This window comes from Rahnella inusitata (assembly GCF_018288855.1).
In the GTDB taxonomy this organism is placed as follows: Bacteria; Pseudomonadota; Gammaproteobacteria; order Enterobacterales; family Enterobacteriaceae; genus Rahnella; species Rahnella inusitata.
In genome coordinates this window covers 403,253-518,139 of record NZ_CP065025.1, presented here as the reverse complement: position 1 = coordinate 518,139, position 114,887 = coordinate 403,253, and the positions used below count along the sequence as shown (strand labels likewise).

Sequence of the window (114,887 nt, the reverse complement as noted above, 5' to 3'; positions counted from 1 at the left end):
GGTGCTAAGTTCCAGCGCCTGCTTAAGCAAACGGGAATGCACCGGACCGTAAATCTTTTCGACCTGCGCCCGATCTTCCTCTTTGAAGACTGGCTGGTCGTTCTCGTCTAAAAGCACATCGATAAAGAGAATGACGTCGGCCTGCATGTTGCGGTGAACGGTCTGCGCCGGTGTCATTTTTACCGGCTCCTGGCCTTCCGGCGCTTCGGGGTTGATGACCTGTTGCCATTCAATCCATCCCTTAGAAGAGGGCTCGCGGATCGTCACGGCTGCATCGCCCCATTCAGGAACGGTCACAACTTTCTTACGAAAACCCGACAGCGGAGCCAGCGCCAGCGTGCGAAGTGATACGGCTGATTTAACTTTGCTCATTAATTTCCCCGGTAAGTTTCAGGTAATAAAAAAGCGGCCGAAGCCGCTTAGGTTGTTGCCGGACGGATACGCTCTGGCTTGCCCTTGATGCGCAGCGTGTAAGACGCGGTGACTACGCCGGACGTCGATGCGCTCCATGAGTTCTGGCGAACTTCGCAGAGATAGGCAAAGCCGTTGCCTGAAGGGAAAACGACTTTAATTGCGCGGATCTCGTCGTTGTCGTAGGCCGTTTGCAGGGCTTCCTGCGCGGCTTCGCTGCCAGCCCAGTTGCGGGAAAGCGTCATTTCAGCGGGTGCAGCCAGACCGTTTGTCTGTTCCTGTTCGGTTGAGCACAGCGTCGTGACGTCAATATCTGACTTCTGTCCGCCGGTGTAGCTGATTTCCTTCGTCGCACATTGGGCATCAATCCAGGTGGCGCCAACGGGATTTGGTGAGGTCGCCGGGGCACTGGAAATACTGACGAGTGTTCCCTGCGTTTTTTCGTACTTACTGACCATGTGATGATCTCCAGACATAAAAAAAACCGCCCGGAGGCGGCTGATTGGGGTGAGTGAAACTATTCCCAGATTTGAACTTCGATCGTCGCCCGGTATAAGCCGGTGTCAGATTCGTAACCTTTGGTACCCATAAGGGAGGTTGGCATTAAAGGCTTGAGCGCTTCTTTGGCCTGAGCCCGGATAGCCGTTGCCTCGTCGATCGTTGTGGCATAAACGTCAATCTGAACGGAGTTCGACGACGCCCCGGACTGCCCGCACATGACGTCATCCTCATTATCTGACGGCAGGCTGAACACCAGCCACGGCGCAACGGTGCCCTGTGGCGCGACATAGGGAAAAACTTTGCCGTTGCACAGCCCGCCGATCAGAGGGTAAATATCGGCTTCGGTCATTTTGACAATACCTCATCAATGGCCTTGTTCAGCTCATCAAACCCGGCCTGTGCCGCCAGTTCCTGATTGGTATCGTAGGCAGGGCGAACGAAAGGATTCGCGGGCATCTTTGACGTGCCCAGCTCGATGAAGCGCCAGTAAAAGGCGTTATTACGGCTGGCACCCTTCGTTGTGTTATCGCTGTTCGTGCCGTTGGGATTGGTACCGCGAATATGAACACCGGCCACCGCTTCGCCGGGTCCTGACTTACGGCTCACCACGACAATGTTGCGTGCCAGCTTCCCGGTGCGTTTCGGCGCGCCTTCTTCTACAGCGTCACGGATCACTTCAGCGCCAGCCCGCGCGGCCTGATTGAGTACCTTTTTGGTTTCGGCTTTGCTCAGAACGGCCAAATCCTCCGCCAAATTAAGAAGGTCGCTAAAATCCAGATTGGCTCCGATCATTGCTTTATCCCCTCCTCACATAGAATCTCAAGACGCGTGCCATTTTCGCCGCTGAGCACTGATTTCACATCGTAGATTTCATTGCTGCCGGTAGGAGGAAGATGAACAATTCGCCAGGCGGCCGTCGGCAACGCATCAGGATATTTCCTGATCCAAATGCGCGTGGTGGTACCAGCTACTTCAGCGCCTGAATCCAATAATTCCCGACCAGAGATATCAGAGATATCCGCACGCACGGATTTGACATCAACCCAGCCGGTACTGGGCTGCCCTGACGGCAAACGCCCTTCTCCGGGCTTTTGCAGCATAACGCGGTTCCGCATTCTCCCCGCTTTCATAGGCCGTATATCCGATAGGGTTGAAGAAGCGCTTCTACAGCAAAATCAAAGGTACTCGTGATATTGCCCACGTTTACTGCTTCGCGGTTCTCATACCAATGCGCAATGAGAAGGAGCATGGCTGTTTCAATATCCTCCCCATAAAGCAAGGCGTCAGGGTCCAGTAAATATGCTGGATCAGCTTCTTCGTAATACATTTTGCGGCGGGTATAGTTCTCGACATATCGGACAGCAGCCTTAATGCGAACATCGAACCAATCATCATCTTCAGTGAATTCCTGCTCAATATTGCAGTGATGCTTTGCCTTATCGATTGTCAGCATAATTCCGCCCTATTTTTTCTTTGTTTTTGGCTCTGGCTCTGGCTCTGGCTCTGGCTCTGGCTCTGGCTCTGGCTCTGGCTCTGGCTCTGGCTCTGGCTCTGGCTCTGGCTCTGGCTCTGGCAGGTTATTTGCTTCGCCGCCCGGCACCAAGCCAGATAACGAAAGATTTACCTGCACTTCAACTGCATACCCCTTAGCAACCAGTTCACGCCCATGCTGTTCATTGGTTTCAAAGGTTTCCTGCTCTACCACAACGTTGCTGTTGTGATAAATCGGCTTAATCGCGATTAATTTCATTGTGATCACCACAAATAAAAGCGGCCATGCGGCCGCTTATGAGATGAAAGCAGATTAGGTGGTTGGGCCACCTGAGAAGGAACCATAAATGAACGCTTCCGGGCGCTTAACGGCCAGCGCCAGACGCTCTTCGCAACGGATCGAAATCATGTTCTTTTCGAAATCGTCGGCGTTCTCGGTGCTGATCACCACGTTGGCGTCTTCACGGTCGAACAACTGAGCGGCGGCATTAAAGGCACCCGTCAGGAATTTACCCTGGAAGGCGGCAGTTTCTGTGGCCACGACCGGCAAGCCCCACAACGTAGGCCCCGTCAGAGCTGAAGGGTTCGCCAGAATGTAGCGGCCCAGCGTGTCTTTCGTCAGTTCGATCTTCGCCCAGTCGATGAAGTGCAGGACATGGCCTGATGCTGGGAAACGCGCCAGCTGTGCCTGCAACATGGCCAGACGCAGATCATCGATGCCGTTCTGCTGCTCTACCGAAAATGCCGGGTCGAACGCAGAGGCTTGAGGCACGATGCCGTGAAGGTGTACGCCGGTACCGTCGCCGAAGAGAATTTCCTGCTCTTCAACATATTTCAGGCCGTAGCGCATTTCTGCATCCACCGTTGATTGCAGCTGAGCAAAGTCATCGAGGATCTGTTTCGATGCTTTGAACATGTGAGCAATGGTGGTGACCGGGGTGATTTTGGTGGCGAATTCAATGCCGCTGTAAGGTTTGGTTGTCCCTTCCGCGACAACCTTCGCCGCGTTGGTGAAACCGGTCTGCTGTACCCAGAAAATCGCTGGTGCGCCGGTGCGACCAGGAGCAATCAAATCGCGGATGAACAAACGCTGTTTTGGTGCTGTATCAATGCCAGGCAGGCGCTGAGGTTCGACGACCCCGTTGGCAACGTCTGTGGAAAGAAGCGCTGCATTCACGGGAATGTTTACACGTTTTCCGCCTTCAACGCTCGCCGCGAAATTCTTGAGTGCTTCGGAACTGATCACCACTTTGCCCACGGTCTCCACAACCTTCGCGGCATTGTTCAAAGGCATGCTGGCAACATGCTGCTCCAGCTCACCCATCGCGGCTTTAATTGATTTGTTCGCTTCGGTCAGCGCATTAAACTCGCTTGCAATTTTATCAACCGCCTCTTTGGTCTGAGCAGAAAGATGACCTGAGTTTTTTGCTTCTTTCAAAGCATCCTCGGCCTTCTGACTGAAGGTGCCAGAGACTTCTTCGAGTTTAGCGGATACTTTTTTCAGTAATTCATTAACGTCTGACATGGTGATTCCTTATTTGCCGAACGCGGCCAGCGCGTCTTCAAGTTGTTTGATGTTTTCAGGGTTTGGATTGTCGGTAGCGCTCGGCGTACCTTGGTGATTGTCAGCAGCGCCCGGCGTACTGGCAGATAAAGATTTGAGAAGTTTTCTGCGCTCTGAGCGCGGTGTATTGGCCTTTGCCAGCAGCGCATCGAGTTTTCGCAGCGCTGCTGCAGGGCCTTCGTCCCCGTCGGAAATTTCATCCGCGGACAGAAGCCGGTCAGCAAAACCTTTCTCAACCGCATCGTTGCCGCCGATGTACGTTTCGTTGTCCATCATTGCTGACACGGTTTCGGCATCAAGCCCGCTGCGCGCGGAATAAATATCCTGCATTGCCCGGTCGAAGGGCTCCATGTCCTGCGCTGCGCGCGCGAGGTCAAGCCGGTTTCCTACCGCGACGACCCAGCAATTGTGGATCATGAGAAACGCGCCGCGCCCGATCTGCACCTCGTCACCGGCCATGGCGATAATCGACGCGGCAGAAGCGGCGATGCCCAGTACTTTTACGGTGACTTTGCCGCTGTATTCTCGCAGTTGGTTATAGATTGCCAGCCCTTCGAACATGTCACCGCCCGGCGAGTTGATGCTCACTGTGACGTCTTCCCCGTTCATTGAGCGAAGAGCACCAGCAATTCGGTTAGCTGTAACACCCTCCCCCCAGTAATCAGAACCAATGACATCGAAAATAGAGATCGTGTTGTCGTTGCTGTTGGCAGCCTTAATGCCACCGTCCCAGCGATCCAAAGCGGCCGGTGATAGCTCACTGGTGACTTTCGCGCACGGGCGCCCCTCCGGCGCTGCCGGAAGATTCTTTAATGACATGGGTTGGCTCCTAAGCCGCCTTTTTCAGCGGGGAATGTTCGAAAGAAATATCGGGGAACAGTTGGTTATGGAGCTCGAGCAGTGCGTTCGCTCTGGCTGCCTGGTTGTTTTGGCGTAAATCTTCAAGTGCGGTGAGGTTCAGCTGCACGGTGTAAATGTCGCCGCCTGGGATCGGAGGCAGATTTTCCAGCCGGCGGACGTCGTTGCGGCTCATCCAGCCATTCTGCAGGGCCGTGGTGTAATAAGCCGCGCGCCCGGCGCTGTCAGCGCGGAGTAAACCTTCAACAGAGAATTCGGCAAAATAATCTTCATCATTTCCGAGCAGGCAGCGCCCTATCTCTTGCTCGATATTGACCAATAGTGGGCGCAGCGTGTTAGTCAGGAATAAAAGGTTCATGCCTTCGACGCTGGACGCCCAACTGCTTTGCTTGGTCATATGCCCGACCATAAACGGCGGGATCCGGAACCAACGGCAGATTTCTTCAATACTGAAGGATCGGCTCTCCAGCATCTGCGCGGCTTCAGGGTTCATCGTAACCCCCTGATAAGTCATGTCGCCTTCCAACACCATGACCTTACCGGCATTCTTTGAACCCACAAACGTGCTCAGATTTTGCTTTAAGCGCGCTCTTTGTTCCGCGTTTATATCGGTCTTAGCGCTGATAAATCCTGAGTTCTGTATGCCGTTTTCAAAGATTTTCGCGGCAGATTCCTCAACTGCCATGGCCGAACCAATAACATCCCGCCCGGCCATCATCGGCATCATGCCGCAGACGCCGTCCAGGCCGAACCCGCGAATGTGCATCATGTTTTTCACGGGGATATCACGCTTACCGTTTTTATCGGTATAGGTGTACTGCAGCTGCCCGTTATCGAGGCGCTTAACGACCATGTTTTGAGGAAGAAGCGGGTTAAGACCAACAACCTTTTGCCCGATCATCAGCTTTTCGATGAAGGCATTACCGCGCATACAGATGCTTGCCACCAGCATCAGCATGAATCTGGACGGCGTCATTTCTCCATTGGGCTGTTTACAGAGCACTTTATAGGCCGGGTGATCGGTGGCCAGCGCGCGCGAACCGTCCTTTTCCCGCTTATAGACTTTTAGTGGCAACGTTGAGACTGATTCGCTCAGCAGCCGCGCGCAGGCCCAGACAGCGGACAGCATGATCGCCTTATCGACGGTCACCGTTTTACCGCTGCTGCTGGTACCCATCCACTCCTGCCAAAACGTGCCGGTGGTCAAACTGATAGGTACACCGAGCCAATTTAAAAGGGCGCTTTTTACACGCCCCGGTTGTTTTTTGGATTTCATCAGACACCTATCATTATCGGATCTTCAAAGAAGTCGGTTAAGTCCTGCTTATCATCACCACCGTTGACGAGTAACCGGCTTTTGGCGGTGAACAGCGCCACCGGCCCATCGATTTTATTTTCCGGCGTTGATTTATTCGGGAACACGTTGTCGTTTTTGTCAGGCTTAACGGTGACGTTTGACATCATCCACGTCATCACGGGGTTGCCGTCGTGGTGAATCTTGCTGCCGTAGACGTCGGCCTGAACTGACTTCATGGATTCAGACAGGTTTTTTACCGTCTGGGCAACTTCGACCAGCGGTAATCCCTCTTCGGCCAGCGCCAGGCTAAACTGGGTTGCGCTCCACGGGTCGAAGGCTATTTCTTTCAGGCTTTCACCTTTCACCCAGGCTTCAACCTCGGCTTTGATATAGCCGTGATCGATAACGTCACCATCGGTTAAATCCAGATATCCGGCATCCGCCCATTTCCGGTAGAGCTCAGAAATATGCTTCGGCGCGGTTTCCAGTCGCCCTTCGGGGATCCAGAATTTCGACTTGGTATGGGTGTGACCATTAGGTGCCAACCACGTTTTAACCGCGGCGCAGATGTCTATCTTGTTGGCTAAATCGATACCCACCCAAAGCGGCCAGTTGACCAGGTCTTCATCCGGAGCGATGTCGCCGCACTTATCCCAGCGGGCCATATCCATCCAGGCGCTTTCAGCGGTAACCCAGATATTGAGGTGCTTGGTGAAAAAGTTCGGACGCGCGGCGATCTGTTCTTTCGCTTTTTTCGCCAGACGGCGCATGTCGTCCCAGCGCTTAAAGATCCCAAGCCCCGGATTTGCCTTCGGCCAGTTCTTTTCATCGAACGGGTCGTCGTCCTCATCCAGCGTGTAAATCATCGCGAAGTATGTGTCGTCCTCCACCACGCCGCGCAGTACCTTGATGGCGTAATCGCGCTGTTCAAAACAGATGCCTTCTTTGTTGGAGCCTGCCGTGGTGATTGCGAAAAGCAGCGATTGCAGACGCGCGCCAGTCGCTGTTTCCAGTACGTCCCAAACGTCACGGGTTCGGTGAGCGTGGAGCTCATCGACAATGCCGCAGTGAATATTCAGGCCGTCGAGATTATTAGCGTCGCTGGAAAGCGGCTCAAACTTGGAGGCGGAGCGCTCCTGGTGAATGTTGAGTTTTACATGACCGAACAAACGGCCCAGCGAACGGGGCGCTTTTTTGATCATGTTTTTGGCATCGTCAAAAACGATACGCGCCTGGTCGCGCGTCGTGGCCGCCGAGTAAACCTCCGCGCCCCCCTCACCATCCGCACCGGTCATATACAGGCCGATGCCGGAGGACAACGTAGACTTGGCGTTTTTGCGCGCCACCTCGTCATATGCGGTTCTGAAACGGCGCACCAGTATGGTGTCTCCGTCCTCATCAAGCATTTGCTCGCCGGTCATCTCGTCGATAAGCGGGATCACGAAGCCAAACAGGTTAATCAGGATAAAGACGTGCCATGCCATAAGCTTTATCGGCTTACCGGCCAGCGCGCCTTTGACGTGGGGAACAAAATCATAAAAGTCGAGAACGTGTTGGGCGCGATCCTCGTTAAAGTAGATGCCGCGCTCCGGCCCATGCTCTAAATCGTTAAGGAATCGTCGGCACGCAAGGCGTACCAGTTCGCCAGCAACAATCTCGCCAGCCAGCACGCGCTCTGCGTACTGAATACCTTCCGAAACGGTTGCCATTCATCATTTGCGCTTTTTCAAAAATTCTTCGAGTGGGTCGGCTTCCCCTGCACCATCGCTGCTTACCTTGCTGCGTGAAGCCGGTGTCATGCCGAATTCTGCCATCATGCCGCGTAGGCGTTTCCAGGCATCTGCCATCATTCCAACCCGCGGATGAGCTTTAATCAGAGTGTCGCCTGTCATCGTCTTTGTTTTGTAGGTCTCCCCCTCCTCATCCAGAATGTCTCGGTGACTTCTCCATTCCACATAAGCACCGATCAACAATTCAAGTGCCATTCCATCGAGATGCGTGATCACGTTGGAACCATCCAGCTCTTCACCGATCCGCTTGAACCAATACTTCTCTTGCTTATTGAAATGCTTCGGAACTGGGGGTACCCCTGACGGAGGTTTTGGCTCTGTCTTGTTTATTGCGCGTTTTGAAGGGTTCCCCTTGATCAAACGCAGATTCGTTGGGGTTCTCGGTGGTCCAGACATGATAGAAAACTCCTATTAATCGCGATTGGGGATCCCCATGAAAAAGGTTTCCAACCTGCGGGCGCGTAACAAAAACTTAGGCGGCGGTCCTGAGGCGCAAGGGGCCTGAACTTTTGACCCGCCCTCCCCCCTCTCGCAAATGAGAATAGATATCATTTTCATTAAAATGATTCAAAATGCAACGATTTATCATGTTATTAATAATCATTATCATTTGGATCGTTCTCGCCCTGTTTTCTTTCGATGGCAGGGCCAGCAGAGGCTTTCGAGATTGCTTTGATCATCGGTACCCCCATTGGCTTTAGCGATAATGTGGTCGACAGTCGTTGCCGGAGTCAGCCTGTCCTGACGTTTGCACTCTTGGCACAGGTGTTTATCACGGGCGAGAATGAGTGGTCTGAGCTTGTCCCAACTGGTGCCATATCCACGCTCATGCCTTGACTGTCCACGCTGGTGCTGCTGCCAACCTTCGTTACGGTGCGTCTCACAGTAGCCCGACCTGTCAGTCGTAGTGCGGCCGCATCCATGCTTTCTGCATGCGCGAGGTATTGCTGCTGGCATGATTAATCCTTGTTATGGAGATACGGCAAGACGCCAGGCGCGGCGACGCTCGCTCCTTGGCTCGTTGTCCGGGTGCCGCTCAACGGTTGCACCATCAGCATGATCAACCAATGAGTAACACGGATAGATAACCTCACCACCCAGTGCGTCACCGACTGCATAGTCAGCAGCCTGATTGCGATTCCAATCCGAGAGCCCGAATTGCACGCAGGCGAATACTGGACACCATCGATAGTGACCTGCATATAAGCTCCAATAAAAAAAACCGCCCTTAGGCGGTGCTTTAATCTTATTTTGTACAATCTTAACAAACTACTTCGGCTCTCTAATATTAGCAGCCCAAATATTAATTCTTTTGTCTATTACAACGGTGAAACCGGATTTCAAATCAGCGTAAAGCTCATTAGCTCTTGTTGGTTTTGATACGGTATAACTAACAATGCTGTTTTTTTCTAACTTTTGGCAACTGAAATCCAAGGTTTCCAGCCCCATATTGACATATATTTTTGCGGATTTTTTATCTACATCACAAGGTTTTTTAACGATGTAGGATATGACTATGCTAGACCAGTTAGTGCCTGGACCGACAATACTCACTAAAACAGGCTGGTTATCCTCTGTCTGAGTGGTTGCATAAAGAACACCATCCGTTCTTCGCCAAACGTTGTATTCACCTTCAATGTATGCAGCATTTACACTCGATGCAAACAACAGCCCAATAACAACACTAAATACAATCTTCATCTGTTATCTTCCTTGCTAGAGATCTTTTGTCGTCCTTGCTTATAAAATAACATTCTCTCTTACACTTTTACATATATCACTTTAAACAAAGTGCATTTATCTTCCTGTCGACCTCATTTCCTATTTAACGTTGCAACTTTTCTTGGCTTCAGTGGCATAGCCCTGTAAGTATTGGATCACTTGGTCGTCTTTGATGGTGCTGGCTCGGAGATCGAGAACAGCCCGTCCACCAGCGCCAGAGAGTTCGACTTGTGCTGCATCGCCCATGCCGCCGGTTCCGGTAGTGCTGTTCCCGACAAGCTCGCAGGTGGCAAGGTTTGCTGCTGCGATCCGCACCCGGCGAGTGTCAGCAGCGACATCAGCGCGCAGCCTGTCATTCTTGGACTGTTCATCGGCTAATTCCTTCGTGTGTTTGGCATCCAGCGCCGCCAGCGCGGTTTGTGCCGCTTCGGTGCGCTTCTTCTGGTTGGTCAGGTCAAACACGGCCTGATCACTGAATTTCTTCAGCTCTGCGGTGTGGGTCGCTTTCAGCTTTGACACGTCGGCGTCCCAGCGCAGCCCCTCAATCCACCAGACCAGCGCGGCAGCCAGTAATATGGCAACAGCCGATTTCCAGTAAGCCTTAAGCACAGCAGCAAACAATGATGTTTCCACGTCGTGCCTCTCAGATGCCCAGCGCTTTCTGGGCAATTGCCAGACGAGCCTGCCGGTCGACCAGACCATTTACGCCACCGTTGATTCGTTTGGTCAGCCCCACAAAGTCGCCTGAGTCGGCAAAGCTGTTGCAGTTGTTTGCCTTCCAGAACCAGCCCGCCGACCGCGCCGCGTATTCATCTTTCAGAAGCAAGTCAGGATCGGTGATTAGGTCAATGCCCAGCGCACGGCCACAGGCCAGATAGTTATCGAGGAACGTGATTTGTTTCAGTCCACGACCACGGAATTTATAACCATCACCCGCTGCCTTGTTGCCGTACCGGCCACCATAAGCAAGATTGGCAATGGCGCGCTGGCGCTCAACAGGCAGTGGACCTTCACCATTCCGGCGCCCGAGCTGTTCACGCTGTGATGCTGTGAGGCGCGTAAACACTGAAAGCCCGGCGATCGAATAGTTGAAGGACTCGACCAGCGTTTTAAATCCACCGGACTCATGTCCCACCTGCGCAATGAATGCCGCCTTACGCGCCGGGGTGGAAATATCGAATTCAGCCATCGTGGACACCACATGCGGATACCAGCGCGCGGCTAAGTCGGCGCTCAGGGAAGCCGCATTGGTAAATTGGTCTTTTGTCATTGTGGATGTCTCAGCGCGCTGAATAGTTTGGCGACGTTGCCACCGGTTCGGTATACAGCAACGCAGATGATCGCGTTGATTGCGAAAGCCGCCCAATGGGTGCTGGTGTAGTGATCGAACATGAATCGGAGCGGAACCGTCGCGTATGCCAGGATAAGCAGGTATGCCAGCCATGAAGCCCACGTCCGATGGGTAGCGCCCTTCTTACGGAAGAAACTGAGGCGAATGACAACCAGGCTGCAAAGCACTACGTTGCCAATCACCAGCGGGTCATTTATTACCACTGTTCCCCCTCCACCGATCAATCAGTGATGTTGGGTTTTTCGCTCTGTTGCTCGCAAAGGTCAGCAGCTGAACTGCTATTGCTGCAAGGATTAACGCGCCCAGAGCATCCAATGGTTTATCGCTGTATCCGAGCCATGAAGATAATTTCGAACCCGTCACGCCAGCCCCGAAAAGCCCTACCATGAAGGACACACAGAAATAAGAGGCCCGGCGAAGAAGAGTAAGGTCAGTGGCTGAGGTGACATAGAACATAGCGCCAGCAAAGGAACCGAAAACTACGCCATAGTCCAGACCGCTAACCCATCCGAATATACTGACGCCAGCAAGTGCCACAGTGGCACCAGCAGCGCCAGACAATGGATCAGACATTGATAAACCCCTTATCGCTGTTGCTGTCCTCACAACCGAATTGAGGGCATAAAAAAAAGGCCGCCCATTAGGCGACCTCATATGTTTTGGAGTCTTTAGACCCACATTTTTCCTTTAATTTTGGCAAAAAAGATCTAATTTTGGAAAATATTACGTTTTGCAAAAAATATAAGAAAATCATAAGTCAGATATTGACAGGTTTGTCGCACCAGCAAGGGCGGGGGCTACAAGAGAGAGTCAAAAATATCTCCCCAAGTTATCCACAAATCTGGCGATTTTGTTCACTTGCAAATGACCCATACGCTCTCTATCTTGTAGATCGAAGCGGATGAATGTCTAGATGTTGTGTTTGTAAGTCTGTGAATATGACATCAGGAATTATTCTACTGCAGAGGAATTTTGGGGAGCCTCCCGCAAAAGAAGCCCCCCAGATATACGAAACGAGTTCTTTTGGAAGACCCCGCTAACGCATACGTCACAGTGAGCACATTAGCGTTTCCAAATATATTGTCAAGGAGCATGGGTCTGTGACTTGACTGAGGAAAGTGTAATGTCGACCACCAATCTTGCCCATCAAATTGGGTTTGCTTCAAGAAAATCAGTGTATGTAAATCGCTACCAACGCATCCGCTACGGGCGATTGGAGCATGTTATCGATCACTTCCGCTCGCCGCCAAACTGAGTGGATTATGTGATTAATTAACGCAAAGCTCGGCATGAAAATGCCGGGCTTTTTTTACATACAAAAACAAATGAACCCCGCGGAAGCGAGGTTCTGAAATTGTCTAAGCTTTGTGACTACGTGACCACTCTTAACAGGTTACAAGAGTTTTTGCGTAGCGCACTAGAACTATTTTATGCGACTTTCGCCACCCTGATTTTCTGAGTGTAAGCGTCCATCTCCAGCACCGCTCCGGTCATTGCGAGACACCCATCAACGAAGCCTTCCGCTACCTGCAACTGCTGGCGGATCAGGCCTTCACTCACTTTGTACATCTTCGCTATTTTCCGTTTGGATAGACCCATGCGGTAATGCAGCATAATGAGCGTTACCTCTTCCGGTTTACGGACGGCAGCGAGACGCCCTACCGCAGCATCTACAATCAGGCCATCATTATCACAACAGGATTCGACCTTGCTGGATTCAGTGGGCAGTAGACCTTTAAATCCTGCGGCAATAGGTGACCAGTCAACGCCTGAATTATCTTTCGCCCAAACGCCATAACGAGCCAGTACCAGTTGAATATCACGCATTATTCTCTCCACACTCTTATTTTGCTTTGCCTGTAGCGATAACACCCATCGCCAACGCGCGGTCTAATGTCGTCAGTAACAGATGTTCCTGTGTACCGTGTTCGTTTTCCCAATCCTGGGTATTCGCATGAAGTGAGTCGTGACACCGTCTGCACAGCGGGATCACGAACAGGTCATGCGCTTTTGTCGCCATTCCACCAAATCCGTTGCCGGTGATGTGGTGCGGATCATCAGACCCGTTACCACAGGCACAGCATGGCTGGCGCTTTACCCACTGGGTGTATTTCGTGTTCTCGTACCGGCGGCGCTTCGGGCGCAGCAAGAATGACTCCGGCGTCTCCGGATCGATTGCCAGCGCCAACACGGGTTTGATGTTGTTCGCCAGAGCCTCTCGTGGTTCTTTCTCATAAGGGTCGGTGTCGGATTCTTTCATCTGGGTGCCAGGTGCGCGGTATTTCACGCCCAGAGCCTCGCAAATGATTTCCTCCGGCAGTTGTGTGGCCAGCCCTTTACTCGTTGACCACCAGCAAAGCTCGCCCAGAGTCAAGCGGTGTCCGTCGGGAAGCCGAGAGCGAGCCCGGATAGCTTCAGTCACGAATTCAGTGACATTCGCCAGCGCAGCGGCGTCCAGTTTGGCGGATTCTTTGTCGCGGTATTCATTGTCGTGAGACCAGCACAGGGACACCATGCCGCGCGCCCGGCGCACCTGCACCAGCTCATGATGATGATATTGGCCGCCGAAGTCGGTGCACTGACAGCCGCGGTTACGCTTAACCCAAAGCTTCAGCGCATCCCAGCCACCAGCCAGACCAATCACGCGCTCTGACGAAAGAAAGGGTGCGAGACGCGGATCACGCGATAACGGCTGAGCCTCTACCGGTACCAGACCGTCGGGCACGCCGCGCAGGTCTGCTGGCTCGTCGGTGATCAGCAGACGTTTACCGCTAAAGTGCTGCAGCATGTCGCCCGGCGGCCGCAACAGCACGATCCCCAAATCCCTCTGTGGGTATGGCTTCAATAATGCTCTCACGCGGCGGCCTCCTGTTTCTTCCGAAGATATTCAGCCCACAATCCGGCAATCCACTGGATCCCCTTGGGCGTAAAACGTGCCTGACGGAACGCATGCTGATTGGCCGGGTTTGTGCCGGTCTTCATTTCGAACCGACCAGCATCGGTGTGCATGCTGTATGGCGTAAATTGCCCGTCTTGCCGGTATACGATTTTTTCATCAATCATGAACAACCTGAATTCTGGCTCTTTTGCCTTGAGCAGCTTGCACACAGATCGGAAGCCCATCGAACCTTTGGCAATGACATACTGATCAACGAAGTCCACTTTCGGCGCCGCCAGCGCCAGTTGAGATTCAAGAACCTGTTTTTCCTCTGCCAGATCTGCAGCGAGGCGAAGCGCTTCAGGTAGTGATTGAGGAACTTGGCTTTTCGATTCCAGCTCCTGCCAGCGATCCACCACAACGGCGGTAAACTCCGGCGACAACCGGGCGACCAGCACCAGAGAATCACGTTTATTGAACCAGTATTCCTGATATTCCTGACCGTTCTGCTCATGCAAATAGGGGGTGTGCGCCAACGGCGCGCTTAAAATTTCACCAACTGCAAGCCGTTCAGCCGAGCGCTTAACATCGCTGTGCTTGCTCTGCACCAGCTCAGCAATTTCACGGCTCGACATGGTTACCACTTTTCCTGACAGCAAACTGTTCGACATAAATACCCCACACGTTAAACCGGCTGCACACCGGCAGGTTTGAAATCAGTGATTGTTAATTCAGCTCTTCCCAACTTTGTTACAGGTCCCCACTCAGCAGATATCCGTTTAATTTGGCTATCGTCTACCCACACGCCCGCGTGTGTCAGGCTGTCGAACAGCGCTTTGAAGAAATTATCCAGGTCGCGCTTTGCACGGTTCGGCGGGTACAGGATGACCGTGATCTGCACATCCTGCTGTAATGGCTGAGGGCGGCGGCGCAGCTGCTCATACACCGCACCAATAGCGTTTGACCGGTAGATTCTCCCGCGTTGGCTGATCTTTGCGCCCTTACCGGGTGAGCGCCAATAACCGTTCATGCTCGGTGGGAATGGCAGGATCAGTTGCATGTCTGGTACTCCGGCATCAGGAGGTGTTCCACCACTTCGCCGGTATCGACAAAGTAATAATCGCAATCGGTCAGGTGGTTTATCAGCATCACCTCGATTTCCCGATCGGTCATTTTGCTGAATATCTTCACCAGCTTTTTCGGTGGCCCGATGTAAACCGGCTCGACTTCAGCCAATTTCGCCGCCGCAAAGTTGTGGTGTCCGTCCATCAGGACCGTGTACTGAACACCACGAAGCACGACTGGATATACTGAAACGCGGAACATTTTGAAGCGAAGCGCTTTATCAACGACTTTCTTCCGATCGAGATAGCGCTGTGAACTAATTAATTTTCCCAGGATCATGCAGTCACCTCTCCCGCCTTGATCAGACTATTCAGCACAGCATCAGCATGTTCACGCGCGCTGTCGTAATCCGATGGGCAATGCTCGCCAGTCGCAGATGCGGCCACGAGGTAGCAGCGATAGGCATCAAGCCAGATTTTCTGGAACTCATTCATCAGCCATTACCTTTACAGAGTGAGCGATGCGCGCGGCGGCGGTGGTCAGGTGATCGGGATCGAGTTCAATACCGATGAAGCTGAAACCGTCGAGGATGGCGGCTTTACCGGTTGAGCCTGAGCCCATAAACGGATCCAGCACCGTCCCGCCAGCAGGAGTTATTAATCGGCACAGATAGCGCATCAGGTCGCAGGGTTTTACCGTTGGATGGTTGTTTCGAGCGCCAGCAGTTCGCCCAGCGCCAGCGCGCGGGTCATTGAGTCCAGCACTTCCCTCCACGCGGCCCCCGGTCATTTCAGATGCAGAGAACGGCACAAACCTTTCCATTCCTTCATCACGCTCTGTCTTCGTGACCTTCGCGCAGTAGAAGAATCGTGCGGCTGATTTGCTATTTTCCACTCGAGCGGCATGTTCGCGCGGGGCATTCATATCGCCATAACAAACGCGCGCTGGCCGAGTTTTTCCCGTAGTTTTCAGGTCGCCTTGCTGACCTTTAGCGTCAGGGAATGCGGCGATCACATCTTCACTGCCGTCATGAAGGACGTTTGCAGGCCAGCGCCCGAGCTGCTCTGGCTTCCATTCGTCGCAGTCTGGATCTTTACCATCTCGAACATGCGACAGAAGTGCTCCAGCGCCACCAGTTAGGGCCTCTTCAGTCGGAACTCGGGATAAATCGATGTTCAGCGCGCCGGTACCAAACTGTTCGACATTCGTCTCAACATTCCCGACCAGCGGTTTGCGTGCCATTACTATCGGTTCATGCGCGGGCTTAAGTGCGGTGCCCATCCCGGCGTTATCGCCCCGAAGGTTTTTAGACTTAGGGAATCCGCTGCCGTAAATCCACATCAGTTGATCGCGGATCTCAAAACCGGCATCTTCAATGTTCACAACGAGACGGTGATAGGTACGTGAGCCGCCGAACGCCAGAAGGTGGCCGCCAGGCTTAAGCACGCGCAGACACTCGGCCCACTGTTTAACCGTCGGAACCTGATAATCCCACTTGTGACTCATGAAGTTCAGGCCGTACGGGGGATCGGTGACAATGGAATCGACGCTGTTATCCGCCACGCCACGCAGGACATCTTCGCAACGGCCAACATTCAGCTGATAGCTCATGCCTGTCCCCTTCCCTGACGTACTGCCCACAAATTACGCTCAAACTCAGCATTGATTTCAGCCGGGGTTTTCACTGCCTCGGATGCCGCGACGAGTCGATATTTACGCGGCGATTTTTCGGTCATGGTGATTGTGATTTCTGGGCGGCGGCGCAGCGCGTTGAGGGCGCCATGAACTGCCGTAGGGTGCGGAGTCGAACCGGTGTTAGCCACGATAACGGCCTCGATTTCAGCGGCGGTGCGCGCGGTGTTGTCGCTCTCCAGCACTTCAAGAACTAATTCTGGATATGATTTCATGCTGCTTTCACTCCCTGCTGGCGCTGGGCGCAGTCTTTCCAAATCTTGGCCCATGTGGTGATGGCGAAATCACTGCGCATGCTGCGGACGCTGGCCTTGCTGGCTTCGGTGCAGACCAGTTTTTCCAACTCGCTCGGGGCTTTGGTTGCCGCTACACCACTGATGAACCGGCGGTATGCCGCATCCCGCTCGGCTGCATCAACTGCAACGTCACCTTCCCGCTCCCACTTCCCGTTTTTGCGCGCTGGACGGCCTGCACGACTCCAGGCGTTAGCGCCTTCGAGGTAGCCAGGGAACTTTGAAGGCTGGAACAGCGTGGACGGTCGCAGGTACTCGGCCATTTCCAGATCGCCGCCCCATTTGGCATGCATGTAATCAACCGTCAGCTGATGTTCTTCAGTGGTGAAGCCTTCACGCAGTCTGGCGCGGATGTTATCCAATGAGGATTTGCTGACCTGATAGCGGGAGCCGGTGATCTGGTTCAAGTAGTTCAGAACCTGTTTAGCCTGATCAGTAATTTCGACTTCGGCGTCGGTCTGCGCAGCAGGCTGACAAGAGGTTTTATTATCTGATGGATCTTGTTTTGAATTTACTAACGGATCCCCTCCAGATACTGGACGGTCAAAACCGCTTTTATTCACGTTTTCTGGACGTTCAGAATCTTGATCTCCTCCCTGAAAACAGTGCCAGCCTAAACTAAAGTATCCGGTCTTTCTTTCATCTCACTGAGAGGCATATCAACCATGAAAAAGACCCGTTATACTGAAGAACAGATAGCATTCGCCCTTAAACAGGCCGAAACAGGCACTCGGGTGGAGGAAGTGTGCAGAAAGATGGGTATTTCTGAAGCCACTTTTTATAACTGGAAGAAAAAATTTGGCGGTATGGGCGTAACAGAACTGCGCCGTTTGCGGCAGCTTGAGGACGAAAACCAACGGCTTAAGCGTCTGGTGGCGGACCTCAGTCTGGATAAGGAAATGCTCCAGGATGTCATTCGAAAAAAGTTCTGAGGCCCATTCAGAAGCGTGAAGCGGTGACTTACCTGCTGGACGCCTTTCGTATCGGGCTGCGTCGTGGTTGCCGTTTAATGATGCAGAGTCGCACGGTATACCTCTATCGCAGTTGTCGTGATGACAGGGCCCTGACTCACCGGATAAGAGAAATTGCGGAGACACGGATCCGCTATGGTTGCCCGCGCATTCATATTCTTTTGCGCAGGGAAGGCTGGTTAGTCAACCACAAGAAAACCCACCGAATTTACTGTCAGGAAGGACTGAATCTGCGAGCAAAACGCCCACTCAGGCATGTTACAGCCAGGCACCGACACGCCCGTCCAGAAGTGACCGCATTAGATCAGTGCTGGAGCATGGATTTTGTTGCTGATAATCTGTTCAACGGGCGTCGGATACGTGCCCTAACTGTAGTGGATAATTTTAGTCGTGAATGCCTGGCGATCGAAGTTGGTCAGGGGCTGCGCGGAGAGGATGTGGTGGCTGTTATGGAGCGCCTGAAACAAATGCAGCACCGTATACCACACCGGTTGCAGACGGATAATGGCAGCGAATTTATCTCTAAAGCGCTTGACCGTTGGGCATACGAAAATAAGGTGACAATGGACTTCTCACGGCCCGGCAGACCGACAGATAATGCTCTGGTCGAGTCATTCAACGGGAGCCTGCGCGATGAGTGTTTGAATGTGCACTGGTTCCTGTCACTGGAAGATGCTCAGGAGAAGATCGAGCACTGGCGGCAGGAATATAACCAGTACCGGCCACATTCCTCATTAAATAACCAGACTCCGGAAGAATTTGTCCGAAGCCTGCAAACAGACCCGGATCTCTGATTTATCCTGGCATCAATATTGGGAAGGGATCAACAGACCCGGATCTCTGATTTATCCTGGCATCAATATTGGGAAGGGATCAATCTGAATATTCAGAATTGGAACGTTCAGGATCTGAATGTTCAGAAACTGGACTATCAGAATAGAAACCCGTAGCTGCTTCGCGGAGTTTCTTAACGTTCAGGTAATACAGGTTGGTTTTATTGCGGTTGCCCTTGCGGCGCTCTTCACGGGATAACCAGCCATCTTTCTGCAACTGAGTGATAGCCGTAATGACCGTACTGCGGCCAGCACCGATCTGGCGGGATATCGTCTCAATGCCCGGATAGCACGTGCCTTCATCGCTGGAGAAATCAGCCAGACGCAGCATTACCAGCAATTGGGTACCTTTCACGCCAGCCTGAGCCAGCCCGTCCCAGACGTATGCGGATAACTTAACGCTCATAAGACCCTCGTGAATTTTCGCCGGAATTGTTCAGTTGGCTGCGCGCATTCATGCGGATAACCGGCGCGCATGAAGATGACGCGATCCCCCGCTCGGTCGAAGCCCACGACGTGTACCACAACGCCCCGCCAATCCTTGTAATGCCGGTCCAGCTTTTGGATTTCTTCAGACATGCGCTCACCTTCCGGCTGTGCTCACAGACGTAACCTACCCACCAAGCCGCGAACTGGTAGTTGCACGGGATCCAGCGGTTGCCTATCATCACTTCGTACGAAAGAGAGCCAGCGGTACCGCCAGTCGCTATACAGCGGATTTGCGGAACTCCGGCTTTTATGAGTAAACTGTTCATGCGTTAATTACTCCACACACGTTTTTAATGCGCCCGACGCCTGGAGCTGCACACTCTGGGCGTCAACCTTTTCATGCAAAGCCACTACTGACTTCACATACTCATCGCGGGCAGCTAAATGCTTATGATGAAGCGACATAATTTCTGTCTTCTCGCTTTCATCAATTACCCCGTCGTCTGCTATCGAAATATTTATCTGCTGATCAACCTTCCCGCTCTTAGCCGCAACCTTTACCCCCTTGATGAACAGATCAACGTGGTCCAGTTCGTCACGATGTGGGATTTCAACGAAAAAGCCGCCGCGGCGCTGAGCGAAGTAGTCCGCCAGGTGATTGGCACCGCTGATGTCCTCCATCGCTTCAAGCTCTGCAACTTCGAAGAAGCGACAGCCATTCTTTTCGTACAGGTTGTTGTTGAATTGCGTTTCAGTCATGCCCAAAGCGCCAGCCATTGCAGAGCGCCCGCCGGGGTATGCTTTACACATCGCTTTTACTGTTGATTTCAGGTCTACCATTTCGCTTTTCCTTCGGTAGTTATGGCGCTGCGATTTCTGGTTTAACATCCCCATAAATGTCAGGTCGCAATTGACTCTTGGTAACAACACCGGCGGTTTCTTCTTCAAGGCGTTGAGCGAGAGAAAATCCCGCTTTTTTGTAACCGTTGAAGACCAATCTCAAATAACCACTGCTACTGCCGACTTTCTTAGCCAGAGCGTTTTGCTCTGGTTTTGTTAAAGCATCCCAATAGTTTTTAATCATATGTACCTCCGGGATACATTATGCACTATTTAAATGAACCCGCAAGATACTTGTACCCTATAGGTACACGCAGTTTAATGAGTGTATGAAGACAAACGATGAAATACGGCGTGATAACGCCAGAAAGCTCAGGGACAGCGCTGGGGGGAATTCTTCCTTTGCGGGGATAATTGAGCGAGAGCCAACACAGGTCAGCCGAGTGATCGGAAAGAATCCCACGAAGAAAATCGGGGATGATTTGGCACGTCACATTGAAAAGTGCTTTGATTTACCAGATGGTTGGTTAGATAAGGAACATCAGGCTACGAATATAATTTCAGCTCCAGATGTCACTGATACCAATCTTACCATTCAGATGGTTCCTGTGATTTCTTGGGTTCAGGCAGGTGCTTGGACTGAAATTGGTTATTCCGAGGTCGATTTGAGTTTATCCGAAACATATCCCTGCCCGGTGCCGTGCGGCCCCATGACATATATCCTTCGCGTCATTGGCGATTCCATGATCGATGAATATCGACCAGGCGATATGATTTTCATCGATCCGGAAGTAGCCCCAGTTCATGGGGATGATGTTATTGCCTTGCTTTTGGATTCTGGTGAGACAACCTTTAAAAGGCTGGTTGAGGATGGTAATCACAAATACCTAAAGGCCCTAAATAAGGGCTGGCCTGAACAATACATCAAAATTGATGGAAATTGTTCAATAATAGGAACTGTAGTTTTCTCTGGAAAACCAAGGCGTTATAGAGCCTAGAAATAATATATTCGCGAAACCTGCCTAGGCAGGTTTTTTTTCGCCTTGACAGTGTACCTTAGGGATACATAATGTACCCGTAAGGAACGCATTGTTACGAGCACTGCAGCTTATTGCGAGTCTGAGTAATTTTAACCTTGGCGGCTGGATTCAATATGGTGGAAGAGGTGGTCTGGCAGAGGCGGAACGAGGGCGATGTAGGGAGTGTCCCTGAATGTGACTACTGAGCTCACATCTACTGGGTGGTGGCAAATGGCACAGACGAGGGATGAAACCATCTCAGAGCTGGGATAATTGGAAGAGGCAATAAAACGTTCAGAAGTACATTTCTCACAAGAGAGTTTTATGTCAGGCATTTTTACAACTCGGGGGATAGGTGCGGGACTTAATTAAAATTATTAAGAATTTTCCTATTCAGGTTTTAGTGTAGCAGGTTTCTCGATTTTCGCCGGATTACCACAACGATAAGAGCACTGGTTGTTGAGCGTCTCACTAACAATCAACTTCTGAACCACAGAATCAGTGCTCTTAACGTTGTGGCAAGCATCAGGTGATGGCCGGGCCTATCCCGCCCGGTTGCGGTTTCGACTACCGCCGCCCGACCAGATCGACGTGGAACTCGATAATTGCTGTGTGTAGTTGTCTTTCGGCGGTGGCATGACTCTTCAACCTACCCAAGGGGGAGCGAAGATAATGTTCTGATCATGACCACCGCCAATTTTTTCACAACATTCATCATTTTTGTGCAGAAGAATGACCATCTCAAAACGTGTGGAGCAAACAATGAAATTAGCGACAATCAAAAATGCAATCGTCTATAAGGCTCACCTGCCAGACGCTGACCTGTTGGCCGGACACCTTAAAGAATTTCCGTTCTCTGAAATTGGTGATCTTCATATGGCGAGCGTTGGCTTTATCCCGAACCTGATCACCGCCGAGCTGGTAACGCCATTCCAGGGTGGCCTATCTCTTTCACTTCGCATCGATGAGAAAATCATTCCCGGCGCGGCAGTGAGAAAAGAGGTTCAGGATCGTGTGGCCACTATCGAGCTTGAAGTCGGCAAGAAATTAAAGCGCGCTGAAAAGCTGAATATCAAAGACATGGTGCTGGCGGACTTCTGCAAACAGGCATTCGTGAAAACCACCGTACTGAACGCGTTTTACAACACTGAGCACCACCTGCTGATCGTTGCCACCGGCAGCAAACATTATGCTGGCGTGCTGGTCAGTTACCTGGTCAAAGCTGTTGGATCTGTGAAAACTGAAACCATCCATATCAGCGACATCAAACACGGCCTGACAACCAAGCTTAAAACGTACCTGAATGGCGATGATCGTGCTTTCGACGGCTTCCAAGTTGGCGATTTCACCCAGCTTTCACGTAAGTTCGAGCAGAAAGAAGTAATCAAATATTCAGTGGATATCGACAATATCCGAGACGAACTTCGCGAAAACCTATTGAGTGGCTATATCGTCGACTCCATCAACCTGCGTTACGGCGATGTGAGTTTCCTGCTGACCGAAAACTTCCACTTCAAACGCGTGGATCTCCGCGAGCTGGCAGATAACGATGAAGACGACCTGCCGTACCGTTGGCGCCATGAGGCTTCAGTAGCGACGTTGCTGCTGACCAGCGTGATTAATACCCTGTGCGTTCTGTTGAGCTATAAGCCGCAGGAAAAAGAGATTAACCCTCAGTAATACTGTCGCCCTGATCACCGGGCCTTATTTAAACCTGAATCTGAAATTTAATTGCCATCACTGGCAAGGGATTCGCTCACGCCGAAATCAGCAGAGGGGTATTTCATGAAAACTGATATCGCCTTTTTTCTGGCTCTCGGCGTGGTTATGGCAATCACTTATTTAGGAATGCAGCCATGAAAAATAAATCAATTCATGCCCGTTTTATTCGCCGATGGGCAGTTCGCTTCAAGCCTTTCTGCGATTCGAAATTGTCACCAGTTTGGCGCAAGCACCACCTTAAAGGTTACATCCGCGAAACAGCGTTAGTCAGCGCCGAAAGCTGGTTGTACTCAATGGCTGAGGAAATTGCGATCGAAGAGTGGAAGGGTATGGTTAAAGAATATTGGACTTCTGAGTTTTATGATTGGTACGAGCCGCAGAGACACCACTTTTTATCCCGTGCTTTGGTCGCAGGCCGAGCGCTTTCTGTCGATGTGGTTGATGAATGCATCGATGAAGAAATCTCTTGTTGGAATGACTAACCATGAAAGTGTACATCGCCGGGCCGATGACCGGCCTACCGCAATTCAACCGCCCTGCTTTCCACCAGGCTGCGCTGAATCTGTCATTCGAACATCACGTCCCGCTGAATCCGGCGATCCTGCCGGACGGCCTGACCGAAGCTGATTACATGGCCGTCGGCATTACGATGCTGCAGCGTGCAGATGCAATCTTTCTGCTGACCAGCTGGCAGTTCAGCGCAGGCGCCAGAGCTGAGCATGCGCTGGCTTTGAAGTTGGGTCTGGAAATAATAGAACAGAGGGCTGTCAATCATGGCTGACCGTTTCTATATGGCATGCCTGCGCGACACCGTCGGCAGCAACATGTCATTCCATTGCCGCAACGGGCAGGGTTATGCCTCTGATATCAACAAAGCCCACGTTTACACACTGGAAGAAGCTCAAAACAGTTGGAATCGTGGCCGCGATATCGACCTGCCTGTTTCAGCTGATGCAATCGACGCCGCTGCTGTTTGGCATGTTGATCATCAGCATATTCCGGGGGAAAGCGTTCTCGAAGAAGGTTGCGAACGTTACGTGGCTTTCGTGAAAGGCAGGTGGAACGGGAATGATGTTTATTGGTTGTCTGATCTACTGCCTACCGATGATTTCAGCAAGGCCAGAATTTTTGCTGAATCGCCTGACACTACCCATAGCAATCTGGTCTGGTTACCGTTCACTACTGCTGACGCAGTGAAGCGCAGGACGTTCAACATCAACCTGCTCAACCGCCGAACCATGATTCAAGGTGCGGGCCTGCGCCAGCCTGACTGGTTTAAACGTCAGAAGCGCCGCAAATCATCAGGAAAGACCCGCTGGAACTGCCCATGCTGCGGAAAAATCAGCTGGCAGGAAAACCCTTACGACTTTGAAGGCTGCCGGGACTGGGCATGCGAGGGACACAGATAATGACTAATACAGATAAACCAAGCATCGCCAGCGGCGATAAATTGACGCCTGAAACTTTCGCTGATTTCGTCCAGCGCCTGAAATATCACTGTGCGGGTGAAGGGGTTAGCGACCATTGCACTGCTGATGCAATTTTCATTGTTGAGAGAAAGCGCCTTATCACCGGCATCGACCTGGATTATGCGCCAGAAAAAGTTATTTGCCTCGATGACCACCAGTGGTTCTCCCCGAAAGAGTACTGGGACGACTGCGACCGCGGGCAAAAGGCAGTACTTAATAAGGCTGCTCAGGATTGGTGTGAGAAGAAGTTCTTGCACGCAGACGAAGATGATCAGTGGTACGTCTTGGGCGAGCTGGAAGACCACACGCTTACCGGTTACAGCGAAGAATGGGAATACGTTAACAGCCATTTCACTCGCGAAGGTGCAGAGGCTTTCATTAAGCGCAAAAAGCACGACTATCCCAAAGGGCTGCGGATTTATGTGGACGCGAATATCTACTGCTGGGAGTTCAATGCCATCAAAGAAGCTCTGATGGATGGCCGCCTGGTACTGAAGGAGTCCCTATGACTGAGGCAACCAGCAAGCCAATCCTCGATATGTGCTGCGGATCCCGCATGTTCTGGCTCGATAAGCAGGATGCCAGCGTCACCTGCGATTACGAAGACGAGGATCCAGTACATGAACGCTATGCTCTGGGCGAAGAACGCCGTAAGGAATCCGTATGACTGACAAAACTGATATTGCAGCGCTACGTGAAGCGGCGCTTAAAGCAACTCCAGGCAATTGGAAGTTGGGGATCGGCAGCACCTATGCGTATGTGCAAGCCACGATTGACATGAAGCTTGGTGGAAGATCCTGGGTAAAACTATGTCACGTCGGCCGGGCAGGATGGCGTAATCAGCAAAGCACTATTGATGATGCACGGTTTATTGCGCTGGCAAACCCTGCAACCATTCTCGCCCTACTCGACCAGCTCGAAGCAGAACGCCAGACGAGAGAAGCTTTTGAGTCTGCTGCATTCGCCATGCGGGACGAAATGCGCCAGCAGCGGAAGCGCGCAGAGAAAGCAGAGCTTGAACTGATAAAGCCGTTACCTATCGGTGAGCTTATTCAGAGACTCGAGGGGCAAACATATGAAAAATGGTTCTCACAGTCTGATCTGAAAGGCGATCAGGTGCCGATGCCCATCGATGCTGACATCATCCGTGACGCTAACAGATATCGCTTTCTGCGCGATGAAGATTCCTGGGGTGAAGACAGCGACAGCTGGGACGTCGAAACAAGAACCGGCCTTATCAGTTCCGAAAATTTAATGGAATTGAGATTAGACCACTTTGATGCAGCCATTGATGCACGCATGGCAACGTCAGATATTCCATTCCTTAATCCAGTCACCACCCAGCAAAAGCCGGTCATCAGCAAAGAAAAACTCTGTGACTGGTTAGAAGATAATTTTGATATCGATGATAGCCAGTGCGACGCATTCGCTAATTGTTTTGCTCGTCACTGCAACTGCATCGTTAAGGAAGGTGAATAATGTCTGAATTTATAGCAACCAACGAACTTTTAGAGGTACTGAAGGAACGCGTATCCAACGCGGCTGTTGAAGCCGGTGATATGCGAATGTCGTTTATCGAAAAAGAAGTTTTTGGCTCACTTATCGATGAGGTCCTGGCGGCGCGGCGGGCGAAAGCGCCTGCTGTTACCCCTGACTCAGCGCCTTCATTTATTCTGGATTTAATGGCCCAGATCCGAGACGCAAAATCACCGGAGGAAGTCCGCGCCATTAGAGCAAAGGTATGTGCCGCTGATCTGGATGTGGCGGTGGACACGTTCGACAAGGCAATCGAAAAGCTTTCAAATCTTTAAGCCGGTGTGCAGCCGGCTATAACTAAACGTGTGGGGTGATTTATGGCGAGAACATTAACGTTAGATGCATGGGCTCAGGATGAATTCTCAGATCCAATACCAAGCAGGCCAACCCTGATGAAGTATGCAAAGAGCGGCATGATATCTCCACCACCCTTCAAAGCTGGGCGGTGCTGGCGTGTCGAAGCGTCAGCGCGCTTTATTGGCATGGCTGATAAGCCAGTGGTCAAGAAGGATGATAATCCGCGTTTAAAAAGGATTCTCGAAGATGGCTCGTCCACGTAAATATAACGTGAATATCCCCGGTCTTTCTTGCTATACCGACGCCAGAACCAAAAAGGTTTACTGGCGTTATAAACACCCTGTTACAGGTAAATTTCACGGTTTAGGCGATAGTGAGGAGGAAGCTCGTCAAATAGCGATCGAGGCAAATACTCGTCTTGCCGAACAGAAAATGAAGCACATGTTCACCATCAGGGAAAAAGTCAGTGCGAAATTTGGCATGTCTTTAACCGTCACCAGTTGGCTCGATCGTTATTTAAAGATACAGGTAGAGCGTGTTGCTGATGGCGAAATAAAAAAGCAAACACTGAAACACAAGTCGGGGCCGGTGGAAATTTTTAGACGTGAATGTGGCCACATGGAATTGAAGGCTGTAGGAGCAAAAGACATAGCGGCGATCATCGATCAGCACAAAGAAAAAGGTCATAGACGAATGGCGCAAGTCGTCCGCTCGGTTTTGATGGACGTCTATAAAGAAGCGCAGCACGCAGGGGAAGTAGATCCGGGATATAACCCGGCGGCGGCCACCAGGCAAACTAAGAATTCAGTACAACGAGAACGTCTAAATTTTGAAGAATGGAAAACCATTTACTCTGCCGCTCAACACGAACAAGTATATGTTCAAAACTCAATGTTACTTGCAATCGTGACCGGCCAAAGGCTTGGTGATCTGGCGAGGATGAAATTTACCGACGTTTGGGATGACCATCTGCATATAGAGCAAAGCAAAACCGGTATGAGGCTCGCCCTCCCTTTATCGCTTCAAAATGACCAGGTTGGAGTTACATTACGTGAGGTTATTAACCGCTGTCGCGACTTGGTAATTAGCCCTTATTTACTGCATATACACCATGCTAAAGGAAAAGCTAAAAGAGGTGGTGCGGTTTCAACAGCATCAATTACAAAGTCATTCGCAAAAGTTCGCGATAATAGCGGCCTGACCTGGTCAGAAGGATCACCACCATCGTTTCATGAGCAACGCTCATTATCAGAACGCCTATATCGCGCACAGGGCATCGATACACAAAAGTTACTGGGTCACAAAAACCAGAAAATGACTGATTTGTACAATGATGACAGAGGGAAGGAATGGGTTACCCTGGCTATTTAATCTGTCCGAATTTTGAACGGTATTGCAGAAGAGTTTTGCAGGGGTTTTGCAGGAGCTCGAAGTTCAGGTTTTAAAAAGCGGCAAAGACTCTTTACTTTGCCGCGTATATACAATCACTTACCATGCTTTATTTATCGAGCGTCACTCTTGCCAAATCTCTTTTCCATGTGCTGAACGAGCAGCGAGAGCAGGAAAGTCAGCACCCAGTACACCAGTGAAATCGTCAGGTAGGGTTCCCAGTAGGTGGCGTAAGCGCCCGAAACGGTACGCGCGGCGTAGGCCAGATCGGCCAGACCGATTGCCGAAGCCAGCGAGGAATCTTTCACGATCGCGATGGCGTTGTTGCCCAGCGGCGGCAAAATGCGGCGGAACGCCTGCGGCAAAATCACTTTGCGCATCGTCTTGCCCCAGCCCATGCCCAGCGCGCGCGAGGCTTCCATTTGCCCGCTGTCGATCGACTGAATACCTGCGCGGAAAATTTCCGACACGTAAGCGCCGGCGTTCAGGGTGATTGCCACCACGCAAGATAAAAATGCGCCGTAGTCAGAGCGCAGCATACGGGCGAAATCCGAAGACATCAGGCCGTTGGCGACGAGAATGCCGTCGCGCGGATTGATAAACAGCGGCACCAACGCGAAGTGGACCACCATAATCTGCACAAACAAGGGGGTGCCGCGAAAGGCGCTGACATAAACGCGCACCGGCCATTGCACGGCAAAACGCAGAATATGTTTCCACGGGCCATCGTCGGCGCGCGCCATACGACCCAGGCCGAGCAGCAGCCCCCACGACGTTCCTAAAATCACGCAAATGATGGTGCACTGAATGGTCATGATCGCGCCCTGCACAAACAGCGGCGCATATTCTGAGATTATCTCCCAGCGAAATCCGGTCATACCTGTCCTTGTTCAGGGGCTTTATAGCCCCTTGTCATGATGATTATTGCGCTGGAAGCGTGGGAACGTTGTTATCGAACCATGTTGCGTAGATTTTTGCATAGGTACCGTCAGCCACGATTTTCTTCAGACCGGCGTTGATTTTGCCCAGCAGTTCGGTGTTGTCTTTCGCGACCGCGATCCCGAAGTACTGACGCTCGAACTTGCTGTCCGGCACCAGTTTCAGGGCTTTCTCAGGATGGGATTTGATGTAGTACTTCACCACCCCAACGTCGCCGACTGCCGCGCCGATGCCGTCTTCCGCCAGCTCCTGCAACATCAGCGGTGTGTTATCAAAACGTTTGATGTCGGTGCTGTTTTTGCCCAGCGTGTCGGAGACGACGATGTCGCCGGTGCTGGAGTTCACCACGCCAACTTTCTGGCCTTTCAGCGCTGCCACGGAATCCACGGTAGACGCTTCAGGTACCACGATGGACTGCTCAGCCGGGAAATACGGCGCGGAGAAATCGACCATCGCTTTACGCTTGTCGGTAATGGTGATGCCGGAAATGATGATGTCGCGATCACCGGAATTCAGCGTCGCAAAGATGCCTTCCCACGGCGTATTGACCAGTTTGATGTCAAAATTTTCCGCTTTAGCAATGGCCTTGATAATGTCGATATCAAAACCTTCCAGCTGTTTCTGGCTGTTTTCGTATTCGAAAGGGCGGTAAGTGCCGCCGGAGCCGACCACATAAGTGGTTTGCGCCGCGAAGGCGGATGTGATTAAAGACGAAAGCAGACACCCGGTGAGGATTAAGGACTTAAGCATGGTCACTCCTGTGTGATTGTGTTTTTATGCATATAATTTGCATAAAAATACACAAATTGACGAAGCGCTTCAACTTAAAGTTGTGTGGCGTGTTACAGGCTGCAAAGAAGATTGTTCCGAGTTCCCCACCGCTGCATTCATCTCGCAGGCCAGATCGGGTATATTGGTACGCAGATCACAAAAATCCCTCAAAGGAAGATACCGAACTATGCGTTATCGTTTTACCCTTGCTGCCGTTGCAGCCGTTTTTGCACTGACAGGATGTGCAAAACCGAAAACCGCAGACCAGGCACCGGCTTTCGATTTCGGTTCGACGCGCGTGACCGTAACGCATATCCCGACGAAAACCGATGATGGCACCAAACTCTACGTGACCGTTGATGGCAAAGATGCCGGCGCGTTGGGAATCGGCGAAAGCCTCGAAGTGCGTGTGCCGGAAGGCTCGCATAAAGTGGGTGGCTATGCCCGTTCACTGATTGGCCGCGTGACGATTTCACCTGTTGACGTCACCACCTCGAACGATGCCATCAGCCACGTGACTTATTCGGTGGCGGATCTCAAACCGACGTTCCTGGTTCGCGCGCAAACCCCAATCCCGAAACCTAAGGCAGAAAGCATCCCGCTCGACCCGATCCCTACCCTGCCGAAGATTGAAATGGAAACCCCGGCAGCGGACGGGCAGACACAAGCTGAAACGCCTGTGGCAACTGACGCGACTCAGCCGACGCAGGCAGCAACACCTGCGACGCCGGTTACCACGCAGCAGGCACAAACCGCAGCACCCGTGACGACTCCGCCGACGCAGACTGAAACATCGGCGACACCAAAAGTCACTGAAGTGACGCCGACCACTCAGTCGCAGACCACGCAAACATCGCAAGAGTCTAAAACACCGGAAGTCACTGACCTGACGCAGGCTCCGCAGGCGTAGTTCTCGATATCCTCACCGCGGGTTCACAACGAACCCGCGGTAATATTCCTCAAAACTTCACCACCGCTCCAAGCTCAATCACCCTGTTCGGCGGAATATGAAATTGCTCGGGCGCACGTAGCGAGTTGCGTTGTAACACCTGGAACAGCTTGCCACGGGCTTTTAAATACCACGGACGCGGTTCGCCGAGTGTGAAGGTATCGCGCGACATAAAGAATGATGTCTCGTTCATCGTGCATTTCAGCCCTTCCAGCCCGCAGCGGTAAAGAATATCCTCAACGTTCGGTTTTTCGCGCCAGCCATAACTCGCTACCACGCGCCAGAAGGTGGGTGAGAGCTGCTCTATGGTCACTCGCCGGACGTTATGAACGTAGGGTACGTCCGTGGTGATCATGGTCAGCAGAATCACTCGTTCATGCAGAATCTTGTTGTGTTTTAGGTTGTGTAACAGCACCAGCGGGACTTCGTACAGACCCCGGGACATCACCACGGCGGTGCCGGGAACGCGTTTAGGCGGTGCTTTTTCAAGTGAGACAATAAGAGATTCCAGCGCTTCGGGATCCTGACGCAAACGGCGCAGCAGCCGCGAACGCTCAGTTTTCCACGTCAGCATAACCACCAGAATGGTCAGGCCGATCGCCACCGGCAGCCAGCCGCCGGAGAACAGTTTGGTCAGATTGGCGGCAAACAGCGGCACATCAATCAGCAACAACAGCGCCATCACCGCCCCTCCCAGCCAGGTTTTCCATCCCCAATTTTTCACCATGACAATGCCAATCAGCAAAGAGGTGATAACCATCGTACCGGTGACCACAATCCCATACGCCGACGCCAGATTGCTTGAGTGCTTAAAGCTGAGGATGGCGATCAGCACCGCGACGTACAGCAGCCAGTTGACCACTGGAATGTAGATCTGCCCGGATTCGACATCGGAGGTATAGATGATGCGCATCGGGGGTAAATAGCCTAAGCGCACGGCCTGACGGGTCAGGGAGAAAACGCCGGAAATGACCGCCTGAGAGGCAATCACGGTCGCCAGCGTTGCCAGTACCAGCAACGGGATCAGCGCCCAGCCGGGTGCGAGCAGGAAAAACGGGTTTTGAATGGCTTCGGGATGACTGAGCAGCAACGCGCCCTGACCGAAGTAGTTCATCACCAGCGCAGGGCCGACCAGCGCAAACCACGCGATGCGGATCGGTTTTTTACCAAAGTGCCCCATATCGGCGTACAGCGCCTCACCACCGGTGACCGACAGCACCACCATACCCAGCGCGAAGAATGACACGGTTTTGAATTCGACAAAGAAATGCACCGCCCAGTAAGGGTTCAGCGCCTGAAGCACATCCGGGTTACGCACAATACCGGCTATGCCCAGCACTCCCAGCGTGATAAACCACACCACCATGACCGGCGCGAAGATTTTTCCCACCGTGGCGGTGCCATTTTTCTGAATGAAAAACAGCAGCGTTAACACGGCGATGGAAGCGGGAATGATAAAGCGGTCGAAGGACGGTGCGATGAGCTCCAGACCTTCAATAGCGGAAAGCACCGAGATAGCGGGCGTGATGACGCCATCGCCGTAAAAGAAACTGCCACCGACCAGCCCGAGAAACATAATAACAGGCACCCAACGCGGACTCAGGTTACGCACGGCCAGCGACATCAGGGTGAGAATTCCCCCTTCACCGTCGTTATCTGCGCGCATGACGAAGATGATGTACTTGACTGAAACCACCAGCATCAGCAGCCAGAAAATGAGCGACAGAAATCCGAACAGAGAACTTTGGGTCAGGGTGATGCCCGCCTGTCCGGTCAGACATTCCCGCAGGGTATAGAGCGGGCTGGTCCCGATATCACCATAAACCACGCCGATGCAGGCACCTGTCGCACTGAGAAGTGACGACTTATTTTGTATTTGTTTCATGAGTCTTCGCCATGTTTTGGGACGACACTTGTCGTCCCACTCTGGCAGTATAGATGCTGTCGGGTATTTATCCCTTAAACAGCCCCATGAAGCTTTTCGCGATTATTTTACCGTGGCTCTCTCTATCAGGTCAGAGAGTATTATTGCACCACGCAGGCCACGCCTTCGTAGACGTCCCGGAAATTCGACGATACATGGCCATCACTGATGTACATATACTGGTAATGATTATCGCTAGACTCGTCAGCCGACCAGAAAACCACCCCGGAATGTTTCGCACCTTGTTTGGCAACATCCCCCCATTCCTGCCAGAGTGAATCTGTCGGTATGGTGCGACTCCCTTGAGTAGACAGTTGGTGGATTGAAGGCATGCTATACCCTTGACCTTCACACCATGTTTTCGCGTCATACCAATCCATGTTCCACGTTGCAAAAATAAAGAACAAGTCAGGATTAAAACGGATAGTGGTGCTGTATAGATTGTTGTCAGCGGTAAAGACGACATCGCCTTTTGATTTAAATGTCACCAGGCCCGTTGAAGAAACACTGGCAATATTTTCGTCACTGCTTTTCCACTCGACGTCAGCAGCAGGATTATCGGTTTCAAGCTGTACTTTCGCGCCATCCCAGCCGGTACGTAGCATGGTAGAGGCAGGAACGGTCCGGCTCTGATCTGTACCCGGTGCGACAATATAATCGGTAATTTTGAGCGTATGTGGATTCACCGGTGCATCGATAATATTATCACTGTCATCATAAGCACCGATCTTGCTGATATTGAGTAGTGTGTTTTCCCTTGGCGTCCCGGTGCTGGTTTTAGGCTGTAAACTCACCCCAATATTGCAGCCCATGTCCTCAGCTTTGATGGTGTAATTCTGGGTACCGGTAGCGATGACACGGCTGCCTTTTTCCGGATGATCACATGTCCATACTGTTGACGGCAAAGTGGCATCAATGTCCTCTTCACTGTCCACTAATAACCAGGCTAATTGCACCTCATCTCCCACATCGAGTTGATGAGCGGCGTCGTACTGACTCCTTTTACTGATATTTATTTTACCGGGTTCTTTATTGGCATTATTAATTACCGGGGCAGTACCATTAATTATTCCGGTTACCCCTGTCAGGGTATCCGCATAACAAACTGTACTTATCAGTACGGAAAGGAAGAAAAACGCTCCAGACTTTTTAATGAAACTGACCATGTTTAGGGCCCCTGGCTTTAAATCAGGACGGAAAACTGAGCGTGACTGCGCTCAGTTGTCTTCTTTACATCACCTGAAAGAGTATTCATATTTTAAATAGATTCACACCAATACTACAATGCCACCCGCGGGGAAGCAGGTGTTTGAATAATTGAATTCGATATAGAGACATTAATTATTTAGGCAATAAGAGACCGCAGATCATATATAGACCTTTACATAATTAAAAATTCAGATAGCAACAGGTAGAATAAATTCTATAAAGAGACTATACGCCTGTTTAAAAAATTTTAACATGTCCGAAATTGGACTCTTTTAAAATCCAGATAAGGGTCATTTTAGAAAATCATCACTATCAGCGTTGGCACAAAACCTGTCAGAACGACGTTAGCGAAAATCAGAGTGAATGCGCAAACCACGCAGAGCGTAAATTCTTATGATCCCTCATATTTGTGCTAGTTATCTCCTAATACCCTTGCTGAATTGCAGCCTTTTCATACAAATATAGCCTGTGCTAACTTTCTTAGCACCAACTATAACCAATTGAATATTATGGCTTTTTTTATTTAAAATTTTATGGCAAACTGCGCTCCTCATTTAATAAACCGCCTTTTGCCTTGCAAAGGGTCTGACTGGTCTGTTTTATGCAATTTTATACGGTCATTATTCTGGCGCTGGGTATGTCAATGGATGCCTTCGCGGCGGCTATCGGAAAGGGCGCAGCCCTGCACCGGCCACCGCTGAAAGAAGCATTACGCACCGGGATTATTTTTGGGGTGATTGAAGCCATAACGCCAGTGATCGGATGGGCGATCGGTCTTGCTGCGACGCAATTCATCATGGAGTGGGATCACTGGGTCGCGTTCATCCTTCTTTTAGTGCTGGGTTTACGCATGATTTGGGAAGGATTTAGAAAGGATACATCTGAAGAGGTGGACGTCCCGCTTCGCCACGGGTTTTGGTTACTGGTAGCCACGGCAATTGCCACCAGTCTCGATGCCATGGCCGTTGGCGTGGGTCTTGCCTTCCTTCAGGTGAATATTCTGGTGATGGCGCTGACCATTGGTGCGGCAACCACTATCATGGCCACTTCAGGCATGCTGCTCGGCCGCTTTCTTGGCGCGGCTATCGGCAAATGGGCCGAAGTGCTGGGCGGTGTAGTGCTTATCGGTATTGGCTCGTCGATCCTCGTCGAACATCTTGGTTTGCTGAACTGACATCCCGACACAGGCGCAGTTCGGTCAAGAGACAGCATCCACTGCGGTGGTGGTGTTATCGGAAGTGGCACGGTTGAAGCGGCATCATGACAGCGGTTTGCCCACAAACCGCTGCTTTCATTATTGAATCTTCACCTCACGCCGCGCCCATACACCAGCGACTGCGGGCCGATCTCTGAAATAGATTTCGCACCGGTCAGCGTCATCGCCACCCGCATTTCCTTTTCGATAAGCGTCAGCAAATTAATCACGCCCGCTTCTCCCGCCGCAGCCAGTGCGTAGACAAATGCGCGGCCCAGCAACACGCTGTCAGCACCCAGCGCGATCATGCGTACCACGTCCAGACCAGTACGAATGCCGGAATCGGCCAGGATCGTGATATCCCCTTTCACCGCGTCAGCGATAGCCGGTAAGGCGTGCGCGGTAGAAAGTACGCCGTCGAGCTGGCGACCACCGTGGTTGGAAACCACGATACCGTCTGCGCCGAACTTCACCGCGTCTTTGGCATCTTCCGGGTCAAGAATGCCTTTGATGATCATCGGGCCTTTCCAGAACTCGCGGATCCACTCGAGGTCTTTCCATGAGATAGAGGGGTCGAAGTTCGCGCCCAGCCAGCCGATATAATCTTCCAGAGTCGTGGGTTTACCGCGATACGCCGATACGTTGCCGAGATCATGTGGCTTGCCGTTCAGGCCGACGTCCCAGGCCCATTGCGGATGCGTCACTGCCTGCAACATGCGGCGGGCGGCGGCGTTCGGACCGCTCATACCGGAATGCGCGTCGCGATAACGCGCGCCGGGTACCGGCATATCGACGGTAAAGACCAGCGTTTTCACACCCGCAGCCTGTGCGCGTTCCAGCGCATTGCGCATAAATCCGCGATCTTTTAAGACATAAAGCTGAAACCACATTGGCCGGTCGATGGCGGGCGCCACTTCCTCGATCGGGCAAACCGAAACCGTAGATAACGTGAAGGGAATGCCTTTTTTCGCAGCGGCGCGGGCGGCCTGCACTTCGCCACGTCGGGCGTACATGCCGGTCAGGCCCACGGGCGCGAGGATAACCGGCATCGCCAGTTTTTCACCGAACAGCTCCGTCTCAAGGCTTAATTCCGACATGTTTTTCAGGATGCGCTGACGCAGGGCGATATCGGCCAGATCGGCGGTGTTGCGCCGCAGGGTATGCTCGTTGTAAGCCCCCCCGTCGATGTAGTGGAACAGAAACGGCGGAAGTTTGCTTTTTGCCGCCGCCCGGTAGTCCGTTGAAGCAGAAATAATCATCGTAGTTTCTCGTTATTGTTGTTTTGATAAACGTTGTAGTGGTACAGGTCGTGCCCAGCAAGTGTAGTTTATATAAATCAAGGTGATGGAAATTAAACCAACGAGATCGCCATAAACAGACTAAGCTCAGGAGAGACGCTCGCTATCAGGCGTCTTGTCCGAAATGCCTCCCTGCCCCTGACCCCTTTTCTTATTATGTGAACTCTTATCGCAGCTCAGGCAACTGCCTTCTCGGGTCCGCATAAGGAATGTTGACGTGAAAAATGCTGTCTTCAGTTGGTTCAAAAGTAAAGGAGCACCACCTGCATCACCGGCAACCCGACGTCACCGCGCCAGCGCGCTTGCACAGTCCTCGCCGATCCGCGCCGAACTTTTTTCGGCTGACCAGATGGAACGCTACGGCGGAAAACTGGCCCTTTCTCATAAATTATCCAAAAAGAAACTTCCCTACTATTTACTCAAACGCCTCGACGACAACGAGAAGGTGTTAACGCGCAGCTGCCTGATTTTAAGCAGCGGTGAAAAAGCCACTATCACGCCCGCCGGTGAGTGGCTGCTGGATAACTACTATCTGATCGAAGAACAAATCCGCGTCGTGCGCCAGTTGCTGCCAAAGAATTTTGGTAAGGGCCTGCCTTTACTCGGATCTCCGCATTTTTGCCCGCGCATTTACGATATCGCGACCGAAGTGGTCAGCCACAGTGATGGCCTGTGGGACATCAAAACGCTGACCCGTTTTCTTTCGACTTATCAGAGCGTCCGTCCACTGACGCTCGGCGAGCTGTGGGCGTTTCCGGGGATGTTGCGCCTGGCGCTGATTGAAAACCTGCGTCGCGTCAGTATTGAAGTGGCGAATGCCCAGAAAGAACGCAATCTGGCGGATTTTTGGGTCAATAAATTGCTGGATAGCGCTGAGAACGATCCGGCCAGTCAGATCATCGTGATTGCCGACATGGCGCGTACTAATCCGCCGCGCACCAGCGCATTTGTCGCCGAACTGGTTCGCCGTCTGCAAGGGCATGGCTCGATGCTGGCACTGCCGCTGACCTGGGTAGAACAACGTCTCAGTGAGGTCGGGCTGACGCAGCGCGAAGTCATCGATAAATTTAATCAGCAGCTGGCGGCCAATCAGCTGACGGTCAGTAACAGCATCATGGGATTACGCCAGCTGACTGAAATGGACTGGGCGGATTTCGCCGAGAATCTCAGCATTGTGGAGAAAATCCTGCGCACCGATCCGGCAGATATTTACGCCACGATGCACTTTGACACACGCGATAATTATCGCCATCAGATCGAACGTCTTTCGCGCAATTCCCCGCATGACGAAGCCGCCGTTGCCGCCCGTGCGGTGGCGCTGGCGCAACAGCCCGGTGATTCTTATCAGCAGCAGCACGTTGGCTTTTATCTGATCGGCCCAGGCCGCGCGGCACTCGAAAAAGATCTCGGGGTGCGCTATTCGTTGCAGATCCGCGCCCGCGCCAAACTCAGCCAGACACCGCTTCTCTCGTGGCTCGGCAGCCTGCTGTTGCTGACCACCGCCGTGACTGCCGATGCGCTGTTCCGTACCGGTCATCCGGCCAGTAACTGGCTGTGGTGGGCGATGCTGGTGCCGGTGGTGTTAGTCGCCAGCCAGTTCGCCCTCAATCTGCTCAGTGAAATCACTACCCGCAGCCGTATGCCGCAACCCTTGCCGCGGCTGGAATTTGCCGGCGGAATTCCCGAAAATGCCAGCACGCTGGTGGTCATCCCCTGCCTGCTCGGCAGCCGCAAGAATATCGACGAGCTGATAAACAGCCTCGAGGTGTGTTATCTCGGCAACGTCATGCCGCATCTGAATTTCGCGTTGCTCAGTGATTTCCATGACAGCAAAGAACAGCATGATCCGGGCAACGATGACCTGCTGGCCTACGCCGCGCAGCAGACGCAACTGCTCAACCGCCGCTATCCTGCCACCGAAGGAGCACGTTTCACCCTGTTGCATCGCGACAGTGAAATGAATGCACCGCAGGGCGTGTGGATGGGTTATGAACGCAAGCGCGGCAAGCTGAATGCGCTCAACCACTGGCTGCGTGAAAGGGGTGAACCTTTCTCGCTGATCGAAGGCAGCACACAGGCACATTTGCGGCAGGTGAAATACGTCATCACGCTCGACAGTGATACCGTACTGCCGCGCGCGACGGCGCATCAGCTGGTGGCCGCGATGGCGCACCCTCTCAATCATCCGGTATACGACGAACAGCGCCATCTGGTGGTTTCCGGTTACGCGATCCTCCAGCCACGTCTGGCAGAAGAAATTCCCGCTCATGGTCAGGGACGCTATGCCGCCCTGTGCAGCAGCGTACCGGGTAACGATCCGTATTCGTCGATGTCATCGGACATTTATCAGGATTTATTCGGCGAAGGCTCGTTTGTTGGCAAGGGTATTTACGACGTAGATATGTTTATCCGCGCCAACGAAAACACATGCCCGGAAAATCTGGTGCTCAGCCACGATCTGCTGGAAGGCTGTTATGCCCGTTCGGGAATGCTCAGCGATGTGGTGCTGTACGAACAATATCCCGATCATTATCTGGCGGATGTGGCCCGTAAAACCCGCTGGATACGCGGTGACTGGCAGTTACTGAATTGGCTGCGTTTTCGGGTGCGGCAGGAAGACGGCCAGCGCTGCCCAAATCCGCTGACCCCTCTCTCGCGCTGGAAATTGTTTGATAACCTGCGCCGTAGTCTGGTCGCGCCTGCGTTTTTAGTGATCATCTTCTGCACCGTGAGCCTGGTGCCCAATAAGCTTTACTGGCTTGGGTTTATCGCCGTAATGCTGCTCTTCCCGGTGCTGGTCGCGCTGGTGCTGGATTTGATGAATAAAGGCCCGCGCCGCAAACTTATCCTGCATCTGAAAAGCGTGGCCTCCGCCACCGTCAGCCGCCTTTCACGCATTTTTGTGACGTTAATGACGCTGCCGCACGAAGCGGTGTATTCCGTACAGGCAATTTTGCAGACGCTGTGGCGGCTGGGCATCAGCCACCGTCATCTGCACGAATGGTCTAGCGTGAAGGTCGGCAGTAAAAGCCGCGCGCGTTCGCCGGAGTATTTCTATCTGCGGATGTGGGCGAACCCGCTGGCGGGGATCGCTGTCGTGATGCTGCCTGCGCTGACGAATCCGCCGCTGGTCTGGGCGGTGTTTCCCCTTGGCGTTTTGTGGTTCCTCGCCCCGCGCATCCTGTGCTGGCTGAGCCAGCCCGCTCCGCCTCCGGCAGCCAATCTGGATGCAGAACAGCGGATATTCCTGCGTCAGGCTGCGCGTCAGACATGGTCATTCTTTGAGACGTTTGTGACAGCGCAGGAAAACTGGCTGCCGCCGGATAATTATCAGGAAATTCCAAACCCGGTGATTGCGCACCGCACGTCGCCGACCAATATCGGCCTTTCTCTGCTGGCAAACATTACCGCCTGGGATTTCGGTTATCTCACGCAGGGCGAGGTGTTACTGCGCACCGGGCAAACGCTCGATACGCTGGATAAACTCGAGCATTATCGTGGCCATCTTTATAACTGGTACGATACCCGCACGCTCGAACCGCTCAACCCGCGCTACATTTCCAGCGTCGACAGCGGCAATCTCGCCGGACATCTGCTGACCCTCAGCACCGGCCTGCACCTGTGGCGTCGTCAGCCTGCGATGAATATTCCGCAGTGGCTGACCGGCATTGAAGACACTCTGTACATGGCCGAAAATAAATACGGCGCGGCGCCGATGGCCAAACTCCGCGAGAGCTGGACACTGGCGGCTGACGCAAAAGGCGAGGCCATTTTCGATAGCCTGCGCTCGATGCGGGCACTGATCTCTTCATCCGCAGAAGGCTGGCTGCAACAGCTCGCGTTGCAGCTGGATGCAGGACTTGCCGAGTGGAATGAATTTTATAGCTGGCTGTCCCCGCAAGCCCATGACGAACCGCTTCCCACGCTGCTCTGGCTGGCGCAGCAGGACGCGCTGACGTCGCCGGGTTTATCGCGCGCTATCGGGCTGGCGCGTCAGCGTCTGGATATTATCAGCGAACTGGAACAGCGCCTGAACGAACACGCGCACATGGATTTCCGCTTCCTGTACGACAACACCACACATTTACTGACTGTCGGTTACAACTGCGACGCGCACAAGATGGACAGCGGAAAGTACGATCTGCTGCCATCTGAGATCCGCCTGACCAACTACGTGACCATTGCGACGAACCAGCTGCCGCAAAAAAGCTGGTTCGCGCTGGGACGCTTATTCACCGTGATCGACAAACAGCCGTCGCTGATGTCCTGGAGCGGGTCGATGTTTGAGTACCTGATGCCGCAACTGGTGATGCCAGCTTATCCGGACACGCTGCTGGTGCAAATGTGCCAGACCGCCGTTGACCGGCAGATAGCCTGGGGGAAAGAGAACAATGTCCCGTGGGGGATTTCGGAATCAGCGTATGCCGCATTCGATATCAACCAGAATTATCAGTATCACGCGTTTGGCGTGCCCGGCCTCGGGCTGAAACGCGGGCTCGGCGAAGACATGGTGGTTGCGCCCTACGCCACCATGATGGCGCTGATGATCCGTCCGCAAGAAGCCTGTCTGAATCTGGTCGAGCTGGAAAATCGCGGCGCGCGCGGCGAATACGGCTTCTACGATGCGCTGGATTACAGCCCGTCACGGCTGGTTCGCGGACAGATTTATATCGTCGTGCACTCTTACATGGCGCACCACCAGGGGATGGGATTCATCGCGCTGGCCAATGTGCTGCTGGACTCACCGATGCCCGCGCGGTTTGCGGCTAATGCGGCATTCCAGTCCGCGCGGCTGTTATTGCAGGAACGCGTGCCGGATGCGGTCGAACTATACAGCCCGCGACGTCACTTCGAGTCTCACGACAGCACACTGCAAAAAGTGAACGTCGAACTGCGTGAATTCGTCGACGTGGACAGCCCGACGCCTGAAGTTCAGCTGCTTTCCAATACGAATTATCATCTGATGGTGACGCAGGCGGGGGGCAGCGTCAGCCGCTGGAAAGACCTCACCCTCACCCGCTGGCGGGAAGATGCGACGCGCGATAATCGCGGCATCTTCTGTTATATCAGCGATCCGGCGACCGGCGAAGTGTCCAGCAACAGCTGGCAACCGGCAGGTAAGCAAAAAGGGTCTTATCACGCGGTGCTGACCGACTCCGGTGCGGAATTTACCCGCACACAGGGCTCGCTGACGATGAATACGCACATTGTGGTGTCACCGGAAGACGACGTCGAAATCCGCCGCATGACGGTCACTCACCACGGCCGCCGTCCGCGCACGCTGGAAATCACCACCTATGCCGAAGTGGTTCTGGCGCCAGCGGCTAACGATGCCAGCCATCCGGCGTTCAGTAATTTATTTGTGCAAACCGAACTGGTTCCGGCGCAGGAAGGCATACTCTGCCACCGCCGCCCGCGCGAACCGGATGAACAGTGCCCGTGGATGTTCCATATGATGGCGATCCACGGCCCGGTCGAACGGGAAACCTCTTTCGAAACCGATCGCGCCGCCTTTATAGGACGCGGCAATACCGCCGCCCATCCGCAGGCACTGCAACAACCCGGCAAACTCAGTAACAGCGCCGGTGCTGTTCTCGATCCGGTGCTCGCTATCCGCCAGCGCATTCGCCTCAAACCCGGCGTCCCGGTAGTGATCGACATGGTGTACGGCATCGGCGACACCCGTTTGCAAAGCCTGGCGCTGCTGGAAAAATACCGCGACCACCATATTGCTGATCGGGTATTCGAAATCGCCTGGTCCCATAGTCAGGTGGTGCTGCGCCAGCTCAACGCCACCGAAGATGACGCCGGGCTGTTTAACCGCCTGGCCGGTGCAGTGCTGTTTGCCAGTCAGGAAATGCGCGGCGAAGCACAAACCATTATCAATAACCGGCGCGGACAGTCCGGCCTGTGGGGGCTTTCGCTCTCCGGCGATCTGCCGATTGTGCTGCTGACCATCTCCAGCAGCGAGAATATTAATCTGGTGAAACTGCTGATCCGCGCCCACAACTACTGGCGGCTGAAAGGGCTGAAAGTCGATTTGGTGCTGCTCTCTAACGATCCGGGCGGTTACCAGCAGGCGCTGCAAAACCAGATCCTGGGATTAGTCGCATCGGGCGCAGGCTCCAGCCAGACCGATATTCCGGGAGGCATTTTTGTCCGCAACGGTGAACAAATCACGCAGGATGACCGCACGCTGCTGATGAGCGTGGCGCGTGTCGTGATAGACGATCGTCACGGCCCGCTCACAGATCAGCTCAATCAGCGGATGCAGTTGCCACATGTCGCGCTGCCAGCGCTGTTGCCGGTTCGCAGCGACGAGACACTGACGCCGGTTGCCGCCGAACCGCGCGATCTGACCTATTTCAACGGCACCGGCGGCTTTTCACCGGATGGCCGCGAATACCAGATCCTGCTTAATGACGGGGAAAATACCCCCGCGCCCTGGTCGAATGTGCTGGCGAATGCGGATTTCGGTACCGTGATTTCTGAAAGCGGTCAGGCATACACCTGGTATGAAAATGCGCATGAATACCGCTTAACGCCATGGGAAAACGATCCGGTCAGCGACAGCTCAGGCGAAGCGTTTTATCTGCGCGACGAAGAGACCGGCAGCGTATGGTCACCGGCTCCGTTGCCGGTACGTGGCGCGGGCGGCTACGTGACGCGCCATGGCTTCGGCTACAGCGTGTTCGAACACACCGAACGCGGGATCGCCAGCGAGATGACCGTGCTGGTCGCCGAACATGCGCCGGTTAAACTCATTATGTTGACTCTTACCAACCTTTCAGGCCGTCCGCGCAGGCTCTCGGTCACCGGTTATGTGGAATGGGTGATGGCCGATCTGCGCACCAAGTCCGCCATGCACATCGTTACTTCGCAGGCGCGTGTGTCACAGGGTTGCGGCGTGCTGGCGACCAATCACTACACCAGCAGCGGGGCGGATCGCACGGCCTTCTTCGCTGTGACGGGCGCGCATTGTTCGGTCAGCGGCGATCGCCGTGAATTCCTGGGTCGCGGCGGTTCACCGGCCTCGCCTGCTGCCCTGAAAAATCAGCGGCTGTCGGACAGAACCGGTGCGGCGATGGATCCCTGCGGCGCAGTACAGTCGGCGACCACCCTCATCGATGGCGATCAGCGCACTTTCACCTTCGTCCTGGGTCTGGGGCAAAACGTTAATGACGCCGAAACGCTGATCCGCCAGTTCTTACAGGAGGGCGAAGCGCAGGCCGAACTGGATCGGGTGCATCAGCACTGGCATCTGGTACTGGATAAAATTCAGGTGACCACGCCAGATCCTTCCATCAACCTGCTCGCCAACGGCTGGCTGATTTATCAAACCCTGGCCAGCCGGATCCTTGCGCGCAGCGGCTATTACCAGTCCGGCGGCGCGTTCGGATTCCGCGACCAGTTGCAGGATACGCTGGCGCTCACTCACGCCGCACCGCAGAGAATGCGCGAGCAAATCCTCTTGTGTGCTTCGCGTCAGTTTGTTGAGGGCGACGTCCAGCACTGGTGGCATCCGCCAACCGGTAATGGCGTGTGCACACGCTGCTCAGATGATTATCTGTGGCTGCCGCTGGCCATCAGCCATTACATCTCGGTGACCGGCGATCACGACATCGCTGAACAGCAGGTCCCGTATCTCGAAGCGCGCTTGCTGGCCGCAGGCGAAGAATCGGTCTACGAATTACCGGTGGTCAGCACGACGCAGGAAACACTCTGGCAGCACGGCGTTCGCGCTCTGAAATACGGCCTGAAGATGGGTGAACACGGACTGCCGCTGATGGGCGCTGGTGACTGGAACGATGGCATGAATCTGGTCGGCCTCGGCGGGCGCGGTGAAAGCGTCTGGCTGGGCTTCTTCCTGTACGACGTTTTGCAACGCTACGGCGCACTGGCCGAAGAGCGGCAGGATGCTGAAACCGCCACGTTGTGTCGTGAGCAGTCTGCGTTACTTAGGCAAAATCTCAACGATCACGCGTGGGACGGCGACTGGTATCTGCGCGGTTACTTTGACAGCGGTGAAACCCTCGGCTCGCATCTCAACGATGAATGTCAGATAGACGCCATCGCCCAGAGCTGGTCGGTCCTTTCTGGTGCAGGTACGCCGGAGCGCACCGCCAGCGCCATGCGTTCAGTCGATCAGCGGCTGGTGGATAACGATGCTGGCTTAATCAAGCTGCTGACGCCGCCGTTCGACGGCAACGGCCCGAACCCAGGCTATATTCGGGGCTATCTGCCGGGCGTGCGCGAAAACGGCGGGCAGTACACCCACGGCGCAATTTGGGCGGTGATGGCCTTCGCCAAACAGGGCAATATCGAACGTGCGTGGGAGCTGATGTCGATGATCAATCCGATCAATCACAGCCTCAGCGCCGAGGACGTCAACCGCTACAAAGCCGAGCCTTACGTTATTTCCGCCGATATTTACTCGGTGGATCCGCACAGCGGCCGCGGCGGCTGGAGCTGGTACACCGGCTCAGCGGGCTGGACGTACCGTCTTATTACTGAAGCCCTGCTCGGCATCACTCGCCACGGCGACGCGCTCTCCATCCACAGCCACCTCCCGGCGGCGTGGCCGGAAATCACGCTCAGCTACCAACAAGGCAGCAGTTATTACCAGATAATCGTCCGCCGTAGCGAAGGCGAATACCGCGTTCTGCTCGACGGCAATGTCCTGGAAAATGACCGTATCCCTCTGCTGGATGACGGGGTGGCACATCGGGTGGAGGTGGAGTTGGGAGGTTAAAGGCGGAAGTCAGTTTTCAGGATGCCCCGTTCTGCGGGGCTTTTCTTTTTTCCACACAAGCTAAGCCAATAAAGTCGGTCGCCCGTTCAGCCATCAGCTGTTAGGTTGATAAAAAAACCTGAAGGAAAACATGATGAGTACTCTCCCTGTCGCCGTGATAACCGGCGGAACCAGCGGTATCGGGCTGGCGATTGTTCACGATCTGGCGCGGGACCATCGGGTCTTCGCACTCGGGCGAAATAAAGACAGCCTGCTGGCATTGCGGCTGATTGAAAATGTCGAAGCAGTGGAAATCAATTTGCTGGATTTCATTGCCGTACAACGGTTCGTCGACGCGCTGCCAGAGATTGATGTGCTTGTTCACTCTGCCGCGATTTCCAAACCCCTGCGTCTTGACCAGGCGCGGCCTGAGGACTGGCAGCAACAGTTTTCCATCAACGTATTTGCCCCTGCTGAATTCACCCGTCTTGCGCTGCCTGCACTGCGCAAACAGGAAGGTCAGGTGATTTTTATCGGCTCCGGATCCGGCACCAAAGCTGACGGTGGTAACACGGTGTACTGCGCGTCTAAATTTGCACTCAGCGCCCTCGCCCATGCGCTGCGGCAGGAAGAAAGCGAGTACGGCGTGCGCGTCTCCACCATCGCACCCGGCCCGACCGATACCCCGATGAACCGTAAAACCCGCGAGAGTCAGGGCAACTTCGATGCTATCGATCCCCGCGAATACAGCGCGCCTGATTCCGTCGCCGCTGCCGTACGGCTGGTCATCAGTGCCAGCGACGACACGCAGATTACAGATATTGTGGTGAGGCCGAGAAGGGATAAAGCGAAGCGCTGAATACTGATTCCCTCACGCGGTTTTAACGGCCAAAGGTCACCCCGCCAGCTTTCAGGCAGTATGAATAACCCGATGGGTTTTTAATGAGTGGCATAGCACGCACTAAATGGAAAAACAGGCATTAATGTGTATTAAAGGTAACGGTATTTGAGAAATCGTCGATTACGGTGTAGTATTTCACTCATAATCACGAGGGCATGACATGGAAAATTTAACGTTACAATGTTTTCTCAATAACCACTGGGTTGATATTGCTGCCATCACATTTTCAGGTACAGGTGACAATGCATTGCGCATTACTGAGCTGAACTACCATTCAGACTATGCCATTGAAAACCTTGGGCGTGATGATAACCATGCGGCCTCTCTGAACCATCCTGTCGCTCTGTTCTTCGAGGATGACAGGCAGCGCGGTTGGATGAAGTTTCTGGATGACATTATTCCCAGTGGGTCAAGTCGACGTTATTGGAAAAACTATCTGGATCTGGAAGGGCTGACGGCGGACCAACAAAATTTCGTTTTGCTGAAGCACGGCACGATGTCCCCGGTTGGGAATCTGAGGATCAAAGAATCTCTGCCCGAGTACCATGCTCAGGCTGAAAAACTGTTTTTTTCACTCGAAGACGTAAAAAACAGAGCCAGTGATTTTCTGGATTACGCACAACAGCGCGGTGCCGCCGCCGGAGGTGCGACAGGTGCTGGCGGGGAAGCCCCCAAACTTCTGCTCCGTTGCAGCAATGAGCAGCAGATATGGATTGATACCTATCAAAATGATCTCACCAACCGCGATCTCCACTATTTAGTGAAATTTCCCCGTGGTTCAAGAAGTGAAATTGACTGCAACATATTAAGAGCCGAATTTCACTACTACCATGAACTGGAAGCAATGGGATTCGAAACCATATCCACACGGGATATGCGCCTTGAAGAGGGGCTCAGTTATCCCTCACTTTGGCTTCCCAGATTCGATATTTCTTTTGAAAGTGACACTGAAATCAAACGGTTTGGGTTGGAATCAGTCTATTCAATCCTGAGAAAAGCACCGGGTGTCACGCTTTATCATGAAGAGACGATTCGAACACTGGTCAGTAAGATTATTCAAAGTCACATGGTCACGGAGCAGGGATTTCACTTTGATATCCAGGCATTTGTGATCGAATGGGTGCGCCGCGATTTACTTAATATTATTTTTGGTAATAGCGATAATCACGGGCGTAATACCTCCTTCATTAAAGATGTAAACAGCATCCGTCTTGCACCCATCTATGATTTCGCACCAATGAAGGCTGACCCGGAAGGTATTGCCAGAACCATGAAATGGACACAACCTTTAGAAATTGGCGGTGAATATGATTTCGCCGGGATTTCAGACGTGCTCTCCGATCTCGTACCCGCTCATACATTGCTACACGCGCTGAAAGATACCGCACAGCAATTGCTCGGACTTAAACACAGGCTTGTGGAAAGAGGGGTACCGGCACAGATTACTGATATGTCAGGGATCGGCTTCAATTTTATCTCCGTTAAATTACAACGATGGGGTTTATTGTGAAAAAGGCACCTTACACTGGCGATACGGTGAAGGACACAATCGAGAAAATTCGTTCAGCGCAGAACACTGAGCAAAAAAATTCGAGTGAAAAACGCACGGTATCCAATGATGCATCCTCTTTTTCACTTTCCAAATCGCAGCCGCGCCAGCGGGTATCTCATTTATCGAAGCCAGCAGGCATCAGTGAAAGAAACGAAACAAGAATTGCGATTATGAAAGCTCTCTTGTTAGGAGAAATGACGCAAGGAGAAGCACTGAAAACGCTGAGAGTTGACGTGTTAGGCCTAAAGCAGGATATTTTCGCCAAACTGACCGGCGTTTCACGTAAGACATTATCTGAAGTAGAAAATGATAAGGGTAACTATACCTCTGACATTATCAATAAAGTCTTCAAGCCTTTTGGCTTGCAAGTCGGGCTGGTACCCACTTCTCGTCATATGCTGTCAGCGATGTTTAAAGAATAATTATCAAACAAAAAAGCCGCTCTACTGAGCGGCTTCCTGCATTTTTCCCCTGCCCTTATTCCTTCGTCGCAAACTTCAGCAGCACAACGCCGGCAAAAATAAGTAGCGCGGCGATGACGCGCAGCGGATTGAGGCTTTCGCCAAACATCGTCACGCCGAGAATAAATGCGCCGATCGCGCCGATACCCACCCAGACGGTGTAAGACGTGCCGAGCGGCAGCGTTTTCATCGCGATAGAGAGCAGAGCGAAGCTAAGTAACATGAAAACGATGGTGATGATGCTGGGAACCAGGCGGCTGAACCCGTGGGACTCTTTCATCGCCACCGACCAGACGACTTCGAAAATTCCTGCAAAAAACAGATATACCCAGGCCATGATGTTTCCTTTTAAGAATGCCAGGGTCGTCCCTGAATAATTAAGCCGAATCTCTGGTCGTCCAGTCAGCGAGTTAAGGCTGATTATAATGCAGTCTGCTACACCGGCACAGAAAACTGAAAACACGCGCCGCGTTTCGGTTCTTCGATAAGCCGGATATCGCTGCCGTGCAACTGCAAAATACGGCGGACGATCATCAGCCCGAGGCCGCCTGCGCGATGTTTATTGGCGCTGAGGATTGACGGGCGCACGAACAGACTGTCTTTCAGCTCCGGCGCGATACCCGGCCCGGAATCTTTCAGTTGCACCATCACCTGCCCTTCACTTTTCCACAGTTTGATTTCGATAGTACCGCCTTCCGGCGTGTGGCGGATGGCGTTGTCGAGCAGATTGGTCAGCACACGTTCGATCATGCCGAGATCAGCATTCACCAGCGGAATGCCGGGAGTGATATCCGCCAGCAGTTTTTGCCCGCGCGTTTCGGTCGCCAGTTCGAATTTCGCAAACACATCCTGTACCAGTTCGCACAGCGAGAACGGCTCTTTTTGCGGCTTCACGACGCCGTATTCCAGCCGCGCCAGTTCGAAAAGTTCCTGCGCCAGACGCCCGACTTTTTTACTCTGCGTCAGGGCGATGTTCAGGTAACGCTGGCGATCTTCGTTGCTCAGTTGGTCAGATTTCACCGACAGCGTTTCCAGATAGCCGTGCAACGAGGTCAGCGGCGTGCGCAAATCGTGGGAAATATTGGCGATAAACTCGCGGCGCTGCTGATCCTGTACCATCAGGCTTTGCCACTGCTGATCGATACGTTTTGCCAGCGCGATAAACGCCTGTTGCAGCTGTGACACTTCATCGCGCGGCGCACCGGCGGGCGGTTCACTTTTCGCCAGCGACTGAATGGCGTCCATCCCGCCGCTGTCGAGCTGCGCAATCTGAGCGGTCAGTTTACGCACCGGACGCGTTACCCAGCGGAATGCCAGCGCGGCGGCCAGCAGGCCAAACAGCGCCACCAGCCCCATAGACCGCAGCGCCAGATAAATCGCCGACTGATATTGCGCATCGCTGGCCAGCGCGGTGTATTCATCGCCGAGCAAAACGATATAGACGTAGCCTTTGGTCACACCGTCCGCTTGCAACGGTGCGACGCTGAAAACCTGACGTGTTTGCGGATCCCGCGGATTATCACCATAAACCGGCATTTTTGCGCCCTGCAACAGCGCGGTCACCGGTTTGAGATCGATTTTTTGCTGTTGCAACCGGCCTGCCGGTGCAGCATTGCCGACGATGTTGCCGTTGTTATCGAGCAGATAGACCTCGACGCTGGGATTCACCGCCATCAGCTGATTGAACAGCGCATGCACCGCTTTAGGATCCCATTCGCCCTGGCTCAGCAGCGGATTGTTTGCCGCGATCTGCGTCGCCAGATTCGCCGACAAACGCTGGATCACCGCCTGACTGTACTGATTGCTCGAACGCACCTGCATGTAGCCGGATAGTGCGCAGCAGGCGAGCAGCAGCAGCGTAAATACCAGTGTCAGTCTTTGTGCCAGCGTGAGATTTTTCATGATTTACCCTTGTGCCTCTTCAGCAGAAGACGCGAATTTATACCCTTTGCCCCACACGGTCAGAATACGTTCCGGCTCGGCCGGATTGGTTTCTATTTTGATGCGCAGCCGGTTAATGTGAGTGTTCACCGTGTGCTCATACCCTTCATGTTCATAGCCCCAGACCTGATTGAGCAAACTGAGACGTGAAAAGACTTTGCCGGGATTTTTGGCGAAGAAATACAGCAGATCAAACTCGCGCGGCGTCAGTTCCACCGGCTGATGGTTGAGCATCACTTCGCGCGCAATCGGATCGATCGCCAGCCCGGTGAAACTCAACGTCCCCGCATCCATCTTCATGTTGCGGCTCATCGCTTCCTGACGGCGAAACAGCGCTTTGACCCGCGCCACCAGTTCAAGCATGGAGAACGGTTTGGCCAGATAGTCGTCCGCACCCAGCTCCAGCCCGAGCACGCGGTGCACTTCGCTGGAACGGGCGCTGATAATAATGATCGGCGTGTAACGCGTCATGTTACGGGCGCGACGGCAGATCTCCAGCCCGTCGACGCCTGGCAGCATCAGATCGAGAATTAACGCATCCCAGCCGCCCTTTTCCAGCAACGCCACGCCCAGATTGCCGTCGGCGGCGTGGGTTATCTCATAGCCTTCATCGCGCAGATGAAGGCTCAGTAAATCGGCGATATCGCCGTCGTCTTCCACGATCAAAATCTTCCTGGTCTTATCCATTTTCTTCTCAACCCGATCTTCCAAACCCTTCCCTGAGTCTACACAAGCGCATGCCACAGAGTTATCACATTTAATTTAACTTTGCGTGAGGTCTTCGGGAACAAATCCGCCCAATACTCGTTACATCAACGGGAAAGATGGCGGGCTGACATCATGACGATACACACAGAATTACCTCCGGTCGCGACACGCAAACCGGTCACGGTTCACCCTTTATGGCTGCGCCTGACTCACTGGCTGAATGCACTGGCGGTGCTGATCATGGTAACCAGCGGCTGGCAGATTTATAACGCATCGCCGCTTTTTGATTTTGATTTCCCGTCCACAGTGACGCTCGGCGGCTGGCTGGGTGGCGCGATTCAGTGGCATTTCGCCGGGATGTGGCTGTTCGGGTTTAACGGCGTGTTTTACCTGCTGATGAACATTTTCACAGGCCGAATGAAACAGAAGTTTTGGCCGCTGACGCCGCGCGGCATTTTCAATGATCTGCGGGCGGCATTACGCGGCAAGCTGCAACATGACGATCTGCGTCACTACAACATGGTGCAACGCGCCGCTTACCTGTTCGTGATGTTCGACGGCATCGTGCTGGTGCTTTCCGGGCTGGTGGTGTGGAAATCGGTACAGTTTCCGTTGCTGCGTGAGCTGATGGGGGGTTACGACACGGCGCGCTATGTGCATTTTCTGGCGATGGCGTCGCTGGTGGGTTTTGTGGTGCTGCATCTGGTGATGGTGGCGCTGGTGCCGAAAACGCTGATCGCCATGATCCGCGGACGTTAAGGAAAACACATGAAAAACATCATCAAGAAAAGCATCAGCCAGATTTTTAGCCCGTCCGACAGCGAAGCGATTGTGCAGGAAGCGCAGAAACAAATTGTTCGTCAGCTGGATGCGCCCTCGCGCCGCCTGTTCTTACAACGCGGGCTGACACTCGGTGGCGTAGCGATGCTGACCGGCTGTGACATCAGTGATAACGCCAGCGTGGAAACCGCGCTGGGCAAAATCTCCGGTTTTAACGACCGCGTTCAGGGCTGGCTGTTTGGCTCCGTGCGCCTCGCGCCGGAGTACGCCGAATCGATGATCACCCGCCCGTTCCCGTTTAACGCTTTTTACGCCGAAGACGATGCGCCGGACATTGATGGTAACGCCTGGCGCCTGAAAGTCGCCGGTCTGGCGCTGGACAAACGCGAGTGGTCGCTGCCGACACTCTACAAAATGGCGCAGGTCAGCCAGGTGACGCGGCACATTTGCGTCGAAGGCTGGAGCGCCATCGGTAAATGGGGCGGCGTACCGTTCGGAGATTTTCTGCGCCTGATTGGCGCCGATCTCAGCGCGGAATACGTCAGTTTCAAATGTGCCGATGAGTATTACACCAGTATCGACATGGCGACCGCGCTGCACCCGCAAACTCTGCTGGCGCTGACTTATGACGGGCAGATTTTGCCGCGCAAATACGGTTTCCCGATGAAGTTGAGAATGCCTATCAAGCTTGGCTACAAGAATCCGAAACACATCGAAGTGATTGAAATTACGAATAAGTTTACCGGTGGCTACTGGGAAGATCAGGGCTACAACTGGTTCGGCGGAAGTTAAATCCTCCAAAACCCACACTCTTACCTTATCAAGACCCCAAAGAAGGAAATACCATGAAAAAGTTAACCGCAATAATGATGTCTGCCTGTCTGATGATGGGCGCAGTGAGCACCACCTACGCGGCTGATGCGATGATGAAAAAAGACAGCATGTCCAAAGACTGCATGAAAAAGGACGGCATGAGCAAAGATTCAATGGCGAAAAACAGTATGAGTAAGGACTGAATGTCGAAAGACAAAATGTCGAAAGATCACATGAAAAAAGACACGATGTCGAAAGACTCCATGTCAAAAGATGCCATGAAAAAAGACACGTCCAGCCAGTAAGTTTCGCGTAGTCTGCCTTTTTGTCACGCCTCCGTCCTTTCTCGCCGGAGGCGTTTTACTTTTCCTGGCCGCCAAGAGTTGAGGATGCCCACCTTTCGGCGTAGTATACGGTTCATATATAATTCGTATACTGCTGAGGTAACCCGATGGGTATCATCAAGATTTCAGAACTGATGCATGAAAATCTGCGCATCGCCAGTCTGGCCTATACACGCTCGATGAATGCGCAGGCGGAACATTGGATGAAAATTGGCATGCTGATGGAGACGCATCCTGATATGACGCACAGTGAAATTTCGCGCCTGCTGGTGCAGTGCAGCATGGAATCTGATGAAAATACCGGCAGTATCCGCACGCTGTTAAACGTGGGTGGCACACACAGGAAGGCAAGTAATGAATAATGGTTTAGACAGCAAGTACTTTGTGAACAATAACCGGATGATCAAAACGCCGGAAGGTATTGAGAAAGCCCGCATCGCCGGGCAGTTGGCCGCCCGCGTTCTGCATATGATCACACCGCACGTCGTGCCGGGCGTGACCACCAATGAGCTGGACCGCCTTTGCCATGATTATATCGTCAACGAATTGCAGGCAATTCCGGCGAACATTGGCTACCACGGCTACGAAAAAACCGTCTGTACGTCCGTTAACCATGTGATTTGTCACGGCATCCCTTCGGACAAAGCGCTGAAAAAAGGCGATATCGTCAATATTGACGTCGCACTGATCAAAGACGGCTGGTACGGCGACACCAGCCGGATGTATTACGCCGGTGAACCGAGCATTATGGCTCGCCGCCTGGTGGATACCACGCTCGAAGCGATGATGGCCGGGATTGAAGTCGTGCGTCCGGGCGCGACCTTGGGTGATGTGGGTTTTGCCATTGCCGCCGTCGCACACCGCGAAGGATTTTCCATCGTTGAAGAGTATTGCGGTCATGGCATCGGTATGGGCTATCACGAAGATCCGCAGGTACTGCATTACGGTGAGAAAAGTCGCGGTCTGGTCTTGCAGGAAGGCATGCTGTTCACCATCGAACCGATGCTTAATGCCGGTAAGAAACAGAATAAAGTGCTCGGCGATGGCTGGACGGTCGTGACTAAAGATCACTCGTTGTCTGCACAGTGGGAGCATATGGTGGCGGTGACTAAAGACGGATATGAAATCCTGACGCCCTGGCCTGAAGATAATTAATGCCCTGTAAAAGCAAAAAGCCTCCAGATTAACCGGAGGCTTTTTCTTTTTATCACCTGTTATGGCATCAGCTGCGCTCAATTTCTTTCGTCGCGCGATCCAATGCATCGGTAATTTTATACAGCGTATCCTGCTCGATCGGACCTTTGGCCAGCCGCAGGTTTAATGCCATGCGGATATTATTAATCGCACGCTGCATTTCAGGAATACTGCGGTTATTGGATAATATCGCCAGCGAATGCAGTTTCTCTGTCACTGAATCCAGCAATTCGCCCTGCTGCGCCAGCGATTCTGCGCCTTCGGCCGTGATCGCGTATTGTTTCTTTCCGCCCTCTTCCTGGCTTGACGTGATTAACGCCTGCTCTTCCAGAAACGTCAGATTCGGATAAATAATACTGGCACTCGGCGTGTATTCACCTTTGGCTAATTCTTCTATTGCTTTGATCAGTTCATAACCGTGTGCCGGACGCTGCTGTAAAAAATGCAGCATCAGTAACCGGATATCTCCGGTTTCAAACATCCTTTCGCGGCGGTGTTGTTTGTTCATCAGCATTATTTATCGTGCCAGTACGCCACGCAGCGGACATATGCCGGATCCAGCCCCTGCTCAACGGTGAAATAATCATTCAGCCCTTTCACCAGCTTGCCTTCGCCAGTCGCCCAGACATAGTAATTGCTGTCCGGCAGCGTCAGGCTTTTTACCTTTTGCACCAGCGCTTCGCCGCCGATAACCCATTCGATAGTAAAATCTGCTTCATCTTGCAGATAGTTTTGGCAACCGGCGTCTTTGGTTTTCACCAGCACGGTGATTTTCGCGTCACTTGCCGCCTGTTTCAGTTCGCCAAGGCGACGTTTCAGTGCCGGAAGACCGGTTTCATCGCAAAGATACAGTTGCCACTGATAGTCAGTCGGAATGATGAGTGAACCGCGCGGACCGCCGATGATAAGGGGGTCGCCAGGCTTCGCGCCAGCAGCCCATTCACTGGCAACGCCACCGTCGTGCAGATAAAAATCGAGCGTCAACTCGTTGGCTTGCGCATCAAAGTGCAGCGGCGTGTATTCCCGGTTCAGCGGACGCGGGCCTTCGCCCCAGACAATGCCCTCTTCGGTCGCGACCGGCGCGGTGATCACATCGCCCGGTGTGGCAGGGAAAAACAGTTTGATGTGATCGTCAAAGCCGCGCGAACTGAAGCCTTTGAGGTCTTCACCGCTGAGGACGATGCGTTTAAAACAACCCGCCACACTTTCGCTGCGTTTGACGGTGAGGGCGCGAAAAGCCAGTTCGTTTTTTACACGAACCGGCAGGTTTGCTGCAGAGGAATCTTGACGAGGTTGTTCCATATTGTTTTCTCTTTCAGGGAATCAGTTGCCTTGAAAGATATATCTTAGGAGTATTTTCCGCAAGTCTCTTAACGCACGCCACCGCGTAAAAACATATCGACGGCATTAAGAACCAGCTGGCGGATCTCGGCGATCTCCAGCGGCGCAGGGTTTTGCTGATAAAGCCGCATATTGGTTTCCGCAGTGACCAGCGCCAGAAATTGCTGCGCACGCAGAAGTGCGTCGGCCTGCGCCAGTTGCCCTTTTTCCATCGCTATCGCCATAAATCCGGCCAGCGCCTGAATAGCCTCACCCGGTCCGGAGTCGTGAAACAGCATGCCGATATCGGAATGCCCGGCTTCGGCGATTACCATGCGGTAAACCGCCAGCGCCTCGCCGTCGTTGGTCAGCACCAGCAGCATTCTTTCGCCAAAGCGCGTCAGTACGTCTTCTAAATCAAGACTCGGGAACGGCGCGGCGAGACCGTTGACCGCTTCCGAAAGATGCCCGGTGGTGCAGGCTTTCACCACGGCAACCAGCAGCGCTTCTTTGGAAGGAAAATAACTGTACAGCGTGGCTTTGGAACCGCCGAGGCGTCTGGCCAGCTCATTCATGGACGCGCGCTCATAGCCCGTTTCTTTAAACAACGTGGCGGCGGCTTCGACAATCGCCTCCCGGCGGGCTTCGGTACGAACTTTCATCCTCACTCCTGTTCACTTTCAGGCCCGGCAGCAGATGCCTGCCGGGCGCTAAACTGTACGGTACAGTTCTTATGACCACTCTAACGGCGGGTTTACAGGTTGTAAAGACACCTGCCTTAACGCAAATCCGCCGACAAAGTGCAAAGATTTCGTTAAGGGAGGCATTTATTCTTAACATTTGTTGATAACAATTATCAGTATCATTATCATTCGCAGTAAGCCGGTGTGGGTATCGCAGACCAATAAACCCATATTTTATAAGGACAAAGGCATTCTCAGGAAGAGATCCTAACTTGCGTCTTAGCATTTGCAGGGCAGTTTTGTTGAGCAGAACTTAAAAAAATTAGTGCAGGACTAAAAACACATGTTCAAATCCTTTTCACAGCAGGGTTTGGTGAAAAACGTCGTTTTCATGGGGACGATTCTCACCACCACTTTTAACGTTAACGCAGCGGAAGCCGTTAAAGAAAGTACCGATCTGGCACAAAACCAAACAAAGCCTTCTGACGTGATCAAGAAGAAGCCGGTGCGCACCGCTCAGGATCTGGCGCAGAGCCACGAAGAAGTGATGACCGTGACTGAGACGCTGCCGGATAAAAAACCGGGGTCAAAAACCACAATTTCCGCCGCTGATATGCAGAAAAAAGGCGGCAATGATTTCGGTTCGATCATGCGTTATGAACCGCTGATCAGCGCAACGGGCTCCAGCGGCGGTTCCGGTAACGGTAAAAGCGGCTTCGACCGCGCGGGCTATACCGGCTACAACATCCGTGGTCTGGAAAGTAACCGCGTCAGCATTGACGTCGACGGCATTCCACAGCCAAGCGCCACAGGCCGCGCCTATGCAAGCCGCGCAGGTCTGGGCACATTCGGCATTGGCCGTGATTACATCGACCCGTACATGTACGGTCAGGTAGATATCGAATCCGGTGCCACTTCCGCCGAGCGAGCCAACACCTCCATCGGCGGTGCCGTCTCCTTCCTGCCGAAATCTGCAGACGATTATCTGCGTCCGGGCAAAGAAACCTACTTCGGTTACCAGTCGGATTACAGTTCCTCAGACCGTTCATGGCATAACGGCATCACCGCCGCCGCGGGCGATCAGGAGCTGCGTGGGTTAGTGGCGATCAGTCGCCGCGACGGTCAGGAAACCAGCAACAATAGCGGCACGCATGATGCGTATCCGGCCAACTGGCACTCCACCGCCATCATGACTTCAGGGATCTGGCAGCCAAATGATGAACACAAGTTCACCGGCACGCTCGATTACTACGAGAAAGTGAATCACACCCATTACGATGCGTGGGACAGCGCTGGCAGCAGCGTGCTCGGCACGGCGCAGCAGCAAAGTAATACTCGTCGCTGGGGCGCAAGCCTGAAAGACGAATGGACGCCATTCAACGATTTTGCCGATGCGGTCGTTTCCAAAGTCTATTACCAGTACACGCAGGCGCACGACAACACCTACATGCCGAACTCCTCCCGGCAGATGATGAACGTGTATTCTAACTATGACACCGACACTTACGGCGCGGAAACCAGCTGGCTGAAAACGTTGGGACGTCACGAACTGAGCGCCGGGATCAACGGTCGCGTGTCTGACACCGAGCGTCCGTTCCGCGAAACGCCTGCGCAGAGCATTTACACCACCACGATGCAGCCGGAAGCTAACAGCCGTACCTACGTGTTAGGCGGCTTCCTGCAGGACACCATGAAGTTTGACCTCGACGGCCATAACTTCTCGGTGATCCCGGCGGTGCGCGTCGCGTATCAGAACACCAAATCGAAAAACCTGTCCGATCTGTCCAACAGCGTCGTCTCTGAAGACTCCGTCTCAACCCTGTACGGTAAAGCCAATTCTGATACGCAGGTTCTGCCGTCTCTGGCCTTCACCTATGATCTGACGCCGAAGCTGATGACGTACCTGCAATACAAACGCGGCGCACAGTTCCCGGATGCCAGCCAGCTTTACGGCTCATGGAACCTCGGCTCTTCTTACGCAGGTGCGGCGCAGTACGCGCTGATTGGTAACACCGATCTGAAAACTGAAACCAGCAATAACGTCGAGTGGGGTTTGAAAGGGGAAGCGACGCAAGGCGTGAGCTTCAAAACGTCGGTGTTCTACAACACCTACAAAAACTTCATCGCCAATACCCGTTACACCCGCGCGAAGAACGGCAACATGTTCACCAATGTGCCTTCCAACATTTATACGATTTATCAGGCTGAAAACCGCGATAAAGCGTATATCTACGGCGGCGAGCTGAGCACCAAAATCGATTACGGTACATGGTTCAGCGACGTGAACGGTTTGAGTACCACCTTCGCACTGGGTTACGCGCAGGGTCAATCCAAGTCCAGCTATGCGGGCGACAAATACGTCGATCTCGACAGCGTTCCGCCAATGAAACTGGTCGCGGGAGTGGCGTGGGATGATCCTTCTGGCGTCTACGGCACCGCAGTCACTGCCACCTTCGTGAAAGGCAAAAAAGCTGAAGCGACCAGTCGTCAGAGCTATACCAACAGCGGTACGCCAATCGCAGATTCCAATGTGGATTATATGAATGTGCCGGGCTACGGTATGGTCGATGCCACCGCTTACTGGCAGGTCGCGAAGAACGTGAAAATCAACGGCGGCGTTTATAACATCACCGACCGTAAATACTGGGATTACCTGAGCAGCCGTACCCTGACCGATACCACCAATCAGGATGCTTACAACAAAGCGCTGGCCGTGATGCCAGGCCGTAACTTCCAGCTGGGCGTGAACGTCGATTTCTAACGGATTTTTAATGCAATAAAACGCTTAAGGGCGCCGGTGAGAACACGGCGCCCTTCTTGTTTTCAACTCCGAACGTTGCTTTCAAGAGCAACCAACACTGACGATTGTCTTTGATGACCAGAATAATCGTCATTTGAAGTGGCTGTTATATACAATCCCCATACGGCATAACATTTTCAGAAATCATTTCCGTGAGTACAACATTCGCCGTGCGACGACCTTGCATGCGGTCGTACATTTTGTACATTCTCTGCAACGCACAATCAACGGCATGAATTGCCGTAGGCGTAAAGCTATCTTCGTTCCAGCGGATAATCAATCCGCCCGCGTTAGGATCAAAAATAAATATTTCATCTCCGTTACCGTAGAATGCTATTCCCATATGATTCATCGGATAAATATTTCTATTTAAAAAAGCACAATTATCCTTACGTTTGTAGGTATCCCCCACCGATAAAGCCAGCAAGACCACACCGCAACCTTGCACAAATGGCTTTTTAGGTAAAATACTTCGGGTATATTGGCTCTGAAGATGAAAAATTCTCTTACGAAATATCTCAAACCCTGGTGTGGTCGTATCTTCTAAAATATTTCCCGACACACGAACTGCTCCCATATACTCATGTACATGTTTAAAAGCCTGAGCCGGACTCATTGGACGTGACAAACTCTTATCACATTCAAGGAGATGTACCATTAGCGCGATACTGAGCCCGCAACAAAACCCACCCTGCGTTTGTAATTCTGTAGTGGCATAGTGAATTTGGCCACCTGAATAGAGGTGATATCATCACCTCATAGTCAAAACAGGTGACATTATGACCGGACGTAACAGACGCAATTTTAGCCCCGAGTTTCGCCTCGAAGCCGCCCAGCTTGTACTCGATCAGCATTACACCGTTGCCGCCGCTGCCACGGCAATGAATGTCGGTAAATCCACGATGGACAAGTGGGTCCGGCAGTTGAAAGAAGAGCGAGGGGGGAAATCACCCATAGCTTCACCAATGACACCTGAGCAGATTGAGATACGTGAGTTGAAGAAAAGACTCCAACGCGTTGAAATGGAAAGGGATATATTAAAAAAGGCTACCGCGCTCTTGATGTCAGACTCCCTGAACAGTTCTCATTAGTTGAGAAACTCAGGGCGCGGTTTCCTGTTGCCGTTGTGTGCAACGTGTTTGGGGTTCATCGCAGCAGCTATAAATACTGGCGGCAGCCAAAGAAGCCTGATGCCGCACGCGTGGCATTACTGGGCCTTGTTCGTGAAAGCTATCGCGAAAGTAATGGTTCCGCAGGTGCACGTAATATTGCCGCGATGGTCACCACCAAAGGCGTAAAACTGAGCCGCTGGCGGGCAACAAAGCTGATGAAAGAACTTAATCTCATCAGCTGTCAGCAGCCTGGCCATCGATATAAGAAGGCGTCTAAGGAACACGTAGAGATACCTAATTATCTGGAACGCCAGTTTGCAGTAACAGAGCCTAATCAGGTCTGGTGCGGTGATGTGACTTATATCTGGACAGGTAAGCGCTGGGCTTATTTAGCCATTGTGCTTGATCTGTTTTCCCGTAAACCGGTTGGCTGGGCGATGTCATTTTTCCCTGATTCCGCACTGACAGGTAAAGCCCTGTCGATGGCCTGGGAAGCACGGGGAAAACCGGCTAATTTACTGTATCACTCGGATCAAGGCAGTCACTATACCAGCAGGAATTTCAGACAGTTACTGTGGAGATATCAGATAAAGCAAAGCCTGAGTCGCCGGGGAAATTGCTGGGATAACAGTCCAATGGAACGGTTCTTCAGAAGCCTGAAAACAGAGTGGGTACCGGATAATGGCTACGCGAATTTTAGCGAAGCCAGCACGGCAATAACGAATTACATCACAGGATATTACAGCCAGCTCAGACCTCATCAATATAATGGTGGTTTGACGCCGAATGAATCAGAACGATTGTTCTGGAAAAACTCTAAAGCTGTGGCCAGTTTTTGTTGACCACTACATTCATACTGACGACTACGAAAACGATTGAGCTCCTGAATAGACATTTTTACATCCCTTTAGAATAAACTTTACCCCGCAGTGTATTTATTAGCGACATAAATAAGTCATAAGAATAAATAAACCATGGAATTCCTACTTTCTTAAAAACTTTTCGATTGAGAACATCAACACAGATGAATATAAACGTAAACGGTCAAAGCTTACTTTATATTTTCCTGTTCATTGATATTACTCATTCTTCAGATAACTATTATAAAAAAATAGGGGAATAACCTGTTCTTAGTTATGGGGTTCATGTTTAAAGAGGCGCTCACCTATACAGCACTAAATCATTCTTACGCTCTGACTTACAGCCCATTCTGGCACTACGTGCGTGCATCCCTGCACATTATACGGACCCTGTCCTTATACAATGAACGGCTTAGTCCATCAGTTCGATGCACAGGTATTTCATTTCCAGATAATCGTCCATACCGTGACGTGATCCCTCGCGACCCAGCCCGGACTGCTTAATACCACCGAACGGCGCGACTTCATTGGAAATCAGCCCGGTGTTAATGCCCACCATGCCGTACTCCAGCGCTTCCGGCACCCGCCACTGGCGCGCGGCGTCACGCGTGAAAATGTACGCAGCCAATCCGAACTCAGTGTCGTTGGCCATCGCCACGGCTTCAGCTTCGTCAGTGAACATGAAGACGGGCGCGACCGGCCCGAAGGTTTCTTCGCGGGCGAATTTCATTGATGAGGTAACGTTCCCCACCACAGTCGGCTGGAAGAACGTTCCGCCCAGCGCGTGCGGTTCCCCGCCGGTGAGCAGCGTTGCGCCTTGAGACAGCGCATCCGCAATGTGTTCACGCACTTTAGCAATCGCGGCGTCATCAATAAGTGGCCCCTGCGTCACGCCTGGTTTCGAACCCTCGCCAACACTGAGTTTTTCCACTTCTTCCACCAGTCTTTCTAGCAGCGCGGGATAGATGCCTTGCTGGACATAAATACGGTTGGCGCAGACGCAGGTTTGCCCGCTGTTGCGAAATTTTGACGCCATAATGCCCGCCACCGCGCGTTCCAGATTGGCATCATCAAAGACAATAAACGGTGCATTGCCGCCGAGTTCCAGCGAGAGTTTTTTTACCGTTGGCGCACTTTGCGCCATCAGGATACGTCCCACTTCGGTCGAACCGGTAAAGCTGAGTTTCCTAACCACCGGGCTTTCGCAAAGCACTTTACCAACTTCACGGGCGGAACCGGTGATCACCTGCAATACGCCCGCGGGAATACCGGCTTCGATGGCCAATTGCCCGAGGGCTAACGCGCTTAGCGGCGTCTGTTCGGCCGGTTTGACGATCATCGAGCAGCCCGCCGCCAGAGCAGGTGCGGCCTTGCGGGTAATCATCGCCGCCGGGAAATTCCACGGAGTGATCGCCGCGCACACGCCGATGGGTTGTTTTAGCACCAGCAAACGCTGTGTCGCCTGAACCGGCGCCAGCACGCTGCCTTCGACGCGTTTTGCTTCTTCCGCAAACCATTCTATAAAAGAGGCGGCATAGACGATTTCACCCCGCGCTTCCGCCAGCGGCTTGCCCTGTTCTGCGGTCAGCAATGCCGCCAGATCGTCTGCGTGTTCGATCATCAGCTGTGCCCATTTTTGCATCAGCGCGGCACGTTGTTTGGCGGTTTTCTCCCGCCAGCCCACCTGCGCCTGTTCTGCATAAACAATAGCCTGCGCCGCTTGCGCCGTGGTGATTTGCGGAACGCTGCCGAGAACCTTGCCGGTCGCCGGATTAATCACGTTTTCGCGTTCGCCATTTTCGCTGTCCAGCCATTCGCCATTGATCAGGCATTGCTGGCGCAGCAGTGTTTGATGTTTCAGTTGCATGAGATCCCTCAGTCAGCCAGTACGCGAGATAAAATCGCCAGTGCATCTTTAAACTGGGCGTCAGGGATAGTCAGCGGATACAGGAAACGGATCACGTTGCCGTGCACGCCGCAGCTCAGCATCAGCAAACCTGCATCCAGCGCCTTGCGCAGATACTGTTTGGTCAGCTCTGGCGAAGGCTTACCCGTCGCAGGATCGTTAAATTCTGCGGCTACCATCGAACCGCGCGCGCGAACATCCACCAGCGCAGCGCAGGTTCTTTTGGCGGTTTCCAGCACTTCCACCAGTTCTGCACCCAGACGGTTAGCGCGGTCACACAGCTTTTCTTCTTCGATAATATCCAGCACCGCCAATGCAGAGGCTACGGCCAGCGGGTTACCGGCGTAAGTGCCGCCGAGACCACCCGGCTCTGGCGCATCCATCAATTCAGCGCGGCCAGTCACACCTGAAATAGGCAGACCGCCGCCGAGGCTTTTCGCCATGGTGACGAGATCGGGTTTAGCATCGCCGTAGTACTCCATTGCGAACATTTTGCCGGTACGCGCAAAGCCGCTCTGCACTTCATCGGCGATCAGCACGATGCCGTGGCGGTCACAGATTTCACGCAGGGCCGTGACGAAATCATCCGGTGCGATGTTGAAACCGCCCTCCCCCTGAACGGGCTCGAAGACAATCGCGGCGACCTGCGACGGACTGATGTCACTGCGGAAAATACGTTCGATGCTGTCGAGCGCCATTTCCGTACTGACGCCATGCCGGGCATTCGGGAACTGCGCATGGTAAACGGATGCCGGGAAAGGCCCGAAGCCCACTTTGTACGGCACCACTTTGCCGGTCAGCGCCATGGTCAGTAACGTGCGCCCGTGAAATGCGCCGGTGAAGGTAATAATGCCCGGTCGGCCTGTGGCGGCGCGGGCAATTTTTACCGCGTTTTCCACTGCTTCAGCGCCGGTCGAGAAAAAGGTCGTTTTGGCTTTTCCCGCCACAGGGGAAATCGCGTTGATGCGCTCCGCCAGGGTCACAAAGCTGGCGTAAGGGACAATCTGAAAGGCGGTATGCGTGAACTGATCGAGTTGTTTGCGGACAGCATCGACAATTTTTGGGTGGCGATGGCCGGTATTGAGCACAGCAATTCCCGCTGTAAAATCGATGTACTCCTTGCCCTCTTCATCCCACAACGTGGCATTTTCGGCTTTCGCTGCGTAAAAATCGCACATGACGCCGACACCGCGCGGTGTCGCTTCTTTACGGCGTTTTTCCAGTTCGCTGTGACTCATGTTTTTCTCCTGCCCTGAGGCTGATGTTTTGTAGGTTCGGGGGTCAATAAAGTATGAAAGTTGTTATCTACCCTTGTTTTTTATCCTGTCAGCGGCCCTATAATCCAGAACCAGTTCTGTTTATTTCGAGGATCCACTTTTGCGTTCACTGCTTTCTGACCTCATTTTGCAGCGGCTGACCAGTATGGCCGGCACCACACAGAGCACCCTGAACAAGCGGGTTTATCTGGTATTACAACAGGCTATCTTCGACGGCAGCATCAGCCCCGGCAGCCGCCTGCCCGCTTCGCGCGATCTCGCCAAAGAACTGGATATTTCGCGTAATACCGTGCTTGCAGCTTATGAACAATTGCAGGCAGAGGGATATATTCAAACCCGGACGGGAAGCGGTACCTTCGTTACCGCCGATTTACCCAGTGACGGTGTTATTGCCGATAAGACACTGACGAAGTGCGCACCAGCGCGCAGTCACGTCACGCTATCCAAACGCGGCTCGCAGTTGCTAACCCGAACGGGGGTTGCTTCGCACCAGTGGGGCGCATTTATGCCTGGCGTGCCAGATGTCACTCAATTTCCTCATGATATCTGGCGCAAACTGCAAAACCGCCTGAGCCGACGCCTGCATCCTGAATTCCTCACTTACTCCCGCCACGGTGGTTGCCCGCAACTGCAACAGGCATTGGCGGATTATCTGCGCATAGCGCGCTCAGTAGATTGCACGCCAGACCAAATCCTCATCACCGCAGGTACTCATCAGGCACTGGATTTGCTGGCGAAAATGATCTGCGACCCAGGCGATGTAGCATGGATTGAAGAGCCGAGTTACTGGGGGATCCGGAACGTTCTTTCGGTGAACGGGGTAGATATTCATCCCATTGCCGTGGACGATAACGGTATGGACCCGCCAGAAAATCAGCCAGAGGCGCGTGCACCAAAGTTGATATGCGTGACACCGTCACATCATTACCCGTTGGGTTCCGTAATGGGTCTGGCGCGGCGACAAAAAATCCTCGCGCTGGCAGCGCAGCAAGGCAGCTGGGTGGTAGAAGATGATTACGACAGTGAGTTTCGCTATTCCGGCAGCCCGATCCCTGCGCTTCAGGGGTTGACCAGCGATGCACCGGTCATTTACATCGGGACGTTTAGCAAAACATTGTATCCCGCAATGCGTATCAGCTATGTCGTTCTGCCGCGTCAGCTGGCATCGCGGCTGAAAATCGCACATTCGGAGTTGTATCGAGGGGGGAACGGGTTGACCCAGCTAACGCTGGCGGAGTTTATCCGTGAAGGGCATTACGCCGCGCATATCCGCCGCATGCGCTTGATTTACGGCAAACGCCGCAGTGCACTGACGCGAATGATTGAGCAGGAACTCGGCCAGGAATATATGTGCGAGAACAGCAACGCCGGGCTACATCTGATTCTTTCCTTACCGGATTCAATTGACGATGTTGCTTTGAGCGCGGAGCTTGAACAAAAAAATGTGCTGACACGCCCTCTTTCCGCTTATTACCTGCGCCCTGCTTCCCGGCGAGGATTATTGATCGGCTACGGATGTGTGGCGGAGGAAGATATCGAAGCGGCTTTTAGACATATCGTGGATTCACTCAAGCCAAGGCTGATATCCTCAAAGTGCAATATCGCAGAATCGTGACGCAGTAAAAAATCTCTGGAGGTGTCATCACGATGCCTCTTATAATCTCAACATCTCAACATCTCAACATCTCAACATTATGTGATTCCGTAACTCTGTGATTCTGTGATTCTGTGATTCTGTGATTCTGTAACTTTATCTTAGTTGAATCCCATAATCCTGAAATCTTACAATCACCTAATCTCATATTCCCAGAAGTCACTGCAATCCCATAATCTCAGGATTTGCGTTACAGGCTAAGACTCACAGCATCCACATTTTTCCTGTAACTGGATGTCAGGATTAGTTAATCCTGACACGGGCATAATCTAAAGATATTAATCTCAAGATGCTAAAATCCTATGATTCTTAAAATTATATTCTGAGATTCTTGGATCATGGAATAAAATCCTGGGATTTCAGGATACTTTTAAAATACTTGAATCTTAGAATCCCAGAAGTTTATCACTTTCATAAGTAATTGATTATAATATAATGATTATAAAATCCTGTAATCACTTGCTCGCCAATAATCTCAGGATTATTGGATTTTAATATAATCACAGAATCTTGAGATTCTTCAAAGTTTGCTCCGTGACCGATACGGTAAAACCACGACAACCGATGTAGAATCACAGAATCCTGAAATCATAACCTTTAAAATGATCCTACCATCCTGGGATAACTTATAGCTTTGGCCTCAATCCTGTAATGCCAGAATCTTGGAATCTTAACCTTCTATCATCTTATAGTTTCTCACTAAACTCACAGAAGAATCCTATAATCATGATGTTCTGTCATCCCACTAGCTCAGGATTTGGTGATTTGGTGATTTGGTGATTTGGTGATTTGGTGATTTCAGGATTGTTGAATCTCAAAATCACGTAACCCTGCAATCTAATGATGATGAGATTATGAAATCAATATCGTATGAGGATTTTAAGATGGTGAGATGGTGAGATGGTGAGATGGTGAGATGGTGAGATGGTGAGATGGTGAGATGGTGAGATGGTGAGATGGTGAGATGGTGAGATTTTACAGTAGCATTCTTGCTTGTATACCCAATTGTTCATTTCTGCTTTTCTGGTTAGACATTAGCAACCCATTAAAATCTCAGCCCCCTGAGATTCAAAAATCATGAAATCATAGAATCCCATAATTCAGTGAATGTTAAAATTCCGACCGGTATGATTACAAGCTTCTTGTGAGATAGGAAATTACGCACTGTCGACCATTAAGGGCAATCTATTACGGATTCCATAATCTTAGTATCTTTAAATCCTGCAATCACAGAATATGCATTCACCCCCTTTACTTCAGACCATGCCCTTTAACTGTGACGCCGGGAAAGGAATCACAGAATCCCCTAATCATAGGATTTTGTAATTCAGTAATCCTTAAATATTGAAATCCTCCGATGCAAACCTTATAGTAGCAACTCAATCCTATGATTCATGGATTTTAAAATCTCAGAATCCTATGATTACAAACTTTTTGAATCCTAAAATCTCAGAATTTTGGGATGCAAGTAATTCACCGAACGCTTCATCAAGAGGGTGTTATGGCAGCGAAAATTATTTCCTTCCTCAACGGGAAGGGCGGGGTAGGGAAGACCACGACGTCCATTAACATTGCTACCTGTCTTGCAAGACAAGGTCACAAGGTCGTGATGGTCGATACCGACCCACAAGGAAGTATCAGTAACTGGTACGACGATAGCAAATGTCAGTTCGACCTGGCTGAAGCCGCCTCTGAAAAAGAAGTCTACACCGTACGTAAGCAACTGAAAGAATATGATTACGTGGTAATTGATGGAGCTGCTGCAATTTCAGCAATTTCTTCGGCCGCTGTTATGGTCAGTGATTTGGTACTGATACCAGTGACACCGTCACCTTTAGATTTTGCAGCCTGTGGCGCTATTCTTGCCGTCGTCGAGGCACGCGAAAACTTGCAGCCGGTGATTGCGCGTTTCCTGATCACTAAAAAGGTCGCATCCGCTAAGATGCTGGAAGTCCTCAAAGCCTCGATTGCTGATACAGGCGTTCCTGCATTGCGTACCGGCACGACTCAGCGCCAGGTTTACATACGTACAATGATGGACGGCGGCACTGTTTTCGATACAACGGATGGTAACGCGAAGGGCGAGATTGAAATCATGACAAAAGAAATTACGGAGTTGTTGAAATGAAAATGAAACTTGGCCAGCACAGACAACTGACTACAGCACTGGACGCTGTAGCTAAGCCACCAGCTTCAGTTAAAAAATTGCAGACCAACATTGACGAAGAGTTGCACCGCCGCTTCAAAACCAGCTGCTTCCTGCAGGATCGCGAGATGAAAGACGTATTGACGGAGTTGATCCAGGGCTGGCTTATCAATAACGAACGCTCGTGAGTCACTGATCTTGCGCCGGAACGGGTCAAAGCGGGCCCGTTTCTGGCAAATACCGCACTAACCCTCTGCCAGATAACAAATTTCTACTCTTTGATATTTTCCTGAACACCCTCCCAGCATTAAAGAAGATCCCAAGATCAAATAATGTTTTGTTTCTTTTTAAAGTTTAGATCTTTCTCTTTAAGGGCTGTTTTTTACTTTAAATATTAATAAGTTACACGTGCAATTGTGGAGAGGTTTCCTGTCTGGGGTGGAGATCATTCCTGTTGGATGTGGATCCTTTTCATGATCAATGTAGAGCTTTTTCCTGTGGATAAAGTCTTTATGGATCAGGAGATTATCGACGTGGAGAGATTTCCTGTGGATATCCTGCCTCATCCGATGCTCCTACGCCTATTCTAGCCAATTCTTCGCTAACTTACCGTCAGAAAACAGTTTTTCTACAAGGTGGAGGGATTTCCTGATCTCATATTTCATCTATATGTGGAAGAATTTCCTGTGACAGCGTCACGTGATGCCCTAACTGTCACTTTTGGATCGTGAACCCACTAGATCTGGCAAACCAGCTTCACTTTTTTCACAGTAAAAGAGCATATGTGGAGAGATTATCTGATCCCTGATTCCTCTTATGTGGAAGAATTATCTGATCAACTTACGTGACAAAGAGAAGTGAATAAGTCACTTAATCATGTTAAATCAAATAGTTACTAGTATAGGTGACGGTGTCACATATTGATATGTGGAAACATTACCTGATCTCGTAACGATAATGATGCTCGAAAGTTTGATCGGATAAATGATTTCTCACCCACAGGTGGAAAGATTTCCTGATCCCCTGGCAGACTATACGTGGAGACATTTTCTGTGATCCCCCTGAACACTTATGTGGAGAGATTTCCTGAGCTCGCGATCACCTTATGCTACATGTGGAAAGATTATCTGATCCCTCTGGGAGACATATGTGGAGATTTTTCCTGATGATCGTCCGGGGCAGGGTACTTTTGCCGGTTCTGAAGAAGTGAGAAGTTGATCACAAACCGATTACGTATGATTAATAGGCATTCTCGCGACTCATGTGGAGTGATTTTCTGTAGTCCGGAATGAATTCTGGCTTTTCATGTTCCTCAATAATCGCGAACTTCCAAAATGATCTTCCACGGCATATGTGGAGTGATTTCCTGTAAAAAGTGTGATGATCCAAGATGTTAAAAAAAGGATCCTTTGTGGTTCTGAAATCAATATGTGGAGGTTTTTCCTGATCTGTCTTTTTCGATCCTTACTTAAACAATTGAAGTATAAGGAATAAATAACACCTGTTTTTACTTTACGTTAGTATTTTTTATGTGGAATAATTTACCTACTTTCCACCTATGGATCCTGCTACATGGAACTGAATAAACTGACCGTAGTTCAGGGGAACGATCTTCTGGAAGGCGCTTACAGCGTCACTCTGGATGAAATGCGCCTGCTGAACCTGGCTCTGGCACAAATTGATAGCAGGAAACCGCAACCGGACACGTTGTACCGTCTTTTTCCTCAGGATTATCAGCGTATCTACGGGGTAAACCCGACCAGCAGCCACCGGCAGCTGCGCGAAGCGGCGGAAAGCCTGATGAAAAAACCGGTGACGATCTACAAACCGGACGTCAAAACCGGCAAGGTGCGTACCGTGCAATTGTCCTGGTTCTCGCGTCTGGAATACGTCAGCAGTGACGATCACAGCGCGGTGGTACTGAGGTTTGGGCAGGATGTTGCGCCGTATCTCTATGAACTCAAAGAATCTTTTACTAAGCTGAATTTTGCCAACATTGCAAAACTCGATACACCGTTCTCCGTTCGTCTGTATGGCTGGCTAATCAAAGCCAAGAACCTCTATGGGCGCCGCAGCGGTAAAGCCATTGAAGTGACCCTGGATCTGAACTGGATGCGCGAGAAGGCCGGTTTGGCGGGCAAATACGAGGACTATCGTGACTTCCGCCAAAAGCTGCTGGAGCCAACGATTAACCGGATCAATGCCAATACGGATATCTCCGTAGTCTGGGAGCCGGTGAAGCAGGGCAGAACGGTCATGTCCATCAAGTTCGCCTACGTGGATGAATCCACGCCAGAGGCCAGCAAACCACTGCGTCCGCGTTTACCACGTCGTCCGCGTGCTGTGGCAGGCTCTGCGCTGGAAGGTGAATGGGCGCGACGCTGTATCGGTATCTTTGAAGAGTATCGCGATAAATTAAGTGCTTACGATGTGGATGAGAAAGCGACATTGCCGGATCTGCGCAAGCTTGCGGGCTGGTACAAGATGATTGGCGAGAAGAACAAACAAAAAGAGATCCTCTCGGAAGTCAGCGCCCGTAGCAAGAAAACTGCCGCCTAACCGCCGCACTGTTGTATCAGTCATCACGGCGTATCTGTCACAAGATACGCCGTTTTTTATAGCCCGCGATCCCAAGGTCTTCGCTGGTCTTTCTTTTAGGATCAGCTTCTTCGCGGGGCTAAAGAGTTAGTAAGTACTTACTGGGTGTGATCAGGAAAAGTTTCCACATAACCGTTTTGGCGACTTTTACAGCAAGCTCTTTAAAAGCTATAAGCCATATTTTTTCGTTGTTAGACAAGGACAAACCCCAACCTTACTCTTCGTCATGTTTTGTAAACTGCATGCACACTTATTGAAGAGGGATGTCTTTTGGCTACAGTACCGAATTCTTTCAAAATCGCATTACTGGCCAGCGCCGTAATGTTTTCTTCTTTTGGATTTGCTGATGACGTGCTCAAAGAAGGCATCACGCCAGCTACCGATGCCAGTCAGGTACCTGCTTCGGCAAAACTGCGCACCGACACCGTGATCGCAGGGATCTCCGAACCGCAGGGGATTTTCAACCCGTACTTCTTCGTAAACGGGTGGGATGAGAACGTCACTAACGTAATCTTCGCACGCCTGGTCGACTGGGACAGTCAGGGCAAGCTGGTTCCCGGTCTGGCTGAAAGCTGGACGGTGAGCCCGGACGGTAAAACCTACACGATAAAGCTGCGCCCGAATCTGAAATTCAGTGACGGTTCACCGCTGACGGCAGAGGATGTCGCATTCACCCTGACCGTGTTGTATGACCCGAAATACGATGGCGACACAGACATCACGCTGGCACACATCGCAGGCGGTGATGACTATAAGCAAGGCAAAGCCGACAGCGTCAGCGGGCTGAAAGTGGTGGATCCGCTGACCCTCCAGGTGACGACTACCCAGCCGGGCGCGACCACGCTGCAAAAGATCGGCGGCCCGGTGCTGTCGAAAGCGTATTACGGTAAAGGCTATCAGCGTGGAAATCTCGATTATCTGCGCACGCTGCATGGCAAACCGCTCGGTAACGGCCCGTATGTCTATGACAAATACATTCCGGGGCAGGAGATCCGTTTCCACGCTAATACCAATTACTACCGTGGCGTCCCGCCAACCCCACGTTTCATCTACCGTGTCACCAATCCATCGACCAACTTCCAGTTATTCCAGACCGGTGACACCGATTACGATGCGTTCACTTCCCGTCCGGATGATATCGAACAGCTGAAGTTACTCGGCTTTGCCAACATCAACCTGTATGGATCCAGCGATTACAGCAAGATTGAATTCAACCTTAAACGTCCGGCGTTGCAGGATGCGAAAGTGCGTCAGGCACTGATCTACGGGTTGGATCGTCAAAAACTGATCGACGTGGTTTATCAGGGCTACGGTACTGTAGCCATCGAGCCAATCTCGCCGATCTCCTGGGCTTACAACACGGAAGGCGTGAATCCGTATAAATTCGATCCGGCGCAGGCGAAGAAATTGCTCGATGAAGCGGGCTGGAAAACCGGCAGCGACGGCATCCGCGTAAAAGACGGAAAACGTCTGGAACTGACGCTGTTAGTAAGCAAAAAAGTGCTGAACGATGCGCTGATCCCGATCGCTAAAGAGGATTATCAGAAAATTGGCGTGCTGCTGAAACCTCAGGTGGTGGACTTCAATGCGCTGATGTCGCAGCGCAAGGCCGGTAATTACGATCTTGCGTCCTTCAGCACCAGTACGCTGAACGATCCGCACGATGGCGTATGGGACTTCTACAGCACCGAGGCCGCCGTTCAGGGCTATCACAATGCCGAAGTGGATAAGCTCATCAACGAGGGTAATGCCACGCTGGATATCGAAAAACGTAAGCCAATTTATCATGAACTCTATAAGGTGCTGGCTAACGATCCCCCGGTCATCTTGCTCGGTAACCGTAAGATTCTGTCGGCCAGCAGCGCCCGCGTGACCGGCTTCAAACCGGACATCTATAACGGTCTGACCGGCAGCCTGCCGGATGTCAAAATCGTCAAATAATCAAAATCACGTTGCTGCCGGTCTTGACCGGCAGCTTCAATGAGAAAGTCATGAGAAATTTCATTCTGCGTCGTTTGCTTCAAACCATTCCGATGTTGTTCCTCGCTTCATTGCTCATCTTCATGCTGTTTGCCAAAACGCCGGGCGATTTCATCGACGGAAACATCACCCTTACGGCACAACGCGCTGCCGAGCTGAAAGCGTTATACGGCCTCGATCAGCCGTTAATCAGCCGCTATCTGCACTGGCTGGGGAATCTGTTACAGGGCGATCTCGGGTTCTCGCTGCAATATCAGATCCCCGTCAGCCAGCTTTTGAACCAGTACATCTGGAACTCCTTCCTGCTGGCCACTATCGCGATGGTGCTCTACTGGGGGATCGCGCTGGCAGTGGGCATTGTCTCGGCGATGAAACCCTATTCGCTGTTCGATCACGTGGTCAGCGTGGTGATTTTCGCCGCAATGTCCTTTCCGACATTTTTCCTCTGTCTGCTGCTGATCAAATGGTTTGCAGTGGATCTGCACTGGCTGCCGGTGGGCGGTATGACCAACACGGGTAGCGATGCCACAGGCTGGGCTTGGGTGATGCAGGTGGCGGCGCACCTGGTGCTCCCGGTGGTGGCGCTGGTGATGCTGCAGGCGGGCAGCCTGACACGCTATTTCCGCGCCAGTATGCTGGATGTCGTGCGTATGGACTTCATTCGCACCGCGCGCGCCAAAGGGCTGCGCGAACGCACGGTTATCTTCAAACATGCGCTGCGCAATGCGCTGCTGCCGATCATTACGCTGCTGGGATTCGAGCTGCCGGGGCTGTTTTCCGGTGCGCTTATCACTGAGAAAGTCTTTAACTGGCCGGGAGCGGGGCACATTCATATCGATTCGCTGGCGGCGCGTGATTACCCGGTGCTGATGGGGTTCACGCTGTTTCTGGCGGTGTTAACTATTCTGGGCAACCTGATTGCCGATGTGCTTTACGCGTGGGCTGACCCGCGCATTCGTGTGAGGTCGTGATGTTCGGATCGTTATTTTCAACTAACCGCCGGCTGCGCGACGCACAAATCCCGGTGATGGCACAAGTGACACCGTCACCCTGGCAGCAGGCGTGGAAGGCACTGCGCGAGAACCGGCTGGCGATGTTTTGCCTGATCTTACTTGTGGTGATGGCGGTCTGGTGCGTAGTAGGCCCTTACTTTTCGCCCTGGCGGGAGGATGCCACCGATGCCCTGATGATTAATAAAGCACCGAATGCGCAACACTGGCTCGGCACAGATTTTCTCGGGCGTGACGTTTACACCCGTCTGCTGCTGGCAGGGCGCATCTCGCTCATCATCGGACTGTTGACGATGCTGCTTTCGGTGACACTTGGCTATCTGCTGGGTGCGGTATCGGGTTATCTCGGCGGCGTGGCCGATAAAATCATCATGCGGTTTGCCGATCTGGTGATGACGATCCCCAGTTTGCCACTGCTGATTGTCATGGGTGCGATGCTGTCGGAACTGGATTTCTCGCCGGATTCACGCGTCTACATGGTGATTGTCATGCTCAGCCTGCTGGAGTGGCCCAAGCTGGCGCGTCTGGTTCGCGGCCAGATCCTGTCACTGCGCGAGCGTGATTTTATGCTCGCGACGCAGGTGCTCGGTCTGTCATCGCGCCGTCGTTTGTTCGGCCATTTATTGCCGAATACGGTCCCGATTTTGGTCGTCATGGCCACGATGGCCGTTGCCAATGCCATCCTCAGCGAATCCGCACTCAGCTATCTCGGTCTGGGTGTGGTGCCGCCAACGCCGTCGTGGGGAAATATGATGGATGCCGCCAACAGCCTGATCGACTTCCAGCGCCGTCCGTGGTTGTGGATGCCACCGGGTATCGCGATTTTCATCACCGTGATAGCCATAAACGTACTGGGCGATGGCCTGCGTGATGCGCTCGATCCCAAAATGAAACGGAGCAAAAAATGACTCAGCCATTGATCCGTTTTAATCAGCTTTCTCTCTCTTTTTCCAGCGATCAGGGGCGCGTGCGTGCGGTGCAGGACGTTACGTTTGACGTTCAGGCCGGGCAAACCGTCGGCATTGTTGGCGAATCCGGCTGCGGCAAAAGCGTCACCGCCATGTCGCTGATGGGGCTGTTACCGCCTCAGGCGGCGCGTATCGACGGCGGCGAAATCTTATTTCAGGGGCGTGATCTGCTTAAATTGCGTCCGTCGCAAATGGCCGATTTACGCGGCAATCAGCTGGCGATGATCTTTCAGGAACCGATGACGGCGCTAAATCCGGTGCTGACGATTGGCGAACAGCTGGTCGAGCCTCTGATCCGCCACCGGGGTGAGTCACCGCGAACGGCGTGGGCGCTGGCGACGCAAATGATTACCGACGTCGGGCTGGCGCGCGCCGAAAGCCTGATGAAGAGTTACCCGCATCAGCTTTCCGGCGGCATGTTGCAGCGCATCATGATAGCGATGGCACTGAGCTGTAAACCGCAGCTGCTCATCGCCGACGAACCGACGACCGCGCTGGACGTTACCGTGCAGGCGCAGATCCTGCGTTTACTGCGCGAACAGGCACAGCGGCATCATATGGCGCTGATGCTGATCACCCATGATTTAGGTGTGATTGCGCAAATGGCCGACCACGTGGTGGTGATGTACGCCGGTAAAATCGTTGAGCAGGGGGCGACTGCTGAGGTGCTGCGTAACCCGCTGCATCCGTACACACAGGGGCTGATTGCCTCCAGGCCGACGCCAGGGGAACGCCGCCGCCGGTTATATTCCATCCCCGGTCAGGTGCCAGATTTGGCCGCCTTGCCGCCTTACTGCGCGTTCACCGATCGCTGTGATCGCGCGACAGAGCGTTGCCGTCAGGGCATTCCGCCGCTGGAAGGGCAGTCGCGACAGGCCGCGTGTTTTTACAGCGGACTGAGTCCGGCGAATGAAATGAAAAGCGGGGAGTTGCCGTCATGAGCACGGAATATCTGATTGAAGTCGATGGGCTGAAAAAACACTTCCCGATCCGCGATGGCGTATTCGGGCAGGAAACCGGCCAGGTGCGCGCGGTGGATGGCGTCAGTTTTAATATCCGCAAAGGCACCATTTTTGGCCTGGTGGGAGAGTCCGGCAGCGGCAAAACGACCGTCGGGCGCACGTTGCTTGGGCTGTATGACAAAACGGCGGGCAGCGTGAAATTTCGCGGGGAAGATCTGCACCGGCTAAAACCCAAACAGCTGAAAGCGCTGCGGCCTAAAATTCAGCTGGTGTTTCAGGATCCCTACAGTTCGCTGAACCCGCGGATCCGCATCGGTGACGCCATTGGTGAAGCAATGCTGGAACACAAGTTGTGTACGCGCGCACAACTACACGCCAAAGTGCTGGAAGTCATGAAGATCTGCGGCCTCTCGCCGCTGCATTACAATCGCTTCCCGCACGAGTTTTCCGGCGGTCAGCGCCAGCGTATTGGCATCGCCCGCGCGCTAATCCTGCAACCGGAATTTATCATTGCCGATGAACCCATTTCTGCGCTGGATGTGTCGATTCAGGCGCAAATCATCAATCTGTTCTCGGATTTACGTGACGATCACGGTGTGACGTTTCTGTTTATCTCCCACGATCTGGGCGTGGTTGAGCATCTTTGTGACGATGTGGCGGTGATGTATCTTGGTCAGCTGGTGGAAACTGCCAGTCGTGACGCACTGTTTCGCCAGCCTTTGCATCCCTACACGCAGGCGCTGCTGGCCGCGGTGCCGACCCTCGACCCTGACAGCGAACCGGTGGCGATGGTCAGCGGTGAAATTCCGGATCCCTCCAGACCTCCTGCCGGATGCCGTTTTCACACCCGCTGCCCGCTGGCAACCGAACGCTGCCGCGCGGAAATCCCGCTCTTGCGTGACGTGGAAAACGGCCATCGCGTGGCCTGTCATCTGGTCTGATTCACCTTACTTTTTCGCCGGTGAGGAGGTTATTCCTCCAATACCCGGCGGCTTTCCATCAGCATTTTCTTTCCGACGGCCTTAGTCACTTCGATCACTTTCTGCGTGGCGGGTGACAAAAATGCCCCTTCCAGCCACGTGATCCCCACACGGCGCTCCATTACCAGCTGATCGTTATCGATGCGGATCAGACGCGAAATAAACTCTTCTTCCGCCAGAATATTTTCAGAAAGAAAACTCAGCAACCCGCTTTTGGCGATCAAACCGGGAACGGACGCCAGCGAGCTGATTTCTACTTTGACGTCCGGCGGCGGGCAATGGTTCTCGTAAAAGATCCCGTCCAGCCACTGGCGCATCGACACGGTTTTAGCCGGTAAGATCCAACCGAAGCGGCTGAGGTCGCGCAACGACGTGGGTTTGCCAGCCAGCGGATGGTCACTGGAGGCGCAGACCACCACGCGGTCGGCGGTGACCGGAAGTTGTACGACCGGGCTTTCGTAATTCACCAGCGGGCCAATAATAATGTCTATCGCGTGGCGTTCCAGCAGAGTGAACAGCACGTCGTTCATGCCGATCTGAATTTCCAGCTTCATGTTCGGCACCTGCGACTGCAACATTTTGCAGATTTCTGGCAACAGGAACTGGGTTGAGGAACCTGAAATCCCCACGCGCACAATACCGCCTGCACCGCTGCTCAATTCATTCATCACTTCCGTTATCTCATGATACGAACTTTGCAGCGCCAGACCACGCTGATAAAGAATGCGACCCGCCTCGGTGAGCTCCAGCCCGCGACCTGCCCGTTTGAACAGTTTTATGCTGAGTTCTTTCTCCAGACGGGTGATAGATTTGGAAAGTGCAGGCTGAGTTATATTTAAATTTTGTGACGCAAGTCTCAAATTCATTATCTGCGCTGCTGTCACAAAGTAGTCCAGGTCTCTGTTATTTATCATGTATTCCTGAAATTCATCGATTTGGTAATAAAATATAGTAGAAGGCATGAGAGGCAGGGTCAATAATCTCGCGATCTTCGGGGTCGCAGGCCTGGCGTGGCCGGTTATTGCGGCAGCGAATCCGCCTGTTTTAAGTAAAATAAGAATCTGAGTACATCTATGAAAATTGTTAATTTCGTCATCAATAAAGAACACACAAAAAGTTTTGGCATCCTTAACGCTGACGGCATCGTCGACGTGGGCCTCCACGCCGGGTGCCGGGATATTAACGAATTCATGGCGCATCACCCGCTCGACTCACTGCAACGTTACGTCGCACAGTCTGCTGATCTTCAGTTGAACGACATAAGTTTTCTGCCGGTCATTGACCGTCCGGGTAAAATCTTTGGCGTGGGCATGAACTACGCGGAAAAGCGTAAAGAATTTAACGAAACGAATCCGGCACCCACGTTGTTTATCCGCTTTGCGGATTCTCAGGTAGGGCATAACGGCACCGTGATTAAACCGGCATCAACGAATGAGTTTGATTACGAAGGCGAGCTGGCGATTGTTATCGGGCGCACAGGCCGCAACATTTCAGCGGAAGACGCGCCTGCCCATATCGCGGGCTACAGCTGCTATATGGATGGCTCGGTGCGTGACTGGCAGCATAAATGGTACACCGCCGGAAAAAACTGGCCGTCTACCGGGGCGTTTGGCCCGTGGCTGGTGACTGCGGATGAAGTGGGTGACCCGCAGAATCTGAAAATTAAAACCTGGCTGAATAACCGTCTGGTGCAGGACGACACTACCGCCAACATGATCCACACCATTCCGCAGATCATCGCTTATATCAGCACGTTTACACAGCTTTCACCGGGGGATGTGATCATGACCGGTTCTCCGGGCGGCGTCGGTAAAACCCGCGTTCCTCCGCTGTTCCTGCATCAGGATGACGTCATCGAAGTGGAAATCGAAAACATTGGCCGTCTGACCAACCGTATTCAGGATTCGGCGCTGTCCGGGATCGTTCAGTCCCAGACAGCGGCCTGAACACATCAACGTGTTTGATTTACCAGAGGCGCCGTCTGTTCGGCGCCTTTTCCTTTTACGACCATCAGATATGTCAGCGTAAATGACAGCCCCAGAGACAGCGTCACGCCCATCAGAACATAGATAAAGTACGGGCCGATGTAGGCGGGCAGGCTGAAAATACTCGACAGAATATAGCCGTACAATCTCACTCCAAAGAAAGCGATGAACGCAGATGCCACCGAGCTGCTGATTGTCGTCGCGATAAACGCTTTTTTGTAGCGCGTCAGTACGCCGAACAGCGCCGGTTCGGTGATCCCCAACAGCCCTGAAATCGCTGCCGACAGCACCACGGATTTCTGTTCGCGGGTTTTGACGTGGAAATAAATCGCAAAGGTTGATCCGGCAATCGCCATGTTGGCCATAAACATCATCGGCATCAGCATGTCCCAGCCCTGATCGGTGAAGTTTTGCAGCGCGATCGGCGTCATGGCGTGATGCATCCCGGTGAGGATCGCCACCGGACGGATCGCCCCAACGATAAAGCCTGCAAACACCGCCGAGACGTCAAATAATCCCTGGATCCCGAACGCCAGCAGTTTACCGAGGTAAATCCCCGCCGGGCCGATGACCGTAAGCGAAACCAGCGCGGCGATAAACAACGTCAGGGTGGGTGTGAAAACGGTTTTCAGCACGTCCGGCATGATTTTATCCACCCAGCGGTGGATGTAACTCAGCGCCAGTACCGAGAAAATCACCGGGATCACGCTGGCCGAATAGTTGAAGACCGAGACCGGCAGCACATCCATAAAATACAGCGCGGTCGGTGCGCCAGCTGTATGGCTGGCCAGGGCTTTCGCGGCGTCGATGAGCGTCGGATACATCAGGCATGCCGCCACGGCGGCTGCGAGGTATTCGTTGGTTTTGAAGATCCTGGCTGCGGAGACCGCCAGGAAAAAGGGCAGAAAGTAGAAAACGCCGCTGGCGATCAAATCAATGATCATTACCGTTTCGCTTTTTCCCGAGATAATTTTCAGCGCAATCAGTCCGGCAAGTAACCCTTTGATCATCCCCGCGCCTGCGATGGCCGGAACGATCGGCCCGAACACGCCGGAGACTGTGTCCATGAACAGCGAGACCAGGCTTTTGCGTCCTTTTGTGGAAACATTTCCTGTTGCCCCGGCGACCGGTTCCAGCTGTGACACAATAGCTTCGTACCACACATTAACCTTTGGCCCGATGATGATCTGAACCTGATCGCTCTGGCTTTGCGCACCTAAAACGCCCGGCAGATTTTTAATCTCTTCCCACGCGACTTTATTTTCATCCACTAAATCAAAACGCAGACGCGTCATGCAATGCCAGACTTTATTTATATTTTCTGCACCGCCAACCAGTTTAATTACTGACTGCATTGTTTCTGTATTCACCCTGGAACTCCGCGACGAAAGGTTTTGTCAGATGGGAATGAAGTGTAATGACGCACGTTTTTAAAAACAAACCAATAAAACCGGATCTTCATCACATAACTGCATTGCAAAGCCAGCTTATCAGCGGTAAAAGCAAAATTGGTACGGTTTTAAGGAGCTATTCGAGGTGCTTTCAGACCAAAATAAAATCATCAATTTAAGGTTTACAAGCGGGACGAAAATACGTTGAAATAACCTCAATACGAATATTCCTTTGCCATTTTATTCTGCTGGCAAGTCAGACTTTCATTATGAATAGTATTAAGGATTTCTCATGCAGCCTGTGCTGATTACGAATATTGAATGCCAGATTACCCGCCCGGATCGCCATAATTTAGTGGTAGTGAGAATTGAAACCGACGGCGGCGTTTTCGGGCTGGGCTGTGCGACGTTCCAGCAACGTCCGCTGGCGGTCAAACTGATGGTGGATGAATACCTGAAACCGTTGCTCGTTGGCCGCGATGCTAATCATATCGAAGATTTGTGGCAGATGATGATGGTCAACGCTTACTGGCGCAACGGGCCGGTGATTAACAATGCTATCGCAGGCGTTGATATGGCGCTGTGGGATATTAAAGGCAAACTGGCGAATATGCCGCTGTACCATCTGTTTGGGGGGAAATCGAAAGATGCGGTGACTGCGTACAGCCACGCCGCCGGGGAAACGCTGGAAGAACTCTACGTGAAAGTAGACAGTCTTCTGGCCGAAGGTTACCGCCATATCCGCTGCCAGCTGGGCTTTTACGGCGGTAATGCGCGTGATTTCCACAGCACGCGTGAACCGTCGGCAGGCGCGTATTACGATCAGGATCAGTACACAGATAACACGCTGGCGATGTTCAAAGCACTGCGTGAGAAATACGGCAATCAGTTCCATATTTTGCACGACGTTCACGAACGTTTGTTCCCGCAGCAGGCGGTGCAGTTCGCCAAAGCCGTCGAGCAATATCGCCCTTACTTTATCGAAGATATCCTGCCGCCGGATCAAAACGAATGGCTGGCGCAGATCCGCAACCAGACCGCTGTTCCGCTGGCGACCGGCGAGCTGTTTAACAATCCCGCCGAATGGAAAGATCTGATTATCAAACGCCGGATCGATTTCATTCGCTGCCACGTTTCACAAATCGGCGGCATCACCCCTGCGTTGAAACTGGCGCATTTCTGTCAGAGCTTCGGCGTACGGCTGGCATGGCATTGCCCGCCGGATATGACGCCCATCGGCGCTGCGGTGAATACGCATCTGAATATCCATCTGCATAACGCTGCGATCCAGGAGTTTGTGGCCTATCCGGCGAATACGCAGCGGGTTTTCCCCGGCGCTCAGGCACCCGAGAACGGCTACTTTTATCCGAGTGAAGAGGTGGGGATCGGTGTGGGATTTGACCAACAGGCGGCGGATGAGTTTCCGGTGGTGTATCGCCCGCATGAATGGACGCAAAGCCGCCTGCCGAACGGCGTGATCCATACGCCTTAGGTCTGGCGGAAGGCCAGATTGTCCTGATTAAACGGGATGACGTAGGTACAGGAATAATCGATATCCACGATATCGCTGAACGCATATACCCGGCCGCCCTGCAAAATGCCTCTGTTGGTAATGTGCATGGCGGCGATGCCTTTTTTGCAACCGAGCGTTTGCGCCTGCTCTTTACTGACTGTCACCGCCTGATAGCGGGTGAGGGAATGCGAAATCGCATAGCCTTTGCTCAGTACGTATTGCTGGATCGAATGCTCGATGGTTGTCTGATTCAGATCGGCAAAACCCTCTGCAGGCATGCGTGAGTATTCTATCTGCACATTGCGCTGATTAATGCGGCGCAGGCGGGTGAATGCCCAGATAAAATCGTCGCGGGTTAATCCGAAAACCTGCTGTTCTTCTTTGTCAGGCCGCCGCTTGTGCAGCTCGAGCATTTTGAAACTGATGTCGGTGAATTTCTTCTCAGTGATCGAGTTGTACACCAGCGGATTACTGCTGACGCCAGGATTAATGTAAATCCCCGAGCCCTGAACGATCCGCACTGCCCCGATACTCACCATTTTTTCCAACGCCTTACGCACTGTGAAACGCGAAACCCCGTACTCCTCTGCCAGCTGGCGCTCCGGCGGCAACCTTTCAGGGAGTGATCCGCTGTGCTGATAAATCTTGCTCAGCAGATCCTGAGCGATAAATTCACTTTTTTTCATCGGCGCTTCTGTGAGAACGGGTAAAAAGGGTATTTGAACATGGGGGAGCGGGGAGGGCAAATCGTGGTGTTATCCCTTTTAGGGATGAAGAGCATCATCAATCCTCTTATTCATTGCTTTACTACAGCTGTTCAGTGAGTCACGCTGAACATCTCCCTGCCGCCATCCTGATCCTATACCCGATCATGAATATCGTTCATGTTCAGTGAAATTAAATCACTTTTCCTCAATCAACGACTCAGGCATAAATTGTACATCGCTGTTAACCTAATAAAACATGAAGACTGCTAAAAAACCAAAAAAACGGGGAAGCCCTGAAAAGCAACCAATAAAATCAGGTTTTATATCAGAAGTCGGGAAGTCAAATTACAATGAATAAAGAATTTACTTTTACTCTTAAGAGCATTCGTTTCGACGAAAATTATAACCCCTCGGAAAGTACGCGTATTACAACCAACTTTGCCAATTTGGCAAGGGGTGAGAAACGCCAGGAAAACTTGCGCAACACTCTGGTGATGATTGATAACCGTTTCAATTCCCTGGCACATTGGGATAACCCGAAAGGTGACCGTTATTCAGTCGAACTTGAAATCATTACGGTTCAGTTGAATATTCACATTGAAGGAAAGGCTGATTCCTTCCCGGTGATTGAAATACTGAAAACCAATATCGTTGATAAACAAACCAGCGAACGCTTTGAAGGCATTGTGGGGAATAATTTTTCCTCTTATGTGCGAGATTTTGACTTTAGCGTATTACTGCCTGAGCACAATAAAAAGCAAACTGAATTTAGCCTTCCTGACAATTTTGGCGAATTCCACGGCAATATATTTAAATGCTTCCTTAACTCAGATGTTTATAAAGACAACTTTAATAAAACACCGGTCATTTGTCTGAGTGTTTCAAGTAAAAACACCTATTACCGTACGGGTAATGAACATCCGGTATTGGGCATCGAATATCAGCAGGATGAACTTTCTCTGACGGATGAATATTTCTCAAAAATGGGATTGCGTGCGCGTTATTTCATGCCTAAAAACAGTGTTGCGCCTTTGGCCTTCTATTTTTCTGGCGACTTACTCAGTGATTACACGAATCTTGAGCTGATCAGTACCATCAGCACGATGGAAACTTTCCAAAAGATTTACCGACCTGAGATTTACAATGCGAATTCAGCGGCAGGAAAAGAGTATCAGCCAAGCTTAAATTTCCAGGATTATTCTTTAACGCGAATTGTTTATGATCGAGAGGAACGTAGCCAGTTAGCTATTGAGCAGGGGAAGTTTACTGAGGAAAACTTCATCAAACCCTACCAACGTGTTCTTGAACAATGGACTGCTGCTTCCGTTCTTTGATTAACCAAAATTACAAGGTCATCTATTATGAAAAAGTTATTACCTACGTCAACTGCTGGCAGCTTACCTAAGCCTTCCTGGCTTGCGCAACCTGAAGTACTTTGGTCACCTTGGAAATTGCAAGATCAGGAATTAATTGACGGCAAAAAAGATGCCCTGCGTTTGTGCCTGGAAGATCAACAACAAGCTGGTATTGATATTGTCAGTGATGGCGAGCAAACGCGTCAGCATTTTGTCACAACGTTTATTGAGAATCTCAACGGCGTTGATTTTGAAAAGCGCGAGACGGTTAAAATTCGTAATCGTTATGAAGCCAGTGTACCGACAGTCATTGGCCCGGTAAGTCGCCAAAAATCCGTTTTTGTTGAAGATGCCAAATTTTTACGCCAGCAAACAGATCAACCTATTAAATGGGCTCTGCCAGGGCCGATGACGATGATTGATACGCTGTATGATAACCATTATAAAAGCCGCGAAAAGCTTGCGTGGGAATTCGCTAAAATTCTCAACGAAGAAGCCAAAGAATTAGAGGCCGTGGGTGTCGATATTATTCAGTTCGATGAGCCTGCATTTAATGTTTTCTTTGATGAGGTAAATGATTGGGGAATTGCCACGTTAGAGCGAGCTATCGAAGGGCTTAAATGTGAAACTGCGGTACACATTTGCTACGGCTATGGCATCAAAGCCAATACAGATTGGAAAAAAACGCTCGGGACAGAGTGGAGACAATACGAAGAGATTTTTCCAAAACTGCAAAAATCTAATATCGATATTATTTCACTGGAATGCCAAAACTCTCATGTTCCGATAGAGCTTCTGGAACTTATTCGCGGGAAAAAGGTGATGGTTGGCGCCATTGACGTGGCGACGAATACCATTGAGACCCCGGAAGAAGTCGCGGCGACGCTTCGAAAAGCCCTGCAGTTTGTAGACGCCGACAAGCTCTATCCTTGCACCAACTGCGGTATGATCCCATTACCTCGTTCAGTTGCAAGAGGTAAGCTCGATGCGTTAAGTGCAGGGGCAGCAATCGTGCGAAAAGAACTCCTGGCAAAATAACTTCGCCAAATAAAGAGTTCACTCAACGAGCGTTCTGTCCGGGTTGAGCGACCAGACCGGTCGCCAACTATCGCCGGTTGAGCGATGAAAGATTTATAGCGATTCCATAATTTTCGCCAGTACATCCGCCGGTCTTTCAAGCACCGCCAGATGAGTTCTGGCGTTCTTCAAACGTTCCACCTCAAAGAATTCATGCGTCATAGCGAAATGCTGTTGTAAAGCAAGGTATTCGTCGTTTCTGTCGAGGGAATAGATGTGGGTAGCCTTCGGTGGATTGTCGAGTTTATCGAGGCGTTGCAGCGGCGAGCCGTGTTTATGATACGCATCGGCGATCACCTGCCCTGCAAGTCGCCACAACTGATAGCTGGAATCTGCCATTTCAGTTTTTAGATGATGGATCATCACCGGTGAGTGACTTTCTGCTAACCAAAACTCGAACAACTGGTTCCGTGCAGACTGCCAGCTATCTTCATGCTGCATCTCTTTGATTGACGTGTAGAACTCCTTCGCAGGCTGATTCATGATCCAATCAAGGAATATCATCCCTGGCACACGTTCTTTTAAACGTTCTGCCAAATCCACCGCTATCCAACTGGCATGTGCGACAGAAACCGGAATTACCCGGTTCAGGCCGAGATGTTCAATGAGTGCCAACGCTTCTGTCAGTAATGCAGCCCCGTCAAAATCCTGACCATCGGTCGTTGATTTTCCATGACCACGCCAGTCGATAATGACAACACGGAAGAAAGCTGCCGCCAGCTCAGAAAAGTCATTGAAGACGGTTTTTGGCTGGCACCAGCCGGGCATAAGAAACAGGGTTGTGTCGCCCGTACCGATATCCTGATAATCGATATCACCATGGCTTGTATGCAAAACAGGCATGTTTTCGTCCTCTCGCGAAGTGAGGAACCAACCTACCCGATCTCGCACCAATTAAACAAGTTTATTCTTGCTAAATACCCTCCGTGTGTTGTGTCATCACGGTGCGTTCGCGATCTGCGACCTCCGGCTTACCTGCGTCGCTTCGCCACCCATTGCTTCAGCACGCTTTCGGCGCTGACCGTCAGGATGCCGAGCATAATGAGCAGGGCACCGATAATGAAATTCACCTTGAGCGGTTCGTGCAGGAAAATGACACCGGCGATAATGCCGAACACCGGTGTCATAAATGACAGGATCCCCAGCCGCGAGGCGTGGTAACGGCGCATCAGGCTGAACCAGGCGAGATAGCTGGCGAAGGTAACGACTACGCTCTGAAACACCATGCTGGTGACCGACACCGGCGTGAGATGGAATTGGGTCTGGCCGGTCAGCAGCGCCAGCCCGCCGAGCAGCACGAAAGCCCCGGCCAGCTGATAGAACAGCGTCATGGTGGCACTGCCGGAGGAAAGTTTACTGCGGCGTACCACAATGGTGGTCATACTCCAGAATGCCCCGGCCAGCAGGCCGAAGAAATCGCCAAGCAGCATATTGCTGGCCTGCGGTGAATTCGCGGCGTGACCGCCAAACAGAAATGCCACAATCACGCCGATGAACGTGACACCCACGCCCGACCATTGCAGACCGCTCAGCCGTTCTTCCAGTACCAGAAAATGCAGCCCCAGCGCGGCAAAGATGGGCGCGGTATAGAGAAATACCGCCATGTGCGCCGCCGTGGTGAATCGCAGCCCTTCGGCGACAAACATAAACTCGATGGAAAACAGCAGGCCGACCAGCAAACCGGGGCCGAAATTTTCCGCGCTGAACGGAATTTTACGCTGGCGCACCAGCAACAAAATCAGTACCGCCAGTCCGGCGATGCCGGAGCGCAGCGCGACCTGCAACAACGGCGAGATGTCAGCGGCAGCACTTTTGATCGCCACCTGCTGCACGCCCCAGATAACACACAACACCACCATCACACTGCTGGCGAATCTGTCCAACGGTTTACGCGCATCCATTTCCTGTCACCCCTTAAAAATCGAGCCGACAGCTTAGCGCGATTTAGCGATTCAGATAACGGTTCAGTGTGCGGTGTCCGATTTTTTCCACCTCAGACTGCTGAGCGTAACCGCCATAATGGATAACACGCCCAGCGCAGCAGCAGGCGCGAAGACGCTCCACCCGGCGCGTTCCATATACGGCATCCCTTCAGCCAGAACACGTCCCCACTCCGGCACCGGTGGTGGGGCGCCCAATCCCAGAAAGCCGAGAGATGCCAGCGCCAGCGCGATGCCCGGCAGACGTAACATGGCGTGGCGCAATAAGGAGCCGGAGAGGGCAGGCAGTACATAAAATACCGTGCGGCGTAAAGTCCCTGTGCCCACCACCGGCAGCATTTTCATATAAGGACGCGCCTGAATTTCTGCCACCAGCGCGGCGGTATGCGCGGCGAGCGGGGCCCAGCTGACGGCCGTAACGGCGATGATCGCGCCGGTCGCGGTCGGGCCATTGACCGCAGCGATCACTAATCCGGCGATCACCGGCGGCAGCGCGTTGGTCACTTCGATGGGGCCGGTCATCGCCCGTGGGAAAGCACCGACCGCCATGCCAATGACCAGACACATTAGCGACACGGCCAGCGCCTGTAAGCAGGTATTGAGCGTCCCGTGTGCGACGCGGGCGAGAAGGTCACGCCCCATCGCATCCGCCCCGAAAGGCAGCCCCAGCGACGGCGGCTGCAAACGCAGATAGCCGGACGTCAGCGGATCGCGTGGTAAACCGGCAATCACCATCGCCATCAGAAAGGCCAGACACAGCAGTGGGATCCACGCCCGTTGTTTGTGCGCTGGCGCGGCCTGCGCCGGAACCGGCATAGCGCCGAGCAACAGCGCACGCCCAAGCAACAGCCGTCGTGCGCCGCCTGCCAGTATGCCGATGACGGACGCCAGCAGTAGCAGGATCATCACGCCGGTCTGCAACGCCGGTAAGTCACCGGCCGCCGCTGCGCCGAGCGTAGCGCGACCAAGACCGGGGATGGCGAACACTTTTTCCACCGCGACAGCACCCCCAGTCAGCGCCACCAGCACCAGACCGGTTAACGGCATCACGCCCGGCAGTGCGCGCATGATGACCGCCAGCGCCGTGTGGCGACGTTTGATGCCGAGCACGCTCCACGTCGTCAGCCAGCTTTCGTTAAACGTGCCGGTCAGCGCATCGGAATAAAGACGGCCAAGGTAACCGCCCGCAGGCAAACCCAGCGCCAGCGAGGGCAGCACGGCGTAATGCCAGCCCATCCACCCGTAGGGCGGAAAAAGCGACAGCCAGACCGCACCGACGATCAGCAACAGCGAAGACAGTAAAAACTCTGGCAGCGCAGTCAGCAGCGCCGCCAGAAAACCCGCCGGACGCGGCGTACCGCCCTGCAATCCATGTTTAAGCGTTCCCGCACATAGCAGCAATGCAATGATCATCGCCACCAGTGCAGACGTAGCCATCAGCGTCAGCGAAACACCGGTTGCCCGCAGCATGCCTGGCAACACCGGCAGTCCCGACACCCACGATACCCCGGCATCACCGCGTAACAGACCGCCGAGCCAGTGCACCAGCGCGTGCCACGGCCCCTGATCCAGCCCGAGCGAAAGGCGGATCGCGTTCAGCGTCTCCGCCGTTGCTTCCTGATCGCCGGAGCGGGCACGAAGCAAAGACAGTGCCGGATCGGTGCCTGAAAGCCATGGCAGCAGGCCGATCAGCACCACAATCGCGGCCAGCGTCAGCAGGCGGGAGATCAGTGGCAACAGCGTCGTCGGCTGGCTCTGGCGAAAACGGCTGACGCCCGCGCAGGTACGGCAATACAGCGACTCGCTCATCAGTCGGTCTCTTCCACGCGCTGTGTTGCGGCGTTGATCAGCGTGCGTTCACGCGGGTCACGCACGGCATCGCGCACATTAGCGGCTTCGCCCTGAATGACGCGCTCGTGCAGCATCGGGATGGCGGCATCGGTGGCGAGGATCAGGTTTTCAGCCTGCATAATGGCCTTGCGGCGTTCAATGCCCGCCGGGATGACCGACGCACGTTGCAGCGCCTGATCGATTTCCGGGCGGCAAAGCTGGGCGATGTTAAACGAGCCTTTACAGGCAAAATCGCTGTACAGATACGCCACCGGATCGCCGGAATCGAGCACCGTGGCGCGGGAAAGAATAAAGGCATCGAATTTACCCGCCAGCGCATCGGTCTCAATTTGTGAGTATTCGCGCACTACCTGTTTGACGTTAAAACCGGCGGCGGTCAGCTGCTGCGCCAGATACACCGCCACTTCCGGCAGTTCGGCACGATCGCTGAAGGTCGCCAGCATGATGGTTTCACCCGCCGGTTTGCGCGCGGTAACTGGCGCGCTCACCGGCTGTCGCAGCGGTGCCGCCCAGGGTAACGCCGGGCCGAGCAGACCCTGCGCCACGTCGGCGCGTTTTTCGTAGACGTTATCCACCAGCTGCTGACGGTTTATCGCGTCACGCACGGCGGCACGCAACGGCGGTTCCTGCATCACGCCAGACTTTGTATTCAGATACAGGGTGTTGGTGCGGGGCATCGGCACTTCATGAATTAAGCGTTGATCGAGCAACGGCGCCTGCGAAACCGGAATAGCTTCGACGATATCTGCTGTGCCGGTGCGCAGGGCCGCGCCACGGGCGGTACCGTCCGGCACAAAACTGACGTCAATGCCGCTGGCTTTGGCTCTTTCACCCCAGTAGCCATCGAAACGTTCGAGGCGGGCGCTGCTGGTGCCGTTAACCTGCACCAGTTCGAACGGGCCGGAGCCGGTGTGACGCGGATCTACCACGCCGCTGGCGCTGTAGGCTTTTTGCGATAACACCGCCAGTTGCGGGCTGGATAAACGCTGCGGCAGCAGCGGATCCGGCTGCGCCGTGGTGACGACAACCGCCCGTTCGCCGTCGGCAGCGGCGGTCAGCTGCACGCCATCCAGAATGCGGGGTTTAGGTGCCGCGTGCGCTGCAACGGTCAGCGCGTTCACCACGGTGGCCGCATCCAGCGCGGTGCCGTCGTGGAATTTGACGTCAGGGCGCAGCTCGAAGCGCCAGCTGTTTTCACCGGTTTGCTGCCATTTTGTTGCCAGCGCTGGTTGGGCTTCACCGAGTTTATCGAGAACGACCAGCGTTTCTGCCGTACTCCAGCGCGACAGTTTGAACGCGTCATCGCTGAGCGGCGTCAGACCGGATCGCGGCGGTTGTAACATCGCCAGACGCACGCGCGCATCCCCGCTGTTTTCGGGGGTTTTATCGGCCTCGTTGAAGCAACCGGTCAGTAAAAGTGCAGCAGAAAGCAGCCCGGCCAGCGGGCTTATGCGTAACGGTGACATCAGAAATTCCTTGTCAGATTGCGGGAGGAGGCAGCTGGCGGCAGATTCGCCACATCGCCAGCGCGCTTAAAAAAGGAACGGCGGCCAGCGCCAGCCACGGGATCACCGCGCCGGGCGAAGGCGTCAGGGCGGTATCGAGCAGCCCGCCAAGCATGAAATTGCCCGCCAGCACCGCGATGCCGCCCATAGATGAGAGTGCACCATAATGTGCGCCCAGATTATGTTGCCCGGCAAAACGCGGAATGAGATCCATCCCCACCGGCACAATCAGCATCTGGCCGACGGTCAGCAGCGTGATCAGCAGTACCGACGGCAGCAGGCGCAGCCAGCCATCCGGCGGCACCGTCCACGCAAACAGAGCGACTGCGGCGAAGGCTGAAGAGAGCAGCATAAAACCGGCGGGCAGGATGATCCGCGCGCCAATCCGGCGGGAGAAACGCGCCAGTGGCATTTGCAGTACGATCACCAGAATCGACGCCAGCACAAACAGCGGTCCGAGATCCTGCTCACCGCCGCCGGAACGTCGCAGTTCCACCGGTAACGCCAGATACAGCTGGTTGTAGCTAAACAGATAAGCACTGTAGGCCACGATAAACGCCACGAAGCGCGGCTGACGGAAAGTCTGCCACCATGGGACAATTTTCAGTTCAGCAGCACGTTTCGGCGCTGCGGGCAGGGTGAAGAACAAGACTACCAGCGCCAGCAGGAACAGGCCCGAACCGGCCAGCGCCACCGGCTGAAAACCGTAACCGGACAGCAGCGATCCGAGCAGTGGCCCGAGCACTGCGCCCAGTTCCGCACACACGGCTGACAGTGCGAACCATTCGGCGCGGCTGCGTTTCCCTGCTTTCTCACTGTGCGTCCCTGCCTGCGCCAGCAGCGCTTCGATAGAGGGCGAGAACAGCGCACCGCCGATACCGGTCAGACAGGCACCGATAATCACCGGCGTCAGCGTATCGGAAAGTCCGAGCAGCAGATAACCGGCAATACGCACCACGCAGCCGCAAAGAATAACTACCCGTGCGCCGAAGCGGTCGGACAGCGCGCCGCCGAGTAAAAACATCCCCTGCTGTGAAAAAGTTCGCAGGCCAAGCACCAGCCCGATAGCCCAGCCGGAGAGCAGCATATCGTCGCGCAGGAAGATGGCGAGAAACGGCACGACGGCGTAAAAGCCAATGTTGAACACCAGATTACTGCCGAGCAGTAACGGCGGCCAGGGCGCGCCAGTGCGCGAAAGAGTGCGGGTAAACATCCGGTTATCCGTTAACGGTCAAAGGTAAATGGGGGATCGCCTGCAACAGCTGGCGGGTATGCGGGTGGTGCGGTAAACGCAGAATATCTTGTGTTGCGCGGTCTTCGATTATCAGGCCTGCGTGCATGACCAGCAGCCGCTCGCACAGCCCGGCGGCCATCGAAATATCGTGCGTCACCATCAGCAGCCCCATGCCGTTTTGTTGCGTCACCTGCTGCAAGAGCTGCCTGATCTGCGCGCGCAGCGGCAGATCAAGCCCGCTGACCGGCTCATCGGCAATCAGAAATTCAGGGGAAATCGCCAGCGCACGGGCGATCGCTACGCGTTGCGCCTGGCCGCCGGACAATGCGCCCGCTTTGCGTTGCAGCAGCGTTTCATTCAGCCCGACCTGCGCCAGCACTTCCCGCACGCGCGACCAGATTTCGCCGTTATAGCCAAGGTGTTTCAGCGGCCCGGCCACAATCTGCCCGACAGTATGCCCAGGCGGCAGCGAACTGGCCGGATCCTGCGGAATATATTGCACGCGGCGGCGGTACTCGCGCAGTGAACGCGCGGAGCCGGGGCGGAGTTGTACGCCGTCGCAGAACACCTCGCCGCTGTCAGGCGCATCCATCGCCAGCAAAATTTTGAGCAGTGACGATTTTCCACACCCGGAGGTACCCACCAGCCCGATGCGTTCATGGCGACCAATACTGAGCGACAAATGTGAGAACAACACATTACGCTCCACGGGTGCTCGCCAGAAAGCGCGCGGCAGTGACAGATGGCGGCTGACGTTGTGAAGGTGCAGAAAAGGTTCGGTCACCAGATGCAGGGAAGGGGACATCAGACAGCTACTCCGCAAAGAGATGCAATTTGCGAAGGCAGTGCGGCCTGTTTTGCCGCCTGAACCAGACGCTGAGTGTAAGGGTGCTGCGGTTGAGACAGTAACTGCGCCATGCTGGCGGATTCGACCAGCCGGCCATTTTCCATTACCAGCGCATGCTGGCAAAGCTGCGCAGCCACCGTGATGTCATGGGTGATAAACAGCAGAGCCCGTGCTTCACTGGCCTTGCGCATCACATCGACGACGCTTTGCTGGGTCAGTACATCAAGCGCGGTGGTCGGCTCATCGGCGACCAAAAGGGAAGAGGAAGACTGCATTGCCAGCGCGATACACAACCGCTGGCGCTGGCCGCCGGAAAGCTCCGCCGGATAGCGGGCCGCAAAGCGCGGAATATCGCCGAGCCCGACGGCCTCCAGCATGGCAGTGATTTCACCGTCGCAGGCAGCAGGCAGGGCGAGACGTAATTGTTTACCGAGCGTCATCAGCGGATTCAGTGCGGTGGAAGAGTCCTGAAACACCGTCGCCACGCGACCCGCCTGAGGCCGCACTACCGGGTGTTTTCCGCAGACTTCCACACCGTTGACACGGATGCTGCCGCTGATACGCACACCCGGTGGCGGTGTACCGGTGATGGTTTTGGCGGTCAGGGATTTGCCGCACCCGGACGCGCCGAGCAGACAAACGCGCTCGCCCGCGTGGATGCGAAAGCTGACGTCCGAGATGCGTTTTTCACCGGCGATCCATAACGTCAGCCCCTCTACCGTCAGAACCGGTTCGCACTTTTTCGCCTTTTCTGCTGTCATTCCCTTCAACCCGCTCATCGTCATCGACCACTTGATATGTGATAACATAACAAAATGTGTCAATTTGATGCAAAAGGTTTTGCGATTTTTTATTCTCGCCGGGAATTCACACAGCAATAACAGGGTCTTTATTTAATCCTTATTTCGGCAGGATTGTATAAGACAAAAAATGTTTGAAAACCGCTCTTAGTCAGAATCAGCGCTTATTCTGCTTTGTGATAATTGCCTTGATCGTCGGCACTTTCAAAAATCATTGAAACGGAATTGACGCAGTGACGCAGATTCTTCTCAGTCAGATATTCACCCTCAAAGACATGCCCCAGATGCGCTTTACAGCTGGCACAAACGATTTCCGTCCTGCGGCCATCGGCATCCGCTACACGTTCTACCGCACCCGGAATTTCATCGTCGAAAGCAGGCCATCCGCAATGGGACTCAAATTTGTGTTCTGACGAATAGAGCGGCGCAGAACATCTTTTGCAGACATAACGGCCTGGTGAAAAATGGTCGTTATACTCGCCGGTATTCGGTCGTTCTGTCCCTTTGTTTTCGATGACAAAACGTTCAAAATCATTCAGTTCTCTGTTCATTATAATTGCTCCTGGCAGGTGACATTGCAGCGACAGTGTATCTCTATATTGTGGCTATAGAGTATAGCTGCAAGTGCCTTCCTGCCTGGGACGTGTTACTTCACCCCACCCCCCAGCGACTGCCACAGCGTAATCCGGTTTTCGAAATCGGTCTGTTGCAGGGCGATCAAATCCTGCTGCGCCGACCACAATGAACGCTGGTTGGTAAGCACCGTCAGGTAATCACCGGCACCGGCTTCATAGCTGCGGCGTGAAATATCGTAGCTGCTTTGCGCGGCTGCGACGTATTGCTGCTGCGCATCCCTTTGTTCATCCAGCGTCGCGCGGCGGGCGAGGGCGTTGGAGACGTCTTTGAAGGCGCTTTGAATGGCTTTTTCATAGGCAGCGATCAGCCCCTTTTTCTCCGCTTCGGCATAGCGTAACTGCGCGGTGTTGCTACCGCCGGTGAAGAGCGGCAGGGAAAGGCTCGGGGCGAAGGACCACACGTTGGTGCCATGGCTGAACAGGTTCGAGAGCGAGCTGCTGCCGACGCCTGCGCTGGCGGTCAGCGACAGCGACGGGAAGAAGTTCGCCCGCGCCGCGCCGATATCCGCATTGGCGCTTTTCAGATTGTGCTCAGCTTCCTGCACGTCCGGGCGGCGCAATAACACGGAGGACGACACACCCGCAGGCACCAGCGCGATGGCCTGCGGTGACAGCGATTCGAGCGTACCGGGCAGCAGGTTTTGCGGCACGGTGTCGCCCACCAGCAGGTTCAGCGCATTGATGTCCTGCGCGACCAGCGTCTGATAGCTGGCGACGCTGGCACGCGCCTGCTGATAAATCGCCATCGAGGAGCTGACGTCCGGCCCGGAAGCCACTCCCTCTTTCTGTCGCAGCTGTGTGATGCGTAACGAATCAGCGGCGCTGGTCATGGTGTCCTGCGCGAGTTTCAGGTTGCTGTTGTCTGCCGCCAGCGTGATCCACGCGGTGCTGGTTTCGGCAATCAGCGTCAGGCGGGTATTGCGGGCGGTGGATTCGCTCGCCAGCCAGGTCTCTTTCGCTGCCTGACTCAGACTGCGATTACGGCCAAATAAATCGATTTCAAAGCTGCTCACCGCGCCATCTGCCGTGGCGCTGCTGCTGACGCCTGCATCCTGCGTCCGGCTGCGAGTTTGTGACAGTTCGGCATCTGCGGAGGGGAACAGGCTGGCGCGCTGCTCGCCGTACAGAGCGCGGGCGGACTCGATATCCGCAATGGCTTCCTGCAAATCCCGGTTGCTGGTCAGCGCCCGTTCGACCACGTTGTTCAGGCGCGCGTCAGTCATGATGTGCTGCCAGTCGGTCAGCACGTCACTGGCGGCGGGCTGGGTTCCCTGCGCCGCCCATACGGACGGCACCGGCGCGGCAGGGCGCTGATAATCCGGATCCAGTGAAATACAGCCTGCCAGCAACAGAGACAACGAAATAATACTCAGACGAAAAATCATGTCTTACTCCTGCGCGTCTTTGTGGCGGGTGAACACTTTTTTCACCAGCACGAAGAACAGCGGAACAAAGAAAATGGCCAGCAGGGTGGCGGTTAGCGTGCCCCCGATAATGCCGGTTCCGATCGCAATGCGGCTGTTGGCGCCTGCGCCGGTGGCAATCGCCAGCGGCATCACCCCGGCGATAAACGCAAGCGAGGTCATCAGAATCGGTCGTAAACGTGTGCGGGCGGCGGAGACAGCGGCGGCGGTCAGCGTGCTGCCCTGTTTAAGCGCGGCTTCGGCAAATTCGACGATCAGAATGGCGTTTTTCGACGAAAGTCCGATGGTCGTCAGCAGCGCCACCTGGAAGTACACGTCGTTATTCAGGCCGCGGAACGACGCTGCCAGTGAAGCACCGAGCAGGCCGAGCGGAATAACCAGAATGACTGAAAACGGCACCGACCAGCTTTCGTATAGCGCGGCTAAGCACAGGAACACCACCAGAATCGAGATGGCATAAAGGCTCAGCGCCTGGCCGCTGGCGAGCTTTTCCTGCAACGATAATCCGCTCCACGCCCACGTCGAACCTGCGGGCAGCTGATCCGCCAGTGCTTCCATTTTTGCCATGGCGGCACCTGAACTGAAGCCGTCGGTGTTTTCGCCCTGAATCTCAAACGAGGTGGAACCGTTGTAGCGCGAAAGGCTTTCGGGGCCGTAGCTCCAGCGGGTGGTCGCGAAAGCGGAGAACGGCGTCATGCTGGTGCCATCACTGCTGCGCACAAACCATTTATTCAGGTCTGTCGGTTTAGAACGGAACTCATTGTCGCCCTGAATGTAGACTTCTTTGACGCGTCCGCGATCGATGAAATCGTTGACGTAGGTCCCGCCCCACGCGCTGCTCAGGGTGGCGGTGACGTCACTGAGCGACAACCCGAGCGCAACGGCCTTGTTGTTGTCGATATCCACCTGTAGCTGGGGCATTTGCGGTAAGTCGTTGGCGCGCACTGACTGGAGTTCGGGGCTTTTGCCCGCCAGCGCCAGCAGTTCGGTGCGCAGTTTCATCAGCTCATCACGGCTGGTGCCGCCGGCAGACATCAGTTCGAAGGTGAAACCATTGCTCTGGCCGAGGCCGTCAACCGCCGGTGGCGTCATAGCGATGACTTTTGCATCACGGATAACCGATAAATCCCGCATCGCGCGTCCGGCGATGGACTGCGCGGTATTGGCGCTCCCCGGACGGTCGTCCCAGTTTTTCAGCGAGACGAACGCCATCCCGGCGTTCTGACCGCTGCCGCTGAAGTTAAAACCGGTGATGGTGAAGATAACGTTGGTGTTGTCTTTCTCTTTATCGAGAAACCACTGCGTCACGCGGTCGTTCACCGCTTCAGTCCGGTTGGCGGTTGCGCCTGCGGGCAGGGTGTATTGCACCATGATTTCGCCCTGATCTTCGGTTGGCAGAAAACTGCCTGGCAGGCTGTACATTACGAACGCCATCACCGCTGACATGGCGCCGTACAGCAGTACCATCGCCACCGGGCGGCGCAGGCCATGCATCACGCCATTCTCATAGCGGTTTTCAGTGCGGGAATAGAGACGGTTGAAACCGCCGAAAAAGCCGTTTTTGGCCTGCGGTTTATGACGCAGAAACGCGCCGCAGAGTGCCGGAGTTAACGTCAGCGCTACCACAACTGAGAGGATCATCGCGGAGATAATGGTGACAGAGAACTGGCGGTAGATAACGCCGGTCGAGCCGCCGAAGAAAGCCATCGGCAGGAATACGGCGGAGAGCACCAGCGCAATCGCTACCAGCGCACCGGAGATTTCACCCATCGATTTTTCAGTGGCTTCGCGGGCGGAAAGCCCTTCCTCATGCATTATTCGCTCGACGTTTTCCACCACCACAATGGCGTCATCCACCAGCAGCCCGATGGCAAGTACCATGGCGAACAGCGTCAGGGTGTTGATCGAATAGCCAAACAGCGCGAGCACCCCAAAGGTGCCGAGCAGAACGACGGGTACCGCCAGTGCCGGGATCAGCGTGGCGCGAATATTCTGCATAAACAGATACATCACCACGATCACCAGCACGATGGCTTCGACCAGCGTTTTGATCACGTCCTGAACGGAGATTTTGATGAAGTCAGTGCTGTCTTTCGGATACGCCACGTCATAGCCTTTCGGCATGCTGCGCTGGTATTCGGCAATGGTATTTTTGACAAGTGTGGCCGTATCGAGGGCGTTGGCACCAGGTGCCAGCATCACGGCGACGCCTGCCGCCGGATGGCCGTTCAGCTGTGATGACGCGGTGTAATCTTCGCTGCCCATTTCGACGCGGGCGATATCGCTGATGCGCACAACCGCGCCGCCGGTGTTGCCCTTGACGATGATATTGCGAAACTGTTCCGGAGTTTGCAGCCGTGACTGCGCACGCACGGTCGCGGTCAGTTGCTGAGTGTTTGAAGAAGGCAAACCGCCGATTTTACCGGCTGAAATCTGCACGTTCTGCGCTTCAATCGCGCTTTGCACGTCGGACGGCATCAGATCATAGGCCGCCAGTTTGGTCGGATCCATCCAGATGCGCATGGCGTATTCCGCGCCGAACACTTGCAGACTGCCGACGCCGCTGACGCGCGCCAGTGGATCCTGCATGTTACTCACCAGCCAGTCGGCGATGTCAGAACTGGTGGCTTTGTCGTTTTTGTCGTACACCGCCATGATCAGCAGGAAGCTGGATTGCGATTTGGTGACGGTCACGCCCGCTTCCTGCACTTCCGTCGGCAGGCGCGATTCGGCCTGCTGCACCTTGTTCTGCACCTGAACCTGTGCGGTATCGGAGTTAGTGCCTTGCTGGAAAGTGACGGTGATATCCACCGAGCCGTCCGAGCTGCTGCTGGAGCTGAAATACAACAGGTTATCAAGGCCGGTTAGCTGCTGCTCGATGACCTGCGTGACGCTGTTCTCGAGGGTTTCGGCAGAAGCACCGGTATAGGTGGCTTTGATTTTAACCGACGGCGGCGCGACGTCCGGATACTGCGCCACCGGCAGCGTGCGGATCGCCATTATCCCGGCCATCATGATCAGAATAGAAATCACCCACGCGAACACCGGGCGGCGTACAAAGAAGCGTGAAAACATCAGGCGGCTCCTTCAAAGCTTTGGGTGGTGTTGTCATGGACGACGGCGGGCTGCACTTCTACCGGTTTGACGGTGTCACCGGCGGCCACTTTATCGTTGCCTTCTACCAGTACGCGATCTCCGGCCTGCAGGCCTTTTGTAATCACCCAAAAAGTGCCGGTCGCTTCACCAGTTTCCACATGGCGTTGTTCAACTTTGTTTTCCGCCGTGACGACCAGCGCGGTGGCTTCACCTTTGGCGTCGCGGGTAATGCCCTGCTGCGGCGCCAGAATCGCATTTTCGACCACGCCTTCATCGACCGCGGCACGAATAAACATGCCCGGTAATAACAGGTGTTTCGGATTCGGGAACACGGCACGCAGGGTGACAGAACCTGTGGCTTCATCAACGGCCACTTCGGTCAGCTCCAGACGCCCTTTTTCGGCGTATATCGTGCCGTCTTCCAGCGTCAGCGTGACGCCGAGCGTATCGCTGTTGGTCGCCAGTGCGCGTTTGCGCAGGCTCAGTAAATCGGCGCTGGAGCGGGTAAGATCGACATACATCGAATCGAGATTGCGCACGGTGGCGAGTGCGGTGTCCTGCGACGCGGAAACCAGCGCACCCGGCGTGACAGAAGAGATGCCAATGCGTCCGTCAATGGGGGAGGTGACGCGCGTCCAGTCGAGATTGATTCTGGCGGTTTCCAGCGAGGCGGCTTTTTCATCGACGCTGGCGCGGTCTTCCGCACACGCGGATTGCGCATCATCGGCGTCCTGCTGCGACACACCTTGCTGTTTCACCAGCGTGGCGTAGCGCTTCGCTTTCTGACAGTCGGAAATCACCAATGCTTTGGCGCTTTTCAGCGCGGCGGCGGCCTGATCGTAAGTGGCTTTATAAGATGAGGGATCAATCTGATACAACGCCTGACCGGCCCTGACGATATCGCCTTCGGTAAACAGACGTTTCTGAATAATCCCGCCCACCTGTGGCCGCACATCGGCGGTCAGCGTGGCGGTAGTGCGCCCGGTTAATTCGCTGACCAGATTAAACGGCTGCGCTTTAAGCGTGACAATGCCCACTTCGGTGGGGGCAGGGGCTTGCTGAGCCGTCGGCGAAGTATCGCAACCGCTCAGCCCGAGAATAACGAACAGGCAGGTGAGTTTTATGGGTCTTATTGGCATGATGGTTTTCCGTCAGTCTGAAACAGGCATAAAAATCCCGGTGACCGCATTATAAATATAATGCGGAAATATAAAGGGCAGATTGCGTAAGGCTTGTATTAATAAGAGTAAAGAGTGGGGTCGTATTATAATTTATTTATTTTATCGGTAGCTTCATTAATAATGTTTATGATTTTCGCCAGTTTTTCGTCAGACGGGTTTTCATTATATTTCTTTGTCCGCAGCGTTATTTTTAAATTCTCGATGGCATAAATAACATCAGATCGCGGCGGAGGATTATTTTCCATCACGCGGGTTTTAATTTTCTCCTCCACGACGCGAATTTCTTTTCTTCTGGCGGCCAGATACTCAGATCCGGCAGGCGTCATAGAAAACTGTTTCTTGCCGCCGTCGATTTCCGCCACGCTGGCGTAGCCTTCTTCGACAATCAGCGACAAGATTGGGTAGATCACGCCGGGGCTGGGGATGTAGGCACCCATTGAATAACCTTCGATGGTTTTAATGATTTCATAGCCGTGCGCCGGATTTATCTGGATCAGATGCAACACAAACAACGTCAGTTCCTGACGTGTGAACAGTTTGCTTTTTCGGCGTGCTGCCGGTTCTGACATCTTCATCATGTTCCCTTTTCCCTTCATCAGCGACGGCCTCAAGATATATCTTGTGAACGTTGAGGGTCAAGTCTGCGACGGGTCGTAATCGTTGCGTAAGGATAGTGTTAATTGATTGTTTTTAAACAACTAAGTTTCCATTATTGCAGAGCGAGTTATTAAAGCCTGACAAAACTTAACATTCTTCTTCCTTTACTATCTGACTGAATCTAAATAAAAAATAAGTTGATCACGCAGGTGACGATTTCATTATGTAAGCGTTGCGAAAAAGCGCAGTTTGTCAGCCGCACTGACGTGTTTTGATGCTGTTTGCAATGTCTGTGGCCACGTCGCGCATCAGCGCCTGCTGAGTGGCGACCAGCCCGGAATACCCTCCCTGCGACGTTTTTTGATGCTGCGTCCGGCAGGTGAGTAACTGTTCTTCTGCCGAACCCGCATCGAAACTCAGCCGCCAGGTGACGGCAATGCTGGCGCGATTGCCCGGCCAGGCATCGAACTGTTGAACCGCCATGCTGATGCCCACCACCGGTTTGTCCTGCGGCGGCGTGAGTCCGCTGACCTCGACGGTGTTGAGTGAGCGTTCAAGCTGGCCGGTGAGCGCGCTGCGCATTTCCTCCGGAAGCGGCGAGGCCCACAGGGCGTTATCCGAGATAAAAAGTTCGCCGTCGCCTTTGCGCATGACCAGCTCAGGTTGATTCAGTTGTTCCGGCAACGTCACCGGATGCATGCGTATCGCAAACGGCGCAGCGACGACGGCGGGCGGCACACGGTCGCCATCCACCAGCGTGTAATAGTGCGGCGGCGTGGAAGATGCACAACCGCTTAACATCAGCAGGGCACAGGCAATGTTGAGGGCAGCGGTCAGCTTCATGGTTTTTCCTTCGGGTCATTCAGTCTGCCGGTCAGCAGCGCCTGCGGCTGATGCGTCAGTAAACCGGTAAGCGTGCGCAGGGAATAGAGCGTGCGCTGAAATTCGGCCAGCGTTTGTAAGAGCGGCGAGTCGGCCACCAGCAGCCTCTGCGCGCCGTTCATCGTCTGATCCAACTGGCGCAGGGTTTGGATGGTTTGCGGCAAAACCTGCCCGTTGACCTGAATTAGCGTCTGATTGAGATTCCCCAGCGTGGCGTTGAGATTATTGCCGATTGACTCAATGGGCATTTTCGACACTTTGCCAATCAGCGTCGCGACCTGCTCCTGTAAGTGATCGAATCCGCCGTTCAGCGTTGGAATGCGCAGAGGCCGCGCGCTGAGATCAAAAGCTACCGGTGCGGCGTTGGGGACAAAATCGAGCGAAATGTAGAGCTGGCCGGTCAGCAGGTTGCCGGTGCGCGCCTGTGCCCGCAGTCCGTGCTGCACCAGATCGCGCAGGAAGACGGCGGCCTGTTTTTCTCCATCTTTTTCCGGCTTGGGCAATTTCTCCAGCACGCGGCCTAAGCGGTTCGGGTAGACCTCGAGAGTGACCACTGAGATAAACCGTGAGCCGGAGGGTTCAAAATCCAGATCGATAGCCGTGACTTTGCCGAGCTTCACGCTGGAGAATTCCACCGGCGCGCCGGTTTGCATTCCGCGCAACGACTGCTGAAAACGCAGCTGAAGAATTTGCGGCGTACCGTCCTGCGGTGCCATCGCCGATGGTTGGTCGTCGGCCAGCCGGAAAACGCTGTGATCGGCAGAAGAGGGTGCGTTCACTGAATCGGGAGGATTGGCGAACGCAATGCCCCCGGCAATAACCGAGGCTATGGTCTGCGTTTTTAGCTGCAAACCGTCTGAATTGAGCGACAAATCGACGCCGCTCGCATTCCAGAAACGGGTGGATGGCGTGACAAACCTGTCGTAAGGCGCATCGATGAAAATATTCACACTTACACCTTTGCCGTCCGGGCGCAGCGCGTAAGACGACACGCGGCCTACCGGGATCCGCCGGTAATACACCGCCGAGCCGATATCCAGTGAGCCGAGATCGTCGGCCACCACTTCAAACTGTTTGCCTGGCATGCCGTTGATCAGCGTCGGCGGCGATTCCAGCCCGGTAAAAGTGGTGCCGGATTGCTTCGACGTGCCGGTGTCGAGGCTGATGTACGCGCCCGACAGCAGAGTGTCGATCCCTGAAATTCCGCCGATTCCGACGCGCGGACGCACCACCCAGAATCGGGTGTCGGCTTTGGCCAGATTTTCAGCATTTTTCATCAGCGAGACGGTGACCAGCACGCGCTGGCTGTCCGGGCTCAGGACGATAGACTTCACCAGTCCGACGGTGACATCTTTGTATTTCACTTCAGTTTTCCCGGCCTGTAAGCCGCTTGCCGTCTGAAAGGTAATTGAAACCTCCGGCCCGGAGGAAGCCCATAGCTGAAACAATAGAAACAGGCCGGTTAATGCGGCAGCCGCGGGCACCAGCCAGATCAGCGAAGGGCGCAGCCGCCGCGGGATAACCTCCGGCGGCGGTGAATCATAGTCACTCATGCTTATTATTTTCCCAAAGCAAACGCGGGTCGAACTTCATTGCTGCCAGCAGGGTGAACATCACCACGGCTCCAAAAAAGACAATGCCGATGCGCGGCTCGGCGGTACTAAATCCCGGAAACTGCACCAGCGCGGCGATCAGCGCCACCACCATGACATCGAGCATCGACCAGTAACCGATATGTTCGGTCAGGCGAAACAGGCGCGACCGCCGGACGCGCCCTGAGACATCACGCCGTTTTGTGGCGATCAGCAACCCGCCGAGAATGCCAAATTTGGCGCACGGCACCAGGACGCTGGCGGTGAAAATCACTATCGCGATGCCGTAAGAGCCAGACGCCCAGAATCCAGCGATGCCGCCAAGAATAGTGCTTTCGCTGCCGCGTCCGGCGAAGCTGTTGTACATCACCGGTAATAAATTGGCGGGCAGATACAGCAACACGCCGGTCAGCAGCAGCGCCCAGGTTTGCGTCAGGCTGTCGGGCAGACGCGTGTGCAGCGGCGCATGACATCGCAGGCAGGGCAACGCATGTACGCCACCGACGTGTTCACAGGCCAGCCCGCACACGTGGCAGCGCACCAGCCCCAGAGATAACGCCTGTCCGGCGGGCGTCATCCGTGCTTCCCCTTTACGGTTTTCAGCATCCACAACGGATGAAAATCCTGATGATTGATCACCGGCAATAACAGGCATAAACCGAGCAACGCCCAGGTGCCGGGACCGGTGGTGATACTCACCAGTCGGGAGAGTTTGATGGCGGCGATGAGAATGCTGAGCAATGCCACTTCCGCCATGCTCCAGGGCGCGAGCCCCGCCAGCAGCCGCATCGCGGGCGCAAACCCCGGTGCGGCTTTTCTCCGGCAGGCGTGAAACAGCACCCAACTCAGCAGCAGGATTTGCAGGCACGGGCAGACGATAATCAGCAACGCCACCGGAATGGCCAGCGGTGAGGCGTAGCTGTGCGCCAGCGCCATCGCGGTTTCGGCTAATGTCGTCGCCTGCGACTGGCCGTGGAACTGGATCTCCAGCACAGGAAACAGGTTGGCGATGATAAAAAACAGCGCCGCTGTCACCGTTAAGGCGAACCATTGTTCCAGACTCAGCCAGCTTCCCCGATACAGCTCGGCCCGACAGCGCTGACACTGCGCCGCCTCGCCGGGCCGCACCGGTTTTCGGGTATAGAGGCTGTCGCAGTGTTTGCAAATGACCTGCTGCGGATAGATTTTCATCGAATAATCCTGCTTATTTCAACTGGTCTTGCAGCTGTTCAGCGCCTTTGTCGAGGCCGGTTTCTGCTGCACTCAGCGCACCCCAGCTCGCGCCGATATTGAGCGAATTTGGATATTGCTTCGAGATATACGCCTTGAGCAGCTGGTTGGATGGCGCATCGTAAATTTCCACCGCATAACTCACCGAGCCGGTAAACGAGCCCTGTTTACCACGCACGGATTGCACGATGTTGTAAGGGCCGCCCATCAGATCAAAGCGGGAGAATGTCCCGAGCACCGGCGTGGTGGTTTCGGCACCGGTGAGGGTCAGACGAATGCGCAGAGTGCCGGGCGTGATTGCGTTGGTCAGCGGAAAGTGCTCGCCAACGCTTTTGCCGAACGCCTGCTGCATGTAGGCCGCCAGCGCCTGTTTCTGCTCAGGCGAGACGTCGTCGAACTGCGCATCCGCGCCCTGATAAATCACCACCGGATCGAGGATCGCGCGGGAATATTTATTCCAATCCGTCGGGGCGCTGAAGCTGTAAGCGATATGGCCGGACTCATCCTGAGTATCAGGTTTCATCTGGGAAGAAGAAGTGACCCCGGTGTAGGGCACAGGCTGGGTACTCGCGCACCCTGTGAGAAAAGCTAAAGAAATCAAAGCCGCCAGAGAATAGCCGTTTGTTAACGCAGACATTCGTCATACACCTTCTGTGAATAATCGTAGCGGGACGTCGGTTTGCTTTCACATCAAAACCGTACGGTACGGTATATTTATGAGTGATGACCTGAGTGATGTCAAGAAAATGTACATGCCGGTACAGTTATCAAAAGATTCAGGGCGGAACGTGTTAAATATCTTGAAAGAAAATGTGTAATTGTGTAAATAAAAGCGTCAAACATAATTGATAATCATTTTCATTTAACTTGTACTACTTATCCTGGGAAACTGACTTTCATGGCTGCACATACCTTTACTCTGCGCTCGCTCGCCTGCGCCTTGTCTTTTGCCACGCTGGCGCTCAGTGCGTCTGCTGTGGCAGAAATCCAAACCATCACCGATGTGATTGGCCGTCAGGTAAAAGTCGATCTGCCTGCCAAACGCGTAGTGGTGGGCTTTTACTTTGAAGATTACATGTCGGTTGGTGGCGAAAAAGCCTACGACTCGGTAGTGGGTATTTCACGCGAAGCATGGGAAGGCTGGGTTCCGGCAAACTGGGAAATGCATGTTGCGCATCGCCCTTCGCTGAAAAACATTTCTGACGTGGGAGAAGTTGAAGCACAAAGTTTCTCGGTCGAGAAAGTGCTGAGCCTGAATCCGGATTTGCTGGTGCTGGCTGACTGGCAGTTTAAGGCGCTGGGGCTGGATGTGGAACGCATTGAGAAGCAGGGCATTCCGGTGGTGGTTATCGATTACAACGCGCAAACCGTGGAACGCCATGTGGCTTCGACCCGCGTGCTGGGTACACTGACCGGGCAAGAAGCGCGCGCGAACGAAATGGCCGATCTGTATGCGTCCTCGTTGAAAAACGTCGCTGACCGCATAGCGGCTTCCGGCAAGCCGAAGCCAAAAGTGTACGTAGAATTTGGCAACAAAGGCCCGGAAGAATATTCCTTCACCTATGGCAAAAATATGTGGGGCGCTATGGCGACCGCGGCGGGCGGCGACAACATTGCTGCGCCTTTCGTTGAGTGGTGGGGGCCGATTAACCCTGAGCAGGTGCTGGCCTCTAAGCCTGACGTGATTTTCATTTCTGGCCGTGAGAACAACAAGAATCCGTCGGCGCTGCCGATGGGCGTGGGCATCAGTAAAGCCGATGCGCGTGAGAAGCTGAAAGGTTTTGAGAATCGTCGCGGTTGGGCGGAGCTACCGGCGGTTAAAAACGGTCAGTTATACGGCGTTTATCAGGGCGCATCCCGCACGATTTCCGATTTCGCGATGGTGCAGTACATGGCGAAACAGCTTTATCCGGCGCAGTTTAAAGATATGGATCCGCTGGCGAACTACCTCAACTTCTACAAAAAATATCTCCCTGTGACGCCGCAAGGCACGTTTGTGGTTGGTCTGAAAGACTGATTCTGATGTTGCGTTGTACCGAAGCGCTGCCTCTGAGCAGCGCTTCTTTCGTTTTTTGAAAGGGGATTTTGATGACTATTTCTGCCGATCGTAGTGAGGCGATTATTGCTCACCGCGCGCGTGAACGTAAGCGCTGGCGCTACGTGCTGTTATTTCTGCTGATTACTGCCGTCAGTCTGGTATTCGATATCGCTACCGGCCCGTCGATGTTGTCGCCTTCTGAAGTCATTCGCTCATTGACCGGCATCGGCGAACGCGCGGCAATGACCGACGCGATTGTGCGTGAATTCCGCTTACCGATGGCGCTGATGGCGCTGGTGGTGGGTGCCGCACTCGGCGCGGGTGGCGCTCAGATGCAGACATTGCTCAACAACCCGATGGCCAGCCCGTATACGCTCGGCATGGCAGCGGCAGCTGGTTTCGGTGCGGCGCTGAGCCTGGCGTTTGGCGGATTCGGTCTGCACCCGATGATTTCCGTGCCGATTGGCGCGTTTATCTTTTCAATGATTGCCGCGCTGTTTCTCTTCATGCTGGCCTCAATGCGCACGGTCAGAACCGAGACCATCATTCTTGGCGGCATTGCGCTGCTGTTCCTTTTCCAGTCGCTGCTGTCGCTGATACAGTTTTTGTCATCGCCAGAACTCTCGCAGCAGATCCTTTTCTGGCTGTTCGGCAGCCTGACCAAAGCGACGTGGCCGACGCTGGCGCTGACCGCAGTCGTCACGCTGGTGTGCTGCCTGATGCTGATGGCGGATTCGTGGAAACTGGCGGCGCTGCGCATGGGGGAAATGCGGGCACTGAGCCTTGGCGTTAACGTCCGGCAACTGCGGATGAAAATCCTGATTATCGTGGCGGTGATGACGGCGACGGCGACCAGCTTCGTCGGTGTCATCGGCTTTATCGGGCTGGTCGCGCCGCACATTGCCCGCATGGTGGTGGGTGAAGATCAGCGTTTCTCCTTGCCGATGTCGGTGCTGGCTGGCGCGCTGATGCTTTCGGCAGCGTCGGTGTTGTCGAAGTCGATCGTTCCCGGCGCGTTATTCCCGGTGGGTATTGTGACGGCGATTGTCGGCGTGCCGTTCCTGCTTTGGCTGATCTTTGCGCCGCGCAGGAGAACCCTATGATTGAGCTTGAAAACGTCGGTATTCACCGGCAGGGGCGCAGCATTCTCGGCGGAGTGAGTACGCAGCTGGATGCCGGTAAAATTCACGTCATTATCGGCCCAAACGGTACGGGAAAAACCACGCTGTTGAACGCGATGTTTGGTGAACTGACGCTGGCAGAAGGGCAGATACAGTGTGGCGATCAACGCTTATTGCCGGGGAAAGTGCGCGGTAAATCGCTGCATGGCTGGCGCGACACAATTGCCTATCTGCCCCAGGACACCACTGCCGATATCGATCTGACGGTGCTGGAAGTGGTGGTGCTCGGTCGTCTCGGTAAGCTTTCATTGCACATTGACGATGACACGCTGGATGCCGCGATGCAGCGGCTGGAGCAGGCGGGTATCGCGCATCTGGCTGGCCGTGAAATTGCTTCGCTGAGCGGCGGGCAGCGGCAGATGGTGCTATTTGCACAGGTGATGATGCGCGAGCCGAAAGTGATGTTGCTGGACGAACCGGTCAGCGCGCTGGATCTAAAGCATCAGATTTCATTGCTGAATCTGGTACGACGTGAAACCCGCGCGCGTGGTTGGGTCACCGTGATCGTGCTGCACGACCTCAATCTGGCCTGTCAGTATGCCGATAACTTACTGGTGATCGCACAGGGCAAAATTCAGGCAGCAGGCACGCCGCGGGAGGTCATCACAGCAGAACTTATCGCCCAAACCTATGGCGTCGAAGTGGAGGTGTTGCAGGACCGTCTGGGTAATCCGGTGATTCAGCCGGTGAGCGGAGGGTAAGAGAGGGCTTCACGGCGGCGGCAGAGAGCGCATCCTTGCGCTGCCAATCCCTTAACTGCCCGACTGTTGCGGGGCAGGGTCATCCTGTAGATTCTTTTTAAAATGCTTTTCGATCTGTTCCAGCGTTTTGCCCTGTGTTTCCGGGGCGAAAATGATGGCGAATATCCCGCCGCCGACGCCGATGGCGGCGAAGGTGAAGAAGGACATCGTCAGCCCGAAGGTTTCCAGCAGTATCGGGAACATGAAGGCAATCGAGAAGTTGGTCATCTGCATGGCGAATACAGAGATGCCGTTCGCCATACCGCGGATGCGCATCGGGAACATCTCCGACAGCAACAACCAGGTGACCGGCGACAGCGCGCCCTGCTGGAAGCTCAGGAAGATCAGCATTCCGCCCAACACCAGATAACTGCGCACCACATCAGGATGGCCGTTTACCGTTTCCGGCATCAGCCAGGTGACCAGACCGATAGCGAGCAGCGTACAGGTACACCCGATTTGCCCGGTCAGCAACAGCGGACGGCGACCAAAACGGCTAAGCAACATAATGCCGACAAATGTCATGATCACCGAAATCACGCCGTTGGCGATGGTCGCGAGCAGGGCGGCGTTGGTGCTCAGACCTGTTGCCTGCAACATCGTTGGCGCATAGAACATGATGGTGTTCACGCCAGACAGCTGCTGAAGCATGGCGATACCAATGCCCAGCGCAACCAGACGTTTCATCCATACCGAAATCGTTTTCTGGCGGCGGCTGTGCTTCTCACTTTTCGAATCCATCGACTTGCGGATTTCGCCCAACTCTTTCTCCACGCGGCCCGATGTACGCGTACGCTCCAGCACATCGCGTGCTTCACGATAGCGGCCATGCATGGCGTACCAGCGCGGCGTATCCGGCAGGAACAGCATGCCGACCCACAGGATCACCGCCGGAACACAGGCAACGCCGAGCATCCAGCGCCATGTGGTTTCACCGCCCCAGACTTCGTTTATCGCCGCGTTACTGGTGTATGCGATCAACTGCCCAGAGACGATCATCAACTCCTGTAACGTGACAAATTGCCACCGGCGGTTAGACGGCACGATTTCGGCGATATAGATTGGCACAATCGCCGCCGCGCCGCCCACCGCCAGCCCCAGAATGAAGCGGAACATGATCATCAGCTCAACGTTCGGCGCCATGGCGCAGCCCAGCGAGCCCGCCATGAATATCAGCGCCATCGCGAGGATGATTTTTTTACGCCCGAAGCGGTCAGCGAAACGCCCGGCAAAGATGGCGCCTACTGCTGAACCGAGGATCAGGAAACTGGTGACCATCCCGGTGGTTAACGATGTCAGATGCAGGTCGTGCTTCATGAACAGCAAAGCACCGGCAATCACGCCGGTATCGTAGCCAAACAGCAAACCCCCTAAAGTGGCAATAAAGGCAATCACTTTTACCAGCGGTTCAGTGGGCTGCGAGGCTTTTGCCCCATCATTCCGACCGCCGCTGTTTATTTTCTCAGTCACAGATGCTCCCTAAACATTACTCTCATTATGGTTATTGTGTGATGCAGATCACACCATAATAATTTAACGCATAATCAGGATTTTGACAGGAAACAGGTGAAATGAAGGGAAACGGACAAAGGTTGACCGTTTTTTACGGGGAAGGGCTTAACTTTTTTGGGGCTTTATATTCATGAGATTTATTAATCAGATTAAATAAATATTAGCCTGAAATATTACCTGTGCAGAAAAGATGACATGACAATTATATTTACCCAAAAGTGAGTAATAAAGAGCATTGACTTGATATCCCACAAAGAAGAATTTGGGTTAAGCGTGGGATGATTTATTTTTTTCCGAGTCAATGTTATGAAAAATATAGATAAAAGTGACATCATTTCACACGTCACGCGGCGTGATTTTGTCAAAGTGAGTAGTATGGTGGCTGCGCTTCCACTGGTTGGATTTAAATTCGCGCATGCGGCAGAGAAATCCGCTCTTACTCCTTCAGGTGTATCTCCGCTTCCAGTAAATGTCATCCCGACTTGCAGTACTTTCGACTGCGGCGGGAAATGCGATATCCGTGCGCATGTGCAGGATGGCGCAGTCATTCAGATTACGACGCGGCCCGATGCCGAGCTTGACCCGCAAATGCCGGTGATGCGTGCCTGTGTCCGTGGCCGCAGTTACCGCAAATTTGTCTACCATCCGGATCGTTTGAAGTATCCGATGAAACGCGTGGGTAAACGCGGTGAAGGTAAATTCGTGCGGATCAGCTGGGATGAAGCCACGACGCTTATCGCCGAAAATCTCCAGCGCATTACTCAAAAATATGGCCCGTCATCGCGTTATGTGCATGTGGGAACGGCCGTCAGCGGCGGCACGTTTTCCGGCGATACCATGGCCCGCCGCTTGCTGAATCTGACCGGTGGTCATCTCGGCTATTATCATTCCGTGAGTATGGGCAACACGGCCGCCGCGACGCCTTACACTTACGGCACGGCTGCCAGCGGTAACTCGCTGGATACGCTGGTCGACACGCCACTTGTGATCCTGTGGGGCCATAATCCGACAGAAACGATTTTTGGTCACACCAATCACTATTTCCAGCAGATGAAGCAAAACGGTACCCGCTTCATTGTGGTGGATCCGCGCTATTCCGACACTGCGTCGTCTCTGGCTGATGAATGGATCCCGTTGCGTCCATCAACCGATAACGCGCTGATGGATGCGATGATGTACGTCATCATCACCGAAAATCTGCATGATAAAACCTTTATCGAACGTTATACGCTTGGGTTTGACGAAACTTCCATGCCCGAAGGGGTGCCGGCGAACGAATCGCTGGTAGCGTATCTGACAGGCGCCAAAGACGGCGTCAAAAAAACACCAGAGTGGGCGGAAGTCATAACTCATGTTCCTGCGCAAACCATTCGCCAGCTGGCTCGTGACTACGCAACGACCAAACCGGCGGCACTGATCCAGGGCTGGGGACCGCAACGACATAACTGTGGCGAACGCACCGCACGCGGTTCAACGCTGCTGGCGACCATTACCGGCAATGTGGGCATTAAAGGCGGCTGGGCGGGCGGCTACGGCGGTATCGGTAACCGTAAATTCACCACGGGACCGGAGATGCCGGATAATCCGGTGAAACAAAAAATCTCAGTAATGAACTGGGTGCAGGCCGCGGATGATGCGAGCCAGGTGACGCCGCAGGTCGGACTGACCGGCGGGGAGAAACTCGACAGCAATATCCGTATCCTTTTCTCGCTGGCGGGGAATTATCTGGCGAATCAGAACCCGGATATTCATCAGGCCACCAAAGTGCTGGAAGATGAATCCAAAATTGAATTCATTGTTGCCAGTGATCTTTACCTCACCCCAAGCGCGAAATATGTCGATCTGCTGCTGCCTGAAACCAGTTTTATGGAACGCTGGAATATCGGCGAAACCTGGGGCACCGGCAATTACCTGATGTTATCCGAAAAACTGATCGAGCCGCCCTTTGAAAGCCGGTCGGATTACGACTGGTTGCGCGAAGTAGCAGCCAAGCTGGGTGTCGAAAAGGAATTCAGCCAGGGACGTACAGAGAAAGAATGGATTGCCCACATTTGGGAAAATACCCGCCAGGCAATGCCAGATGAAAAACTGCCGACCTTTGAGCAACTGCAGGTGACGCGCCGTCATCTGTTTAAAAGCGAACCCTATATCGCGTTTGAAGCCAATATCCGCGATCACAAAAATCATCCTTTCCTGACGCCTTCGGGGAAAATCGAGATTTTCTCCCGCCGTCTTTATGACATGCACAACCCGGAAATTCCGGCGCTCTCGCATTACGTGCCTGCTCATGAAGGGCCGGAAGATGCACTCGCTAAAAAATTCCCGTTGCAGCTGATTACCTGGAAAGGCAAAAACCGCGCGAACTCTACGCAATATGCCAACCCGTGGTTGCAGGAAGTTCAGGTACAAAAATTATGGATCAACCCGGCTGATGCACAGCAGCGCGGCATTGCGCAGGGCGACAGCGTGCGTATTCACAATGATCGCGGAGTAACGCAAATTCCGGCGGAAGTCACGCAGCGAATTATGCCCGGCGTGGTGGCTATGCAGGCCGGTGCCTGGTGGCAGCCAGATGCTAACGGTGTCGATCACGGCGGTTGCGCCAACGTACTCAGTTCCGCGCGTATCACCGCGCTGGCAAAAGGGAATTCCCATCAAACCATGCTTGTGGAGGTTGTTAAAGCATGAGCCAGTTTATTGATTACCCACCGGTCAGCGACCGTCAGCTCGGCTTCTTTATCGACTCTTCACGTTGCTCCGGCTGCAAAGCCTGTCAGGTTGCCTGTAAGGATAAAAATAACCTCGAAGTCGGGCGTCGTTTCCGACGGATTTATGAAATCAAAGGCGGCGGTTTTATCCCGACAGGGCAGGGTGGCATGACCAACAACGTGTATGCGTATACGTTATCGCTTTCCTGCAACCACTGTAAGGATCCGATTTGCACTAAAAACTGCCCGACCACTGCGATGCATAAACGTCCCGGTGACGGCATTGTGCGGGTCAATACCGATAAATGTGTGGGTTGTGGATACTGTGCCTGGTCGTGCCCTTACGGTGCCCCGCAGCTTAATGCGCAAACCGGCCAGATGTCGAAATGCGATTTCTGTGTTGATTTGCAGGCAGCCGGTGAGCAACCCGTGTGCGTCGCGACCTGTCCGTTGGGGGCGATCAAATTTGGTCCGATCGATGAATTACGGGCGAAATACGGCAGTCTTTGTGATCTTCAGGGGCTGCCAGATTCTGCACTGACTCACCCTAATCTTGTCATTAAACCGCACCAGGGTGCAGAAAAAGGGAGTCAATAATCATGCAGGAATGGCCACTGATCATCTTCACGTTGCTTATCCAGCTTTCCGTGGGCAGCACAATTTTCACTACGTTTACGCTGATTTATGGCGCTGATAACCTGAACGTGCAGGAAAAATGGCGGGTGGCGATACCGGCCATGATGCTGGCTTTTATTGCCGGGGCGCTGGGGCTGATGACCTCGACAGCGCATCTGGGGTATCCGCTAAATGCATTTCATGCGCTGAGCCATATCAGCAGTTCCTGGCTTAGCCGGGAAATTGTCTTCGCCAGTCTCTATCTGGGAATGCTGGGGCTGACTACGCTGATTGCGTTGGTGTCGAAACGTATTGTCACCGCGTTTATGGTGATCGCCTCACTACTGGGTGTAATTGATCTGTTTTGTATGAGCGCAATTTACGTGCATTCGTCCGTCGCAACCTGGATGCACTTCAATACTTACGTGATGTTTTATACAACGGTTCTCAGCCTTGGGGCGATTGTCGCCGTATGGCGGATTTCGCGATGCCCATGGCTGCCGTGGCAACTGGCCCGGCGTTTAGCCGTGGTCTGCGGTGGCATCCTGATTGCTGCCACGCTGGTGCGCCTGCTGGAACAGCCGTTGTATCTGGCTTATCTGCACAACGTAAGCACAGATGCGGTGACTTTCCCTCATCAGCCACTGGTGGCCTTTGCGCAGTCAGGCACATTCCGCTTAATCGCGTGGGTGATTCTGACGATCGGCACTGCTGTGACGGCCTGTAGCCTGCAAACTCACCGTATCGGGCGGGGTTTGCTGGCAACAGGTGGCATTCTGGTGCTGCTGGCCGAAATTATGCTGCGTTTTAGCTTCTTTACCATTAACTGATGAAGGTATTTTCGACTGAAACCCGCCCGCGCTATACCGGCGCCGGGCGGGCTTGCGTGCGCAACACGGTAAAACACAGCCAGTGCAGTGCCTGCGAAGAGGTCTGCCCGACCGGCGCTTTCACGTTAACCGCAGAAGGGAAGATGGAGATAAACCCGCACGCCTGTATCGGCTGTGGATATTGTCTTTTTAACTGCCCGGTCGATGCCGTTGAGGGCATTGCGCCTGCGCAAAGGCATTATCGCGATAACCGGCTGGTGCCGCCGTTCAGTCCGGTTGCGCCATGCACGGAAGAATTACTGATGTGGCACAGTGAATACGGTATTCGTCTGGTTGAAATGGAACCCGATACCGCTTCTGTTTGGTTTCAGGCGGTCGCGACGCTGAATGTCCGGTTGAGACAGATGGGTGAACCCCTGTGGAATATTGTTCCGCCTTCGCCACAAACGCTAAACGGTTCGCGCCGTCACTGGCTGCATCTTAAAAATGCAGGGGACTTTACCGGATGCGTGACACCGGGACGTCGCTTCAGACGATCCAGGCTTACACAGGTTAGTGAATACAGTCCTGAACTCGACCAAAGCCGCTGCACGCTCTGCGGTGCCTGTGCAAGGATTTGCCCCGAAGAGGCCATCCGCTTCGATGATCTCTCCATGACGTTGGACCCGGTCAAATGCACCGGTTGTGGTAACTGCGAGGCGGTGTGCTTTGACCGCGCTTTATCCGTGCGTGAAAACAGAGAAAGTACAATCCGCATTTTACGGATTGAGCAAGCCCGTTGCGGGGTATGTCGCCGGGACTATATCGCCTGGACTGAGGAGGAAAACGCGTGTCCGGTTTGTCGCCGTCATACTTTTGGAATGCGCGAAGCCTGAGATGAAAATCCCGCCGAAACTGAGTTACACTTCTGGCTCACTTTTTAGTCTTTCTGCCCAAAAGTAGTCTGTTTTCGCTGCAGAGAAGCCTTTTTACAGGGCGACAGAGCGTCAGGTTTTGCCTGAAACGGCGCAAACCTATATTCTATCGGCCAATTTACTGAGACAGTTGCAATGAGGTCTATATGATTATCAAACCACGCATCCGTGGCTTTATCTGTGTTACTGCCCATCCTGAAGGTTGTAAGGCAAACGTTAAAGAGCAGATCGATTACGTGACCCGTCAGGGCAAAATTGACGGCGGTCCGAAGAAAGTCCTGGTGATCGGCTCCTCTACCGGCTACGGCCTTGCTGCACGTATCTCCGCTGCTTTCGGCTCCGACGCTGCCACGCTGGGCATTTTCTTCGAGCGTGCAGGCGACGAATCCAAAACCGCGACGGCTGGCTGGTACAACTCTGCCGCTTTCGAAGAATTCGCTGAAGAGAAAGGCCTGTATGCAAAAAGCATCAACGGCGACGCGTTCTCTGATGAAGTGAAGCAAAAAACCATCGAGCTGATTAAACAGGATCTGGGTCAGGTTGATCTGGTGGTTTACAGCCTGGCTGCGCCGCGCCGTACTCATCCGAAAACCGGCGAAGTGTTCAACTCCACGCTGAAACCAATCGGCAAACAGGTCACCATTCGCGGCCTGAACACCGATAAAGAAACCATCAACGAAACCACGCTGGAACCGGCTTCTCCTGAAGAAATCGCGGGTACCGTCGCGGTCATGGGTGGCGAAGACTGGCAGATGTGGATCGAAGACCTGAAAGCCGCCGGTGTGCTGGCTGATGGCGCAAAAACCACTGCGTTCACCTATCTGGGCGAAGAAATCACCCAGGACATCTACTGGAACGGTTCTATCGGCGAAGCGAAAAAGGATCTGGACAAACGCGTTCTGGATATCCGCAGCTCACTGGCCGAGAAGGGCGGCGACGCGCGCGTTTCCGTGTTGAAAGCCGTTGTGACTCAGGCGAGCTCCGCTATCCCTGTGATGCCGCTGTACCTTTCCCTGCTGTTCAAAGTGATGAAAGAGAACGGCACCCACGAAGGTTGTATCGAACAGGTTTACGGTCTGTACAAAGACAGCCTGTACGGTACTTCTCCGTTGCTGGATAAAGAAGGCCGCCTGCGCGCTGACCTGAAAGAAATCACGCCAGAAGTGCAGGGCGAAGTCGGTAAACTGTGGGATACCGTCACCAATGAAACGCTGGCCGAACTGACAGATTTCGTCGGTTACAAAAGCGAATTCATGCGTCTGTTCGGTTTTGGTCTGGACGGCGTCGATTATACCGCTGATACCAATCCTGACGTGAAAATCAAAAATCTGGTTCAGATGTAATCTGAATTTCAGGTAGCTGATTGATGAAAACCCACTCCCGCCGAAAGGTGGGGGTGGGTTTTTTTATGCCTGATTCGACTTAAACTCTGTTCGCCGCACGCGGATGCCGTTGCATCAGTTCGAAAGTCTTCGGATCGTAATACCGGCTCGGCCAGATGATGCTGGGGTGGATGCCTAGCGCCTGAGCAATGATGATTTCACCTTTTGGCCAGGGTCTTGCGAGCGCATTTGACAGCGTCGAGGAGCCCAGACCGGCAGCGCGGGAAACGGCGGCGAGCGTTGTGCCTTTCTTGCGTAATGCGGCAATGATATCGGCCTGATGCCAGTCGTGATTATTCATAATCACGTACTCCTGTTTTTAAATACGCAGGAACAGAAATGCAGAAGGGCAGAAAAGTTGGGCTATGTGATAGTTTCATCGTTTTACTCTCTGGTTTGTTAATTTAACTACCACAGGAGCTGCGAAACTCAATATTGGTGGTAGCTCAGACAAGGTTCGCAGTACCGGTACAAACCAGAAACCCGGCCAACCCGAAGGTTGCCCTGCCTGAGCCACCATTGAAAATGTAAACACGAGATCTGTGTTTAACAGGTACAAGGAAGCTCAACACATAATTATCACATATGTGTTTCTGGTTTAGTATTCAGGCTGCGAAACCCGGCTGCGGATTTTGCCGCTGCGGGCGCACTATAGCGTAATATAGAGAGGTAAACCAACAGGCTACATGCGGAATTGAGGTTTGCTTTCCAGAGAAAGTTTATGCGTTGCATGAGATTACA

The 114,887-nt window shown here is 53.4% G+C and carries 111 protein-coding genes and 3 pseudogenes (1 of these 114 cut by a window edge); 47 read left to right on the top strand and 67 right to left on the bottom strand.

Annotated features, from left to right (window positions below; all coding sequences use genetic code 11):
• The 18 genes from I2123_RS24200 to I2123_RS24115 form a co-directional block, all read right to left on the bottom strand.
• Positions 1–372, bottom strand: the 5' portion of a protein-coding gene (locus I2123_RS24200; RefSeq protein ID WP_213052711.1) for a phage tail assembly chaperone. Its footprint begins 51 nt before the window's first position; only the first 372 of its 423 coding nucleotides appear in the window; the start codon lies at positions 370–372; its stop codon lies off the left edge, out of view.
• Positions 373–419: 47 nt separating this feature from the next.
• Complete coding sequence (locus I2123_RS24195) at positions 420–869, bottom strand: phage tail tube protein (RefSeq protein WP_213052945.1); 450 nt, start codon at positions 867–869, stop codon at positions 420–422.
• A gap of 59 nt (positions 870–928) precedes the next feature.
• A complete protein-coding gene (gp17, locus tag I2123_RS24190; protein WP_213052710.1) occupies positions 929–1,261 on the bottom strand; it encodes a tail completion protein gp17 in 333 nt (110 codons plus the stop codon).
• A complete protein-coding gene (locus I2123_RS24185) occupies positions 1,258–1,704 on the bottom strand; it encodes an HK97-gp10 family putative phage morphogenesis protein (RefSeq protein ID WP_056769658.1) in 447 nt (148 codons plus the stop codon). Before I2123_RS24185 ends, gp17 begins: the two co-directional genes overlap by 4 nt.
• Entirely contained in the window at positions 1,701–2,012 is a 312-nt protein-coding gene (locus I2123_RS24180) for a phage head closure protein (RefSeq protein WP_244879941.1), read from the bottom strand. Before I2123_RS24180 ends, I2123_RS24185 begins: the two co-directional genes overlap by 4 nt.
• A 26-nt stretch (positions 2,013–2,038) precedes the next feature.
• Positions 2,039–2,365: a head-tail connector protein gene (locus I2123_RS24175; RefSeq protein ID WP_136376754.1), complete on the bottom strand. Its 327-nt coding sequence runs from the start codon at positions 2,363–2,365 to the stop codon at positions 2,039–2,041.
• A gap of 9 nt (positions 2,366–2,374) precedes the next feature.
• Entirely contained in the window at positions 2,375–2,662 is a 288-nt protein-coding gene (locus I2123_RS24170; RefSeq protein ID WP_213052708.1) for a DUF7210 family protein, read from the bottom strand.
• A gap of 54 nt (positions 2,663–2,716) precedes the next feature.
• Complete coding sequence (locus I2123_RS24165; RefSeq protein ID WP_213052707.1) at positions 2,717–3,928, bottom strand: phage major capsid protein; 1,212 nt, start codon at positions 3,926–3,928, stop codon at positions 2,717–2,719.
• 9 nt (positions 3,929–3,937) lie between these two features.
• Positions 3,938–4,786, bottom strand: coding sequence for a head maturation protease, ClpP-related (locus tag I2123_RS24160; protein WP_213052706.1), 849 nt, complete (start codon positions 4,784–4,786; stop codon positions 3,938–3,940).
• A gap of 10 nt (positions 4,787–4,796) precedes the next feature.
• Positions 4,797–6,101, bottom strand: a complete 1,305-nt coding sequence (locus I2123_RS24155; protein WP_213052705.1) for a phage portal protein — start codon at positions 6,099–6,101, stop codon at positions 4,797–4,799.
• Positions 6,101–7,831, bottom strand: coding sequence for a terminase large subunit (locus I2123_RS24150; RefSeq protein WP_213052704.1), 1,731 nt, complete (start codon positions 7,829–7,831; stop codon positions 6,101–6,103). The genes I2123_RS24155 and I2123_RS24150 overlap by 1 nt, the downstream gene beginning before the upstream one ends.
• Positions 7,832–7,834: 3 nt before the next feature.
• The gene (locus I2123_RS24145; RefSeq protein WP_195816745.1) at positions 7,835–8,308 is read right to left on the bottom strand and encodes a phage terminase small subunit P27 family; all 474 of its coding nucleotides are present in this window, start codon (positions 8,306–8,308) and stop codon (positions 7,835–7,837) included.
• A gap of 210 nt (positions 8,309–8,518) precedes the next feature.
• Positions 8,519–8,869, bottom strand: coding sequence for an HNH endonuclease (locus I2123_RS24140; RefSeq protein WP_213052703.1), 351 nt, complete (start codon positions 8,867–8,869; stop codon positions 8,519–8,521).
• Between the two features lie 312 nt (positions 8,870–9,181).
• Entirely contained in the window at positions 9,182–9,613 is a 432-nt protein-coding gene (locus I2123_RS24135; RefSeq protein ID WP_213052702.1) for a hypothetical protein, read from the bottom strand.
• Between the two features lie 120 nt (positions 9,614–9,733).
• Positions 9,734–10,267: a lysis system i-spanin subunit Rz gene (locus tag I2123_RS24130; RefSeq protein ID WP_244879940.1), complete on the bottom strand. Its 534-nt coding sequence runs from the start codon at positions 10,265–10,267 to the stop codon at positions 9,734–9,736.
• 10 nt (positions 10,268–10,277) lie between these two features.
• Complete coding sequence (locus I2123_RS24125; RefSeq protein ID WP_213052700.1) at positions 10,278–10,904, bottom strand: glycoside hydrolase family 19 protein; 627 nt, start codon at positions 10,902–10,904, stop codon at positions 10,278–10,280.
• A complete protein-coding gene (locus I2123_RS24120) occupies positions 10,901–11,188 on the bottom strand; it encodes a phage holin family protein (protein ID WP_056769639.1) in 288 nt (95 codons plus the stop codon). The genes I2123_RS24125 and I2123_RS24120 overlap by 4 nt, the downstream gene beginning before the upstream one ends.
• A complete protein-coding gene (locus I2123_RS24115; RefSeq protein WP_213052699.1) occupies positions 11,175–11,558 on the bottom strand; it encodes a phage holin family protein in 384 nt (127 codons plus the stop codon). Before I2123_RS24115 ends, I2123_RS24120 begins: the two co-directional genes overlap by 14 nt.
• Positions 11,559–12,108: 550 nt before the next feature.
• On the opposite strand from I2123_RS24115, the gene I2123_RS25690 reads away from it, so the two are divergent.
• Complete coding sequence (locus I2123_RS25690) at positions 12,109–12,240, top strand: hypothetical protein (protein WP_274611829.1); 132 nt, start codon at positions 12,109–12,111, stop codon at positions 12,238–12,240.
• Positions 12,241–12,413: 173 nt separating this feature from the next.
• Here the strand turns inward: I2123_RS25690 and I2123_RS24110 are convergent, their stop codons facing one another.
• From I2123_RS24110 to I2123_RS24070, 9 genes are read right to left on the bottom strand one after another with little or no spacing between them, the layout of a single operon-like run.
• Positions 12,414–12,812 (bottom strand): antiterminator Q family protein, encoded by a 399-nt coding sequence (locus tag I2123_RS24110; protein WP_213052698.1) that lies wholly within the window; start codon positions 12,810–12,812, stop codon positions 12,414–12,416.
• A gap of 16 nt (positions 12,813–12,828) precedes the next feature.
• Positions 12,829–13,842, bottom strand: a complete 1,014-nt coding sequence (locus I2123_RS24105) for a DUF968 domain-containing protein (protein WP_213052697.1) — start codon at positions 13,840–13,842, stop codon at positions 12,829–12,831.
• Positions 13,839–14,534 carry a phage antirepressor KilAC domain-containing protein gene (locus I2123_RS24100; protein ID WP_213052696.1) on the bottom strand — a complete coding sequence of 232 codons (696 nt, stop codon included), beginning with the start codon at positions 14,532–14,534 and terminating at the stop codon, positions 13,839–13,841. The genes I2123_RS24105 and I2123_RS24100 overlap by 4 nt, the downstream gene beginning before the upstream one ends.
• 14 nt (positions 14,535–14,548) lie before the next feature.
• Complete coding sequence (locus I2123_RS24095; protein ID WP_213052695.1) at positions 14,549–14,923, bottom strand: RusA family crossover junction endodeoxyribonuclease; 375 nt, start codon at positions 14,921–14,923, stop codon at positions 14,549–14,551.
• On the bottom strand, positions 14,914–15,267 hold the full coding sequence (locus tag I2123_RS24090; RefSeq protein WP_213052694.1) for a chromosome partitioning protein ParB: 354 nt from the start codon (positions 15,265–15,267) through the stop codon (positions 14,914–14,916). Before I2123_RS24090 ends, I2123_RS24095 begins: the two co-directional genes overlap by 10 nt.
• A complete protein-coding gene (locus tag I2123_RS24085; RefSeq protein WP_213052693.1) occupies positions 15,264–15,422 on the bottom strand; it encodes a hypothetical protein in 159 nt (52 codons plus the stop codon). The genes I2123_RS24090 and I2123_RS24085 overlap by 4 nt, the downstream gene beginning before the upstream one ends.
• Positions 15,415–16,539, bottom strand: coding sequence for a DNA-methyltransferase (locus I2123_RS24080; protein ID WP_213052692.1), 1,125 nt, complete (start codon positions 16,537–16,539; stop codon positions 15,415–15,417). Before I2123_RS24080 ends, I2123_RS24085 begins: the two co-directional genes overlap by 8 nt.
• Positions 16,536–16,835 (bottom strand): hypothetical protein, encoded by a 300-nt coding sequence (locus tag I2123_RS24075; RefSeq protein WP_213052691.1) that lies wholly within the window; start codon positions 16,833–16,835, stop codon positions 16,536–16,538. Before I2123_RS24075 ends, I2123_RS24080 begins: the two co-directional genes overlap by 4 nt.
• A complete protein-coding gene (locus I2123_RS24070) occupies positions 16,832–17,320 on the bottom strand; it encodes a conserved phage C-terminal domain-containing protein (RefSeq protein WP_420834357.1) in 489 nt (162 codons plus the stop codon). The genes I2123_RS24075 and I2123_RS24070 overlap by 4 nt, the downstream gene beginning before the upstream one ends.
• 258 nt (positions 17,321–17,578) lie before the next feature.
• Between I2123_RS24070 and I2123_RS24065 the strand changes: the two genes are divergently transcribed.
• A protein-coding gene (locus tag I2123_RS24065; protein WP_213051187.1) for an IS3 family transposase occupies positions 17,579–18,678 on the top strand; the annotation gives its coding sequence in 2 pieces (ribosomal slippage) (positions 17,579–17,840 and positions 17,840–18,678; 1,101 coding nt in all).
• Between the two features lie 82 nt (positions 18,679–18,760).
• On the opposite strand, the pseudogene I2123_RS24060 reads toward I2123_RS24065, so the two are convergent.
• The 4 genes and pseudogenes from I2123_RS24060 to I2123_RS24045 form a co-directional block, all read right to left on the bottom strand.
• Positions 18,761–19,123, bottom strand: a pseudogene (locus tag I2123_RS24060) (helix-turn-helix domain-containing protein); the annotation flags it as partial.
• Positions 19,120–19,296 carry a DUF4222 domain-containing protein gene (locus I2123_RS24055; RefSeq protein ID WP_136376636.1) on the bottom strand — a complete coding sequence of 59 codons (177 nt, stop codon included), beginning with the start codon at positions 19,294–19,296 and terminating at the stop codon, positions 19,120–19,122. The gene I2123_RS24055 and the pseudogene I2123_RS24060, both read right to left, overlap by 4 nt.
• 183 nt (positions 19,297–19,479) lie before the next feature.
• Positions 19,480–19,986: a YmfL family putative regulatory protein gene (locus tag I2123_RS24050; RefSeq protein ID WP_213052689.1), complete on the bottom strand. Its 507-nt coding sequence runs from the start codon at positions 19,984–19,986 to the stop codon at positions 19,480–19,482.
• Positions 19,987–20,005: 19 nt separating this feature from the next.
• On the bottom strand, positions 20,006–20,227 hold the full coding sequence (locus I2123_RS24045; RefSeq protein WP_056771847.1) for a helix-turn-helix domain-containing protein: 222 nt from the start codon (positions 20,225–20,227) through the stop codon (positions 20,006–20,008).
• A gap of 88 nt (positions 20,228–20,315) precedes the next feature.
• Here I2123_RS24045 and I2123_RS24040 point away from each other — a divergent pair, with 88 nt between their 5' ends.
• The 11 genes from I2123_RS24040 to I2123_RS23990 all read left to right on the top strand — a co-directional run bounded on the left by I2123_RS24040 (position 20,316) and on the right by I2123_RS23990 (position 27,400).
• Positions 20,316–20,984: a LexA family protein gene (locus I2123_RS24040; RefSeq protein ID WP_056769616.1), complete on the top strand. Its 669-nt coding sequence runs from the start codon at positions 20,316–20,318 to the stop codon at positions 20,982–20,984.
• 783 nt (positions 20,985–21,767) lie between these two features.
• Positions 21,768–22,685, top strand: a complete 918-nt coding sequence (gene rdgC / locus I2123_RS24035) for a recombination-associated protein RdgC (protein ID WP_213052688.1) — start codon at positions 21,768–21,770, stop codon at positions 22,683–22,685.
• Between the two features lie 176 nt (positions 22,686–22,861).
• Positions 22,862–23,209 carry a hypothetical protein gene (locus tag I2123_RS24030; protein WP_213052687.1) on the top strand — a complete coding sequence of 116 codons (348 nt, stop codon included), beginning with the start codon at positions 22,862–22,864 and terminating at the stop codon, positions 23,207–23,209.
• Positions 23,210–23,211: 2 nt separating this feature from the next.
• A complete protein-coding gene (locus I2123_RS24025) occupies positions 23,212–23,508 on the top strand; it encodes a DUF4406 domain-containing protein (RefSeq protein ID WP_213052686.1) in 297 nt (98 codons plus the stop codon).
• Complete coding sequence (locus I2123_RS24020) at positions 23,501–24,136, top strand: hypothetical protein (RefSeq protein WP_213052685.1); 636 nt, start codon at positions 23,501–23,503, stop codon at positions 24,134–24,136. Before I2123_RS24025 ends, I2123_RS24020 begins: the two co-directional genes overlap by 8 nt.
• Positions 24,136–24,705, top strand: a complete 570-nt coding sequence (locus I2123_RS24015; protein WP_213052684.1) for a hypothetical protein — start codon at positions 24,136–24,138, stop codon at positions 24,703–24,705. Before I2123_RS24020 ends, I2123_RS24015 begins: the two co-directional genes overlap by 1 nt.
• Entirely contained in the window at positions 24,702–24,863 is a 162-nt protein-coding gene (locus tag I2123_RS25625; protein WP_244879939.1) for a hypothetical protein, read from the top strand. Before I2123_RS24015 ends, I2123_RS25625 begins: the two co-directional genes overlap by 4 nt.
• Positions 24,860–25,675: an ead/Ea22-like family protein gene (locus I2123_RS24005; RefSeq protein WP_213052683.1), complete on the top strand. Its 816-nt coding sequence runs from the start codon at positions 24,860–24,862 to the stop codon at positions 25,673–25,675. The genes I2123_RS25625 and I2123_RS24005 overlap by 4 nt, the downstream gene beginning before the upstream one ends.
• Positions 25,675–26,007 (top strand): hypothetical protein, encoded by a 333-nt coding sequence (locus tag I2123_RS24000; RefSeq protein ID WP_213052682.1) that lies wholly within the window; start codon positions 25,675–25,677, stop codon positions 26,005–26,007. The genes I2123_RS24005 and I2123_RS24000 overlap by 1 nt, the downstream gene beginning before the upstream one ends.
• 42 nt (positions 26,008–26,049) lie before the next feature.
• Complete coding sequence (locus I2123_RS23995; RefSeq protein ID WP_112166031.1) at positions 26,050–26,292, top strand: excisionase; 243 nt, start codon at positions 26,050–26,052, stop codon at positions 26,290–26,292.
• The gene (locus I2123_RS23990; protein ID WP_213052681.1) at positions 26,276–27,400 is read left to right on the top strand and encodes a phage integrase Arm DNA-binding domain-containing protein; all 1,125 of its coding nucleotides are present in this window, start codon (positions 26,276–26,278) and stop codon (positions 27,398–27,400) included. Before I2123_RS23995 ends, I2123_RS23990 begins: the two co-directional genes overlap by 17 nt.
• 131 nt (positions 27,401–27,531) lie before the next feature.
• Here the strand turns inward: I2123_RS23990 and I2123_RS23985 are convergent, their stop codons facing one another.
• Positions 27,532–28,296 carry an amino acid ABC transporter permease gene (locus I2123_RS23985; protein ID WP_112166028.1) on the bottom strand — a complete coding sequence of 255 codons (765 nt, stop codon included), beginning with the start codon at positions 28,294–28,296 and terminating at the stop codon, positions 27,532–27,534.
• A 43-nt stretch (positions 28,297–28,339) separates the two neighbouring features.
• Entirely contained in the window at positions 28,340–29,107 is a 768-nt protein-coding gene (locus I2123_RS23980; protein WP_112166026.1) for a basic amino acid ABC transporter substrate-binding protein, read from the bottom strand.
• Positions 29,108–29,315: 208 nt separating this feature from the next.
• On the opposite strand from I2123_RS23980, the gene I2123_RS23975 reads away from it, so the two are divergent.
• Positions 29,316–30,038: a hypothetical protein gene (locus tag I2123_RS23975; protein ID WP_112166024.1), complete on the top strand. Its 723-nt coding sequence runs from the start codon at positions 29,316–29,318 to the stop codon at positions 30,036–30,038.
• 49 nt (positions 30,039–30,087) lie between these two features.
• On the opposite strand, the gene kup is transcribed toward I2123_RS23975, so the two are convergent.
• Together kup and I2123_RS23965 are read right to left on the bottom strand one after the other, a co-directional pair.
• A complete protein-coding gene (gene kup, locus I2123_RS23970) occupies positions 30,088–31,962 on the bottom strand; it encodes a low affinity potassium transporter Kup (protein WP_112166022.1) in 1,875 nt (624 codons plus the stop codon).
• A 140-nt stretch (positions 31,963–32,102) separates the two neighbouring features.
• Positions 32,103–33,167, bottom strand: coding sequence for an Ig-like domain-containing protein (locus I2123_RS23965; protein ID WP_112166020.1), 1,065 nt, complete (start codon positions 33,165–33,167; stop codon positions 32,103–32,105).
• A gap of 644 nt (positions 33,168–33,811) precedes the next feature.
• Here I2123_RS23965 and mntP point away from each other — a divergent pair.
• Positions 33,812–34,384, top strand: a complete 573-nt coding sequence (mntP, locus tag I2123_RS23960; protein ID WP_213052680.1) for a manganese efflux pump MntP — start codon at positions 33,812–33,814, stop codon at positions 34,382–34,384.
• 131 nt (positions 34,385–34,515) lie between these two features.
• Here mntP and lldD read toward each other — a convergent pair whose 3' ends face one another.
• Positions 34,516–35,664 carry an FMN-dependent L-lactate dehydrogenase LldD gene (gene lldD / locus I2123_RS23955; RefSeq protein ID WP_112166016.1) on the bottom strand — a complete coding sequence of 383 codons (1,149 nt, stop codon included), beginning with the start codon at positions 35,662–35,664 and terminating at the stop codon, positions 34,516–34,518.
• Between the two features lie 256 nt (positions 35,665–35,920).
• Here lldD and I2123_RS23950 point away from each other — a divergent pair, with 256 nt between their 5' ends.
• The 4 genes from I2123_RS23950 to I2123_RS23935 all read left to right on the top strand — a co-directional run bounded on the left by I2123_RS23950 (position 35,921) and on the right by I2123_RS23935 (position 47,309).
• A complete protein-coding gene (locus I2123_RS23950) occupies positions 35,921–44,455 on the top strand; it encodes a glycoside hydrolase family 94 protein (protein WP_420834356.1) in 8,535 nt (2,844 codons plus the stop codon).
• Positions 44,456–44,585: 130 nt separating this feature from the next.
• The gene (locus I2123_RS23945) at positions 44,586–45,293 is read left to right on the top strand and encodes an SDR family oxidoreductase (protein WP_338053247.1); all 708 of its coding nucleotides are present in this window, start codon (positions 44,586–44,588) and stop codon (positions 45,291–45,293) included.
• Positions 45,294–45,495: 202 nt separating this feature from the next.
• Positions 45,496–46,845 carry a type II toxin-antitoxin system HipA family toxin gene (locus I2123_RS23940; RefSeq protein ID WP_213052679.1) on the top strand — a complete coding sequence of 450 codons (1,350 nt, stop codon included), beginning with the start codon at positions 45,496–45,498 and terminating at the stop codon, positions 46,843–46,845.
• Entirely contained in the window at positions 46,842–47,309 is a 468-nt protein-coding gene (locus tag I2123_RS23935) for a helix-turn-helix transcriptional regulator (protein WP_244879938.1), read from the top strand. Before I2123_RS23940 ends, I2123_RS23935 begins: the two co-directional genes overlap by 4 nt.
• 55 nt (positions 47,310–47,364) lie before the next feature.
• On the opposite strand, the gene I2123_RS23930 is transcribed toward I2123_RS23935, so the two are convergent.
• The 3 genes from I2123_RS23930 to I2123_RS23920 form a co-directional block, all read right to left on the bottom strand.
• The gene (locus tag I2123_RS23930; RefSeq protein WP_112166006.1) at positions 47,365–47,685 is read right to left on the bottom strand and encodes a DMT family transporter; all 321 of its coding nucleotides are present in this window, start codon (positions 47,683–47,685) and stop codon (positions 47,365–47,367) included.
• 98 nt (positions 47,686–47,783) lie between these two features.
• Complete coding sequence (locus I2123_RS23925; protein WP_213052677.1) at positions 47,784–49,250, bottom strand: HAMP domain-containing sensor histidine kinase; 1,467 nt, start codon at positions 49,248–49,250, stop codon at positions 47,784–47,786.
• Positions 49,251–49,253: 3 nt separating this feature from the next.
• Positions 49,254–49,976: a response regulator transcription factor gene (locus I2123_RS23920; RefSeq protein WP_213052676.1), complete on the bottom strand. Its 723-nt coding sequence runs from the start codon at positions 49,974–49,976 to the stop codon at positions 49,254–49,256.
• A 153-nt stretch (positions 49,977–50,129) separates the two neighbouring features.
• Here I2123_RS23920 and I2123_RS23915 point away from each other — a divergent pair, with 153 nt between their 5' ends.
• The 5 genes and pseudogenes from I2123_RS23915 to map all read left to right on the top strand — a co-directional run bounded on the left by I2123_RS23915 (position 50,130) and on the right by map (position 53,089).
• The gene (locus I2123_RS23915; protein WP_112165999.1) at positions 50,130–50,756 is read left to right on the top strand and encodes a cytochrome b/b6 domain-containing protein; all 627 of its coding nucleotides are present in this window, start codon (positions 50,130–50,132) and stop codon (positions 50,754–50,756) included.
• Positions 50,757–50,765: 9 nt separating this feature from the next.
• Positions 50,766–51,569: a molybdopterin-dependent oxidoreductase gene (locus tag I2123_RS23910; RefSeq protein ID WP_213052675.1), complete on the top strand. Its 804-nt coding sequence runs from the start codon at positions 50,766–50,768 to the stop codon at positions 51,567–51,569.
• A gap of 53 nt (positions 51,570–51,622) precedes the next feature.
• A pseudogene (locus I2123_RS23905) lies at positions 51,623–51,895 on the top strand (pentapeptide MXKDX repeat protein).
• A gap of 146 nt (positions 51,896–52,041) precedes the next feature.
• Positions 52,042–52,296: a ParD-like family protein gene (locus tag I2123_RS23900; protein ID WP_112165993.1), complete on the top strand. Its 255-nt coding sequence runs from the start codon at positions 52,042–52,044 to the stop codon at positions 52,294–52,296.
• 37 nt (positions 52,297–52,333) lie between these two features.
• Positions 52,334–53,089, top strand: a complete 756-nt coding sequence (gene map / locus I2123_RS23895) for a type I methionyl aminopeptidase (RefSeq protein WP_420834363.1) — start codon at positions 52,334–52,336, stop codon at positions 53,087–53,089.
• A gap of 67 nt (positions 53,090–53,156) precedes the next feature.
• Here the strand turns inward: map and I2123_RS23890 are convergent, their stop codons facing one another.
• From I2123_RS23890 to I2123_RS23880, 3 genes are all read right to left on the bottom strand, one after another.
• The gene (locus I2123_RS23890) at positions 53,157–53,636 is read right to left on the bottom strand and encodes a PadR family transcriptional regulator (RefSeq protein WP_112166244.1); all 480 of its coding nucleotides are present in this window, start codon (positions 53,634–53,636) and stop codon (positions 53,157–53,159) included.
• A 5-nt stretch (positions 53,637–53,641) separates the two neighbouring features.
• Complete coding sequence (locus tag I2123_RS23885; protein WP_213052674.1) at positions 53,642–54,430, bottom strand: siderophore-interacting protein; 789 nt, start codon at positions 54,428–54,430, stop codon at positions 53,642–53,644.
• Between the two features lie 68 nt (positions 54,431–54,498).
• Positions 54,499–55,110, bottom strand: coding sequence for a TetR/AcrR family transcriptional regulator (locus I2123_RS23880; RefSeq protein WP_213052673.1), 612 nt, complete (start codon positions 55,108–55,110; stop codon positions 54,499–54,501).
• Between the two features lie 364 nt (positions 55,111–55,474).
• On the opposite strand from I2123_RS23880, the gene I2123_RS23875 reads away from it, so the two are divergent.
• A complete protein-coding gene (locus I2123_RS23875; RefSeq protein ID WP_244879937.1) occupies positions 55,475–57,892 on the top strand; it encodes a TonB-dependent receptor domain-containing protein in 2,418 nt (805 codons plus the stop codon).
• A 145-nt stretch (positions 57,893–58,037) separates the two neighbouring features.
• Here I2123_RS23875 and I2123_RS23870 read toward each other — a convergent pair whose 3' ends face one another.
• On the bottom strand, positions 58,038–58,547 hold the full coding sequence (locus I2123_RS23870; protein WP_213052672.1) for a hypothetical protein: 510 nt from the start codon (positions 58,545–58,547) through the stop codon (positions 58,038–58,040).
• Between the two features lie 163 nt (positions 58,548–58,710).
• Here I2123_RS23870 and I2123_RS23865 point away from each other — a divergent pair.
• Positions 58,711–59,885, top strand: a protein-coding gene (locus I2123_RS23865; protein ID WP_112169525.1) for an IS3 family transposase whose coding sequence is annotated in 2 segments (ribosomal slippage) — positions 58,711–58,969 and positions 58,969–59,885 — 1,176 coding nt in all. Because the reading frame shifts where the segments join, the coding sequence is not laid out codon by codon here.
• A 430-nt stretch (positions 59,886–60,315) separates the two neighbouring features.
• On the opposite strand, the gene I2123_RS23860 is transcribed toward I2123_RS23865, so the two are convergent.
• Together I2123_RS23860 and I2123_RS23855 are read right to left on the bottom strand one after the other, a co-directional pair.
• Positions 60,316–61,770 carry an NAD-dependent succinate-semialdehyde dehydrogenase gene (locus I2123_RS23860; protein ID WP_213052671.1) on the bottom strand — a complete coding sequence of 485 codons (1,455 nt, stop codon included), beginning with the start codon at positions 61,768–61,770 and terminating at the stop codon, positions 60,316–60,318.
• Between the two features lie 8 nt (positions 61,771–61,778).
• Positions 61,779–63,047 carry a 4-aminobutyrate--2-oxoglutarate transaminase gene (locus I2123_RS23855; RefSeq protein ID WP_112165981.1) on the bottom strand — a complete coding sequence of 423 codons (1,269 nt, stop codon included), beginning with the start codon at positions 63,045–63,047 and terminating at the stop codon, positions 61,779–61,781.
• Positions 63,048–63,186: 139 nt separating this feature from the next.
• Here I2123_RS23855 and pdxR point away from each other — a divergent pair, with 139 nt between their 5' ends.
• The 9 genes from pdxR (at position 63,187) to I2123_RS23810 (ending at position 75,345) form a co-directional block, all read left to right on the top strand.
• Positions 63,187–64,701, top strand: coding sequence for a MocR-like pyridoxine biosynthesis transcription factor PdxR (gene pdxR / locus I2123_RS23850; protein ID WP_213052670.1), 1,515 nt, complete (start codon positions 63,187–63,189; stop codon positions 64,699–64,701).
• Between the two features lie 1,540 nt (positions 64,702–66,241).
• The gene (gene parA, locus I2123_RS23845) at positions 66,242–66,868 is read left to right on the top strand and encodes a ParA family partition ATPase (RefSeq protein WP_056779683.1); all 627 of its coding nucleotides are present in this window, start codon (positions 66,242–66,244) and stop codon (positions 66,866–66,868) included.
• A complete protein-coding gene (locus I2123_RS23840) occupies positions 66,865–67,074 on the top strand; it encodes a plasmid partition protein ParG (RefSeq protein ID WP_056779680.1) in 210 nt (69 codons plus the stop codon). The genes parA and I2123_RS23840 overlap by 4 nt, the downstream gene beginning before the upstream one ends.
• A 1,384-nt stretch (positions 67,075–68,458) precedes the next feature.
• Entirely contained in the window at positions 68,459–69,445 is a 987-nt protein-coding gene (locus I2123_RS23835; RefSeq protein WP_112164516.1) for a replication initiation protein, read from the top strand.
• A 360-nt stretch (positions 69,446–69,805) separates the two neighbouring features.
• Positions 69,806–71,425, top strand: a complete 1,620-nt coding sequence (locus tag I2123_RS23830; protein ID WP_244207786.1) for an ABC transporter substrate-binding protein — start codon at positions 69,806–69,808, stop codon at positions 71,423–71,425.
• Positions 71,426–71,475: 50 nt separating this feature from the next.
• Complete coding sequence (locus tag I2123_RS23825; protein ID WP_213052669.1) at positions 71,476–72,435, top strand: ABC transporter permease; 960 nt, start codon at positions 71,476–71,478, stop codon at positions 72,433–72,435.
• Positions 72,435–73,382 (top strand): oligopeptide ABC transporter permease, encoded by a 948-nt coding sequence (gene opp4C / locus I2123_RS23820; RefSeq protein ID WP_167457494.1) that lies wholly within the window; start codon positions 72,435–72,437, stop codon positions 73,380–73,382. Before I2123_RS23825 ends, opp4C begins: the two co-directional genes overlap by 1 nt.
• The gene (locus I2123_RS23815; RefSeq protein ID WP_112164519.1) at positions 73,379–74,383 is read left to right on the top strand and encodes an ABC transporter ATP-binding protein; all 1,005 of its coding nucleotides are present in this window, start codon (positions 73,379–73,381) and stop codon (positions 74,381–74,383) included. Before opp4C ends, I2123_RS23815 begins: the two co-directional genes overlap by 4 nt.
• Positions 74,380–75,345, top strand: a complete 966-nt coding sequence (locus I2123_RS23810) for an ABC transporter ATP-binding protein (protein ID WP_112164520.1) — start codon at positions 74,380–74,382, stop codon at positions 75,343–75,345. The genes I2123_RS23815 and I2123_RS23810 overlap by 4 nt, the downstream gene beginning before the upstream one ends.
• A gap of 29 nt (positions 75,346–75,374) precedes the next feature.
• Here the strand turns inward: I2123_RS23810 and I2123_RS23805 are convergent, their stop codons facing one another.
• Complete coding sequence (locus tag I2123_RS23805; protein ID WP_244879936.1) at positions 75,375–76,250, bottom strand: LysR family transcriptional regulator; 876 nt, start codon at positions 76,248–76,250, stop codon at positions 75,375–75,377.
• A 207-nt stretch (positions 76,251–76,457) separates the two neighbouring features.
• Between I2123_RS23805 and I2123_RS23800 the strand changes: the two genes are divergently transcribed.
• Positions 76,458–77,330, top strand: a complete 873-nt coding sequence (locus tag I2123_RS23800; protein ID WP_213052667.1) for a fumarylacetoacetate hydrolase family protein — start codon at positions 76,458–76,460, stop codon at positions 77,328–77,330.
• Between the two features lie 5 nt (positions 77,331–77,335).
• On the opposite strand, the gene I2123_RS23795 is transcribed toward I2123_RS23800, so the two are convergent.
• A complete protein-coding gene (locus I2123_RS23795; RefSeq protein ID WP_213052941.1) occupies positions 77,336–78,724 on the bottom strand; it encodes a PTS transporter subunit EIIC in 1,389 nt (462 codons plus the stop codon).
• 328 nt (positions 78,725–79,052) lie between these two features.
• On the opposite strand from I2123_RS23795, the gene I2123_RS23790 reads away from it, so the two are divergent.
• Entirely contained in the window at positions 79,053–80,252 is a 1,200-nt protein-coding gene (locus I2123_RS23790; protein ID WP_213052666.1) for an enolase C-terminal domain-like protein, read from the top strand.
• Here the strand turns inward: I2123_RS23790 and I2123_RS23785 are convergent.
• Positions 80,249–80,959 carry a GntR family transcriptional regulator gene (locus I2123_RS23785; protein WP_213052665.1) on the bottom strand — a complete coding sequence of 237 codons (711 nt, stop codon included), beginning with the start codon at positions 80,957–80,959 and terminating at the stop codon, positions 80,249–80,251. The two genes, I2123_RS23790 and I2123_RS23785, sit on opposite strands and share 4 nt — an antisense overlap.
• Before the next feature lie 371 nt (positions 80,960–81,330).
• Between I2123_RS23785 and I2123_RS23780 the strand changes: the two genes are divergently transcribed.
• Together I2123_RS23780 and I2123_RS23775 are read left to right on the top strand one after the other, a co-directional pair.
• Positions 81,331–82,314, top strand: coding sequence for a DUF1852 domain-containing protein (locus I2123_RS23780; RefSeq protein WP_213052664.1), 984 nt, complete (start codon positions 81,331–81,333; stop codon positions 82,312–82,314).
• 27 nt (positions 82,315–82,341) lie between these two features.
• A complete protein-coding gene (locus tag I2123_RS23775) occupies positions 82,342–83,373 on the top strand; it encodes a methionine synthase (protein ID WP_213052663.1) in 1,032 nt (343 codons plus the stop codon).
• Between the two features lie 93 nt (positions 83,374–83,466).
• Here I2123_RS23775 and I2123_RS23770 read toward each other — a convergent pair whose 3' ends face one another.
• The 17 genes and pseudogenes from I2123_RS23770 to I2123_RS23690 form a co-directional block, all read right to left on the bottom strand.
• Positions 83,467–84,255, bottom strand: a complete 789-nt coding sequence (locus I2123_RS23770) for an alpha/beta fold hydrolase (protein ID WP_213052662.1) — start codon at positions 84,253–84,255, stop codon at positions 83,467–83,469.
• A 128-nt stretch (positions 84,256–84,383) separates the two neighbouring features.
• Positions 84,384–85,313, bottom strand: coding sequence for a DMT family transporter (locus I2123_RS23765; protein ID WP_213052661.1), 930 nt, complete (start codon positions 85,311–85,313; stop codon positions 84,384–84,386).
• A gap of 63 nt (positions 85,314–85,376) precedes the next feature.
• Entirely contained in the window at positions 85,377–87,161 is a 1,785-nt protein-coding gene (locus tag I2123_RS23760; protein WP_213052660.1) for an ABC transporter permease subunit, read from the bottom strand.
• Positions 87,161–88,669, bottom strand: a complete 1,509-nt coding sequence (locus tag I2123_RS23755) for an ABC transporter substrate-binding protein (protein WP_213052659.1) — start codon at positions 88,667–88,669, stop codon at positions 87,161–87,163. The genes I2123_RS23760 and I2123_RS23755 overlap by 1 nt, the downstream gene beginning before the upstream one ends.
• A 13-nt stretch (positions 88,670–88,682) precedes the next feature.
• Positions 88,683–89,921, bottom strand: coding sequence for an MFS transporter (locus I2123_RS23750; RefSeq protein WP_213052658.1), 1,239 nt, complete (start codon positions 89,919–89,921; stop codon positions 88,683–88,685).
• 4 nt (positions 89,922–89,925) lie between these two features.
• The gene (locus I2123_RS23745) at positions 89,926–90,747 is read right to left on the bottom strand and encodes an ABC transporter ATP-binding protein (RefSeq protein ID WP_213052657.1); all 822 of its coding nucleotides are present in this window, start codon (positions 90,745–90,747) and stop codon (positions 89,926–89,928) included.
• Positions 90,747–91,550 (bottom strand): ATP-binding cassette domain-containing protein, encoded by an 804-nt coding sequence (locus I2123_RS23740; RefSeq protein WP_213052656.1) that lies wholly within the window; start codon positions 91,548–91,550, stop codon positions 90,747–90,749. Before I2123_RS23740 ends, I2123_RS23745 begins: the two co-directional genes overlap by 1 nt.
• A 230-nt stretch (positions 91,551–91,780) precedes the next feature.
• A pseudogene (locus I2123_RS23735) lies at positions 91,781–92,140 on the bottom strand (methionine-R-sulfoxide reductase); the annotation flags it as partial.
• A gap of 95 nt (positions 92,141–92,235) precedes the next feature.
• Entirely contained in the window at positions 92,236–93,606 is a 1,371-nt protein-coding gene (locus I2123_RS23730) for an efflux transporter outer membrane subunit (RefSeq protein WP_213052940.1), read from the bottom strand.
• Between the two features lie 6 nt (positions 93,607–93,612).
• Positions 93,613–96,723, bottom strand: a complete 3,111-nt coding sequence (locus tag I2123_RS23725) for an efflux RND transporter permease subunit (RefSeq protein ID WP_213052654.1) — start codon at positions 96,721–96,723, stop codon at positions 93,613–93,615.
• Positions 96,723–97,883, bottom strand: a complete 1,161-nt coding sequence (locus tag I2123_RS23720) for an efflux RND transporter periplasmic adaptor subunit (protein ID WP_112164536.1) — start codon at positions 97,881–97,883, stop codon at positions 96,723–96,725. The genes I2123_RS23725 and I2123_RS23720 overlap by 1 nt, the downstream gene beginning before the upstream one ends.
• Positions 97,884–98,008: 125 nt before the next feature.
• Positions 98,009–98,503 (bottom strand): PadR family transcriptional regulator, encoded by a 495-nt coding sequence (locus I2123_RS23715; RefSeq protein WP_244879935.1) that lies wholly within the window; start codon positions 98,501–98,503, stop codon positions 98,009–98,011.
• A gap of 271 nt (positions 98,504–98,774) precedes the next feature.
• The gene (locus tag I2123_RS23710; RefSeq protein ID WP_213052653.1) at positions 98,775–99,365 is read right to left on the bottom strand and encodes a PqiC family protein; all 591 of its coding nucleotides are present in this window, start codon (positions 99,363–99,365) and stop codon (positions 98,775–98,777) included.
• Positions 99,362–100,957: a PqiB family protein gene (locus I2123_RS23705; protein WP_213052652.1), complete on the bottom strand. Its 1,596-nt coding sequence runs from the start codon at positions 100,955–100,957 to the stop codon at positions 99,362–99,364. The genes I2123_RS23710 and I2123_RS23705 overlap by 4 nt, the downstream gene beginning before the upstream one ends.
• The gene (locus I2123_RS23700) at positions 100,950–101,573 is read right to left on the bottom strand and encodes a paraquat-inducible protein A (RefSeq protein ID WP_213052938.1); all 624 of its coding nucleotides are present in this window, start codon (positions 101,571–101,573) and stop codon (positions 100,950–100,952) included. The genes I2123_RS23705 and I2123_RS23700 overlap by 8 nt, the downstream gene beginning before the upstream one ends.
• A complete protein-coding gene (locus I2123_RS23695; RefSeq protein WP_213052651.1) occupies positions 101,570–102,187 on the bottom strand; it encodes a paraquat-inducible protein A in 618 nt (205 codons plus the stop codon). Before I2123_RS23695 ends, I2123_RS23700 begins: the two co-directional genes overlap by 4 nt.
• 13 nt (positions 102,188–102,200) lie before the next feature.
• Entirely contained in the window at positions 102,201–102,863 is a 663-nt protein-coding gene (locus tag I2123_RS23690) for a DUF3313 domain-containing protein (RefSeq protein ID WP_112164541.1), read from the bottom strand.
• A 261-nt stretch (positions 102,864–103,124) separates the two neighbouring features.
• Here I2123_RS23690 and I2123_RS23685 point away from each other — a divergent pair, with 261 nt between their 5' ends.
• From I2123_RS23685 to I2123_RS23675, 3 genes are all read left to right on the top strand, one after another.
• Positions 103,125–104,243, top strand: coding sequence for an ABC transporter substrate-binding protein (locus I2123_RS23685; RefSeq protein WP_213052650.1), 1,119 nt, complete (start codon positions 103,125–103,127; stop codon positions 104,241–104,243).
• A 71-nt stretch (positions 104,244–104,314) separates the two neighbouring features.
• Positions 104,315–105,367 (top strand): FecCD family ABC transporter permease, encoded by a 1,053-nt coding sequence (locus tag I2123_RS23680; protein WP_213052649.1) that lies wholly within the window; start codon positions 104,315–104,317, stop codon positions 105,365–105,367.
• Entirely contained in the window at positions 105,364–106,146 is a 783-nt protein-coding gene (locus tag I2123_RS23675) for an ABC transporter ATP-binding protein (protein ID WP_112164544.1), read from the top strand. Before I2123_RS23680 ends, I2123_RS23675 begins: the two co-directional genes overlap by 4 nt.
• Positions 106,147–106,197: 51 nt before the next feature.
• Here I2123_RS23675 and I2123_RS23670 read toward each other — a convergent pair whose 3' ends face one another.
• Positions 106,198–107,655, bottom strand: a complete 1,458-nt coding sequence (locus I2123_RS23670; RefSeq protein WP_213052648.1) for a sugar porter family MFS transporter — start codon at positions 107,653–107,655, stop codon at positions 106,198–106,200.
• Between the two features lie 348 nt (positions 107,656–108,003).
• Here I2123_RS23670 and I2123_RS23665 point away from each other — a divergent pair, with 348 nt between their 5' ends.
• From I2123_RS23665 to fabV, 5 genes are all read left to right on the top strand, one after another.
• A complete protein-coding gene (locus I2123_RS23665) occupies positions 108,004–110,385 on the top strand; it encodes a DMSO/selenate family reductase complex A subunit (protein WP_112164546.1) in 2,382 nt (793 codons plus the stop codon).
• Positions 110,382–111,002: a DMSO/selenate family reductase complex B subunit gene (locus I2123_RS23660; protein ID WP_213052647.1), complete on the top strand. Its 621-nt coding sequence runs from the start codon at positions 110,382–110,384 to the stop codon at positions 111,000–111,002. The genes I2123_RS23665 and I2123_RS23660 overlap by 4 nt, the downstream gene beginning before the upstream one ends.
• Before the next feature lie 2 nt (positions 111,003–111,004).
• Entirely contained in the window at positions 111,005–111,850 is an 846-nt protein-coding gene (locus tag I2123_RS23655) for a dimethyl sulfoxide reductase anchor subunit family protein (RefSeq protein WP_213052646.1), read from the top strand.
• Between the two features lie 56 nt (positions 111,851–111,906).
• Complete coding sequence (locus I2123_RS23650) at positions 111,907–112,725, top strand: 4Fe-4S binding protein (RefSeq protein ID WP_244879934.1); 819 nt, start codon at positions 111,907–111,909, stop codon at positions 112,723–112,725.
• Positions 112,726–112,910: 185 nt separating this feature from the next.
• On the top strand, positions 112,911–114,107 hold the full coding sequence (gene fabV, locus I2123_RS23645) for an enoyl-ACP reductase FabV (protein WP_213052644.1): 1,197 nt from the start codon (positions 112,911–112,913) through the stop codon (positions 114,105–114,107).
• Between the two features lie 79 nt (positions 114,108–114,186).
• Here fabV and I2123_RS23640 read toward each other — a convergent pair whose 3' ends face one another.
• Positions 114,187–114,447, bottom strand: a complete 261-nt coding sequence (locus tag I2123_RS23640; protein WP_213052643.1) for a helix-turn-helix domain-containing protein — start codon at positions 114,445–114,447, stop codon at positions 114,187–114,189.
• Positions 114,448–114,887: the final 440 nt, after the last annotated feature.

Coding starts and splice junctions, on each gene's coding strand:
- I2123_RS23700 (WP_213052938.1), bottom strand. CDS start 101,573: ATGACGCCCGCCGGACAGGCGTTATCTCTGGGGCTGGTGCGCTGCCAC.
- I2123_RS24090 (WP_213052694.1), bottom strand. CDS start 15,267: ATGATCCTGGGAAAATTAATTAGTTCACAGCGCTATCTCGATCGGAAG.
- I2123_RS24140 (WP_213052703.1), bottom strand. CDS start 8,869: ATGCCAGCAGCAATACCTCGCGCATGCAGAAAGCATGGATGCGGCCGC.
- I2123_RS24080 (WP_213052692.1), bottom strand. CDS start 16,539: ATGAGCTATCAGCTGAATGTTGGCCGTTGCGAAGATGTCCTGCGTGGC.
- I2123_RS23655 (WP_213052646.1), top strand. CDS start 111,005: ATGCAGGAATGGCCACTGATCATCTTCACGTTGCTTATCCAGCTTTCC.
- I2123_RS24095 (WP_213052695.1), bottom strand. CDS start 14,923: ATGCAACTGATCCTGCCATTCCCACCGAGCATGAACGGTTATTGGCGC.
- I2123_RS23725 (WP_213052654.1), bottom strand. CDS start 96,723: ATGTTTTCACGCTTCTTTGTACGCCGCCCGGTGTTCGCGTGGGTGATT.
- I2123_RS23680 (WP_213052649.1), top strand. CDS start 104,315: ATGACTATTTCTGCCGATCGTAGTGAGGCGATTATTGCTCACCGCGCG.
- I2123_RS24115 (WP_213052699.1), bottom strand. CDS start 11,558: ATGTCTGATCCATTGTCTGGCGCTGCTGGTGCCACTGTGGCACTTGCT.
- I2123_RS23750 (WP_213052658.1), bottom strand. CDS start 89,921: ATGTTTACCCGCACTCTTTCGCGCACTGGCGCGCCCTGGCCGCCGTTA.
- I2123_RS24135 (WP_213052702.1), bottom strand. CDS start 9,613: ATGAAGATTGTATTTAGTGTTGTTATTGGGCTGTTGTTTGCATCGAGT.
- I2123_RS23640 (WP_213052643.1), bottom strand. CDS start 114,447: ATGAATAATCACGACTGGCATCAGGCCGATATCATTGCCGCATTACGC.
- I2123_RS23660 (WP_213052647.1), top strand. CDS start 110,382: ATGAGCCAGTTTATTGATTACCCACCGGTCAGCGACCGTCAGCTCGGC.
- I2123_RS23760 (WP_213052660.1), bottom strand. CDS start 87,161: ATGAGCGAGTCGCTGTATTGCCGTACCTGCGCGGGCGTCAGCCGTTTT.
- I2123_RS23825 (WP_213052669.1), top strand. CDS start 71,476: ATGAGAAATTTCATTCTGCGTCGTTTGCTTCAAACCATTCCGATGTTG.
- I2123_RS23745 (WP_213052657.1), bottom strand. CDS start 90,747: ATGTCCCCTTCCCTGCATCTGGTGACCGAACCTTTTCTGCACCTTCAC.
- I2123_RS23835 (WP_112164516.1), top strand. CDS start 68,459: ATGGAACTGAATAAACTGACCGTAGTTCAGGGGAACGATCTTCTGGAA.
- I2123_RS24155 (WP_213052705.1), bottom strand. CDS start 6,101: ATGAAATCCAAAAAACAACCGGGGCGTGTAAAAAGCGCCCTTTTAAAT.
- I2123_RS23705 (WP_213052652.1), bottom strand. CDS start 100,957: ATGAGTGACTATGATTCACCGCCGCCGGAGGTTATCCCGCGGCGGCTG.
- I2123_RS23925 (WP_213052677.1), bottom strand. CDS start 49,250: ATGAAAAATCTCACGCTGGCACAAAGACTGACACTGGTATTTACGCTG.
- I2123_RS25690 (WP_274611829.1), top strand. CDS start 12,109: ATGTCGACCACCAATCTTGCCCATCAAATTGGGTTTGCTTCAAGAAAA.
- I2123_RS25625 (WP_244879939.1), top strand. CDS start 24,702: ATGACTGAGGCAACCAGCAAGCCAATCCTCGATATGTGCTGCGGATCC.
- I2123_RS23770 (WP_213052662.1), bottom strand. CDS start 84,255: ATGCCTGTTTTGCATACAAGCCATGGTGATATCGATTATCAGGATATC.
- I2123_RS23795 (WP_213052941.1), bottom strand. CDS start 78,724: ATGCAGTCAGTAATTAAACTGGTTGGCGGTGCAGAAAATATAAATAAA.
- I2123_RS24075 (WP_213052691.1), bottom strand. CDS start 16,835: ATGAAATCATATCCAGAATTAGTTCTTGAAGTGCTGGAGAGCGACAAC.
- I2123_RS24195 (WP_213052945.1), bottom strand. CDS start 869: ATGGTCAGTAAGTACGAAAAAACGCAGGGAACACTCGTCAGTATTTCC.
- I2123_RS24015 (WP_213052684.1), top strand. CDS start 24,136: ATGACTAATACAGATAAACCAAGCATCGCCAGCGGCGATAAATTGACG.
- I2123_RS23775 (WP_213052663.1), top strand. CDS start 82,342: ATGAAAAAGTTATTACCTACGTCAACTGCTGGCAGCTTACCTAAGCCT.
- I2123_RS24040 (WP_056769616.1), top strand. CDS start 20,316: ATGAAGACAAACGATGAAATACGGCGTGATAACGCCAGAAAGCTCAGG.
- I2123_RS23885 (WP_213052674.1), bottom strand. CDS start 54,430: ATGGAACAACCTCGTCAAGATTCCTCTGCAGCAAACCTGCCGGTTCGT.
- rdgC (WP_213052688.1), top strand. CDS start 21,768: ATGAAATTAGCGACAATCAAAAATGCAATCGTCTATAAGGCTCACCTG.
- I2123_RS24030 (WP_213052687.1), top strand. CDS start 22,862: ATGAAAAATAAATCAATTCATGCCCGTTTTATTCGCCGATGGGCAGTT.
- I2123_RS24185 (WP_056769658.1), bottom strand. CDS start 1,704: ATGATCGGAGCCAATCTGGATTTTAGCGACCTTCTTAATTTGGCGGAG.
- I2123_RS24020 (WP_213052685.1), top strand. CDS start 23,501: ATGGCTGACCGTTTCTATATGGCATGCCTGCGCGACACCGTCGGCAGC.
- I2123_RS24005 (WP_213052683.1), top strand. CDS start 24,860: ATGACTGACAAAACTGATATTGCAGCGCTACGTGAAGCGGCGCTTAAA.
- I2123_RS23930 (WP_112166006.1), bottom strand. CDS start 47,685: ATGGCCTGGGTATATCTGTTTTTTGCAGGAATTTTCGAAGTCGTCTGG.
- mntP (WP_213052680.1), top strand. CDS start 33,812: ATGCAATTTTATACGGTCATTATTCTGGCGCTGGGTATGTCAATGGAT.
- I2123_RS23675 (WP_112164544.1), top strand. CDS start 105,364: ATGATTGAGCTTGAAAACGTCGGTATTCACCGGCAGGGGCGCAGCATT.
- I2123_RS24150 (WP_213052704.1), bottom strand. CDS start 7,831: ATGGCAACCGTTTCGGAAGGTATTCAGTACGCAGAGCGCGTGCTGGCT.
- I2123_RS23685 (WP_213052650.1), top strand. CDS start 103,125: ATGGCTGCACATACCTTTACTCTGCGCTCGCTCGCCTGCGCCTTGTCT.
- I2123_RS24165 (WP_213052707.1), bottom strand. CDS start 3,928: ATGTCAGACGTTAATGAATTACTGAAAAAAGTATCCGCTAAACTCGAA.
- I2123_RS24175 (WP_136376754.1), bottom strand. CDS start 2,365: ATGCTGACAATCGATAAGGCAAAGCATCACTGCAATATTGAGCAGGAA.
- lldD (WP_112166016.1), bottom strand. CDS start 35,664: ATGATTATTTCTGCTTCAACGGACTACCGGGCGGCGGCAAAAAGCAAA.
- I2123_RS23785 (WP_213052665.1), bottom strand. CDS start 80,959: ATGAAAAAAAGTGAATTTATCGCTCAGGATCTGCTGAGCAAGATTTAT.
- I2123_RS23940 (WP_213052679.1), top strand. CDS start 45,496: ATGGAAAATTTAACGTTACAATGTTTTCTCAATAACCACTGGGTTGAT.
- parA (WP_056779683.1), top strand. CDS start 66,242: ATGGCAGCGAAAATTATTTCCTTCCTCAACGGGAAGGGCGGGGTAGGG.
- kup (WP_112166022.1), bottom strand. CDS start 31,962: ATGAAACAAATACAAAATAAGTCGTCACTTCTCAGTGCGACAGGTGCC.
- I2123_RS23980 (WP_112166026.1), bottom strand. CDS start 29,107: ATGCTTAAGTCCTTAATCCTCACCGGGTGTCTGCTTTCGTCTTTAATC.
- I2123_RS24000 (WP_213052682.1), top strand. CDS start 25,675: ATGTCTGAATTTATAGCAACCAACGAACTTTTAGAGGTACTGAAGGAA.
- I2123_RS23875 (WP_244879937.1), top strand. CDS start 55,475: ATGTTCAAATCCTTTTCACAGCAGGGTTTGGTGAAAAACGTCGTTTTC.
- I2123_RS23920 (WP_213052676.1), bottom strand. CDS start 49,976: ATGGATAAGACCAGGAAGATTTTGATCGTGGAAGACGACGGCGATATC.
- I2123_RS24180 (WP_244879941.1), bottom strand. CDS start 2,012: ATGCTGCAAAAGCCCGGAGAAGGGCGTTTGCCGTCAGGGCAGCCCAGT.
- fabV (WP_213052644.1), top strand. CDS start 112,911: ATGATTATCAAACCACGCATCCGTGGCTTTATCTGTGTTACTGCCCAT.
- I2123_RS24100 (WP_213052696.1), bottom strand. CDS start 14,534: ATGTCGAACAGTTTGCTGTCAGGAAAAGTGGTAACCATGTCGAGCCGT.
- I2123_RS23755 (WP_213052659.1), bottom strand. CDS start 88,669: ATGTCACCGTTACGCATAAGCCCGCTGGCCGGGCTGCTTTCTGCTGCA.
- I2123_RS23790 (WP_213052666.1), top strand. CDS start 79,053: ATGCAGCCTGTGCTGATTACGAATATTGAATGCCAGATTACCCGCCCG.
- I2123_RS23710 (WP_213052653.1), bottom strand. CDS start 99,365: ATGAAGCTGACCGCTGCCCTCAACATTGCCTGTGCCCTGCTGATGTTA.
- I2123_RS23990 (WP_213052681.1), top strand. CDS start 26,276: ATGGCTCGTCCACGTAAATATAACGTGAATATCCCCGGTCTTTCTTGC.
- I2123_RS23995 (WP_112166031.1), top strand. CDS start 26,050: ATGGCGAGAACATTAACGTTAGATGCATGGGCTCAGGATGAATTCTCA.
- gp17 (WP_213052710.1), bottom strand. CDS start 1,261: ATGACCGAAGCCGATATTTACCCTCTGATCGGCGGGCTGTGCAACGGC.
- I2123_RS23695 (WP_213052651.1), bottom strand. CDS start 102,187: ATGAAAATCTATCCGCAGCAGGTCATTTGCAAACACTGCGACAGCCTC.
- I2123_RS24050 (WP_213052689.1), bottom strand. CDS start 19,986: ATGGTAGACCTGAAATCAACAGTAAAAGCGATGTGTAAAGCATACCCC.
- I2123_RS23945 (WP_338053247.1), top strand. CDS start 44,586: ATGATGAGTACTCTCCCTGTCGCCGTGATAACCGGCGGAACCAGCGGT.
- I2123_RS23810 (WP_112164520.1), top strand. CDS start 74,380: ATGAGCACGGAATATCTGATTGAAGTCGATGGGCTGAAAAAACACTTC.
- I2123_RS23815 (WP_112164519.1), top strand. CDS start 73,379: ATGACTCAGCCATTGATCCGTTTTAATCAGCTTTCTCTCTCTTTTTCC.
- I2123_RS23910 (WP_213052675.1), top strand. CDS start 50,766: ATGAAAAACATCATCAAGAAAAGCATCAGCCAGATTTTTAGCCCGTCC.
- I2123_RS23765 (WP_213052661.1), bottom strand. CDS start 85,313: ATGGATGCGCGTAAACCGTTGGACAGATTCGCCAGCAGTGTGATGGTG.
- I2123_RS23900 (WP_112165993.1), top strand. CDS start 52,042: ATGGGTATCATCAAGATTTCAGAACTGATGCATGAAAATCTGCGCATC.
- I2123_RS23915 (WP_112165999.1), top strand. CDS start 50,130: ATGACGATACACACAGAATTACCTCCGGTCGCGACACGCAAACCGGTC.
- I2123_RS23720 (WP_112164536.1), bottom strand. CDS start 97,883: ATGCCAATAAGACCCATAAAACTCACCTGCCTGTTCGTTATTCTCGGG.
- I2123_RS23830 (WP_244207786.1), top strand. CDS start 69,806: ATGTTTTCTTCTTTTGGATTTGCTGATGACGTGCTCAAAGAAGGCATC.
- I2123_RS23715 (WP_244879935.1), bottom strand. CDS start 98,503: ATGATGAAGATGTCAGAACCGGCAGCACGCCGAAAAAGCAAACTGTTC.
- I2123_RS24025 (WP_213052686.1), top strand. CDS start 23,212: ATGAAAGTGTACATCGCCGGGCCGATGACCGGCCTACCGCAATTCAAC.
- map (WP_420834363.1), top strand. CDS start 52,334: ATGATCAAAACGCCGGAAGGTATTGAGAAAGCCCGCATCGCCGGGCAG.
- I2123_RS23690 (WP_112164541.1), bottom strand. CDS start 102,863: ATGTCTGCGTTAACAAACGGCTATTCTCTGGCGGCTTTGATTTCTTTA.
- I2123_RS24160 (WP_213052706.1), bottom strand. CDS start 4,786: ATGTCATTAAAGAATCTTCCGGCAGCGCCGGAGGGGCGCCCGTGCGCG.
- I2123_RS23780 (WP_213052664.1), top strand. CDS start 81,331: ATGAATAAAGAATTTACTTTTACTCTTAAGAGCATTCGTTTCGACGAA.
- I2123_RS23840 (WP_056779680.1), top strand. CDS start 66,865: ATGAAAATGAAACTTGGCCAGCACAGACAACTGACTACAGCACTGGAC.
- I2123_RS24055 (WP_136376636.1), bottom strand. CDS start 19,296: ATGTCTGAAGAAATCCAAAAGCTGGACCGGCATTACAAGGATTGGCGG.
- I2123_RS23890 (WP_112166244.1), bottom strand. CDS start 53,636: ATGAACAAACAACACCGCCGCGAAAGGATGTTTGAAACCGGAGATATC.
- I2123_RS23800 (WP_213052667.1), top strand. CDS start 76,458: ATGAAAATTGTTAATTTCGTCATCAATAAAGAACACACAAAAAGTTTT.
- I2123_RS23805 (WP_244879936.1), bottom strand. CDS start 76,250: ATGAATTTGAGACTTGCGTCACAAAATTTAAATATAACTCAGCCTGCA.
- opp4C (WP_167457494.1), top strand. CDS start 72,435: ATGTTCGGATCGTTATTTTCAACTAACCGCCGGCTGCGCGACGCACAA.
- I2123_RS23880 (WP_213052673.1), bottom strand. CDS start 55,110: ATGAAAGTTCGTACCGAAGCCCGCCGGGAGGCGATTGTCGAAGCCGCC.
- I2123_RS23665 (WP_112164546.1), top strand. CDS start 108,004: ATGAAAAATATAGATAAAAGTGACATCATTTCACACGTCACGCGGCGT.
- I2123_RS23870 (WP_213052672.1), bottom strand. CDS start 58,547: ATGAGTCCGGCTCAGGCTTTTAAACATGTACATGAGTATATGGGAGCA.
- I2123_RS24110 (WP_213052698.1), bottom strand. CDS start 12,812: ATGCGTGATATTCAACTGGTACTGGCTCGTTATGGCGTTTGGGCGAAA.
- I2123_RS23985 (WP_112166028.1), bottom strand. CDS start 28,296: ATGACCGGATTTCGCTGGGAGATAATCTCAGAATATGCGCCGCTGTTT.
- I2123_RS24145 (WP_195816745.1), bottom strand. CDS start 8,308: ATGTCTGGACCACCGAGAACCCCAACGAATCTGCGTTTGATCAAGGGG.
- I2123_RS24170 (WP_213052708.1), bottom strand. CDS start 2,662: ATGAAATTAATCGCGATTAAGCCGATTTATCACAACAGCAACGTTGTG.
- I2123_RS24085 (WP_213052693.1), bottom strand. CDS start 15,422: ATGAATGAGTTCCAGAAAATCTGGCTTGATGCCTATCGCTGCTACCTC.
- I2123_RS23965 (WP_112166020.1), bottom strand. CDS start 33,167: ATGGTCAGTTTCATTAAAAAGTCTGGAGCGTTTTTCTTCCTTTCCGTA.
- I2123_RS23975 (WP_112166024.1), top strand. CDS start 29,316: ATGCGTTATCGTTTTACCCTTGCTGCCGTTGCAGCCGTTTTTGCACTG.
- I2123_RS23740 (WP_213052656.1), bottom strand. CDS start 91,550: ATGACAGCAGAAAAGGCGAAAAAGTGCGAACCGGTTCTGACGGTAGAG.
- I2123_RS23855 (WP_112165981.1), bottom strand. CDS start 63,047: ATGAGTCACAGCGAACTGGAAAAACGCCGTAAAGAAGCGACACCGCGC.
- I2123_RS23860 (WP_213052671.1), bottom strand. CDS start 61,770: ATGCAACTGAAACATCAAACACTGCTGCGCCAGCAATGCCTGATCAAT.
- I2123_RS24125 (WP_213052700.1), bottom strand. CDS start 10,904: ATGACAAAAGACCAATTTACCAATGCGGCTTCCCTGAGCGCCGACTTA.